This window comes from Lentzea sp. NPDC005914 (assembly GCF_040629405.1).
In the GTDB taxonomy this organism is placed as follows: Bacteria; Actinomycetota; Actinomycetes; order Mycobacteriales; family Pseudonocardiaceae; genus Lentzea.
Map to the genome: position 1 here is coordinate 1 of NZ_JBEXVQ010000028.1, position 115343 is coordinate 115343.

The window sequence follows — 115343 nt, forward strand, 5'->3', positions numbered from 1 at the left end:
ATCGCAGCCCACGCACGATCCGTCAACTCACCACGACCAACCACCGCAGAGAAATACCAGACGCCCTGATCAGCTGCTTACAGGACAGGCTCTAGAACGTCGCGTCGCGCAGTTGCCGGCGCGACGTCACGCCGACCTTGCCGAACACCTTGCGCAGATGCCATTCCACCGTGCGCGGGCTGATGAACAGGCGCGTGCCGATCTCCGGGTTCGAGAAGCCCTCCCGCGCCAGCCGGGCGATCTGGTACTCCTGCGCGGTCAGCTCGTCGGTCGGCTCCGCGGTGCGCTTACGGGCCGTTTCACCCGTTGCCTGTAGTTCGCGCCACGCCCGCTCAGCGAACGTGGGCATGCCACAGGCCGTGAGCATCTCGTGGGCCGTGCGGAGGTGGTCACGTGCCTCGACGCGTTGGCCCTCACGGCGCAACCACTCGCCGTACAGCAGGTGTGCGCGCGCCAGTTCGGTCCGCAAGCCCGCGTCACCGAAGTGGTCGATCGACTCGCGGAAGCCCTCAGGAGAGCCGTTCAACGCGCGCAGCCGGGCCTTGATGCCTGACGACCAGGCGGTGTCGACCCAAGCCGAGGAACGGTCCAAAGCATCGGCGACTAACCCGGCGTCACCGGTGCGGGAGGCGGCCTCGGCCAGTTCCGCGGCCACGAAACAGGTGTAGACCAGGGAGTCGGAGGAGAACACGCGGAGTGCGGCGTCGCGGGCCAGGTCGTGGCGGCCGAGTCCGTTGTGCAGGACCGACAACGTCCAGTCCGCGATGGTCGCAAGGCGTCCCTGCCCGTCGGCACGCGCTTGCGCACCGACGGCAGACGCCAGGTCCTCGCCCCGGTAGGCGGCCTGCAGCAGCACCGCGTAGCCGACCGGCGGCGTGCCGGTGACCTCGGAGATGCGCTGGTCCTCCTCGATCAACGCTTGTGCGGCGGCTGGTTCGCCGGCCAGGAGTTCGTTGTCCGCCAAGAAGTTCAACGCGAACTGCAGCTGCACGAGCGCACCGGCGTCGCGGGCCAGGCGGACCTGTTGCTGGGCGAACGCGCGCCGCGTCTCGAAGTCCCACATCTCCGAGGCGATGATGCCGCCCGCGCGGTAACCGAAGAGCCACGGCAGACGGCTGATGTCCTCGGCACCGACCTTCAACCCCCGCACCTCGTCCAGTGCACGCGTCATGAAAGGCACGGACGCGGCATAGCCCGAGGTGATGCGCGAGGTGAGTGACTGCAGAACCAGGTCGATCGCGCACGGCGGCGTGCGGGCAGGGGGTGCGTCACGGGCGGCGTCGGCCAGTGGCGAACCGGCCCAGATCGCGGCCGACAACGCCTCCAGGTGGGTCTCGCGGGCGAGGTCGGCGTCGAACGGGGTCAGCCGGCGAGCCGCGCTGAACAGCAGGGGAGCGGCCTCGGCGACCCGGCGCTGGTCGAACGCGATGTGCCCGCGCAGGTGCTCGATCTCGGCGCTGCGGCGCTCGTCCGGCGGACCGGCCTCCACCGCCGACAACAACCGCAACGACGCGTCCAACGCACCCGCGTCGCGTTTGGCACGGGCGGCCGCGAGCTCGCGGTCGGCACGACGGCCGGGTTCCGGCGTGAGCACCGCGGCCTGTTCGAGGAACGCGGCAGCGGCCAGCAGGCCACCACGGGCCTGCGCGCGCGACGCCGAGTTCGACAGATCGGCCGCCACCTCCTCGTCCGGTGAGGTGGTGCCCTGGGCGCGGTGCCACGCACGGCGGTCCGGGTCGATCAGTGCATCGGTCACGTCGGCCAACGCCCGGTGCACGCGTTGCCGGTCCACAGCGGACGCCGACCGGTACACCGCCGACCGCACCAGCGGATGCCGGAACCGCACCCGCGCCCCGAACTCGATCAGCCCGGTGCCCACCGCGGCAGCCGCGGGGTCAGCGCCTAGCCCGAGCAGCCCGGCCGCGCGCCACAGCAGGGTCGCGTCACCGAGCGGTTCGGCGGCCGCGGTCAGCATGAGCAGGCGCGTGTCGGCGGGCAGCGGTTCGATCTGGCGGACGAAGCTCTGCTCGATCCGGCTGGTCAGCGGCCCTGGATCGAGCCCGTCGCCCGCCTCGCGCGGCAGTTCCAGCAACGCCAGCGGGTTGCCGCGGGCCTCGGCGACGATCCGGTCGCGCACCCGGCCGTCCACCGGCCCCTTGATCACCGACTCGAGCAACGTGCGGGCGTCCGCGTCGTCCAGGCCGCGCACGAACAGCTCCGGCAACCCGTCGAGGTAGTCGTTGCCCTCGCGCAGCACGAAGACCAGCGCGATCCGTTCCGCCAGCAGCCTGCGAGCGACGAACCCGAGCACCGCGGACGACATCGAGTCGAGCCACTGCGCGTCGTCGACCAGGCATACCAGGGGCTGCTCGTCGGCGACCTCCGCGAGCAGCGTCAGCACCGCCAGACCCACCATGAACCGCGTCGGCCGGGGCCCCGCAGCCATGCCGAACGCGGTGCCGAGCGCCTCGCGCTGGGGTGCGGGCAGCTTGTCGAGCCGGTCGAGGAACGGCACGCACAACTGGTGCAGCCCGGCGTACGGGAACGCGCTCTCGGCCTCCACACCCGCCGCACGGGTCACCCGGAACCCCGAGGCCCGCGCCGACACGTGGTCGAGCAGCGCGGTCTTGCCGATACCGGCCTCGCCCCGCAACACGAGCACCTGGCCCGCACCCGACCTGGCCTGCGTCAACAGGCGGTCCAGCTGCTCGCCCTCGGTGCGTCTGCCCAGGAGATCGTCCGACACGGGCACGAGCCTACGCACCAGGGCATCACCAGGGGGTTCCACGGGTTCGAAGGGGTCCCTGGCGGGAGCAATCTCTAGTTACCGAAGAACGAACGAAGGAGATGGACCAGATGGACTTCAAACTCGAGGTGGCGGTCATCCCGGTGAGCGACATCGACCGGGCGATCCACTTCTACAAGACGCTCGGATGGCGCTTCGACGCCGAGTTCGCGAACGACGAGGGCTACCGCCTCACCCAGCTCACCCCGCCCGGATCGCCCGCGTCGATCATCTTCGGCAGCGGCGTGACGAACGCCGAGCCGGGCAGCACCGAGGGCCTGCACCTGATCGTCGACGACATCGTGGCCGCCCGCGAGGACCTGATCAGCCGCGGTGTCGAGGTCAGCGAGATCTTCCACGACAAGACCGGCGTCTTCCACCACGCCGGCACCGACGGCAGGGTTGCCGGTCCCGCTGCCGACCGCGCCAGCTACGGCTCGTTCGCCTCGTTCAGCGACCCCGACGGCAACGGCTGGGTGCTGCAGGAGGTCACGACGCGCCTTCCGGGACGTGTGTGATGAACCAGTACGACGTCATCGTCATCGGCGGCGGGTCACCCGGCGAGCACTTCGCCGCGGCCGTCGCCGAGGGCGGGCTCCGGGTGGCGATCGTGGAGCGCGAGCTGCTCGGCGGTGAATGCTCGTTCTGGGCGTGCATCCCGTCCAAGACGTTGCTGCGGCCGGGCGAGGCCGTGGCGGCAGCGCAGGACGTGCCCGGCGCACGCGAGGCGATCACGGGCAAGGTAGACGCCAAGGCGGCGTTGGAGTGGCGCGACTTCATGGTCTCGTCCTACGACGACGCGGGCGGCGAGAAGTGGGCCCGCGACGCCGGCATCGACGTGCTGCGCGGTGACGGCCGGATCGCCGGCCCGAACACCGTGGCGGTGGGCGAGCAGACCTACACGGCCGACCACATCGTGATCGCCACGGGCTCGGCGGCGTTCATCCCGCCGATCGTCCGCGACCTGCCAGGGCTGTGGACGAACCGCGAGGCCACCGGTGTCAAGGAGATCCCGGGCCGGCTGCTGATCCTCGGCGGCGGACCCGTCGGAGTCGAGATGGCGCAGGCGTTTCTGAGCCTGGGCTCCGAGGTCGCCCTGGTCGAGGGCAACGACCGGCTGCTGCCCCGCGAACCGGAGGCGGCCGGCCGTGCGCTCACCGAGGCACTGGCCTCCGACGGCGTCGAGCTCCACCTCGGCGTGCACGTCACCGCGGCCCGGTTCGAGAACGACGAGTACGTGCTCGACCTCCCGGACGGCACCCAGCTGCGCGGCGACAAGCTCCTCGTCGCCACCGGCAGGCGCCCGCGGGTCGAGGGCATCGGACTCGAAACCGTTGGTGTCGAACCGAACCCGCGCGGCCTGGTCACCGACGAACGCATGAACGTGACCGACGGGATCTGGGCGGTCGGCGACGTCACGGGCCAGTGGAACCTGACCCACGCCGGCAAGTACCAGGGCCGTGTCGCCGCCGCGAACATCCTCGGCACACCGGCCGAGGTCGACTACACCGCCGTCCCGCGAGTCGTGTTCACCTCGCCGGAAGTCGCCGCAGTCGGTGCGGCAGAAGGAAAGTACACCGCAACAGCCCACCTGTCCGGCGTCGCGCGCACGGCCACCTACACCCGTGAGTACGCCACGCGACCCGGATTCCTGACCCTCGTCTCCGACGGCGAAGTCCTCACGGGCGCCTACGCCGTCGGCCCCGAGGCAGGCGAGTGGCTCCAGCAGGCCACCCTCGCGATCCGCGCGAAGGTCCCGCTGTCCGTGCTGCTCGACGTCATCCAGCCGTTCCCCACCTTCTCCGAGGCCTTCCTCAACGGCCTCCGCGATCTGACCAAGGAAGTAGCGAAATGAAGGCTCTGACCGAGATTGACATGAAGCTCGAAGTGACCGTCATTCCCGTGACGGACGTCGAACGCGCCAAGGAGTTCTACAGCCGCCTGGGCTGGAGGCTCGACGTCACCCCGCCGTGGGTCGTGCAGTTCACCCCGAACGGTTCCAGCGCGTCCATCCACTTCGGAGAGGGCGTCACGACCGCGCAACCCGGCTCCGGACGGCACTTCCTGATCGTCTCCGACATCGTCGAGACGCACGAGGCCCTGCTCGCCGAGGGCATCAAGGTCGGACCGATCTACTACGGCGGCCCGGACGGCCCCGTCGAGGGTGTGGACCCGGAGCGCCGCAGCTACTTCTCGCGCGCCGAGTTCAGCGACCCGGACGGCAACCTGTGGATCCTGCAGGAGGTCACGACCCGCCTGCCCGGCCGCGTGGACGCCGACGACACCTCCTACGCGTCGATCACCGACCTGGCCTCGGCGTTGCGCCGCGCCGCTTTGGCCCACGGTGAGCACGAGAAGCGCAACGGCGGCGAGTTCGACGAGAACTGGCCCGACTGGTACGCCGAGTACATGGTCAAAGAACAGACGGGCCAGGAACTCCCGCTGTAGTTTCGCTTGTGTGATCGAGGAAATCGACCGAGCGCTGCGCGGAACGCCATCGAAACTGGCGTTCCGCGCGCTTTGTTCTGTCGCGGACGCGGATTCGGTGCCCTACTGCGAACAACAGCTGGCTTCGTGGCCCGACGAGCTGCGCGAGGCACCGTGGTCCTGGCTCGCGGCACTGGAATCCGGCTTCACGAAACCGACGTGGCCGCTCGTCCGGTCGCTCGACCTCTCGTCGCGCCGCCAGGGACTGCGCTATGCCGCGTTGCCCGATCCCCGCAGGCCTGAGATGCGTGCGGTGACCAGGATCCGGCTCGGCTGGCCGAGTGACGAGGAACTGGAGGCGTTCACCGAGACCGCCGACCGGTGGGAGAACCTGCGGTCGTTCAGCGTCCGCATGGTCACCGACGACGACACCGACGTGCTCGCCCGGTTCGCGCGGACCGACGCGGCCGCCCGGCTCGAGTCGTTGGTGCTGGTGAGCGTGACGGACACCCTGTGGCACTTCGGAAAGCCGTCGTTCCGGCTCCATGGACGGACCCGGCTGCGTCACATCGGTGTGATGGCCGCGGACTTGGCTCACCTGCTGCGGGAAGGGCTGGCGCCGGACCTGCGGTCCGCGGAGGTGCTCGTCGCGACTGCCGACGAGGCTCGCGAACTGGCGTCCTGCGCGGGACTGGCGTCGCTGGAACGGCTGGAGATCGGCTTCCGGTGCGGCAAGAACGGCGAGCAGCCGCTGTGGAGACCGTTCTTCGGCAACGTGATCGAGGCCGACGAGGAGGCGTGCGCGGAGTTCTTCTCCCGCGCCGATCTGAGGAACCTGCGCAGCTTGCGGGTGCGCGGCACCGTGATGGGACTCGGCAGGGAAGGGCTGGGTGCGCGCGGTGTCGAGGCGATCCTTCCCGTGGTGCCCCAGCTGACTGAGCTGACGCTCCAACTGCTGCCCGTCGACGACAAGTCCATCGGCCAGGTGCTGAGTGCCGTCGACCACGAGCGCATCGAGAAGCTGGTGCTCTCCGACCTGGTGGCCACCGACCACCTGGCTGATGCCTTCGCCGGTCCGTTTCCGCGCCTGCGTCACCTCGACCTGAGCCACAACCACCTCGGCGCGGACGGCGTCCGGCGACTGCTCGGCGCGGGCATGCCCGTGCTGGAACACCTCGACCTGAGCGGCCGCTGGGGTGGATCACCGCACTACGCCCGCCCTGACCTGCAGCCCGTCGGCGACGGTGGTGCGCTGGCAGCGGCTGGGCTGGAGAACCTGCGAACGGTCAGGCTGTCGGCCATCGGACTCGGGCCGGAGGGACTGGCCGCGCTGCTTCGGCTGGACGGCCTGGAAGATCTCGACGTCTCGGGCAACCCGATGGGCAGCCTGCCGCACGCGCCGGCCTGGGGGTCGGTGCGGACGCTGGACCTGGCCGACTGCGGACTGAGCGACTCGGATGTCGCCGCGCTTCCCGCGGAGAGTGCCTTGGTGAGCCTCTCGTTGGCCTACAACGGTTTCAGCTCGGACGGGGCTCGCGCGCTGGCGTCGTGGCCGGTGTTGCCGCAGTTGTGGATGCTCGACCTCCACGACCACACGATCGGCGACGACGGGCTGGCCGCGCTCGCTTCGTCTCGTGCGGCACAGCGGTTGGTGGAGCTGGACGTGGAGCAGGACGTCTGGAACGCGCACCGGCGCTCCTATCTCACCCCGTTGCCCGCCGAAGTGCTGGCCCGGGAGTCGTTTCCGGCGCTCGACGCGATGTTCCTCGGCACGATCGACGAGTACCACGGCAGCAGGAACAGCACCGGCGTGCCCGAGTTGCCCGTTGATCCGCGCCCCGAACTCGTCGCGTTCATCGATCATCTCGACGACGACTACGAGGCACCCGAAGAGGATCGCCCGCCCCAGGAGAACGACTTCCGCACCAACCGGGCGGAGGCTTGGGCCGGGTATCTGGCCGACGCCGAGGACTTCGCGCGGCGAATGATGTCAGGTGAGATCGGGTGGCCGCCCTAGGGGTCGTCCCTGATGTGGATCCGCGTTGTCGCGGCTTGACTTCCTGCCAACGAGGGAGGCCGGGATGAAGGCGATCGTCCAGGACAGATATGGCTCGGCGGACGTGTTGGAGCTGCGAGAGGTCGAACGGCCCGTGCCGGCCGAGGGAGAGGTGCTGGTACGGGTGCGGGCGTCGTCGGTGAACGCCGCCGACTGGCACATCATGCGCGGCGACCCGTACTTCGCGCGGCTGGTCCTGGGGCTGCGCGGGCCGAAGTCGCGGATCCGCGGCATGGACTTCGCGGGCGTGATCGAGGCGGTCGGGCCCGGCGTGAGCGGGCTGCTGCGGGTGGGGGACGAGGTGTTCGGCGAGGCCGCGGGGGCCTTCGCCGAGTACGTCTGCGTGCCCGCGCACCTGGTGGAGCACAAGCCGTCGAACCTGACGTTCGAGCAGACGGCGACGCTGCCGCTGGCGGGCAACACCGCGTGGCTGGGCCTGAAGGACCTGCAGGCCGGGCAGAAGGTGCTGATCAACGGCGCGTCCGGTGGGGTCGGGCTGCTGGCGGTGCAGATCGCCAAGGCGCGCAAGGCCGTCGTGACCGGGGTGTGCAGCACGCGCAACGTCGAGCAGGTGCGCGCCGTGGGGGCGGACGTGGTGATCGACTACAGCTCCGAGGACTTCGCGAACGGCGGCGAGCGCTACGACCTGATCTTCGACCTCGTGGGCAACCGGTCGATGAGCGAACTGCGGGGTGCGCTCACGCCGGACGGGACGCTGGTGCTGTCCGGGGGAGGCAGCTTCACCGGCGGGGCGTTGTTCGGGCCGTACCGGTTGATCATCCAGGGCAAGGTGCTCGGACCGTTCGCGCGGCAGCGGCTCGTGGTGCTGGAGGCCAAGCCCAGCAAGGAGAACCTGGCCGCGCTGCGTGAGCTCGCCGAGTCCGGGCAGTTGGTGCCGGTGATCGAGCGGACGTATCCGCTGACCGACGCGCCCGACGCGATCCGGCACGTCGAGACCGCGCACGCGCGGGCGAAGGTCGTGGTCACGGCCTGACCGATAAATCGCTGGCGCCGCGCGGGCTGTGGCGGCAACGATCCGCGCATGGTCGAGGCTCGCGTCCGCGGTGGAATGGTTCGGGGCACTATGGAATCGGGTGTCGCGGTGTTCCGCGGCATCCCTTTCGCCGCGCCCCCGGTGGGTGCGTTGCGTTTCGCCGCACCCCGGCCGGCTGCCGCGTGGGACGGCGTGCGGGAGGCGGTGGCGTTCGGCCCACCGCCACCGCAGCCGGGAGCCTTCGGCATGGACCAGGTGGGCGCCAAGGGCGATGACTGGCTGACCGTGAACGTCTGGTCGCCCGACCCCGCCGCGAACCTGCCCGTCATGGTGTGGATCCAGGGCGGCGCCTACGTGTTCGGCACGTCCGGCCTCGCCGAGTACGACGGCGCGCGCCTCGCCCAGGACGGCGTGGTCGTGGTGACGTTCAACTACCGCGTGGGCATCGAGGGCTTCGCGCTCATCGAGGGCGCGCCGCCGAACCGCGGTCTGCTGGACCAGGTCGCGGCTTTGGAGTGGGTGCGCGACAACATCAGCGCGTTCGGCGGCGACCCCGGCCGCGTCACGGTGTTCGGCCAGTCCGCGGGCGGTGGCTCGGTCGCGGCGCTGCTGGCGATGCCGCGCGCCGCGGGACTGTTCCACCGCGCGGTCGCGAGCAGCGTGCCGGGCCCGTTCTTCACGCCCGAGCTCGCCGCGGACGTCACGGCCGCGTGCGCCGCCGAACTGGGCGTGAGTCCCACCGGTCTGTCCACTGTGGATCCCGAGCTGCTGCCGGCCGCGGCCGACGAGATCATGGCCAAGATCGGGCAGTTCACCGGGCGGTGGGGACAGGCCGCGCACAAGCAGGTCCCGTTCGCGCCGATCGTCGACGGCGACGTCCTGCCGACCACTCCGTGGGAGGCGGTCGCCGGCGGCTCCGCGAAGCATATCGAGCTGATCGTCGGCCACACCCGGCACGAGCAGCGCGTCCTCACCCTGATCGACGGAATGCTCGGCCAGGTGACCGAGCAGCAGGCGGCCACCGCGCTGGACGTGTTCGCGCCCGGCCCGGACGGTACCCGCCGCTACCGGGAGAGCTTCCCGGCCGCGGGCCCGGAGGAGCTGTACGACCTGGTGTGCTCGGACTGGCTGTTCCGCATGCCGTCGCTGCGGCTCGCGGAGGCGCAGGTCGCGGCGGGCGGTCGTGCCCACGTGTACGTGCTGGCCTGGCCGGCGCCCGGCATGGGTGGTGCTCTGGGCGCGTGCCACGGCCTGGACGTGCCGCTGATGTTCGGCAACCTGGACCGCGGCCGGCCCGCGGTGTTGATCGGCGACGTGACGCCCGAGGCGGCGGACCTGTCGGACCGCATCCGTCGCGCGTGGACGGGGTTCGCCGCGCACGGCGATCCGGGGTGGCCCGCCTACTCCGCCGACCGCTTGACGCATGTCTTCGACGTCGTGGATCAGGTGACCGCGTATCCGGAGGAGGAGTCCCGGCTGATCTGGCAAAACCACGCCTTCGCGGCGCTCTCGCCGTCCTAAGGGGAGCGTCCGGCCGAGACGAAATTGTCGCGCGACTTTGTCGGATTTGGCGGGCTTTTGCCTCTTTTTACAGGACCAACCGAGTGATGCGGATAGGTTATTCCTGCACCTTGTGGCTTAGATGCGGGCGAGATGTTCACCGCCGCCGCTCGAGGTCCTGGGAGGTTCCATGTCCGTCAAGCGGATCGCGGTCGCGACAATGGCCGCGGCCGGCATCGCCGCGGCCGTCGCCGGTTCACGTGCGGACACGTCCACCGCGGTCGAACCGGTGGCGGCGTCCGTGCCTGCCTTCGATCACATCGTGCTGGTGATGTTCGAGAACAAGAAGTACTCGACCATCAACGGAAGCTCCAGCGCGTCCTACTTCAACCAGCTCGCGGCGCAGAGCGCGAAGTTCACCAAGTCGTTCGGCATCACGCATCCGAGCCAGCCCAACTACGTGGCCCTGTTCTCGGGTTCGACGCAGGGTGTCGACGACGACGCCTGTCCGATGAACCTCGGCGCGAAGGAGAACCTGGCGACCCAGCTGGCCGGCGCCGGGAAGAAGTTCACCGGGTACTCGGAGGCGATGCCGTCCGACGGCTACACCGGGTGTTCGAGTGGCACCTACAAGCGCAAGCACAACTCCTGGGTGGACTTCAGCAACGTCCCCGCGTCCAGCAACCGCAGGTTCTCCTCGTTCCCCAGCGACTTCACGAAGCTCCCGGGCGTCGCCTTCGTGACCCCGGACATGTGCAACGACATGCACGACTGCTCGGTCGGCACGGGCGACAGCTGGCTCAAGAAGAACCTCGACGCCTACGCGAAGTGGGCGAAGACGCACAACAGCCTGCTCATCGTCACCTTCGACGAGGACAGCGGGACCTCGGTGAACCAGATCTTCACCATGTTCACCGGTGCGCACGTCAAGGCGGGCAGCTACAGCGAATCGATCAACCACTACACCGTGCTGCGGACGATCGAGGCGGCTCACGGCCTGCCGGGTATCGGCAACGCGGCGCAGAAGTCGCCGATCCTGGATGTGTGGCAGTAGTCGTGTACCTGTCGACGATCGGCCGCCGGGAGAACCCCGGCGGCCTGTCCAGGCGGACGCTCGGCGCGCTGGGCGGAAACGTCCTGGCGCTGGGGACGGTCAGTCTCGTCACCGACATCTCGTCCGAGATGGTCACCGCCGTGCTGCCGGTCTACCTGATGCTCGGGCTGCATCTGAGCCCGCTGTCCTACGGCTTGTTCGATGGCCTGTACACCGGGGCGACCGCCGTGCTGCGGCTGGTCGGCGGGTACGTCGCCGACCGCGGCGGGCGGAAGAAGGCCGTCGCCGGGATCGGGTACGCGCTCTCGGCGGTGGCCAAGCTGGGGCTGGTGGCCGCGGGGTCCTCGGCGGCCGCGATCGGGGCCGTGCTGACGGTCGACCGCACGGGCAAGGGACTGCGGACCGCGCCAAGGGATGCGCTGATCACCTTGTCCGCACCGGAATCGATGCTCGGGCGCGCGTTCGGCGTGCACCGGGCGATGGACAGCGCCGGCGCGTTCGCCGGGCCGCTGGTCGCGGTGGCCGTGCTGGCGGCGGCCGGATCGTCCACCGGCGCCGACGGTTTCGACGCCGTGTTCGTGACGAGCTTCTGCATCGCGGCCTGCGGAGTGCTGCTGCTCTGCTTGTTCGTGCGGGACCGGCGTTCGGCGGCGGCGACTGCGGCGAGCGTGTCGCCTCGCGCGGTCGGCTCGCTGCTGCGTGACGCCAGAGTGCGGCGGCTGCTGCTGGCGGCCTGCGTGCTGGGAATGGTCACCGTCGGCGACGGGTTCGTGTACTTGTTGTTGCAGCGCAAGGAAGACATCGCGAACGGATGGTTTCCGCTGCTGGCGGTCGGGACCAATCTCGTCTACCTGCTGCTGGCCGCGCCACTGGGCGCGCTGGCCGACCGGGTCGGCCGCCTGCCGGTGATGCTGTGCGGCTACGGCGGGCTGGCCGGGGTGTACCTGCTGCTCCTCAGCCCGGTGGCGGGGTGGCCGCTGTTCGCGCTCACCCTCGGGCTCTACGGCGCCTTCTACGCCGCGACCGATGGTGTGCTGATGGCGCTGGCCGGCCCGATCCTGCCCGAAGCGCTGCGCACCACCGGCATTTCGATCGTGCAGACCGGCCAGGCGTTGTCGTACTTCGCCTCGTCCGTCCTCTTCGGACTTTTCTGGCAGGTCTGGGGTGCGGGCACTGCCGTCGGTGTGGCCGCCGGCATGGTGCTCATGGCCGTCGTCGGCACCGCCTTGCTGCTGGTCCCGCGCAAGGTGGTGCGTGCGTGACCACCCGGAGCCGGATCCTGCTCGCACTCGTCGGAGTGGTCGTCCTGACCGCGGCCGCGGTCGTCTACACAGGACTTGTCCGAGCCCGCAACCGTGACGCCACCGCGACCACGGACACGGTGACTCTGACCGGTCCGCGCTTGTTGTTCCGCAGCACGGCGGACGCCGAACGCGGGCACCTCGTCACCGTGGCGGCCGACGACCCCGGAGGTGCGCGTGCGGTGTCGAACGTGACCTGCAACCGGGTGTACGCCGCCGGCGGCACCGGACTCTGCCTGCGGCCGGAGAACGGGTTGACCACCTACCAGCTCGTCGTGTTCGACGCCGCGCTGGCGGTGAAGCAAGAGATTCCGCTGGTGGGCCTGCCCAACCGGGCCAGGGTGTCGCCCAGCGGGCAGAGGGTCGCGTGGACCGTCTTCGTCACCGGGGACTCCTACAACGGCGGGAAGTTCTCCACGCGTGCCGGGATGCTGGACACCACGAGCGGCGCTCTGGAGGGAACGCTCGAGGACTTCGGCGTGACGGTCGACGGGAGGCCATACCAGGCCGCCGACCTCAACTTCTGGGGCGTCACGTTCGCCCAGGACGAGAACCGGTTCTTCGCGACGATGTCGACCGGGAACCACCGATACCTGGTGGAGGGCGACTTCACGGCGCGGACCGTGCGCACGGTCCGCGACAACGTGGAGTGCCCGTCCCTGTCGCCGGACGGAAAGCGGATCGCGTTCAAGTCCGCTGTGGACGGTGATCCTGCGAAGGGCTGGCGGATTTCCGTGCTCGACCTGGCAGGTGGCGGCATCACACCGCTCGCCGAAGGGCGCGGTGTCGACGATCAGCCTGCCTGGCTCGACGCGCGGACCGTCGCGTACGCGATCCCGCGTGGCGGCGGGCACTCCGACGTCTGGGCGGTGCCGGCGGACGGGTCGGGGCAGGCACGGCTGCTGATTCCCGAGGCGGAGTCTCCCTCCGCACTCGGACCACCGCGCTGATCGCTCTGGGAATACCTGCCGCCGGGTGACGTTGTACGCGCCGGAAGGAGGTTCGATGAGCGACTTCAAGGTGCACGACACGACCGGCTACGACTTCAACGCCTACCAGCCGAACGGTGAGGTGGCGGCCGACCGCTGGGTCACGGCGACGCACCTGTTCGACGACCACGTGGAGACTCCGGCCGACAAGTGGGAACGCGCACAGCTGCTGTTCGAGGCCCGCGACTACGTCAAGGCCGCGCAGCTGCTCGCCGAGGTCGTCGCGGAAGTGCCGTTCCAGACGGACCTCTGCCTGCTGCTGGCCCGCGCCTACTACCACTCGGCCCAGCTGGGCAAGGCCGAGGCGCAGCTCCGCGTCATCGTGGACCGCGACCCGGTCGAGCACTACGCGCACCTGCTGCTCGGGCGCACGCTGGAGCGGCAGGGCCGGCCCGAGGAGGCCGCACCCTGGCTCCGGCTTGCCGCGGCGTTCGGTGGCGAACTAACCGACGTCTAGCTTGGCGAACGCTCGCAGGATCCCTGGCGCGACACGGCTCGCAAGTCGTGCCGCCTTCGCCTCGACCGTCACCGGGACCACCGGGCGGTTGCGGCGGACGGCGCGCACGATCTCGTTCGCCACGCCCTCGGGACCGAAACCCCGCCGGGCGTAGATCCGGGACGCGCGGTCCTGCTTGCGGCTCTGTTCCTCGGCGCTGACGCCGGAGAACGTCGTGGTGGCCGTGATGTTCGTGTTCACCAGCCCGGGACAGATCGCGCTGACGCCGATGGCGTGCGGCGCGAGCTCGGCTCGCAGGCAGTCCGAGAGCATGAACACCGCGGCCTTGCTGGTCGCGTACGCGGAGAGGATCTTCGACGGCAGGTAGGCCGCCGCCGAGGACAGGTTCACGATGTGGCCGCCCTCTCCGCGTTCGACCATCAGCTCACCGAACGCGCGGCAGCCGTGCACGACACCCCACAGGTTGACGTCGAGCACCCGCTGCCACTGCTCCGTCGAGGTCGACAGGAACGACCCGGAGTGGCCTATGCCGGCGTTGTTGACGACAACATCGGGCACGCCGTGCTCTTCGGCGACCTGCCTCGCCCAGGCCCGTACTGCATCTTCACTGCGGACGTCGACCTCGTAGGCGTGGCCGTCGATCATGGCCGCGGTCTCCTTCGCCGCAGTGAAGTCCACGTCGGACACCACGACCTTCGCGCCAGTCCTGGCGAACGCCACCGCGGTCGCCCTGCCGATGCCGCTGCCGCCGCCGGTGATCACGACGAGTTCACGCGGGGGAGTGGAATCGGCGATGAACTCGCTGATCATGCGGGCGAGCTGCGCGGGGTGGCTGAGCGGCGCCCAGTGGCCCGCGGCGATCTTTCGGCGGCGCAGTGACGGCACCCAGCGCTCCAGGTCGAGCGGCCGCGTGTCGATGTAGCGGTCGCGGGTCGGCTGGATGACCTGCACCGGCATGGGTGCGACGCGGTGCCGTGGTGCGCCCATGACCTGGCGGATGTTGGCCCGGTACAACGAGATTCCGCGCACGGCATCCCGGGTGATCGTGCTCGCGGGCTTGGCTTTCACGCCCTCCAGGCGCTGGAGCACGCCTCCCCAGCGCGGCCCGAGGTAGAGGCGCCAGAACAGCGGTGCGAGCACCGGCAGGTGGAACGCGGCGATGTACCAGGATCGCAGGAACTGCCGGACGTGAGCGATCGACAAGCCTTTGTGCGACCAGTGACCCATGTGGTCGAGGCACGGCCCGGAGATCGACGTGAACGTGGCGATCCGCGCGCCGGGCGTGGTCACGGCCTCCCACGACTGGATCGAGCCCCAGTCGTGACCGACCAGGTGCACCGGCTCGTCCGGGCTGACCGCGTCGATCACCGCTGAGAGGTCGTTCGCCAGGTGTTCGAGCCGATAGCCGTCCTCAGTGGACGGTGGCGTCGACTCGCCCGCGCCGCGCACGTCGTAGGTGACGACCCGGAAGTCCTTCTCCAGCAACGCGGCCACGCGATCCCACACGGCGTGGGTGTCGGGATAGCCGTGCACCAGCACGATTGTTGGCCCGGTCGTACCGCGCACCTGCACCGCGAGGTCGACTTCTCCGGAACGCACCTTCACAGCTCCTCCAGGACGAGTCGGTCACCGGTTGGCCTGTCCACGCAGATCCGCACGCCGCCGACGTCGCACGTCCCGCAGAACCCCTGCCGGCACGAGTAGGCGACCGACGGCCGGAAGTCCCTGATGACGTCGAGCGCGGACCGGTCGGCGGGCACACCGAGGGATACCCCGCTGCGGCGCAGTTCGACCGTGAACGGGCGTCCGCCGACGATCGGCGGCGGGCTGAAACGCTCGAAGTGCAGCCAGCGCGACGAGAACTCGCCGCGCACCTGCTCGAGCATCGACGCCGGGCCGCAGCAGTACACCGCGCCTCGCGGGTGCGCGTCGGTGAGGAGAGGCCCACCGCGTCCGATCCTGATGTCGACCTGGCCGATAGGCAGCTCGTCGAGGAACGGCATGGCTTTCGTCGACCGCCCGCAGTAGACGAGCCGCCAGTCCAGGCCTCGCCTGGCCGCAGCGTGGACCATCGGCAGGATCGGCGTGATCCCGATGCCGCCCGCCACGAACACGATCGGCCCGATGCCGGCGAACGGGAACGCGTTGCGCGGCCCGCGCACCTGGATCCGGTCACCTACTTGCAGCGCTTGGACTTCACGTGACCCGGCGCCGACCTCGCGGACCGCGATCCGATAGGTCTGCTCTGCCGGGTCGCCGCACAGCGAGTACTGGCGGCGAAGTCCGCTCGGCAGGTGCAGGTCGACGTGACAGCCGGGCTGCCAGGCGGGCAGTGTCGTGCCGCCGAACCGCAGGCTCACCACGTCGTCGGCCACTCGTGAGCGCTCGACAACGGTGAGCCACAAGGCATCCCGCGCTGTGCCTGGACGTGCGCGGCCACCGAACCGCGAGACCGCGGCGTCGTAGAAGTCGCCGAACTTCGTGAGCGCTTGGAGCATCAGTGCGCCTCGCGAGCAGCAGGCGACGACGCCAAGTACGCGATGGCCTGTGACGTCGAACCTTCCTGCTTCGGGTGGTAGGCGGGGTGGAAGTACCGCAGGAACGCCCGGAAGATGTCCGGCAGCTTCGGCAGCAGCCCGCGCCGTCCTGCCCGCATCGCCTCACGCCATGTCAGCCGCACCTTCGTGGTCTTGTCCGCGCGCACCATGAACTGCGCACCCCGAATCCACAGCCAGAACAACACCGGCGCCACGAGCAGCATCGTCCGCGCCCGGCGCACGTACCGGCGGTCGAGGTGGCACATCAGGTCGTAGGCGACACTGCGGTGCTCGACCTCCTCGGCGGCGTGCCAGCGCAGCAGATCGAGCATCACGGGGTGGATGCCGGCCCGGTCGAGCGCGTCGGCGTTCAGCATCCAGTCGCCCAGGTACGCCGTGAAGTGCTCGACAGCGGCCACGATCGCGACCCGCTCGATGAGCTGCTCACGGGCCTGTTCCTCGCTGAGGCCCGGCTTCGGCCCGAGGATCCTGCGGAACACGTGCTCCATCTGCCGCGTGAACGGCCGCGGGTCCAGTCCGTTGGCGAGCAGGTGGTCGAGCACCTCGCTGTGGGCCTCGGCGTGCATCGCCTCCTGCCCGATGAACCCGAGCGCGTCCTCGCGCAACGTGTCGTCGGAGATCATCGGCACGACCTGCTGGAACGTCCGCACGAACCACCGCTCGCCCTCGGGCAGCAGCAGGTGCAGAACGTTCATGACGTGCGTGGTCACCGGCTCGTCCGGGACCCAGTGCATCGGCAGGGTCGACCAGTCGAACTGCACGTCGCGCGGCTGCAGAACGAGGTTGTCCGGCTCCATCACGTACCTCCGCCAAATTACTACGCCCGCGTAGCTTTGTGAAAGCTACGCCACCGTAGCAATATGGACCCGTGAGCACAACGCGCCGCAAGTACGCCCAGCGCCTGCCACCCGCGGAGCGCCGAGAGCAGCTGCTGGACGCCGCCCTGAGCCTGATTCCGGCAGGGTTCGACACCGTGACGATGGAATCCGTCGCCAAACAGGCCCAGGTGACCAAACCCGTCCTCTACGACCTCTTCGCCAACCGCACCGACCTGATCAGCGCCCTGCTCGAACGCGAGGCGGGACGGGCCACCGAGCAGGTCCTCGCCGCCCTCCCGACCGACTTCGCCACCCGTTCCCCGGACGACGCCTTCGCCGACGCCGTCCGCGTCTTCGTGAACGCCGTCGTCGAGGCCCCGGACCGCTGGCGCCTCGTGCTCCTGCCGCCCGAGGGCACGCCACGCGAGTTCCGCACCCAGGTCGAACTGGTGCGCGCGGGCGTCCTGGCCCAGATCGAAGACCTGGCCGCCCTGGGCCTGAAAGAACTCGGCGGCCTCGACGACCTCGACTCAGAGCTGCTGGGCCACGCGATGCTCGCGCTGGCCGAGATGTCGGGCCGGCTGGTCCTCACCGATCCGGAGAAGTTCACGCCCGACCGCTTGGTGGCCCTCGTGTCCCGGATCGCCCACGGCCTGCGCTGAGCGTCATCCCCGCCTGGTGCGGACGTGCGTGAGCAACGCCAGCCCGGTCGGCTCACGACCAACCGACACATCACAGCCGGGCAGCAACGCACGAACAGCCGCCTCGTCGCGCTCGATCACCTGCCACTCCATCAGGTACTCGAGCGGCCACCGGAACGGGTTGCCCACCCCGATGCTGGAGAAGTAGAACGTGCCGCCCGGCCGGCACAGCCGCGTCAGCACGGCCTCGGTCAACCGGACGGCCGCGCGGTCGTTGAGGTAGTCGTACAGACCGCTCACCAGCACCAGGTCGAACGGTCCGAGCTCGGCGACCGGCCCGAGAGCGCGGAAGATGTTGCCGGGCACCACGGTGGTGAAGTCGTTGAGCAGGCCGAGCCGCTTCTGCGCCAGGGTCAGCGCGTCCGGGTCGACGTCGGTGAGCACGAACCTGTCGCCGGGCCGGACGATGCCGGGCGGGATGGTCCGCAGGTCGGGTGCGGCTCCGGAGGCGATCAGCAGGATCGAACGGGGGCCGTTGCGCGGCGCGGTGAGGACGTCGCTGATCAGGCGGGCCTGGTGCATCACGCGGTTGCGTTGCTGCTGGGTGATCGCCGAGCTCTGCAGGCTGGCCTCGACGTGCCAGGCGAGCGTGCCCTGCGTGGCGCCGTTGGCTTGGGCCATCACGTGTTCGACGAGCTGGTAGTCGCTCGGGTAGCCGCGCGCCCACTCCTGCTCGCTGCGCATGAACGGTGAACGTGCGCACGCGGACCGGGCGGGCTGGACGATCGCGGCGATGTCCTCGTCTGGGACGCCGGCGAGGACGCTGGCGCCGATCTGCGTGCCGAGTGTGCGGAAGCGGCCTCCGACCAGCATGTGCGTGGCGGGATCGGTGAGGTTGAACTCCTTCTCACTGCGGAGGAACCCGTCGACGGCGTCGCTGAGCCGGTGCAGGGCGTCCATGCTTTGCGGGAGCACTGTCATCGAACACTTCCTCGCTGCGGCAACGGTTCCAGAGCCTGTCAGCCGGCGCCGCCGACCGACAGAGGCTTTCGGGTAATACGGGGATAACCCTGCTTTGAGTTCACGGGTTGCCCTCGTGGTTCCGGCGGGTGGGAACGAGAACTCTGGGAGCCACTCGAGAGGAGAAGACGATGGAGTGGCTCAACGAGCTCGGATCCTGGGCGTGGGCCCGGCACCACAACGAGCTCAGCTGGTACATCCGGCCGCTGTTCCTGCTGCCGTTCGCGTACTTCAGCTACAGGCGCAGCAGGTGGGGCATCGCGCTCACCCTGGTCGCGCTGGCGACGAGCATGGCGTGGTTCCCCGCGCCGGAGCACCCGACACCGGGCGCGCTCGAGATGCTCGCCTCCGAACGCGAGTACCTGCTGGGAGAGTGGACACCCGCGAAGATCGCGATAGGGCTGCTGGTCCCGCTGATGCTGGGCGGGCTGGCGGCGGCGTTGTGGCGGCGGTCGCTGATCTGGGCGTTGGTCGCGATCAACGGCGGTGGGCTGTTCAAGATTGCGTGGACGTTCGTCGTGAGCGATACCAACGGGGCGGTGCAGCACCTCTACCCCGCCGCGGCCGGGCTGATCGTGGTCGACGTGGTCCTGTTGTTCATGTGGCGGCGCAGGCGGGTCGCGCACGTGGTTGCATCTACCGCGGGAGATCATCGGTGAGGGCGAGTTGTTCCTGCTGCGGGTGGTCGGTGAGTCGACGATGGTCGGCGCGGCCATCGTCGACGGCGACTGGGTCGTGGTCCGAAAGCAGGCGACCGCGACCGACGGAGAGATCGTCGCTGCAATGATCGACGGCGACGTGACGGTCAAGACGTTCATGCGCCAGGACGGGCAGGTGTGGCTGTTACCTCACAACGACGCGTACGAACCCATCAGCGAGAACGAAGCGGCAATCTTCGCTTCGGCAGGGTAGTGGCGATCGTGCGGCGTTTCTGAGCTTCCGGCTGGGACTCAAGATCATCGGTCCGAGCCGACAGTCAGTCAATTGAGAACATCCGCTTCTCGGCAAGAGCGTGTGTCGGAACCGCTCGATCAGCAGCAGAAGAGTGGTAACCGGCCTGCTTTCATGTGGTCGAGTAGTAGGCCACACGCCTGGCGATCTCCGCGTCTAGCGGGCTCATGTCCTCGCTCACCGGTTCCGATGGCGGCCACCACAGGAAGTCCAGCGCTTCGTCGTTCACGGTCAGCCGGGGCACGACCCGGAGCTGAACTCGATAGACAGCGAGGAGTTCCCGGCGCTCCGGCTTCGGGAGATCGAACTCGGCCACCGCAGCAAAGGTCAGGTCCGCCGTGTGGATGCCGGTTTCCTCCCGCAGTTCCCGGACTGCGGCCTGGCGCATGGTCTCACTCGGCTCTCGCATTCCTCCTGGAAGCTCCCACTGTTTGCGCCAGCTGTCGAACATCATCAGGACGGTGTCCGCATGGGTGACAACAACCAGCGACGCGGGCACAGCCACCCGCTCGACCAGACGCGCCAGCTCCTCTTCCGCAGCGAAACGAAAGTCAACCAAGGCGTTACCAGCATGATCACGGATTGGAAGTGCAGCCATGACGCCAATCCAACCGCAACACCGACAGAAGCGCGCGCGAGGAGCCACCCGACAAGTGCGCGTGTCAGCAGAGGCGGCCGTTCATTGGGGCGCGCGATCAGCGGCATGAGCGGACGTTCGGGGTTTGCGCTAGACCTGCCGGCGTCCCGCCATAGCCGCTGTAACGGGTGAGGTTCGCATGCAGCACCTCCTCGCGGTGGGCGTAACGATGGTGGGCGCGTCGAGATAGCAGCGTGATGGCACCGATCGAGTTGAGAGGCAGATCGCCTGGTGCGCGGGAGGTTTAAGCGGTTCCTGGTCTGGTTGCCGTAGGGATCAGGAGCCGCCGCTGGGGCGACGACAGGGAGATCACCTCCGTACGGGCACGTGAGATCGGTTGTGGACTACTTCGGCAGGGGATCGCCGAAGTCAGCTAGCTGGTAGTTCAGTGACAGCGCGATCACTGCTGCGAATTGGTCGACGAGTGCTCGGGCGGAACGCCATGCCCAGGCAGCACAACCTGCTCCCAGCGCATGATCGGGAAACCATGCGTTTCCGCTCCCGGCCATCAACCTGTTGTCGGGAAACCTCCCCGCTAGTCCGCCGCTCATCTTTGGCTGGAGGCCGTCCCCGACGTCTTCCGGGCGGTAGTGAACCAGGTAGTTGCGAAGGTCAATGAGCAACTTGACGTCCTGGTACGGCGAGCTGCCGTGATCAAACGGTTCGTGGTCGCAGAACTTGAGTGCCTGCTTGTACTTGACCAACACCTTCACGTGCCCGTTGTTTGTCGCTTCCCAGAACGCGGCCATCAGCCTGAGAGGTCCCTCACCCAGCGCGCCAACGTTGCTGTGATGCCCATCGGCGGCGTCTTGGAAGATCTCGTTGATCGCAGCCTCAAGGAACATCACTGACTCCGCTACGGCGCTCAACACGAGGCCGCGGAGACGAAGGTTGAACGCGGCGCGTCCGCCGGCGAGCTCGGCTTCCAGCGCATCGGCGGCTTCAGCCGCGTAACGGGCTGCGTAGAGGTGGTGAGTGGACAGGTAGCTGCGCATCGTGAGGGTTGCCGTCATGGTGGCGGTCGCTGCAAGTGCGGCATGCCCGCGCAACCGAACTACGGCCGGGTCGCCCTCAACTCCATGTCACTCATGCGATGACGGTAGTCCCCCGAATGCTGGTCTGCCCGCACGTGCATCTGGATCTGACCGCCACTACGTCCAGATCGAGAGCGGGAACCACTGCGGGATCCGCTCGTAGTTGTCGGGCGCGTGCTGGCGGATCGGGTCGAGGAACCGGAAGCCCAGGTTGTCGAACGACCTGCCGAGCCACTCGTAAACCCAGGTGGGAGCGGGTAGTTGTGGCGCTTGAGGGCGTCGTGGACGTCAGCGATGCGCCTGTCCACACGATGCTGACCTTGCGCAGCTGCTCATGCTTGGGGCCGTGGGGAACCATCGCCATGCGCCGGTTCGGCGAGTCCGCGACGCGCACGCCGTCGGCGTTCCAGCCGCCGGCGAGCCCCAGGTCTTCCCGGAGCATGTCGGCCAGCTCCTCAAACGTGGTTCGGGGAGCTGTGCGGGCGGGAAGTCTCAGTTGTGTGCCACCGGCTTCTTGAACGCAAGTCGATCTGGAGATCAGCCTGGGCGCCGAGCTTCGCTACGCCCGATCTGCGGCATGAGAGTGCGTTGTTGTGGTGCAGCTCGTCCGCCGCATCCAGCGTGTCGAGGTAGTGGCGCGCGCAGACTCTGCTGGCCGAATTGAGTCCCTGGCAGGCCACCCCCACTGGGTAGCCGAACCTCTTGGGGAGGCCCAGTCTCACAACTCGACCAACGCCGCGACACTTGTCCGGAATGCGTCTTCCGCGGATCGGAGATCACGGTCAGGGTTGTAGAACCGACCGCGCTGAGCGTTGGCACTGAGGGTCTCGAGCGCCTCGGGCGTGGCACGTGCCATGTTCAAGAGGCGACCAATGCTGAACGTTGCCGCTACGACCGATGCGGCTGATCCTAGGGTTTGTTGAGCACCTTCACCCGCACAAACAGCACAGCCGCACGGTCTGCGGGCAAGCGGGTAATGGTCAGCATGACCCAGCGTCCCTCATACGTTCTGATGCAGATCTGCGAGCCAACCCGAACCTCGGCGAGGGGTACGTTGCCACCGCCGTGCTCCGGAAGTCGCTTGCACACTTCTGGTGGGTCGTCGGCGTCGACGAGGTGGATGACATTGAATGCGTTGGTATTCCGAAGATCTACGCCACTCAGTTTGTCTTTATCGGCCAGCGGGCTGGTCCTGTACAGGTCGAGGAAATCGTAGTCTGGTGAACGCTGGTTGTTGGTTGAATGCCAGTCTGGCGGTTTTCCCGGAGGAATGTCGAGATCGTAACCAATGCCAGGCTTCACGGCCAGCTCGTACTCATTGAGTATCGCTGGCACCTGCGGATTCGAACTGTTGTCGCCGCTTGCGGTGTTTCCGGCTCTAAGCCAACCCAGTTCCCACGCCACGATGCCTCCGGTGGCCAACGCCATGACAGCTGCAAGCAGCCACAGGCGGTAGCGCGTGCGTGATGGCCGGTCAGGTGGCGGTTCTGTCGCGGACTCCACCGTTAGGTCAAGATCGGGATCTTGCCGGAGGATGCGTTGCTGGAGCTCTTGGAGCGCCGCGCATGGGCTGATGCCGACTTCCTCGGCGAGCCGTTCGTGGGTCGCCCGATATGCGGCCAACGCTTCGGTCTGACGACCGCATCGGTAGAGAGCCAGCATGAGGAGCTCGGTCAGATCTTCGCGCTGCGGATTCTGCTGCGATAGACATGCCAACTCGTCGATGACCTGGGTGTGACGACCGAGTGCAAGGTCAGCCTTGATCCGCAGTTCTGTGGCGACGAGTCGAAGCTGATCCAGCCGGCGAGCTTCCTGCACGGCTGCGGGAACGTCCGCCAGTTCGGCGAACACTCGGCCACGCCACAACCGCAGCCCTTCGACCAGCACGGCTTTGGCTGCTTGTGCGCGGCCGGCCTGGAGCGCCGCACGCCCTTCGCTCACGCAGTGCTCGAAGCGCTCACTGTCGATTTGATCAAGTCGGACGTCCAGTTGGTAGCCGCAGGAGACCGTGCGGACGATCTTGGGTTCCTGACGGGCGCGACGATCAGGCTCGAGTAGCTGACGCAACTGGCGGATGTAGGTCTGCAGCGTGTTCTGTGCCGTGGTGGGCGGCTGGTCACCCCACAGTTCCTCGATGAGCGCGTCCGAGGTGACGGGCTTACCAGCGTGAATCAGCAGAACCGCAAGCAGAGCGCGCAGCTTGGTACCGCCGACGGGAAGCGGCTGACCGTCGCGAAGAACAGTTAATGGACCGAGGACATGGAATTCCATGTAGTTCCTAAGTATCAAGCTGTCGAGGGCTGCACAGCGCAGGCAGCTTACGGCAGAAGTGCCCACGACGGCGAGATTCTCGATGTGTAGGGAATTTCAGCGACGTTCCTGTCTGCTTCAGCGTATTTCCAGCCGCGGTGCGCAGCCTGGGTGGCGAAGTTCTGCGACACCGGTGGTTCGTGGATACCAAGGAGACTCCAGATGCCTCTTATCGATGGATCGTTCAGGTCTCGAGCTGAAGGCGCGACCCGCGCGTCACGCACCAGGGCAGCCATCGCGATACTTCTACTGCCAGGTTTGCTGGCGCTTCCAACCGCCAGGCCGTCCAGCGCTCGTGCGCCGCTGCAACCTCCAGCCCTCACCACGAGTTCTGTGGTGCTGCGCCCGGACGGAGATGTACTTCGAGAGTGGACTGGTGGTACCCAAGGCTCAGCCGCTGGTGCGATCGATGACCCTGTCGTGCAGCCCACCCCAGTGGCGGCTGCTGACTACATCTACGCTGCGGGCGCCGGCCGACGCACCGACGTGAGCGTCGCCAACACGTCGCTCCACGGCGGTGCGGCTCGAGTCACCTTGTGGTTCTACGCCAATACCGGATCGGCGACCCGCCTCAAGGTAGAAGCGGTGCAGGCGACGACCGTGCTGGCCAGTTCCATTGTGGCGCAGTCGTCCGGATTTGGTTGGCGCTCGGTCAGCAGCCCGATGTTGCAGGGTCTCAACGAGATCGGCCTCCAGGATCTCCGACTGCGCTTCACGACACTCGATGGTGGAAACAGCAACGTCCGTGCTGCCTATGTGCAGGCCGTCTTCGATCCGTGTGCTCCTGAGTACGGCAAATTTGGCCCTGGTCAGTGGCCGTCCGCCTGCTGGCGGCCCTACGGAACCACAAGTCCGTTCAACCGCAAGCTGCCGTCCAACCCGCGTCTGATTCATGGCAGCCAGGCGGCATCGGCGGCGATCGTCGGCCGAGTGATCGGAGATATCTCTCAGCGGGACCATCCCAACAATCTGGCCTCACATCCGCGCGGCATCTTTGGTGAGCCGACCTACTACCCGGATGCCGGCGACCCGATGTACACGCTGCGTTGCGATCCGCCTCCCGGCTGGGGGCCGTGCAGCATCGAGGGGCACCAGGTGCGGATACCGGCGGCCGCGGCTCCTGAAGGCGGGTGGGGAGCGGCTCCCGCAGATGACAGGCACATGGCGATCATCGACCAAACGTCTGGCTGGGAGTACAACCTCTGGCAAGTACGGGGAACCGGGCCGTTGCCGCCGAACGGCGGCACGCTCACTTTCACCTTCGGTGGCCGCTCGAGAATCGTTGGCGACTGCGCCGGGCTGGCAGCAGATGGCACCAACTGCGAGACCACGACTCCAGGGCACGGCACTGCCGCACACTTCGCCGGGCTCGCCGGCCGGGTGAGGGCTGAAGAACTGCAGGCCGGCCGGATCGACCACGCGCTCAACATCACGATCAACTGTGATTCCGGTCAGGCGGTATATCCAGCCCGCCATGCCGGGCGGAGTTGCTCAGAGATTCCGCTGAGCAACCTTGATGCACCACCGATGGGGGCGTTGTTCCAGCTCGGCATGTCAGTGGCTGAGATCGACGCGCTCGACCCTCAGAAGGTCAAGCCGTGGCACAAGGTGTTCTTGCGAGCCATGGCGGAGTACGGCATGTACCTCGGCGACACGGGGTCGGAGGGCTTGTTCTCCATCGAGACCGAGGCCGGTAACCAGTACTTGACGGTCGGGCACGCCGATCCGTGGCGCACATACGGGCAAGCGAACTGGGAGCCCTGGACTCACGACGGGATCACGGAGTACGTCGGCAAGTTCTTCGCGCCACGTGACCCGGATCCGGATCTTTGGTGGAAGAACAACATCTGGAGTCACTTGCGAGTGCTCGATCCGTGTGTCGCTGCCATGACCTGTTGACGCAACTCAAAGGAGATCGCCATGTTCGAACGACCAGTTCGATCAACTCTGCTGGCGGCCATGCTCGTCATGGTTTCGCTCATCACGTTGACCGGTGGCGCCCAGGCCGCTCGCGGCGTCACGGCTATTTCCGACGTGACGGCTTTCGCTCGTGACATCGACTGGGGCAGTTTCCCCGATCTGCCGGAAGATCGGATTGCGCTGTCCGAGAGTCCGGGTGTCGTGCCGGGTGACTCGATCCGCCTCGTGCTGGAGTCTGCCCCGAACATCACCTGGTGGAAGGCAATCGACGCCCATGCGTGGGATGGCAGCAACATCGGTTGGGTTGAGACCAAGAACGCCAACCACGGGCCCAATGGAATGACGGTTCGACTCGACGACGTCAGCGACATCGTGTTGGCAAAGGCCGGCTTCCTCGGTGTCTACAAAGGAATGTATCGGCTCAGCAACGAACAGCTGCGGCAGAAGGCAGGCAGTCAGGTCACCTTCCGGTGGCAGCGCGACTGAGTTGGCGGATCACTGCGTGGTGGCAGTTCGACTTGAGGAGGTATCGATGCGCGACCATGGGCAGGACCATGCTGATCAAATCCGAAAACGTTCGTCGTCAAGAGTTGGCGCGCTAGGCCGTGTTTGTTTGACCGTAACCGTCGTGGCCTCACTGGTCACGGTGCTGAGCCCGCAAGCCACAGCCCTCACCTCGACGTTACGTCCAGACGCCGACGTGTTGCGGCAGTGGAGCGGTACGCCTGGATCGGCGTGGGCGTCACTGGATGATCCAGTGACGCAACCGACCACCGTGCCCGCCACGGACTACATCTACGCCGGCGCGGCAGGGCGAGTCACCGAGGTGGCTCTGACCAATCCGGCCCTCACCGGTCCAAACGGGACAGTCACGGCGTGGTTCTACGCCAACACCGGTCCGACCACTCAGCTCCGAGTGGACGCTGTTTCCCAGGGAACGGTACGGGCGACCACAACAGTGAACTCTGGCACCGGCTTCGCATGGCATTCGCTGCCGGCTGTCACCCTGGCGCAGAAGGACGCGGACGATCTACGGCTGCGATTCATGTCGATAACAGGTGGAGACACCAACGTTCGTAGCGCCTACGCGACACTCGTGGCGCAAGGTTGGCAGCAAACCTGGTCCGCGCCAGGTAACAACCTCTCGGAATGGCGGAGCCTTCAGATGCCGGCAGACCCCCCTGCCCGAGTACGCATCGCCTCGCCGCCAACACCGAAGAGCGGGACCGCGCTGCGCGCCGAAGTACGCGACGGTGACGTCGCCGTGAACTCTGCCGGTATGCCGATTCCCGGCGGCTGGCGTGCCGAAGCGGTAGGTCCTCAAGAGGTGTCTTCCCAGCAATCTGTTCGGTACGAATGGTCGACCCTGCTCGACGCTTCTTACCCGGTGAACCCCATCGGTGCCGACGGCAGGCCGATCTGGCAGGTGATCACACAGTGGCATCAAGGGGATGGCGACGTCGGCGGACCTCCGCCGATTGCGCTCATTATCGTGGGCGATGAAATCCGACTGCACCTGCACAGTTCTGATCGGGCCGATCCGAACAGGTCGGTCGAGGTGGGTCAGTATCCGGTGGCGACCCTGGCGCGCGGGACGTGGCACGACTTCCGGTTGGAGGTGCGCTGGGCTCTGACCGGCGGCTACGTGAAGGTCTGGCATGACGGGCAGGTCGTCGCTGACGTACAGAACGTCCAGACCCTCTTCCCCGCCAGAGCGAATGCCGCAGTGGCTGGAACGGCCTACCTGAAGATGGGTCTCTACCGAAAGGCTTCGCCGGTGGGATCGGGGCCGTTCATCCTGTACCACGACGAAGTGCGGAGACTTCAGCCGCAGTAGGGCTGTCGAGCTTGGATCAATGAATGTGTTGCCGTCAAGGCTTCCGGGCGCGTGCGGCAGGCGCCTGGAGTGCCGACGTGGAGCGACGTCACGCCAGAGTCGGCTGCCCCGCCGTGCTCGATACGGCGGCGTTGGTGGGGTCTGGCTGCCAAATCACGGTCACGATCCGGTTCCTGGCTGTTGGCGGGAACCGGATCGTGAAAACTCGAGAGGAGGTTCCGCACACTTCACCAGATCGGCCGACCAGACGAGTGGGTGTCATGGGCTTGCTGTTGGAAGGCCCTCATCCCAGCCGGACTGATGTCGAAGTCGCCGACTCCTTCGCTCTGTTGGAATGTCGTGAGCCGTTGCCCGTTGTCGAGTCTCACCGCGTGCGCGGCTTGGGATCTCCGCGGCTGCTGGAGTAGACGACACCTCTAGTCGCCACCGGATCTCCACATGCGAGGCGCTGGTGACGTTCGTGCTCCAGATCAACGCACCGGTGAGGGCACGGACGGTGGGATCGCGGCGTGTCCCCAAGATGGCCGTAGACCGGCAATGGCGTTGCTATGTCTCGCCGGCGTTCGTGGACCGCTCCCCGTTGGAGGAACTGGCCGGGTCTGGGTGCATGAGACCTCCCACCTGCTTCGCTTTCGCTCGCGACCTCAGCCTGCACACGAAGCCCCACGAGCGCCGCCAACGTCCGCTCATGGGCACGAGCGGACGAGCCTCGCGAACCGAGGGACGAACGTATGAGGTGAACACCCTTCGTCCGGGTTCAGGCCTCGCCAGTCTCAGGACCTACTCGTGCAGTCGTAGGAACAGCACACTTTCCGCTGGAATTGGTTGGTGCTCGGGCCGACATCGGCCCGGCGCCGCGGCGTAGCATCGTGACGTCCCGGATCGGGCGTGGGACCTGCGCCATCACGCCTTCTCCGCCAGATGGTCGGACGTCGACGCGGTCACAACGATCGACGAACGGATTTCGGGTAGTGTCCGGCCCTTGTCGATGACGCCTTTGAGGGAACTTGGGGCCTGAGTGACTGCTGACTCGGCGGGCACCGTGGTAATGCTGACGGCGCTCGATCTGGAGTATGAGGCTGTACGCGGTTTTCTCCGCGATCCGACGCCGCACGCGCATCATGCGGGCACGCTCTTCGAGGTAGGTGTACTGGACGGGCAGGCAGGCCGGATCGCGATCGCCGTCATTGGGGCGGGAAACCCAGGGGCTGCGACCATCACCGAACGGGCCATCACCGAGTTCCGCCCGTGCGCGGTGCTGTTCGTCGGTGTTGCGGGAGCGCTGCACGATGATCTCGATCTCGGCGCGGTCGTGGTCGCGACGAAGGTCTACGGCTACCACGGCGGCCTCGACGAGAACGGTGGATTCCGGACCCGGCCCCAGTCGTGGGAGGCCGACCACGCGCTAGATCAGCTGGCCCGCGAAGTGAGCCGATCTGGGGAGTGGAAGTCGCTCCTCCAGAACGTGCAAGAGGCGCCGGTGGTCCACTTCCGGCCCATCGCTGCCGGTGAGGTCGTACTTAATTCCCAGGACACGCCGCTGGCCGAGCAACTGCGGAACAACTACAACGACGCGGCTGCGATCGAGATGGAAAGCGCGGGTTCGGCGAAGGCTGCGCATCTCAACCGCACGCCGTTCATGACGGTCCGAGGTATCAGCGACAAGGCCGATGGCGACAAGCACACCGCTGACGCCGCAGCCGTCAATGCGGCGGCCTTCGCGATTACCCTGGCGCAGTTGATCCTGATCTCGCGGGCGGGCAAGACCTCGTCGGCCCGGCCAGCGGGAAGTTGGTGGAAGCGCAGACGGCAGCAAGTCGCCATTGCAGTTTTGATTGTCCTCTCGTTTTTTGTGGGCGCTCTTGTCAAGCATGGCGACCTTGGTCTTCCACGGTGGTTTCGACCGTCGGCTGGACAGGCCCCGGTGTACGTGACGGCCAAGCAGCTGCCACCGGCAGTTGGGGAAGAGCCGCTGGTCAGGCTGCTGCCTGATGGGGTCACTGACCAGGTTCGACAATTGATGAGTGGCTCCGAGTGGCTGAACGCACCGCAAGAGTTGGGAATTCCGGTCGGGCTCGACACGGTGCAGATAGTTGTTCAGGCCAAGGAGTCGAGGTTGCTGTTGACAGGTCTGCGTCTCGTCGTCGACGAACGGCATGCACCCCTCGCGGCCACTCTCGTCTTTCATGGGACGCAAGGTGGCCCGGGCAAGCCGATACAGGTGCATTTTGACGCGGATGCCCCAGAAGCCACAACCAAGCGTGGAACCCCCGCCCGCAACCCGCAGGGCCGGGACTACTTCCAGGCTGAGAACTACGAGCTCGATCCGGGACAGAGCGTTGAGTTTCGCGCCACGGTGTCAACACGCCAGTGTCACTGCCGGTGGCACCTTGAAGTCGATGTCAGCCTCAACGGAGAAATCCAGCCGATACAGGTTCGTCGCGGCGACGGCTCGCTGTTCGAGATATCAGCGTCAACGCCGCGCGTCGAGCAGGTGTATGTACTCCCTCACCCTTCGGATCTACCTCGGACGGCAGGTGGCGGCTCCATAGGTGGATGGGCGCATGTGCCGACCGATGAATTCTGTAAAACGAGCACGTTCTGCGATCCGTCCGCGTGGCCGAAGCAATGACGACAGAGCGATCAGATAGCCGAAACCGTCGCCCAAGTCGGTGGGTGCGACCCGTTGCATTCATCGCTGCCTGCCTGTTCGCCGCGGGCCTGGGGTACGTCATCACTCCCGATGATCGACCAACCGATTCGTCCGATTCTCAGGACAAGGCCGCTGGCGCACCACCCGTGGAGGTTGCTGCTCGGTATCAGGACGACGGCATAATCGGAGAAGCGTGGTGGCAAATGCTTCCCGCTTCAGTGGGAGAGCATGACCTGGCCGCGGGTTCGAGTTGCGCCGCCGTGCGGGACAAGCTGCGCGGGCTCGGGGGAGTCGACCGCGGATGGTCGGAAGTGACCGTGACGATCAGAGCCAAAAGGCCCGTCCAGGTCGTGGTTCAGTCAGTGCGATCGCGACTGGTTTCTTCAGCGCCTCCTGCGCCTGCCAGAACACTGTTGTGTGTACCCGACCCTGAGCCCTACATGGCACGTGAGGACCTGCTCAAGTACGATATGGGCTTCTTGGTTGACCAGGACGGATACTCCTCGAATCTGTTGGGTTCCGATCCGGAAGCAAACACGAAACGCCTCGGTTTCGGTGAGATCCATGAGCTCGATTTCAAGGGATACGTCCGATCCTGTGACTGTGCCTGGAAGATCGAACTCGAGCTGCTCGTCGATGGCCGGAAACAGCAATGGCAACTGGAAGATTCCGTGACTGAAAGACCGTTCCGCACAATCGCACCACCGCAGTCACCGGGAGACTCGTCGACGAATGTGGTGTGGTGTGCTGCAGATGGTCGGGGCAAGCCGACCCTGCCTGATCGACGCGACTGTCCCATTCCGGTCGTATATGAGACGCCGTTGTACTGAAGCGAAACCGTTCCCTTCGGTCCCGGCGATGCTGGTTGTCGGTACCCGGCCGGTGCCGGCGACTGTCGGTACAGCTTGAGGTGTGGTCCGCGCTCCCTATGGTGGCGGACAACCCGAATTGGTCCACGTCACGAGTGGATCCTGGCGTCTACACGCTCGACGTCCAGCACCGTCTGGTTGGTGGCGTGAATCTTGACCGGTTCGGCCCAACAAGGAGCGGACGGCGTGATGCACCTCCGCGAAACCTGCACCGTGTTCGCTGGCTGGTACGGGCCTGTGTCACGGTGAAACAAGGGCGGCGCGAGCGGCGAGCGGTGGATGTCGTGCTCGGCGTCCTTGTCGGGATAGCGCTTGGACCCCGGTAGGCTATGGAAGCGCACCCATCGGTCACGTGCCGTCAACGTCCGCTTGTGGGCGTCAGCGCGCCCAGACAACGGGATCAGCGGCATGAGCGGACGTGGACGTGCGGCAGTCCGACCGCTGATCGGGCCGCAGCCTCGTGCTGGATGTTGTGCAGCGATGCGCGCTCTGACCGGCGAGGTCGTTGGGGGACGGTGGCGCGCCAACGCAACCTGATCAAGGGGCCTGGCCACCGCCGGTGGTCCACGAGGCCGGAGAGTCGGTCATCTGTTGGAGGGGAATCTCGAGCCTTGTTGTCGAATCCGGCGTCGCGCGATCGACGTGCAGGTGGGAGTGGCGGGTCCAGCGGCCAAGGTGCCCCGCCGGCGACACCGCCACCGACTGGCCAGAGGAAGGAAATCGAAGATGGGCAGGACACCACTGCGGCTGTACATGTCCATGTCGGTCGACGGGTACATCGCCGGACCGGACGACCGGCCGGGCCAGGAACTCGGCCGCAACGGAGGGCGGCTGTTCAATTGGCTCGACGACCGGATGTCCGAGGGCATCAACGGGCAGGTGTACGCCGAGGCCCTGGCAACCGGTGCCGTGATATCCGGACGTCGCACGTTCGAGCTAGTGGTGCTGCCCAGATCGTTGACCAGGTAATTGATCTTCCGTGCTGACCGGGTCAGGCTGGTCCCTCTTGTCGAGTGCGGGAGGTGGTTGTGGCTCGTCGTCCGGGCGTGTTCGTCCGCGGGTTATCAATGGAGGAGGGGCGCAAGCTGGCGCGGATCACCAGGACCGCGAAGGACCCGGTGAAGCTGAGGCGGGCGATCGTGGTGCTGATGTCCGGTCAGGGCCAGGCGGTCCGCGATATCACCTCGTTGCTGCAGGTCGGCGTGGACTACGTGCGTGATGTGATCCACGCGTTCAACGAACGGGGGTTCGCGGCGCTGGACCCAAAATGGAGCGGGGGACGCCCGAAGACGATCGGTGACCGGATCCGCGAGGGGATCTGCCTGATCGCCAGGACATCCCCCTCCGACTGGGGCATCACCGCGTTCTCCACCTGGTCGCTCGCGAAGCTGTGCGCCCACCTGCTCGACCGGGGCACCGTCGCCGCGATCAGCCGGGAGACCCTGCGCCGCATCCTGCGCGCGGGCGGGATCTCCTGGCAGAGCACCACCACGTGGAAGGCCTCCACCGACCCGGACTTCATCGCCAAGATGCACCGCGTCCTGGACCTCTACGACCACCCGCCCGCCGACGGCAGAGTGATCTGCGTGGACGAGTTCGGTCCACTCAACCTGTTACCCCGCAAGGGAAAGTCCTGGCGTCCGCAGAGCAGGCCCCGGCGGCTTCGGGCCACCTACAACCGCAACGACGGCGTGATGCACATGCTCGCCGCACTCGACCTGGCCACCGGCCACATCTCCTACCGGATCCGATCCCGCAAACGCCGTCACGAGTTCCTGGCCTTCCTCAAGACCCTGCGGGCACGCTGGCCCAGCGAGAAGCTCTACGTCGTCTGCGACAACTTCGCCCCGCACAGTCACGTCGATGTCCGCGCCTGGTGCGCCGGCAACCAGGTGGAGCTGGGGTTCGTGCCCACCTACTCGTCGTGGCTGAACTGGATCGAATCCGAGTTCGCAGCCCTGCGCTACTTCGCCCTCAACGGCACCGACCACCGCAGCCACACCGAGCAGAACGCCGCGATCGCCGCCTACATCCGCTGGCACAACACCCGAGCCGAACCCAAGACCAGATTCGCCACCGACTCACCCATCCGAACCTGATCCCATTACCCGGCCAAGGCTGCGTGACACACCACCAGTCACGGCGGACCGTCCCTGTTGAGTCCATCAACAGCGAAGTTGCTGCTCCTCGCCGGCGGTCAGCGTGACCTTCCAGCCGTCGTACTTCGCGTCCGAGTCCTGGGCGATTCGTTCCATCTGACGCTCAGCCTGACTCACTTCGGCTTCCACAAGCGGCAGTGTGCCGAACGCAGCGACGTGCCAGTAGCCGTCACCGGACACCTCTTCATCCACGACGACATCGATGATCGCCAACTCGCGCAAGGTACTCACGATGGCCGCCGGGTGGCGCCCCGGCGATGAGAAAAATGAGTCACTGCAACCGGCGTCAACAGGCTCCGGCCAGCTCGTTCGGCCAGCGCACGCTGCCCGGACAAGTGATCAGCTCGCTTTGCGTCCACCAGCAGAGACTAGCCACAGCGTGACCACCACAAGCGTCCTTCGATCCGTGCACTACAGGTGCGGACGATCGCGTTGTCTGGTCAACGTTGCGAGCAGCGCCACTAGCTGGTCGATGGCAAGGTGACCACCACGACGGAGTGCCGATCCACGTGCTCACACGCCACATCGACCCGGCCGACAAGCCCCCAGGGAGCGCGAAGTACTACACCGACGTCAACGCGTGTGCCACCGAGGCCCGAGAAGCAGCGGGAGATCGAGCCGTGATGGTCCACGGCGCGAGTGCGGCGCAGGCGTTGCTGGTAGCCGGCCAGCTCGACGAACTCGAACTGCACGTTGTTCCCGTAGTGATGGGCGGCGGACGGCGGCTGTTCGCGCCGACCGGACACGACCACGTCGAACTGGAGCTCGTGCGCCGGCTCGAAGGCCGCGACGCCACACATCTGCGTTACCGCGTAGTCCACCGAGACGGGGAACAGCCGTGACCACCGCTTGCTGACGACAGAGACGGAGCCACTCCGCGATGCCGTCCCAGGCGCACCTGGCCATGTGGAGCACCCGGTCATCGGCATGAGCGGATGTTCGGCGTCGTACCCGATCAGCGGCATGAGCGTGCACGTCGAATCAGGCCTCATCACAAGGAATTGCCCGTGGACGAGTCCGTGATGCGGTGCGGTCGGGTGAATCGTGGCGACACCGGCCGGTGTCGGGGTCGTGCGGTGGGACGCTGTGGCTCGACCTGATCGGGGAGGGGGTGTCCTCCGGTGGTGACGTCTGCGCCGGACTTGCCCGAGGGGGCCGAAGGCGTGCCCGGTGTGCGCAACACGGTCTCAGACGTCGTGGGTGGGGTGATGCAGGTCGGTGTCGTGCGCGGTGACATCCATGTGCACGCGCCGACGCGTCCTGACAACGGTGTGCGGGTGTGGAACGTGCGCGCCCGCTTGCACGAGTTCACCGGTAGGCAGGACGTGCTCGACGGGGTGGCCTCCGCCCTGTCCACGCCAGGGGCGGTGGCGGTGCAGGCGATCGCGGGCATGGGCGGGGTGGGCAAGACGTCCGTCGCGATCGAGCATGCGCATCGTCGGTCCGATGACTACGACGTGGTGTGGTGGATCGCCGCAGAGGAACCGGAGTTGATCCCCCAGCAATTGGCCGAGCTGGGTCGGGCATTGGGGCTGGTCGATCAGCGCGATCCGGTCAGTGTGGCGATGCCCCGCGTACTGGGGGAGTTGCGCCGGCGGGAGAGGGTGCTGCTCGTGTTCGACAACGCCGAGCACCCCTCGGCGATCACTCCGTTCCTGCCCGGCGGGACGACCCGCGTGTTGATCACCTCCCGGCACCCCTCCTGGGCCGGCGTGGCCGACGCGGTCACCGTCGACGTGTTCACACCGGCGGAGTCCGCCCGCTTCCTCGCCGATCGGGCCCCGAGGTTGACCGAGAGGGAGATCACCGCCGTCGCCGAAGCCCTAGGACACCTGCCCTCGGCGTTGGACCACGCCGCTGCGCTGCTTGCCGACGGTGCCGTTACCACGCAGCGGTACTTGGACCTGCTGGCGTCCCGCGCCCGTGACCTGCTGCGCCGCGGCGACCCGGTCCAAGACGGGACCCTGGCATCCGTGACGGCGTCGTGGTCGTTGGCCTTCGACGCCCTCGCCGACCAGGACCCGGCCGCGCTGCACCTGCTCACACTGCTCGCCTGGCTCGCGCCTGAACCCGTCCCCCTGACCCTGGTCACCGACCACCCCGACATCCTCCCGCAGCCGCTGGCGTCGGCCGCCGTGGACCCGTTGGCGTTGGCTGACACAATCCAGGTGCTGCGACACCGGGCCCTGGTCCAAGTGGAGGCCGACAGCCTGCTGCTCCACCGCATCCCCGCCGCCCTGCTCCGCGCGGTCCCCGAGTGCGGTTGGGCGAGCACCGCCCTCCACCTGCTCCGCAGCATCTGGCCTGCGGACCCACAGCACAACCCCGCAGTCTGGCCGTCGTGGCAGCGGCTGCTGCCTCACCTGCTTGTTGCTACGGCACCCGACCGCGAACCTATCCTCACCGCCGATCGCGACGCCCTCGTCGCACTGCTCGACGGCACCTCTACTTACCTGGAGGCGAGTGGACAACCTCGGCCGGCCCTGCCGCTCGCCCGACGAGCACACCAGCTCGCGCTCGACCACTACGGCCCGGATCACCCAAACACGCTTGACATCGCCAACAACCTCGTGCTCCGGCAGCAGGCATCCGGTCAGTACCAGGTGGCGCGGGAAGTTGCCGAGGACACTCTGGCTCGACGCCGCCGTGTCCTGGGCGAGGACCACCCCGACACCCTCGGCACTGCCGCCAACCTGGCCGTCGCGCTCAAGGAGTTGGGCGATCTCCGGGCAGCGCGGGAACTGGACGAGGACACTCTGGCCCGACGCCGTCGTGTCCTGGGCGAGGACCACCCCGACACGCTCATGTCCGCTGGCAGCCTCGCTCTCGACTTCTCACTGTCCGGCGATCACCGGGCGGCACGGGAACTAGGTGAGCACACCCTTGCCCGACGCCGCCGTGTCCTCGGCGACGACCACCCCAGCACACTCACCACCGCCGCCAACCTCGCGATGGACCTCAAAGCGTTGGGCGAGGGCCAGACGGCGAGCGAATTGGGCGCGGACACCCTGGCCAGGTTCCGCCGTGTCCTGGGTGACGACCACCCCAAGACGCTCAGCGCCGCCAACAACCTCGCCGTCGACCTCCACGCATTAGGCAGACTCTCGGATGCTCGCAAACTCGCCGAGGACACCGTTGCCCGGTTCCGCCGGGTGCTCGGTGACGACCATCCCAGTACCCGCACCGCCGAACGCGCCCTCGCCGCCATCAACTGGGACCTCGGCGCGATGTTCAGGAGCTAGCGCCACCAACTCCGCCGACTTGCGGGCTTGGCGACGGGCGTGTCCATCGCCTTCAGAGGTCGTCCAGCGGCGGATGTACTCACCTGGACAGGTTGCGCACAGTCGACACCCCAGGCGCACGCCCATCGACGCGCGCCACGCGGCACACGAGTGCGGACACCCGCCTATCGGCAATAGCGGACGTCGGCTGGCCGTGACGGTGTCAATGGGATCTGGCCACTTTTGGTGACCGAGCTGGGCTCAGCCTGGGTGAGGGTGAACTGCTGTTGAAGCACCGTGCCGTAGGTCAGCGCGCTGAAACTGAGGAGCGTGCTGCTGTCCAAGATGGAGAAGTTGAGCCGCGGGATCGGTGAATTCCAGGCTGGCCTCGGGTGAGCCACTGGGCGAAGAGACCGACGCAAGCACGCAACGACCTCGCGCCCGAGGGCAGGACGCCGAAACACCCGTTCGAGAAGCTGATCGCCATCGTTGAGGCAATCACGGCGGTCGTGATCCTCAACGTTCTGCACGAGCTAGGCCTGCCGGCTGGGCGGCAGCGAGAGATCGTGCAAGAGCACCCTCAGCTGAGTGGGACGGCGCGGACCGCGGGCAAGTAGCCAAGTCCCACCCGAATAGCTCCAGTGATGATCAATCTCAAACTGATGGCACATTTGCCAAGCGGTTGCCAATATCATTGAGATTTTGACACGGGAATTGAGACCCTGCAAAATTGGGGCCCTGCAAAAGGTGTAGGGTCTCATCGCCTGTGACATGTTGATGTTGGCCGACCTGCAGGTAGCTGGGTGTCTCACGGTGATGTCACCATGATCAGTCTCATAGACCGCGTGATTTCCTCAATGGCCCAGGCTTCCGAGAGAAGCCGCGGTGTAGCTGCGCGGTCAGCCCTGCCGCCTCCATCGCGGCCGGTGGAGCAGGTTGTTCGTCTTGTACTGGCGGCCCGCTGGGGAGCGCACGCTCAAGCTGGAGCCTGAGGCGCGGCATGCCGAGCTTCACGCCCGCTACGTTGTCTCGCCCAGGCCCGACGGCCTGAACGACTCCAGTGCCGAACCAAGGTCGTCGAGTTGCCGTTGTACACGCGAGGCGTCGTCGTCGCGGCCTTGTTCGTGGTACAGCTCCAGTGCCTCCTGCCACACATCGCGCGCTTGGTCGTGTTGTCCTAAAGCGGTGTGGGGGTGGCCCGTGTTGTCGAGGGTGTTCGCGATCTCGTAGGTGTTGCCGAGGGTGCGGTACATGCTCAGGGCCTGCTGGTAGTGCTCGAGTGCCAGCCGGTGGTCGCCGGCGCGGTCGGCGATGAACCCCAGGCTGTCCAGGGTGGCCGCCTCACCGTCCGGGTTGTAATGCTTCCGGTGCAGTGTGAGGGCGGCGAGGCAATGATGGCGGGCGGTGTCGAGGTCGCCGAGCCGCGCGGCGAACCAGCCCACCAGGTTGAGCGTGTCGGCTTCCCACGTTGGCTGCTCGAGGGCGTGGTAGAGGTCGAGGGCGTGTCGGGCGTGGTCCAGGGCCCGCTGGTCGTCCCCCCGTCGTGTCCAGGCGGCCGCGAGCCCCTCGTGGGTGTGCGCTTGTTCGGTGGGGTTGTTGTGGCGCACGGCCAAGTCGAGGGCCTTGGCCAGGTGCGTGGTCGCCTCCTCGTGCAGGCTCAACGTAGAGCAGACGTTGCCGAGGCTTCGGTGGGTGCGGCTGCGGATTGTTGGATCGGGTAGGTGAACGGCGGCGTTCAGCGCGGCCCGCCACATGGCGAGCGAGTCGCGCAGGTGTCCCCGCCGGAGATGGAAAGTGTCCATTGCCCAGGTGAGATGCCAGACGACGTGGTGGCGGCCCAGGGAGACGGCGGCGCGTTGGGTGGCCAGAAGGACGGTGTGCTCAGCCTCCAGCCAGGCGAGCGCGGCTGCGGCGTCGGGCAGTGGGTGTGGGCGGACGCCCGATGCGGGCGGGTCTGGCCGCAGGAGCGGGCCGTGGGGATTCAGGAGGCGCTCGGCGGCGGAAGCGGTGTGCAGGTGGAAGTCCATCACCCTGATCAGGGCTGTCTCACGCATGTGATCGGGCAGGTCATGGGCGGTGGTGGCGGCGTAGGCGCGGACTAGGTCGTGCATCGCGTACCGGCCGTGCGGGCGTCGTTCGAGCAGGGATGCCTCTTCCAACGCCGATAACGCTTTGCGTGCACAGACGGACGGCAGGCCGGTGAGGGCGGCGACCGCGGGCAGGGTGGTGTCAGGGCCGGGCGTGACGCCCAGCAATGTGAACACGGTGCGGTGTTCGTCGGTGAGCCGGCGCAGGGACCAGGACAGGACTGCGGGCAGGCTGGCGGCGGGGTCGGTGTCGTGGTCCAGCATCTCGAGACCCAGGGCGCGCAGTTCGGCGGCGATCTCGGCCAGCGCGATGGCGGGGCGGGTGGCGGCGTGGCGGGCGGTGATCGACAGGGCCAGCGGGTAGCCCCTGCACAGCTCGACCAGTTCGTCTACGGCGTCGGGTTCGGCGGTGACGCGGCCGGCGCCGAGGCGTCCGGTCAGCAGCGCCCGTGCGTCGGCGCGGTCCAGGACGTCCAGTTGTAGCTGGCGGGTGCTGTGCCTGTCGATCAGGGAGGCGAGCCTGGTGCGGCTGGTGATCAGCACGGTGCAGGACGGGCTGCCGGGCAGCAGCGGGACGACCTGCTCTGCGCTGGCGGCGTTGTCCAGCACGATCAGCATCCGCCGTTCGGCGACCAGGCTGCGGTACAGCGCGGCTTGTGCGTCGAGGTCGGTCGGGATCCGGTCGGGGTCGACTCCGAGGGCGTCGAGGAATCCGCGCACCGCTGCCCCCGACTTCATCGGCTCTTGTGCGGGGCTGAACCCGTGCAGATCCACGAACAGCTGCCCGTCGGGGAACCGCTCGGCGTGCCGGTGCGCCCACGCCAGGGCCAGCCAGGTCTTGCCGATTCCACCCGCCCCGCCGATCGCCGAGATCATCACCGTGGCGGCGGCTGGTGTCCCCGAACTGGTCCCGGACGGTATCGGGTCCTCCTCCGGTTCGGCGGTCAGCGCGTGGTCCAGGCGGGCCAATTCGGTGCCGCGGCCGGTGAACCATCGTGGTGGCGCGGGCAACTGCCGGGGCATCGGCTGCTCCGCCTTCGGGGCTGTTCCGCGCGTGATCGCTGTCGAGGGTGGGGTGAGGGCGGGATCGGTGTCGAGGATGCGCTGATGCAACACCTGTAGTGCGGTGCCGGGCTCGGTGCCCAGTTGCTCGATCAGCCGGTCGCGCAGATGCCGGTAGTGGGCCAGCGCTTCGGTGGTGCGTCCGGCGCGGTGCAGGGCCAGCATGAACTGGGCGGCGACGCGTTCGTCCACGTCTTGCTGTTCCACCAGCGTGAACAGTTCAGGCAGCACCTCGGTGTGCCGACCGCAGCGCAACGCCACCTCGACACGGTCGAGCCGGGCGGCGATGTGTTCCCGCTCGAGGCCGGTGCGCACCGCAGCCAGCCAGGGGGTTTCCAGGCCGGCGAACGGTTCACCCCGCCATAGTGCCAATGCCTGGTCGTACAAGCCGAGAGCCTGTTCATCGTCTGCATCACGACTGCAGGTGATCAGGTGGCGGAATCGGAGCACGTCCACGACGCCCGGGTCGGCGAGCAGCACGTAACCGCTGGAGCGGCGTTCGATGCCGATGCCTGCTGGCGCCAGCAGCAGCCGCAGCCGCGACAGATAGTTCCTCAGGACCTGCCGGCCCCGCAGCGGCAGATCCTGTGACCACACCCGCTCCAGCAATTGGTCCACCGTGACGACCCGGTTGGCCTCCACCGCCAGCACCGCGAACACACACCGCTGCCGCGGGTGCCCTACCTCGAACCGTCGGTCCTCGATCCAGGCCCCGACATCCCCCAACACCCTCAGTTCCACCACCACAACAACCCCCGTCGTTGTCCCGCCCGAAACACCTTGCCCGAATTCCCTCAAGATCGGAGGCAACTCTCCACAAGCGCTCCTACCGGCTTGTTACACGATCCTGGTGCGTTCCCGGGAGGCGGTGCACCCATTCTCGCAGCAGGCCGGAGTTGAAATCCGGTTCCGAACGCCGCAATTCCAAGGAGACGAGAATGCATCGAATGATCAATACGATTCACCGCGGCGCCGTGATCGTGACGATCGCCGGCTTGGCCGCTTTGGGCCTGGCACAGACCGCCGGAGCGGCCACGATTGCCGCTCCGACGACGCTGGCGGCGTCAGCCCAGACCGAAGATCCCATCACGTCCAAGAGCCGTTCTGACTGCACCGACTACCTCGAGACCTGGGGCTACGAAGTCACCAAGAAGCGGTACTTGATCTGTGGTCTGGCTTCGTTCCCATTCCCGAGCCAGCAAGTCCGGATCGCCACCTGCACCGCCGCCCTCCTGGCCACAGGGGTGGGCGGGGTGGTCGCACCCATCTCCTGCATCTTGGCCACGGCCCCCTAAGCACGGCTTTGCCACCCAACGGTGGTCGCCCACCAGACAGTCCGCGCCCACCTGTTCCAAACGGACCGCCGGCGCCGTTCCTGTACCCGGCTTCCCAATTCGTCCGAACCCCGCCAGGACCAGGGATCGACCACTCGATGACGACTCCACAAGTCAGCTCGATCGTTGAAAGTACGGAGGATTCATATGTTGAAGAACAAACGCCGGGTCGCGGGATCGTTCGGCCTGCCGGCCGTTCTCGCGCTGTTCGCCGCTCTGCTTCCCGGCGGCGCAGCACAGGCGGACGAGGGTGCGGCGAATATCGTCGCCCCATCCCAGGCGGCGGCTTCCCGCTTCTCCGTCGAGCTGGCGAACGCTCCACAGGTGGTCAAGGACAAGGCGGCAGAGGCGACGAGAAACGGCGCGAAGATCGTGTCGATCGCCAGCGCGGACTACACCCCGTCCGGGTCAGAGCCCAGTGCCTTCGCCTATCCCAGCGGATGCGGGCTCTGGGTGCTGGTCACCAAGGTGGGTAACTACGCCGTCAACTCTTCTCTGACCTCGTGCAACTCCAGACCCTCCGAAATCGCGATGAAAGCCCAACTCGCCCGGTGGCGGGGCACGTGGTGGCAAACCGTGGCCAGCAAGTACGACGAGACGTCGACGTCGCAGACCCTGGTAGTCGAGGCCAAGCACCGCTGCATCGGCACTACCTACACATACCAGGGCGCAACGGGCGGCGACCTGGTTCTCAATGGTCGGCTCTACACAGCGGATGCCTGGGACGGGGCCAGAATCGTCTGCTGAGAGTGTTATTCGACGGGCAGTTGACGGGTTCTGATCGACCGGCGGTGGGGTACGCGGTTTGGTACCCCACCGCCGGTCGCCATCATCATCAGCTGGCCTACCTGTGGCGCCCCTACGTCGTCTACTGCGCCTGGAGCAGGCACGACACGGTGTCTGCCCCACTCGCTCAGCGGAGGCCGGCAACGCGCTAGCGGACCAGGGCGTTCGCCGCCACCAGGACGCACCCGAAGGCGCCCATTCCGGCGATCGCGGCGCCGGCGACGTTGCCGTAGGCGACGAAGGCGAGCCAGCCGATCACGAATCCGATGACGATCGACAGGACCAGGAGCACCGCCGAGCGCACGGAGAGGACGCTCTCCGGGGGCGCCGTTCGGCACCGGCACGTCGGGGACGGGCACGACCCGTCGCGCGGCTGCTCCATCAGTGCACCTCCCCGGCCGGGTCTGCAACGAACGGGCACCGGCAACCGATCACCCTGGTGCCCAGGGGAGGTGCGGGGCTGGACAGCGGTGTCGGTGAGCCGGGTTGAACCCTCGTCGTGCCGTGCCGGCTGTGGTTCATGCCGATCCCGTCCCTTCGCTGGGTGCTGCCCGGACGAGCCGGGTGGGCCGTGGTGGCCGCGTTGTCCCCAGTGAAGGCGTCCGTGCCGTACTCCGGCCAGCCCGCGCAGGACAACCGCCGCGTCGCGAGCGGGAAAGGCAGGTCAGCTGTTGTCCGAGCCAGGCGGGAAGTCCGCGGGCAGGCCTCCCAAGATCGATGAGCCGGCTCTGCGTGAGCGGTACGGCGAGGCCGGCGTAGCGCTGATCACCTTGCTCTACCGGCTCCGGACCGAGGGCGGGTTCACCATCAAGGAGGCCGCGTCGGCCTGGGCGCGGCGTCATCCCGACGACCCGGCGGTCGGCAAGCTTCTCGGCCCTGCGGGGAAGGTTGACCAGCGGCGGCTCTCAGAGTTGATGAAGATGCCGCAGCCCTTGCCCCGCGGTCTGGTCCAGGCGTTCGTTGACCTGTGGATGAAGAGCCGCGAAGACGGGGAGGCGGAGAGGCGGGCGGCGGCGCCGACACTCGACGAGCTCAACCGCCTGGACGCGGCCGTTCGCATGAGAGCCACGGCCCCGCCGGCGGCCGCCACGTTCGCCGTCCGTGGCAGGGCCTCACCGGCGGACCACGACCAGGCCGACGCACGGACACTGAGGGCCGAACTCGACGAGGTCCAGCTCGAGCGCGACAGGTACCGCAAGCTGGCCGTGGCGCTGGCGGTGATCGTCGTGCGGCTGGACGAACAGCTGGACGAACAGCTGCGGCTCCTTCCCGCCGCGACCTCGTCCTCCGGCGTTGACGGGCAGCAGAACGCTCCGCACGCCGCCGAACTGCGGGCACAGCTGGCGCGTGCCGACAGGCAACGCGACCAGGCGATGCGCCAGATCGAACGCGCCGTTGCCCTGGGTAGCCGGATCGAGGACCGCTTGGCCCGGCTGTGCGACTCCGCCGACCCACAGCGCGTGTCCGGCGCCGACGACGTCAGCTTCACCCTCGGGCGCGATCCGATCCTCGTCGACAACGACGACGCGCTCGACCGTGTGCAGGCCATGCTCCCCAGTCCTCGCCTCGACCACGCCGAACGCGTCCTCGCCGCCACCGAGGACGCCGTCGCCGGCTCGGACGGTGGCACCCCGGACAACGCCGCGGGATCAGCGGACAACAGCACACGCCGCCGCCACCGCGTGTGGGTGAGCTGGATCCGGCGAAGACGAATCCAGCTCACCCTGGTGGTCGTGCTGGTGTTGTCCGTCTCCGGTGCCGGCATCACGCTCTATCAAAGCGCCACGTTGTGCGAGGGACTCTCCACCACTACCGGTCCGGGCTTCGCACTGTCCAAGGTGCGGGACGAATGCATCGGGTGGACCACGGAACACGACTTCGCGTTCTCGCAGGATCTCAGGGAGATCACCAGGAAGATCACCGACCTCAACCAGGAGGTGGGCAGACGGTGGTCGGCGCCGGACCCAGGCCGGGCCAAGATCCCGTACGTCCAGGTCGCCGCGATCATGCCGATGACCGAGGGCATGATGAGCACGGACGCGATCAGGCACAGCCTGGAAGGCGTCTACGCCGCCCAGGCGCGTGCCAACGATCTCGGACGCCGCGAGTTCCGCGACCCGGCTTCCGTGGGCATCCAGGTGATGCTCGTCAACGAAGGCCGGCAGGCGACCCACTGGTCCGAGGCGGTAAAGCAGCTGACTGTGACGTCGAGCGGCGAGCACCCCGTGGTCGCCGCCGTGGGCATGGGGATCAGCAGCCCCGAGGCCAAGGAGACCGCGACGGCGCTGAGTCAGGACGGGATCGTTTCCATCGGCGGTGTCATCACGGCGACGGACATGATCGCTGGTGGCTTCTTCAAGGTCGCGCCGTCCAACGAGGAACAGGCCCGAACGCTCGCCTCGTACATCCAGACACGACAGGACCTGAAGTCCAGCTTCCTGGTGTACGACACGAACGACGACAGCTACACCCGCACTCTCCAGCAGGCCTTCGACAAGCAGCTCGGTTCGATGTTCCCGCTCACGACCAACCGACGAGCGTTCACCGGAACCAAGCTGCCACACGAGTCGGCGCAGACCGCTGCGTTTTCCGGCACCGTGAACAAGGTGTGCGAGACGCGGGCCGACCTGGTCGTCTACGCGGGCCGCGAGCGAGACCTCACCGCATTGCTCAACGCACTGATCACTCGGGAGTGCGCCTTCATGAAGCCCGTCACGATCGCCGCCGCGACGACCGGGCCGAACGTGTTCTTGTCAACCCAGACGGCGGCCGCGATGCAGAAGGCCCAGCTTTCGGTCGTGTACACCCCGTTGACCCAATCCGCGGAGTGGGCGGCCGGCAGGCAAGCACCTGAGGGTTATCGCGCGTTCCACGAATACCTCACCAGGAATGCGCGAGCATTCATCTCGGAGGACGAGCTCGCCGACGGCTACGCGATCCTGCACCACGACGCTCTCGCCGCGGCGACCTGGGCCATCCGGCTGGCCGCGGAGGAGAAGCCGGCCACGGGAAATCCCCCAGACCCCGGCGCAGTCGCCCTGAGCATGATCAACATGCATGGCGACGACCCAGTTCCGGCCGCCAGCGGCACGCTGGCGTTCGACGACAGGTCAGAAGGCTGGCCCCACTGCAGAGCAGTCCCGGTCTTCACCTTTCCCGGCGGGCTCGCCGCCGAGAACAGGTACAAGACGGGCGGCTGCTGAGCGTTTTCCGCACCGGCCGCATGTTCACCGTTCTGCCACCCGGTACTCGACCCACCGACACTCACCGTGCCGATGCCACCGCACTAGACGAGTTCGGGGCGCGCTCGACATCGTTTCGGGGGACGTGGGTGGCTTGTGGGTGATCAGGCGGAGCGAAGATCTCCGCGCCTGCGGGCTGACTGGTCGCTGTGGGACTTGGCGTACGCCCGTTAGATCGTCACCGGATCGAGTGATGAAATCGGCCAGTCCGACACGTACCGTCCACTGAGGACCCAGGAGTACGTGAGGGACCGGATGCGTATCACCCTGTACTTGTTGCGAGAGAAGGCGGAGTTCGCCAAGGAGACGCTGCGCAACCACGCCTGTTCGTGGAGCAGCGGCTCCTCAAATCCGCTGAGGGCGTCACCGGGTGGCGGTTGTTCGTCCGGCGAAGCTTCGAGCAGATGCCGAACTGGTACGAGCACCTGCAACCGATCATGGTGTTGGAAGACGCCCAGCGCATCACCACGAGATCCGCAGGCGCGGTGCTTCTCGTGCAGGCGCACAAGAGGATCTTCGCAATCACCTTCGGGACCGGCTTCCACGCTGTGGACGCTGCTCTCGTCGAGCCGGACTTCGGCCTCAAAGTGGCGGCCAACTGCATCGACGAGGACGGTCTGACACTGGCCGACGCTCGTGGGCTGGGTAAGGGGAAGCGCAACGCGACGAGCCGGCTCGCGCAGCCAGGCGCGATGTTCGCGCTCGGGCTGCTGACGGACGAGGAGTGGATCCGGCAGTTCGGTGGCGCGGTCAACATCCCCGGTTTCGCCAAGAGCGCCAAGGGAGCTGACGCGTTGCAGCTCAACATCGACGACTTCAGCCTGTTCGACCTGTCCATGAAACTCCGCCAGGCGCTGGATCTGTACGAGTCTGACGCCTACCGCGAGAACTTCCCGTTTCTCGACTACTTCCGGCGAGAGACCGACAAGGACACCATCGAGATCTTGGACGGCATGACGGCCGACGCGATGCGCGCTCGTGACCCGGAGATCGGGTTCGCGCTGCCCGACGAGTTCGACCTGATCACCGATCGATACCAGCTGTCTCGGCGGAGGCGGAAGGTCTCGTTGGCCGAGCTGCGCACCGAGGACGTGTACGCGGCGATCGACGGCTTGAACGGCTGGGCTGATCCGTTGAAGTCGGTGAAGGTCGAGGCGTTCGACTTCGACAGCGGGGAGGGACGGGGCAAGGAACCGTTGCGTCGGTATGTGGTCGGATCCGTCCGCTATGAGGTCGATGGCGTCAGCCGTGATTACGCCATGACCGCGGGCGTGTGGTTCCGGGTCGCTCACGAGTACGCCGAGAGCATCGATCTCTACCTGGAGCACAACGTTCCTGACGTCACCGACGACCTCGCGTTGCCTGAGTGGGACGACAAGTTCCTCGAAGAGAACATTGAGGGAAAGTACGGCGAGATCCGGTACAACCGGTACGCCTGTCGCGAGCTCGGGCACGGCATGCTCGACCGCGATCTCTACCGTGGCCGTGCCGGCGAGAACGTGGAGTACTGCGATCAGCTGAGCGCGCACAAGAAGTTGATCTGCGTGAAACGCATGGACGGCTCCGACAAGATGAGTCATCTCTTCCAACAGGGATCCGTGTCGGCTCAGCTGATCATGACGAATGACGAGTACAAAGCGGGCCTCATGGAGAAGCTGCAGCTGCTCGACGCCGACGCGGAGTTCGGCTCGCCGCTGGACTGGACGGTGGTCTACGCGATCGCGACGAGCAAGCCGGCTTGCTGAAAGATGTCCTGCCGTTCTTCTCCCGGGCCGCGTTGCGGATGCACGCGCAGGCGATCAAGGGCACCGGGATCGAGGTCGCGGTCGCGAAGATCGAACGAAGGAAGCCCGAAAGCAACACTCCAGCGGGTGAATGACCAAGCACGTGTGGCTTTGCAGACTCGAGGTGGACATCGCCGAAGGGGGAGCGATGAGTCAAGGGTTCCTGTTCGGGCCAGAGGCAGCACCGAACGCCAAGGCTGTTGATGACGCCTGGCGGCGAATGAGAGTGCTCATCACCGTCAAGGCCGCGCCGAACTTGTCCGCAGCCTACGGCGAGACCGTCTGTGTGGCCGGACTGAGTTTGGAGCTGGGCTCGCCGGATGGGTGCGTCTGTACCCGATCAACTTCCGCGACCTGGAGTCCGCACAGCGCTTCAAGAAGTACGACGTGGTGTCCGTCAAGGTGAAGCCAGCCCGTAACGATACCCAGGTCGAGAGCTGGAAGCCCGACATGACCAGCCTGCAGGTGGAGGACAACCTGCCACCGTGGACGCGGAGGCGGCTGTTCGTAGGTCTGTACATCACGGAGCCTGTGTTGCACCGGAGGTGGGTGCGGGAACCTTCTGACACTCACTGCCCACAGGGGTAGCGGTCAGTGCACCTGTGATCGCCCAGAAGCGATGAGTCCCAGACGCGGCTCGCCCCGACAATGATCGTCATGTACCAGGCTCCTGCGACACCGGTGCGCTGACCAGCAGTGCGTGGGCATCGCGATTCACCTGCGGGCGACTCCGAGGTCGCCGGTCGGTCCGCACGCGATGGTTCGAGGTCCACCGCACCGGTCCGGCGGGTGGCGATGACACCGCGCGGGGTTGTCGCGCTGCAGCGAGCGGCGGGCAATGCCGCTACGGCCAAGGCGATGGCGGGACCCGGCAGGCAGGATTCCCCGGCCTCGCCGGGTGCGGTGACGTCCGGTCCCGACCTGTCCGGAACCGCGCCGACGGCCGACGTCGCTGGGTCGGCCGTGGTGGCGCCCGCGGTGCCTGCCCCGCAGGCCGCGCGGCCGACTGAGACCGGCGTGCCAGCGGCGCCTGCCGTGCAAGCACCCCGCGCCGAACCCGCTGTGCCTGCGAACGACGCGACAGGTATGGCCGAGTTCGACGCGCTGGCGGCGGAGTTGGTGGCTCAGCGGGCCGAGTTGATGGAGCTGGGCGGACAGCGGCAGGCCTCCATCACGGACGCGGCGCAGGCCAAGAAGGCTCAGTTCCGGCTGCTGGTAGACAGCTCCGCAGGGCAGGTCGGCGCCGACCACGACGCCGTGATCGCCGCGATCAGGGCGAAGGCGGGGGGTGACAGCGGGCGGATTCAGGCGGGGCTCGACGCGGCTCTGCTGCGGGCCGACGCCACCGCGACTGCCGAGCTCGTCAAGCTCGACGCTGCCGTCGACGCGCGGAAGGCCAGCCTGCGCGACAAGGCGGGTGAGAAGGAGAGGGCGGCCGGACAGCTCGGTGTGGACGAGGCAGGGCGGGCAAAGGAGGGCACGGCCGAGCGGTCCCGGCGGGCCAATGAGATCAGCAGGGCAAAGATCGCTCGATACCAGGGCGGCGACAACGGGGCCGAGATCGTCAGCAACATCCGGACGCAGACTGGCAAGATCATCGCGGAGCTCGCCCGCACCGGTGAGGGAGTTGCCACCGAGGTGCGCCGCAAGGCAGGCGAGTTGGCCGGGAAGTTCCGCTCCGAGGCCACCGAGGCGTCGGGCCAGCTGGAGAAGCCCCGCACGGACGCGCGCAAGCAGATCTTGGAGTGCCGGGACAAGACCAAGGAAGCGTTGCGGAAGATGTCCGCGGACGCCGGCGCCAAGATCACCGAGCAGTCCACCAAACTCATCGGCGACCTGCGCACACAGAAGGCGCGCAACATCGACAAGGTGCGGGAGGCCGCCGGCGCGATCGACGTCACGCTGGACCAGGCGGCCAAGGACGCCAACGCCAAGCTGCGGACCCAGACGAACGCCGTCGCCACCGATCTCGACGCGAGCGTCGAGCGGACCCGCGAGGGTGGCTGGTATGCGCCGTTCGTGGCGCAGGCCAGGACCGAGATCACCACGGCTCTGGCGCAGCAGCGCGGTGAGCTGACCGGGTTCGCCGAACGGGTCGAGACCGGACTCGGTGAGGTCACGTCGACCGCGGGCACGGCGCTGGCCGACCAGGTCGCGGGGCTCGCCGGTGCCGTGCGCAAACTCGGCGACGACTTCGGCGGCGCCAGCGACCAGATCGTCTCGAGCGTCACCGGCACGTTCGGCGAGGCCTCCGGGAAGGGCGACGACAGCATGCGGGCCGTCACGCCGGAGGTGGAGCGCGAGCTCGCTGGCGCCGTGGCCGAGATCGACGGCAGGTGGACCCAGCAACTGGACCAACAACGCGGGGAGATCGTCCGCGGCGTCGACAACGCGCTCGGCGGCCAGGATCGCGCTGTCGGCGACTTCACGGCCTCCATCGACCAGGCCGCGGCCAAGGTCCAGAACACCGGTTTCTGGTCAGGACTGCTCGACTTCGTCGTCGGCACGTTCGAAGGACTGGCGCTCGGCGCGTGGGAGATGCTCAAGGGCATCTGGCAGGCGATCAGGACACCGCTGTTCTGGATCGTCGTGGCCGTGGTTGTGATCATCATGGTGATCGCGGTGGTGGTCCTGGTGATCGAGGGGGCCGCCGTCCTCGCGGCCATCGGCACCGTGCTCGCCTTCGCCGGCAAGGTGTTGCTGGTCATCGGCATCGTGGTCGGCCTCGTGATGGCGTGCTGGTTCCTCTACCAGATGATCACTCAGCCGAACCTGACCTGGCGGGAACGCGGCAGGCTGTTCGGCAAGGCCGTGTTCGAGGTCATCATGGCCTTCGTCGGCACCGGTGTGCTCAAGCGCCTCGGCGTGTTCACCCAGCTCACCCGCCTGCGGCAGTTCATCGCCGCGGTCGGAGGACTGGGCAAGGCGCTGAGACTGATCAAGCGAGTGCCCGACCTGGACAAGCTGTTCGTCCTGCTGGCCAGGGTCGGCGAGGCGGACAAGCTCATCGTCCTGCTGGACAAGGTGGGCGACGCGGAACGCCTGATCCTGCTGCTGAACCGGGTGCAGGACGCCGACCAGCTGATCCGCCTGCTGGCCAAGGTCAGCGACTCGGTGACGCTGCTGCGGCTGCTGACCAACGCGAAGATCGCCAATGCGGCCGTGCTGGAGCAGTTGCTGGGCAAGGTGGCCGACGTGGGCCTGCTGGAACGCCTGCTGAGCAACACGAAGGTCACCGACGGCGCGGAGCTGGCGCGGCTGCTGAGCAACCCCAAGGTCACCGACGCGGCAACGCTCGAACGTCTGCTGGGCAACGCCAAAACCACCGACGCCGCCACGCTGGAGCGCCTGCTGGGCAACGCCAAGGTCACCGACGCCGCCATGCTGGAACGTTTGCTGGGCAACGCGAAAGTGACGGATGGAGCGGAACTGGGACGCCTGCTCGGTAGCCCCAAGATCACCGACGGTGCAACGCTGGAACGTCTGCTCGGCAACGCCAAGATCCCCAGCGCGGCCGTGCTCGAACGTCTGCTCGGCAACACCAAGATCACCGACTTGGCCACGCTGGAACGCATGCTGGGGAATGCGAAGGTCACCGACGCCGCCACGCTCGAGCAGGTGCTCGGCAACGCCAAGCTCGCCGACGTGGCCACCCTGGAGCGGCTGCTCGCGGAAGCCAAGATCCCCTCGGTCACGGTGCTGGAACGGCTGCTGGCCGACGCGAAGGTCGCCGATGCCGCCATGCTGGAGCGGCTGATCACCGACGCGAAGATCACCGATTCCGCGCAGTTGCAGTCACTGCTCGCTGTCTGCGACACCGGGGCGAGACTGGAAAGCTTGCTGCGCATCACCGACAGCGGTGTGCAGCTGCTGGACTTCCTGACCAAGGCCGGCGGCGCCGCTCAGGCCGCGAACCTGGAGAGGCTGCTGGTCGGCATCGGCCTTCTCAAGGGCCCTGGCCAGTCGGCCAGGGCGCAGGCCCTGCTCAACGAGGCAGCCGGTTCGGGTGCCCGGTTCGCCGAGTTCGTCGAATGGGTCTCCAGGCTGTCGAGCCGGGTGAACCCGGCGCCGATCCCGGCGCCACCGCCCGAGGTGGCCGCGGCGGGCTTCCCCGGCGGCGCCAACACCCAGCACTTCCTCGACGGGCACACCTGGGAGTTCCTCGACATCGCCTCCAGGACCAACAAGTCGCTGGGAACCACGATGTGGCCGCAGGGCACCTCGCCGAGCGCGCTCATGACCGCCTTGGGTGACGCGATGCGCAATCTCAACCCCGGTGGCGGGCCGCGGCTACCGGCTCCTGGCACGCCGCTGCCCGCGACGACCTCGCTAGGCTCCGCCCAGGTGGGATCCCAGAGCGCAGGCGGCGGACGGATCGGCCAGTTCTTCCCGACAGGGGGAGAACACATCACCCAGCCGGTGATGCGGGCTCTCCACGACATCTTCAGGTGAGAGGCATGGCATGACGAGCGTGACGTTCCGGGTCGACTTGGTGGTGTCCGGCGAGCCGGTGACACTGTCTGAGACCGAGCTGTCCGAGGAGCACGCGGCTGAGCTCGCTCGCGAGTGCGTCGGCGCCATCGTGATCGACACCGGCGACAACACGCTTGAGGTCGCCGACGACCTCACGGCCGCGGTGTTCAACCTGTGCCTGCGCGGCCCGGCCGCCCTGCTGGACGACCCGCACGGCCACTTCCTCTACCGCGCCTCACTCGCCACCAGGCACGTGGTGATGATCCCCCTCGGCGATGCCGTCCGGGTGTTCGGCGAGCAGACACCGGTGGCGAACGCCGACCGGGCCGTGCTGCTGCCTGCGCTGTTCCGGTGTGGGCAGCGGCTCATCGAGCTCCTCGACCGGACCGGCGATCCGGACGAGGCCGCCCTGACGGTCGGCGACCTGCGTGCGGCGGCCACCGATACCGGGGCGGCGCTCCGCCGGCACGGTTTGATCGACTGATCCGGGGTGCAAGGCGATCGCGGCGGCCAAGGCCAACCGTGTGCTTGCGGCAACGGCGATCTGATGGACCGTTCGAGACGCGAGCGCGGAGAACCTCTGGGTGCCGCCCTCACGTTGCGTGCGGTGGAGCCGTAGGCGGCGGTTTTCCGACGGGAAGGTGTCGCGCCAGCCGACGATCGTCCCTGTCTGTGTCCTCGCGGCGCCGCACGAGCGGCCGCAGCCGAAACGAAACCTATGGCTGCGGGCGCTCGAGCGGGTGGCAAGCCATGCCTGGGCATGTGTGGACTACGGGTGCCAGCCCCATGCGCCGTCGGGGCACGAGGTCAGTGGCTCGTCGTCCATCCGGTTGCTGTAGTCGGCGAACATCTTTCGGTGTGACTCCCGGAGTGTGCCGCCCTTCGTGTAGTTGCACACCAGTACGCGGCTGGCCAGGTCGGTGCCGCGGATCAGCGGGAAGTAGACCTCCTGAATGCCCCGGTGGGCGTACGGGCCGTTCATGTCAGCTCGGTCTTCGGTGGTCTCGCCCGCCAGGATCACCAGGCGCGCCAACGGGTTGCTACGGAGCAAGTCCGCCAGGGGCTGCTTGGCGTTGATCTGCGGGTTGTTGTCGCAGCCTCGCTGTAAAGGCTGCACACGCCCTGTGCTGCTGGTACAGGTGTTCTGAAATGTGCGGCCTGATCATGCTCACGCGCAGCTGAAGGCGGTCCATGTCGTCGGCGTGCTGCCACATCGTGAGGTTCCCGAGCGACGCGCGAAAGCTAGGTCGTGTGATGGCGTCGGGATACTCCGAGTCCATTAGGAGGTCGTACAAGTACTCGACGTCTCCACCGGTGTGGCGGCGAGTTCGCACGCGTAGGCCGGCGCCTCGGAGGTGGTGGAGACCTTGTCGTCGTGCGTGTCCGGGGTAGTGCCGAGCAGAGCACTCACATGCAGTTGCAGCCGTTTCAAACGTGAGTGGCGGTCGATGCGACGCTGGACCAATGTCCGACTCTGGGCGTCCAAAGTGGATGGTCAAGCCTGTCCTTTGTGGAACTCCTAGGGCATTCTGGGGACATTTGACGTCGGGACCTGATGAGACTCGATGGGGTATGACCAGGTAAACATGCCGATGGGGCCGCCCTCGGAGGGTGTCCCGAAAACGGACCATCGCGCTACGCCGCAGGAAACTCGTCGTCGTGCACTGCGACGAGGCGACGAACCGCAGACTTCAGCGCTTGGCTGGACAAGGCGCCGAAGCCGTCGTTCTCCCGCCTCCCGCCACGGGCACTGGAGGGCGCGCTCCACCGTGGCGACGCCAAGAGCCTCTGGCTGCGTGGCGTCCATCGCCCGCGCACCACGAAACCCGACATCATGAACACGGGTGGCCTGCGCCTGCAGGACGCGATCAATCCGGGCGAGAGCTCGACCTACGCGGTCGGCGCCGCCCGTTCCGAGCTCCCCGACTCGCCTGAACGCCAGGTGCTCAAGGGGAATCATCGGAAGCACGCCGGGCTCGTCGTCCGCGTGGTTCAAGCCCTCGCCGGACTTCCCGACCTTCATCGCGGCAGTGGTGGAATTGCTCGCGCTGATCGAGAAGGAACTGGCTGCCGGCCCGAGCGCATTGGGCCGCCGGGCTTGGAAGATCGATTGGCAGATCGCTGGCGACTGATACGGTGCTGGACATGGTGAAAACTCCCCGGAACTGGGAGTTTCCCCGCTAGAAGGGTCCACGTGGTTGCATCGGCGCATGCGGGTAGCACTGGCTGACGACGCGGCGCTGTTTCGCGAGGGTGTCGCGCGTTTGCTGACGGACGCGGGTTTCGAGGTGGTGGCGAAGGCCGGCGGCGCGGCCGAGCTCTTGGCTCGGGTGCACGCCGACCCGCCGGACGTCGTGGTGGTGGACATCCGCATGCCGCCCGGCTTCACCACTGAGGGCCTCGACGCGGCACGGGAGATCCGCAGGACGCATCCCGGGGTCGGGGTGCTGGTGTTGTCCGCCCACGTCGAGCCGCACTACGCGTTGCAACTGCTCGACGCGGAGGCGCGCGGGGCCGGGTACCTGCTCAAGGATCGGGTCGCCGACCTGGCCGAGCTGTCCGACGCGGTGCGCAGGGTCGCGGCCGGTGGGCTGGTGATCGACCCCGGTGTGGTGGCGACGCTGGTGGGACGGCGGCGGGTCGACGACCCGCTGGAGTCGTTGTCGGAACGGGAACGCGAGGTGCTCGCCGTGATGGCCGAGGGGCGGTCGAACCAGGCGATCTGCGAGCGGTTGTTCCTGAGTCCCAAGACGGTCGAGGCGTACGTGCGGTCGGTGTTCACGAAGCTCGGGCTGCAGCAGGGACCCGACGACAACCGGCGCGTGCTGGCCGTGCTCGCCTACCTGCGCCGGTGAGGATTCTCTGGCTGGGCAGCGGGTTCCTCGCGCTGGCCGCGCTGGTGTGGGGTGGCTACGAGGTGTCGGTGCCCGCGGTCGTGATCAACCTCGCGGTGGGGTTGTCGTTCATCGGCGCCGGGGTGGAGGCGGCGGACCGGCGCCCGGACAGCTTCGCCGGACAGCTGATGATCGCGGTCGGACTGGCCTGGTTCGTGCGGCTGGCCGGAGCGATCGAGAACGACGTCGCGTTCGCCATCGGGGTCGCGACCAAGACGCTCTACCTCGCGGTGCTCGGGCACCTGCTGGTCACCTACCCGAGCGGGCGCATCACAAGTCGTTGGCAGCGCGTGGTTGTGAGCGTCGCCTATCTGCTGACCGTGCCGGTCAACGTCGGCTACCTGCTGGTCGCCGGGGTCGAGGGGCCGCAGAACATCGTGGCGATCCGCGAAGTCCAGTCACGCGGGATTCCGGCGGTCGCCGTGGTCGTGATGGTCAGCGGGATCGTGCTCTTCGGTGCTCTGCTGGCGCGGATGATCACGCGCTGGCTGCGGTCGGGGAGCGTGGCCCGGCGCGATCTCGGGCCGGTCGTGTGGGGTGGCGCGGCGATCGTGCTGACGGTGGTCATCACGTACTTGGCGGCGCTGGCCGGATTGCCGCCGGCGGTGCAGGTGCCGTTGCAGTGGTCGACCGAGGTGGTGCTGGTCGGGTGGCCGCTGGCGCTGCTCTACGGACTGGTGCGGGCCCGGCTGGACCGGTCGGCGGTGGGGGAGCTGGCGGTGTCGCTGGGGGCCGGCCTGCCGGGCGACCTGCGATCGGTGCTGGCGCGCACGTTGCACGACCCGTCGCTGGAGATCGTCTACGGCGAGGTCGCGCCGACGTCTCGTGGCGTCACGTACCTCGAAGCGGGAGGGACGCGGCTGGCCGCGCTCGTGCACGATCCCGCGCTGGATCCAGTGTTCGTGCGTGCGGTCGCGGCGAGTGCGGCTTTGGCCCTGCAGAACGAACTACGGGCGCGGCGCATTGTCGAGGCGGCCGACGAGGCCCGGCGTCAGGTCGAGCGCGATCTGCACGACGGCGCGCAGTAGCGGCTGGTCTCGGTGCTGCTGACGTTGCGGCTGGCCGAGAGCTCGCCGGAACTGCTGGCGGCCGCGCGGGAGGAGCTGGCCCAGGCGTTGGACGAGCTGCGCGAGCTGGCCCGCGGCATCTATCCGGTGCTGCTGACCGACGCCGGGCTCGGCCCCGCGCTGCTGTCGCTCGTCGAACGGTCGGTGGTTCCGGCGGTCCTGGTGGGTGTGCCACAGGAGCGGCTCTCGCCTGTCGCGGAACGGACCTGCTACTTCGTGGTCGCCGAGGCGTTGACGAACGCGGCCAAGCACTCGCAGGCGCGCGAAGTGAGGATCGAGGTCACCTGCGCGAACGGGCTGGTCGCGGTCGAGGTGAGCGATGACGGGGTCGGCGGCGCGGCCGGGTTGCGCGGGCTGGACGACCGGGTGGCCGCGCTGGGCGGGCGGCTCACCGTGCATTCGCCGGTGGGCGAGGGCACGACGGTGCGGGCGGAGTTCAGCGACCTGCCGCGATGACCGCGTCCGCGATCGCCTGGTGGCCCGCGGCGGTGGGGTGCACGTCGCCCTGGTCGCAGAAGTAGGTGAGCGTGCACACCTCGGCGACCGGTGACGGGATCTCGCCGTACTTCGGGTCCTGGGCCAGGTCGGTCAGCGCGCCGTAGCCGCCGGTCCTGTTGGTGACGTCGACGTAGTTCGCGCCGAACTTCGCGTACTCGGCGGCGATCTCGCCGTTGAAGTCCTCGTACAGCTTGACCGACGTGCGGGCGACGTCCTCGCCGTTCGGGATCTCGGAGTTGACCCAGGCGCCGAGGAACACGTCCGGATAGGACAGTCCGACGATCTTCACGTCCGGAGACGCCGCACGCAGTTTCGTGAGCACGGTGGCGATGTTCGTCTTGGTCTCGGTCGCCGCCGCCGTCGCGCACTCGCCGGGGTCCTGGGCCATCGCGCACGGCTCCAGCAGGTCGTTGGCGCCGATCACCACCGTGACCAGGCCGACGTCGCCGGTGCGCAGCGCGTCGACGGTCGCGTCGACCTGCGTCCTGCCGTCCGGCTCGGGTCCGCACGCGGGCCGGGCGAGGAGGTCGGCGGACGTGGCGCCGTTGCAGGCGAGGTTGACCAGGTTCAGGCCCTCCTGCGTGGCCACGATCTGGGCGAAGCTCTCGCCGGTGCCCTCCGGCCCGACGCCCGTCGCGTAGGAGTCGCCCAGCGACACGTACGTGTGCCGCTCGGGCTGCTTGGCGCTTTCGATCTCATGCGTCGCGGCCACGGGGGCGGAGGTGCACGCGGCCAGCGTCAGCAGTGTCGCCACCGGGACCACGACCAGGGCAAACCTCGGCACGCGTGCTCCTTCTCATCGGACACCGATGTGCCGAGCCTACGAGATCATCCGTGAGGGTGCTGTCAGCGGAGGCCGTCAGCCGGCGGCGGTGACGGCGTCCGCGATCGCCTGGTGGCCTGCCGGCGTCGGGTGCACGTCGGTGCGGTCGCAGAAGTACGTGAGCGTGCACACCTTGGCGACCGAGGACGGGATCTGGCCGTACTTCGGGTCCTGGGTCAGTTCGGTCAGGGCTCCGTAGCCGCCGGTCGAGTCGGTGACGTCGGCGAACTTGGCGCCGGCCTTGCGGTACTCGGCCGCGATCGTGGCGTTGAAGTCCTGGAACATCTTCACCGAGATGCCGGCGATGTTCTTGCCGTTGGGGAACGACGGGTTCACCCACGCGCCGAGGAACACGTCCGGGTAGGTCAGCCCGACGATCTTCACGTCCGGAGCGGCCTCGCGCAGCCTGGTGAGCGTGGCGGCGACGTTGGTCCTGATGCCGGCGACGGTCGTGGTCGCGCACTGCAGCGGGTCCTGGGCCAGCGCGCACGGTGCCAGGTCGTTGCCGCCGATCACCACGGTGACCAGGCCGGCCTTCCTGCCGCGCAACGCCTCGGCGGCACCGTCGAGCTGGGTCTTGCCGGCGGCGTCGGGCCCGCACGCGGGTTTGGTGGCGAGGTCGGCCGAGGTGGCGCCGTTGCAGGCCAGGTTGACGAGCTTCAGATCGGACTTCCTGGCGACGATCTGGGCGAAGCTCTCACCGGTTCCGCCCGGCCCGAACCCCGTCGCGTAGGAGTCGCCGATCGACACGTAGACCTGCTGCTCAGCGGGCGGCTGCGGGCTGCTCGACGTCGGTGCGGGCGTGGGTGTCGACGGGGTCGAGGTGCACGCCACCAGCGCCATGAGCAGCGCCACGACCAGCGCGAACCTCGGCACATCTGCTCCTTCGGATCGGGAGAACGATGTGCCGAGGCTACGAAACCGCCCGTGAGGGTCGTGTCAGCGGAAGCCGCGCAGGCGCAGGCTGTTGCTCACCACGAACACCGACGAGAACGCCATCGCGGCGCCCGCGATCATCGGGTTGAGCAGGCCGAGCGCAGCCAACGGTAGCGCCGCGACGTTGTACGCGAACGCCCAGAACAGGTTGCCCTTGATCGTTGTGAGCGTGCGCCTCGACAGCCGGATCGCGTCCACGGCGGCCCGCAGGTCACCGCGCACCAGCGTGAGGTCGCTGGCCTCGATCGCGACGTCCGTGCCGGTGCCCATGGCCAGGCCCAGGTCGGCCTGGGCGAGCGCGGCGGCGTCGTTCACACCGTCGCCGACCATCGCGACCACGCGTCCTTCGTCCTGCAGGCGCTTCACGACGTCGACCTTGTCCGCGGGCAGCACCTCGGCGATGACCTCGTCGATGCCCACCTCGGCGGCCACGGTGCGAGCTGCGGCCTCGTTGTCGCCGGTCAGCAGGACGGGACGCAGGCCGAGCTCGCGCAGGCCCTGAATCGCTTCCTTCGACGTGGGCTTCACCGTGTCCGCCATGACCAGGACGCCGCGCGCCTTGCCGTCCCACGCCACCAGCACCGCCGTGCGGCCTTGCTGTTCCGCGGCCTGCTTGGCCTCGGTGAGCGCGGGGTCGAGCGCGACGCTCCAGTCGGTGAGGAGCTTCGCCCTGCCGACGAGCACCGCGTGCCCGTCGACGACGCCCTGCACACCGAGTCCTTCGACGTTCTGGAAGTCCTCGACGGGCGGCACCTCGCCCGCGGCCTCGGCGATGGCCCTGGCGATCGGGTGCTCCGACGCGTGCTCCAGCGCACCGGCAAGCCTGAGCACCTCGGCCTCGTCTTCCGAGGTGTGCACGCTCACCAGACTCATCCGGCCCGTGGTGACGGTGCCGGTCTTGTCGAGCACGACCGTGTCGGCGCGGCGGGTGGACTCCAGCACCTCGGGACCCTTGATCAGGATGCCGAGTTGCGCGCCGCGCCCGGTGCCGACGAGCAGCGCGGTCGGTGTGGCCAGACCCAGCGCACACGGGCACGCGATGATCAGCACCGCGACCGCGGCCGTGAACGCCGCACCCGCGCCGCCGCCCGTCCCCAGCCAGAAGCCCAGCGTGCCCACGGCGAGAGCGATCACGATCGGCACGAACACCGCGGAGATGCGGTCGGCGAGGCGTTGCACCTCGGCCTTGCCGTTCTGCGCGTCCTCGACCAGCCTCGCCATCTGCGCGAGCTGCGTGTCCGAGCCGATCCGGGTGGCCCGCACGACGAGCCTGCCGCCCGCGTTGACCGTGGCGCCCACGACCGGGTCCCCCGGCCGCACCTCGACCGGCACCGACTCGCCGGTGAGCATGCTCGCGTCGACCGCCGAGCTGCCCTCCTCGACGACGCCGTCGGTGGCGATCTTCTCGCCGGGACGGACGACGAACCGGTCGCCGACCTTCAGCTCGCCGGTCGGGATGCGGACCTCGCGACCGTCCCTGATGACGGCGACGTCCTTGGCACCGAGCTCGAGCAGCGCCGTCAACGCCGCTCCGGCGCGACGCTTGGACCGCGCCTCGAAGTAGCGTCCGGCCAGGATGAACGTCGTGACGCCCGCCGCGACCTCGAGGTAGATGTTGCCGGTCCCGGCCATCCGCTCGACGGTGAACGTGAACCCGTGCGTCATGCCCGGCGTGCCGGCGGTGCCCAGGAACAGCGCGTACAACGACCACAGGAACGCCGCGCCGACGCCGATCGAGATCAGCGTGTCCATCGTGGCCGCGCCGTGCTTGAGGTTCGTCCACGCCGCCTTGTGGAACGGCCACGCGGCGTAGGTGACGACCGGTCCGGCGAGGGCGAGCGACAACCACTGCCAGTAGGTGAACTGCAGCGCCGGGATCATGGCGAGCGCGATCACCGGCACGGCCAGCGCGGTGGCCGTGACCAACCGCTGCTTGAGGGTCCTCGTCGGGTCGTGTTCTTCCTGCGGTTCTTCGGCCGTGGGGAGTTCGGCGGTGTAGCCGGTGTCCTCGACGACCTTCACCAGGTCGGCCGGGGTGAGGTCGCCCGCGTAGCTGATGCGGGCCTTCTCGGTCGCGTAGTTGACCGAGGCCTCGACGCCGTCCAGCTTGTTGAGCTTGCGTTCGATCCGCGCGGCACAGGAAGCGCAGGTCATGCCGCCGATCGAGACTTCGATGGTTTCAGTGGCCATGACCGCCCTCCTCGTGCGTCGTGAGCGTGAACTCGGCCGTGCGGACCTCGTTCTCGTGCTGGAAGTCCAGGAACAGCCGGTAGGTGCCTTCGGTGGGCACCTCGACCGCGAACTTCACCTGGTCGCCGTCCTCGGGGTGCACGTGCAGACAGGCGAGGTCGGCTGCCCGCAGTGCGACCAGGTGTCCCTTGGCGCCCAGGTAGTTCTGCAGGTCGGTGACCGGCCGGCCGTTCTTGCTGATCTGCACGGTGACGGTCGACGCCGAGTTGACCGTGAGGTCGCCCTGGAGGGTTACCTCGTAGCCGTCGACGGTGAACGTGCGGCTGACCTCGTGTGGTCGCGGCTGGTAGTCACCGGCCTTCTGGATGTCGGCGCCGAGCGTGGTTTTGGGGCCGCCTTCCGGCTTGAAGTCGGCGAACACCCGGTAGCTGCCCGCTTCCGCGAGGGTGAGCGGCACCTGCCAGGTGCCGTCCGGCGCCATCTCCGGGTGCACGTGCTGGAAGTTCGAGCCGTCGCGGCGGACGACGATCAGGTGCAGCCGCTTCTCGTGCTCCACGTCGAACCTGGTGACGGGCTTGCCGTCCGGTCCGTTGACGTGGAAGCCGAGCGAGGAGTTCTCGTGGAGCTCGAGCGTGTAGCCGTTGTCCGAGACGGACAGTCCCGGTGGGAGCCTGCCCGGCTCTGCCTGATGTTCGTTGTGCGGGGCGCTTTCGTTGTGCGCCATGGGTGGCTCCGGTGCCGGCCCGGCAGCGGCTCCCACGGCCCAGGTGCCGCCGAAGATCACGGCCAGCGCCACGCCGTAGAGCGCGACCTTGTACCCGGTCTTCATCGCTCAGCCCGCCAGCTCGTAGCCGGCCTCGGCGACGGCGGCCCGCACGTCGTCCAGCGCGACCGGTGCGGTGCTGGTGACGGTGACCTTGCCGGTCTCCAGGTGAACGCTGACATCGCTGACACCGCTGATCTGCGTGATCTCCTCGGTGACCGAGGCGGCGCAGTGGCCGCAGGTCATGCCGTTGACGGTGTAGTCGGTGGTCTCGCTCATGGTGGATCTCCTCACGGGGTCAGGAGCGGACCAGGCGGGCGATGGCGTCGCTGGCTTCCGCGATCTTCGCGTCGGCCGCGGTGCCGCCCTCGCTGATGGCCTGGCTCACGCAGTGCTTGAGGTGCTCGTCGAGCAGCCCCAGTGAGACCGCCTGCAACGCCCTGGTGGCCGCGGAGATCTGGGTGAGCACGTCGATGCAGTACTCGTCGTTCTCGATCATCCGCTGCAAGCCGCGGACCTGGCCCTCGATCCGGCGGAGGCGGCGCAGGTGGGCGTCCTTGTTCTCGGCGTAGCCGTGCATGTCTCGCTCCTTCTCTCGAGCCACCGCGCGGCCGGCTGGTGACGCCGGGGGAGCGGTGCGCTCGGCACCTTTATACCCTAGGGGGGTATGGGTATGTCAAAGGTTGCTGGTGCGGAGGCCCTGTCCCGCGGTTATCTTGCGATCGTGGAAGATCGGCAGAAGCTCGCGCACGACACGGTCCGGCTGGCGGTGATCGTCGGCGCGCTCGGTGTCGTGTTCGGCGACATCGGTACCAGCCCGATCTACACGATCCAGACGGTCTTCAGCCCGTCGGACCCACACCCGGTGCCGGTGAGCGTGGACAACGTCTACGGCGTGGTGTCGCTGATCTTCTGGTCGGTCATGATCATCGTGACGATCACCTACATCCTGCTGGCGATGCGCGTCGACAACGACGGCGAAGGCGGGATCATGGCCCTGATCACGTTGCTGCGGCGGTGGAAGTCAAAGCAGGGCAGGAAGGCGGCGGCGACGCTGGCGGGGCTGGGGCTCTTCGGCGCGGCCCTGTTCTTCGGCGACAGCATGATCACGCCCGCGATCTCGGTGCTGTCCGCCGTGGAGGGCCTGAAGGTCGTCGAGCCGGAGCTGGAGCGGTTCGTGGTGCCGATCACCGCGGTGATCATCGTGGGGCTGTTCCTGGTGCAGCGCAGGGGAAGTGCTGCGGTCGGACGGTTCTTCGGGCCCATCATGATCCTGTGGTTCACGGCGATCGGCGCGGCCGGCATCGTGGGGATCGTGGGCCATCCGGAGATCCTCAAGGCGCTGTCGCCGACGTACGCGCTCGGGTTCCTGTTCGGGCACTTCGGCACCGCGTTCTTCGCGCTGGCGGCGGTCGTGCTGGCGGTGACGGGTGCCGAGGCGCTGTACGCGGACATGGGGCACTTCGGGCGGCCGGCGATCGCGCGCGGGTGGTCGTTCCTGGTGCTGCCCGCTTGTGTGCTCAGCTACATGGGGCAGGGCGCGCTGATCCTCGCGGACGAGAAGAACATCAGCGGGCCCTTCTTCCTGCTGGTGCCCGAGTGGGGGCGCTGGCCGATGGTGGTGCTCGCGACGGCGGCGACCGTGATCGCCTCGCAGGCCGTGATCACCGGCGCGTACTCGGTGGCGTCACAGGCCGCGCAGCTCGGGTACCTGCCACGGCTGCGCATCGCGCACACGTCGGAGTCGACGATCGGGCAGATCTACGTGCCGTGGATCAACTGGCTGCTGATGGTGTCGGTGCTGACTCTGGTGTTCGCGTTCCGCAGCTCGGCGGCGCTGGCGTTCGCGTTCGGCATGGCGGTGACCGGAACGATCACGATCATGACGACGCTGTTCCTGTTCATCTCGCGGTTGAAGTTCAAGGCGCCGGCGTGGGCGATCGCGCTCGGGTGCGTGGTGCTGCTGGGTGTCGATCTGCTGTTCCTCGCGGCGAACCTGACCAAGCTGCTGCACGGCGCGTGGCTGCCGCTGCTGATCGCCCTCACCGCGTTCACGGTCATGACGACGTGGCAGCGCGGCCGTGCGATCGTGACCCAGAACCGCCGGAAAGCCGAAGGATCGCTGCAAGCGTTCATCGAGGAGCTGCACGAGCTGGCGCCGATCCGGGTGCCCGGTTGTGCCGTGTTCCTCAACCGCGGCAAGGAAACCGCGCCGCTGGCCATGCGCGCGAACGTCGAGCACAACCACGTGCTGCACGAGCGCGTGGTCGTCGTGTCCATCGAGACCGAACCGGTGCCGCGCGTGCCGCCCGGCCGCAGGGTCGAGGTCGACGACCTGGGATACGGCGACGACGGGATCATCCACGTGAGCGCTCGCTTCGGGTACATGGAGACGCCGGACGTGCCGGCGGCGCTGGCGTTGCTGGACCCCGCGCAGACCGAGGGCGAGCTGGACCTCGACCAGGCCCGGTACTTCCTGTCGAAGATCGAGCTGCAGCGCGGCAAGGCGCCGACGATGGCGGGCTGGCGCAAACGCCTGTTCGTCGCCACGTCCTACATCACCGCGGACGCCGCCGAGCACTTCGGATTGCCCCGAGAGCGAACAGTGATCATGGGCGCGCACATTGATGTCTAGCTGAGGGGCAGCCACCCGAACGGGTGAGGTTCGTCCGGATCCACGCCTGGCGCCGTCTGGTGAATGTCCTGAAATCATGGTCATCTCCCTCCCCGCAATAGGAAGGGGCGGGCGGCGCGGCGGCTTGGCAGGACACGGCCGAGGAGGAGTGGAACACACAGCCGAAGAGGAGTGGAACACACGGCCGAAGAGGAGTGGAACTGGGTCATGGGCACCGTGACGCCGGTCCCCGAGCACGGCGACGAGACCGCGAGGTCGTTGGTGGATCCGGACATCGTCGCTTCGATGGCCCGGCGCGTGCAGTTGGGCATCGACGTGGTGGTCGACGCGACCGGGCGTACCGGCGAGGCTGCGCACGGGCGGTGGGCTGGTGAAACGGTTCGGTGGCGTGTTCGTCGGCGTCGAGTGCGTGTGCTCGGACGAAGCCTGCACCGCTCACGGGTTGAGGTGCGGTCGCGGGGGATTCCTGGCTCGGACGAACGTCTGCGCCGCTCACGGGTCGAGGGCCGGTCGCGAGGCGGTCGCGGGGCATTCCTGGTTGGCATGCAACGGTTCCGTGGGCCCACGTCGAACGCATGCGCGGCCTGTGGCAGCCGTGGGAGGACGACCACCTCGTGCTCGACTCGGTCGTCGAAACCCCGGAGAGCTTGCTGAAACGAGTCCTGGACGCGCTAGTCGACTGACACGTCGGGCAGCGGCCTGCGGCTGATGTCGCGGGCCTCGTCCGGCGGAACTCCCAGCATGCGCAACAGGTCCTCGGCGATCTGGTCGGTCGCCGCCGCGTCGTCGCGCTCGGGCTCGGCGTGCAGCAGCTGGCCGAGCGCCAGCACCGCGCCCGCGACGATCACCAGCGCCATCTCCGAGTCCGCGACCGTGAAGCGGCCGGCCGTGATCGCCGCGTCGATGTCTCTGCGTGCCCGCGGTGCCAGGCCCCTGCCTGACTTGGTCAGCTCGAAACCGTTGTGCAGCAACACCTTGCTGAGCTCTGGCAGGCGCCTGTGCAGGCGTCCGGTGAGCCGGAAGCTCTGGGCGAACACGTGCGCAGGGTCATCGAGATCGCCGGTGTGGCTGTCGAGCACCTGCCCGAACGTGTCCAGCGCGTCCTCGAGAGCCGCGTGGAAGAGGGCTTCCTTGCTCTCGAAGTGGTTGTAGAACGAGCCCATCCCGACGTCCGCGCTCTGCGTGATTTCCAGGATCGGGGCGTTGAGCTTCCCATTCGCGATGAAGTCCTGCGCCGCGCTGATCAGTGCGGCGCGCGTGCGGGCCTTGCGGCGCTGCAGACGGTTCTCGGTCACGTTCTCTGTCACCCACTCAGTCTAGTCGAACGTCATAACTGACGAAATCCTCAGAACCTGCTTGACTGATGAGGTGTTCATAACTGAGGATTTCGTCAGAAGGGAGTGGTGATGAGCGATCCGCATGCCGGGCTGCACAGCGAGCAGGGCGCGTTGACCGGTGAGCACCCCGGCCGCGCTCGTGATCCGATCATCAAGGCGCACGACCTGGCGTGGTTCGAGTTCGTCAAGCCCGACCTGCGCAAAGCGGAGGAGTTCGCGACCGCGTTCGGGTTCACCACGGCCCTGCGCACCGCCGATGAGCTGCACTTGCGCGGCACGGATCCGGGCGCGCCCTGCGTGCTGATCCGCAGGGGACCGCGCGAACGGTTCCTGGGTCCCGCGTTTCGCGCCGCCGATGCCCGTGACGTGCTGCGACTCGCCAACGCCGCTGGTGGGAGCGTTGCCAAGCTGCCAGACAGCCTCGGTGGGGTGAGCACGACCATCACCGATCCGAGCGGGCTGCCGGTCAGGGTCGTCGCGGACATGCACGACCTGCCCGCGTTGCCCGCCCAGACGCCACTCACGATCAACACCGGACACCACGGCGACCGCGTCAACGCTCTGCAACGGCCTCCACGCGAACCAGCACGGGTGCAGCGGCTCGGGCACGTCGTCATCCAGACCACGAAGTACCGCGAGACACTCGACTGGTACCTCACGCATCTCGGCCTGATCGTCAGCGACTTCCTGTTCTACCCAGGACAACGCGAGCGCGGGCCGGTCATGAGCTTCATCCGCTGCGACCGGGGCGACGAGCCGGCCGACCACCACACGCTGGCGCTCACCTTGGGCCCTGCCAACAGGTACGTGCACTCGGCGTACCAGGTCGCGGACCTCGACGCGCTCGCGGCGGGCGGCGAGTACCTGCTCGACCACGGCTACCGGCGGTCGTGGGGCATCGGCCGGCACATTCAGGGCAGCCAGCTGTTCGACTACTGGCGCGACCCGGACGGGTTCCTGGTCGAGCACTTCAGCGACGGCGACCTGTTCGACTGCTCGCTCGAACCGGGCTGGGCGCCGATGTCCGCGTCCGGCCTCGCCCAGTGGGGACCGCCCGCCACCAGGGACTTCCTCGGTGTCCGGCCGGCGGAGCTGATCACCGTGGCCACCGGGCTGCGCGAGGACAACGAATTCGACCTGCATCGCCTGCGCGGCATGCTGAAAGCAGCGAGCTCATGAGCACCTCGATCCTGCGCACCGCCGACGCCTGGTGGGTCGCGACCCCGGACGGCGCCACCCGAATCGACACCACGGCCCGCACCACGGGCGAATTGCTGACGAGCACGTTCACCACCACCAGCTCACCGGTCCCGATCGACGAACTGCGGCTGCTCTCACCGATCACCGCGCCGTGCCGGGTGGTCGCGCAGATGACCAACTACGTCTCGCACGTCCGCGACACCGGCCTGAACCCGAAAACCACGCCGCTGACGTTCTTCCGCAAGTCGTCCGGCTCGATCAGCGGCCCGTACGACGACGTCGTGAAGCCGTCGCACGTGCGGCTGCTCGACTACGAGGCCGAGATCGGCCTGGTCATGGGCGGCGACGACCAGATCGCCGGGCTGGTGATCACGAACGACGTGTCCGCCCGCGATCTCCAGCTGCCGAAAACCCAGTTCTACGAGTCGAAGTCGTACCCGACGTTCACTCCGGCCGGCCCGGTGCTGGTCCTGCTCGACCCCGGCGAGATCGACAGGTTCGCGGACCTGCGGCTGCGGCTGTGGGTGAACGGTGAGCTGCGTCAGGACATGACCGCGGACGACATGATCTACCCGCCCGCACAGGCTTTGCGAGCGCTCACGCGGTTCCAGCGCCTCGATCCCGGCGACCTCGTGCTCACCGGCACGCCCGTCGGCACGGCGTTGAGCGCACCGCCCAAGCCGGTCCAGCTGATCACCTCACTGCTGCCGGCCGCGACCAAGTGGCGGCTGTTCTTCAAGTCGCAGGCGCGCAACCCCAAGTACCTCCAGGACGGCGACGTCGTGGAGATCGCCATCGGCACCGACGACGGCAAGCTCGACCTCGGCCGCCAGCGCACGGTGGTGAAGGCATGAGCACGTTGTGGCCGCGCTACAACGCGCCCGAGGACCTCGCCGAGATCGAGTCCGTCCCGTTGGCGGCCCGCGGCCTGCCCGACTCCACCTACGCGTTGCTGGAACGAGCAGCCGACCTGTGGCCGAACCGCAGCGCGATCACGTTCCTGCCGGGAGTGACGTGGACGTTCAGCGATCTGCTTCGCCACGTCCACGAGTATGCGAACTCGTTCCGACGTCAGGGATTCCTGCGCCGCGACGCCATCGCGCTGATGTCGGACGACCGGCAGGTGATGATCCCCGCGATCCTCGCCGCGCAGCTGGTCGGGATCGCCATGCCGATCAACCCGGCTTTGTCGCCTGAGCACGTTGACGAGCTTCTCGTTCGCTCCGGCGCTCGCATTCCCGACCTCAGCGACCCCGGACCGTCCACATTCGACGGTGCGCGGCCGCAGAGTTCGGACCTGGCGGCGTACTTCCACACCGGCGGCACGACCGGCGCGCCGAAGATCGCCGCGCACACCCACGCCAACGAGGTCGCCAACGCCTGGATGCTCGCCGCGAACGAGCTGCTGGACGAGGACGCGGTGCTGTTCGCCGCGCTGCCGTTGTTCCACGTGAACGCGCTCATCGTCACAGTGCTCACGCCGTTGTTCAAAGGACAGCACGTGGTGTGGGCAGGTCCCCTCGGCTACCGCGATCCGGCGCTGTACGGGGAATTCTGGCAGATCGTCGAGCGCTACCGGATCACGACGATGAGCGCGGTCCCGACGGTCTACTCGGTGCTCGCCCAGTGCCCGGTGAACGCGGACATCAGCAGCCTCCGGTTCGCGATGGTCGGCGCCGCACCACTCCCGCCCGCCGTTCGGAAGGCCTTCGAGGCACACACCGGTGTGCCGCTCGTCGAGGGCTACGGACTCACCGAGGCGACCTGTGCCAGCGCCCGCAGCTTCCCGGACGCGCCGAGGCCGGGCTCGGTCGGGCAGCGCCTGCCGTACCAGCAGGTGAAGGCCCGGGACGGTGTGCTCGCGATCAGCGGACCGACCGTGTTCGCGGGCTACGTGACGGGTCCTGGCGAGCTGGAGCCGCCGGGGGAGTGGCTGGACACGGGTGATCTGGCGAGTGTCGACGACGACGGGTTCGTCCGGCTTTCGGGGCGGGCCAAGGACCTGATCGTGCGCGGCGGCCACAACATCGACCCCGCGGTGATCGAGGACGCGTTGCTCGGCCATCCGGCGGTGACCGCGGCGAGCGCGGTGGGGCAACCGGATCTGCACGCGGGTGAGGTCCCGGTCGTCTACGTGACGCTCGCGGCCCAGGCCACGCCGGAGGAGTTGCGGCAGTGGGCGCGGGAACGGGTACCGGAGAAGGCGGCTGCTCCCAAGGAGGTCGTGGTGCTGGACGCGCTGCCGTTGACCGTCATCGGAAAGCCGTACAAACCGGAGTTGAGAGCGGACGCCACTCGCCGCGTCTTCCCCGATCTCGAGGTCGTGATCGAAGGCGGGACAGTCGTCGTGCTGGCCACGGAGGAAGCGAAGCCCGTGCTGGAGCAGTACACGGTGGCCTGGAGGATCACATGACCATCGCTCTCGCCGTTCTCGTGGCCCTCATCTTCCTCGGTCTCGGCACCGCCAAGGTTCTCGCCCTGCCGATGGCTCGCGAGCTCGCCACCCACTCCGGCTTCTCCGTCACCGCCTACCGAGGTATCGGCGTCCTCGAGCTCGCGGGCGCGACCGGCGTCCTGCTCGGCTTGGTCGTCCCAGTACTCGGCGGCCTTGCCGGGGCAGGCCTTCTGCTGCTCCTTGCAGGCGCGCTGATCACGCACCTGCGCAACCAACACACCCTCCAGCAGATCGCACCGGCCCTCGTGTGCGCGCTGCTCGTCATCGGATACCTGGTGGTACTGCTGTGAACCGCATCGACACGCATCAGCACGTCGTCCCGCCTCGCTATGCGGAGTGGCTGAGGGAGAAGGGGATCCGTCCCGGCGGCGTCGACGTCCCGGACTGGTCCGAGAGCGCCGCCCTCGAGTTCATGGACGGCCACGGCATCCAGACCGGAATCCTCTCGCTGTCCACGCCCGGCGTGTACTTCGGCGACGTGGCGGAAGCTCAGAAGTGGGCCCGCGAGATCAACGAGTACTGCGCCGGCGTGCGCGACCGGCACCCCGACCGGTTCGGCTTCTTCGCCACGCTGCCGATGCCCGGCGTGGACAGCGCGATCGAAGAAGCCGAGTACGCCCTGGACGTTCTCGGAGCGGACGGCATCGTGCTGCTCGCCAACTACGATGGCCGCTACCTCGGCGACGAGACTTTCGTGCCACTGCTGGAGTTTCTGCACCAACGCGGCGCCGTCGTGTTCGTGCACCCCGGCGAACTGCCAGCGGAACCTGTGCCCGGCATCCCGGGCTTCACCGCGGACTTCCTGCTCGACACCACCCGCACCGCGATCAGCCTCATCCTGTCCGGCGCGATGCAGCGGTACGCGAACATCAGGTTCATCCTCGCGCACTCCGGCGGGTTCGTGCCCTACATCGCCTACCGCATCCTGCTGACGATGGTGAGAGAAGGACTGGCCCCGAACCTCGACGTGCTCAAGCAGTTCTACTACGACGTCGCGCTCTCGGCGACGCCCGCCGCGCTGCCGAGCCTGCTCGAGGTCGCCGACCCCGAGCACATCACCTACGGCAGCGACTTCCCCTTCGCGCCACCGGTCGCGGTCGCCGCCATCAACGGCCTGTACGAGAAGTACCCGCTGGACCCGGCACAACGGGCAGCGATCGACCGCGGCAACGCCGAGGCCCTGTTCCCTCGCCTGAAGGGGCTGTCATGACCGACGTTCTCATCGTGGGCGGAGGCGGCGCCGGGCTCACGGCCTCGATTCTGCTGTCCCAGCTGGGCATCGACACGCTGCTCGTGAACGCCCGCCCCGGCACGAGCGCGCTGCCCAAGGCCCACTACCTCAACCAGCGCACGATGGAGATCTTCCGCGACCTCGGCATCGCGGACGCCGTCTACGAGCGCGGCACGCCACCGCACCAGATGTCGCACACCGCCTGGTACGCCGGGCTGCGCGGCGACGACCCCGACTTCGGCCGCGAGTTCGGCAGGATGGAGTGCTGGGGCGCCGGCGGGCAGAACCCGGCGTGGGCGGCGGCCAGCGCGTGCCTGCCGGCGAACCTGCCGCAGATCCGGCTCGAACCGATCCTCAAGCAGCGCGCCGAAGAGCTCGGCACCGTCCGGTTCAACCACGACGTGAGCGCCATCAGCCAGGACGAGGACGGCGTCACGGCCACGATCCTGAACAAGGACACCGGCGAGACCTACGAGGTGCGCAGCCGCTACCTGCTCGGCTGCGACGGCGGACGCACGGTCGGCCCGGCGATCGGCGTCACGATGGAGGGCCATCGCGATGTCGCCCGCGTGGTGACCTGCCACCTCAGCGCCGACCTCTCGCGGTGGGCACGCGACCCCGAGGTGCTGATCCGCTGGCTCTTCCTGCCCCAGATGGGACTCGGCGGCGTCCTCGCGCCCGCGGGCCCGGACAGGTGGGGCCCGGACTCCGAGGAGTGGATCTACCACCTCAACTACCGCGCCGACGACCAACGCGCGCTCGACGACGCCGCCGTCGAAGAGGACATGCGCAAGGCACTCGGCATCGACGCCTGCGAACTCCACAGGATGACCCGCTGGTCGATCGAGGGCGTGGTGGCGGACAGGTTCCGCGACGGCAGGGTGTTCCTGCTCGGCGACGCGGCCCACCGCCATCCTCCGACGGGCGGTCTCGGCTTGAACGCGGCCGTGCAGGACGCTCACAACCTCTGCTGGAAGCTCGCTTCTGTCCTCAACGGACAGTCCGGCGAAGCGCTCCTCGACACCTACGAACCCGAACGCAAACCGACCACCGCGCGCAACGTGCAACGGGCCGTCGAGAACGCTCTCAACCACCTCGTGACCACCCAGGCGCTCGGCCTCAGCCCTGAGCAGACCGAAGAGGAGAACTGGGAGGCGCTGCGCCGGGTGTGGGGTGACCGCGGCGAGGAAGCGAGGCGTGCGGTCGCCAGCCACTCGATGGAGTTCGACGAGCACAACGTCGAATACGGCTACACCTACGACTCGGCCGCGATCATCAGCGACGGGACCGAACCGCCGCCCAACCCGGACCCGATCAGGCTCTACCAGCCGGGAACACGACCGGGAGACCCGCTGCCGCACGCGTGGCTCGACAACGGGGTCCCGGTCATGGACCTGGTGCGCCCCGGCCGGTTCCTGCTCATCGCGGGGGAGCAGGGCCACGACTGGCTCGCGGCGGCGGCGAAGGCCGCAGTGGACCTGGACGTGCCGGTCGACGCGGTCCGGATCGGTCACCTCGACGGCGACCACCTGGACCCGCGTTCCGCCTGGGCGCGGCACCGCGGGATCACCGATCGGGGCGCGATCCTGGTGCGCCCCGATCGGTTCGTGGCCTGGCGATCAACGGGGGAAGCCGCGGACCCCGCCGCGGAACTGGTCGATGTTCTGACCAGAATCCTTGCCCGCTGAGCGCAGCGCCCGGTGAGGCATCAGAGGCGGTAGAAGTTCGAGTAGTGGTCCGGCGAGAAGTAGACGACGCCGTTGTTCTTGTTCACGACGATCCGGTATGCGTCGCGGGCGGCACCCTTGGCGCGCGGGTAGACGTCGAGCTCCTGGTAGATGTAGCCGGACGGCAGCTGGCCCTCGCGGTTGAAGAACTGGCCGCCCGTGTAGTTGTACTTGCCGGCGGGCCACGCGTACCAGCCCTTGCTCGGGTAGCCCATCGACTGCCACGTCGAGTTGGCGGAGCGTGCTGCCGCGCAACGGGACTGCGTGCAGGAGTTGTAGACGGCGGCGTCGGCGGCGGGTGCGACCGCGGTCGTCACTCCGAGCACGGACACGACGATGGCGAGAGCGGCGAGCAGGCGGTGCGTCCAGTGCGGTTGCAGGGTGTGCACTTCAGACCTCCATCGGCAGGGATCGCTGGATGTCGTGATCATTTCTGCTGATCACCACCAGCCGGTGAACGGCAGGGAACCATCCGCACAACGGCGACTGTGGCCTGTTCACGCTCGCACAGATCTCATCGGTGTGAACGGTCTTGGAGCAACCACCGCGATTCCACCTGTCGTGGCTCTGAACGCCTTAGTTGATCAACTCCGAACAGCGGATTGCACACGCGGCCACCGGCGATAAGTTTGTCCAATGGCAGCGCGGAAACACTTCTTGGTGCTGTTGATCCTGCTCACCGCTGCCTGCACGGCCGAGCAGGGCGGCACGCCCAGACCAGCTCCACAGGCCTCTTCCCCGACGCTCGACAAGGAGACGTCCACCAAGGTGCGCGCGATCGTCGACGCCCGCACCGTCGAGCTCGCGAACGGCACTCGCGCCCAAATCTCCCTGCTCGCCGAGCCTTCGCCGTGCGCTGTCGAGGCGGCCCTGGAGTTCGCCACGAAGACGTTGCTGGACAAGGAGGTCCACGTCGGCAGCATCACGCCCGGCGAGGTGACGCTGGTGCTGGAGGACGGCGCGGACTACGCGCTGCTGGCCGTCAAGAACGGCGTCATGCGCACCACCGGCGTGGACGGTGGTCCGATGATGGAGGCTGAGTCCAAGGCGTCGAAGGCGAAACTCGGGTTGTGGGGCAAGGACTGTCCCAGCTCGGCAACTCCCACGCCCCCGCCGGCCGTGACCACTGCGCCCGTGCCCGCTCCGCCCTCACCCACGACACCGCCGGCGCCGCCCTCGCCGCCGTGCGTTGTCGCTTACCGGGTCAACAGCACGTGGCCCGGCTCGTTCCAGGCCGAGGTGACCGTCCGCAACGTCAGCGCTGCCCTGATCGAAGGCTGGACGTTGCGCTGGCGCTTCCCCGACGGGCAGACCGTGGCGCAGATGTGGAACGCCACGGTGTCCCAGTCCGGCGCGGACGTGAGTGTGACCAATGCCGGCTACACCGCGCTGATCGTGCCCAACGGTTCGGTGTCGCTCGGGTTCAACGGCTCGGTGAACGGCGCCAACTCGGTGCCCACGTCGTTCACGTTGAACGGCGCGACCTGCACGACCGGATGATCAGTTCGCTACCACGTCGTCTCGGTGCCGTCAGCCTGTCCGGCGGCTGGACAGGCTGCGCTCGATGCCGTGCGCAGCCACTCGCAGCCCGGAGACCAGCCGCACCTCGTCCCGCTTGAGCGACGGCACGACGACGCCGAGAGCCGCGACAACGGTCTCGCCGTCCCGGATCGGGACGGCGACGCTGTATCCGCCGAGCGACATCTCCTCGTAGGTGGTGGCGTAGCCGTCGGCGAGGACACGGTCGAGCTGTGCCCTGAGCTGCGCGGGCTGGGTGATCGTGTACGGGGTGATGCGGTCGAGTTTCTTCATGGCCTCCCGCCTGACCGCTTCCGGTGCGTGAGCGAGGAGCACCTTGCCGACGCCCGTGGCGTGCAACGGCAGATGCGAGCCGATCTCGCTGACGACCGGCACGGAGCGCTGGCCGGAGACGCGGTCGAGGTAGAGGACCTCGAGCTTGTCGCGGACGCCGAGGTGCACGGTGGCGAGCGTGCCGGCGTAGAGGTCGTGCAGGAACGGCGAGGCGAGGCGGCGCAGGTCGGTCTGCACGGGCGCGAGCGTGCCGAGCTGCCAGAGGCGCTGGCCGACGACGTAACCGCTCGGTGTTCGCGTCAACGCTCCGGCCTTGGTCAGCTCGTTGACCAGGCGATGTGCGGTGGTGAGAGGCAGGTCGGCCCGCCTGCTGAGCTCGGTGAGCGTCAGCCGCGGATGCTCCTCGTCGAACGCCGCGAGCAACGCGATCGTGCGCGCCACCACCGTCGCGCCCGGAACCGAGGTGTTCCCCGCCATGGGCTTCCTTCCGCTCAGTGGAAGCTTACCGTCGACGGCGTCCGGTGCGCGTCCCTAGCGTTTGACTCCGTGACGACCAGCCAGCACGAGATCAGCGACGAGATCGCGAAGATCCAGGCCGACTCACCGACGGGTGCGCCGCTGCTGGACTTCCCGCCGTACCGCAGCACCCTGCTGCGCCACCCGACCAAGGATCTCCAGCTGGTCGACCCGGAGGGCGCCGAGCTGCTCGCCCCGGTGTTCGGCCACTCCGACGTCGGCGCCGTCGAGTCCGACCTGACCATCCAGCGCGGCGGTGAGCCCATCGGCGAACGCATCCGCGTGCACGGCCGCGTGACCGACGGTGACGGGCGGCCGGTGCGCCGCCAGCTCGTCGAGATCTGGCAGGCCAACGCCGCGGGCCGCTACTCGCACCAGGGCGACCAGCACCCGGCACCGCTGGACCCCTTCTTCACGGGCGTCGGACGGTGTCTGACCGACGACGACGGCTGGTACACGTTCACAACGATCAAGCCCGGCCCGTACCCGTGGCGCAACCACCACAACGCGTGGCGGCCCGCGCACATCCACTTCTCGTTGTTCGGCACGGACTTCACCCAGCGGCTGATCACGCAGATGTACTTCCCCGGCGACCAGCTGCTCGCGCTGGACCCGATCGCGCAGTCGATCACCTCGCCGGCCGACCTGGCGCGGCTGATCGCGTCCTACGACCACTCGCAGTCGGAGCACGAATGGCTGCTCGGCTACCGGTGGGACATCGTGTTGACCGGAAGCCACGCGACCTACCTGGAGCCGTCCGATGACTGAGTCCGCACTCGGAGCCACCCCTGGCCAGACCGTCGGGCCGTTCTTCCACCACGCGCTGGCCTATCCCGGCGACTCGGAGCTGGTGCCGTTCGGGTCGGCTGGATCCGTTGTGCTGCACGGGTACGTGTACGACGGTGCCGGCGTCGCGGTGCCGGACGCGATGATCGAGATCCGGCAGGCCGACGCGTCCGGGGCGGTGCCTGCCGTCGGTGGGTCGTTACGGCGGCGTGGTGCCGGTTTCACCGGGTGGGGGCGGTGTTGCACCGACTCGGCCGGGCACTACTGGTTCAGCACGGTGGAGCCTGGAGCGCCGTTCTTCGCGGTGACGGTGTTCGCGCGGGGACTGCTCGACCGGTTGTTCACGCGGATCTACCTGCCCGGAGCCGCTGGTGCTCTCGACGGGCTGGTGGCCTCGCGGGAGAACGACGGGCGGCTGCGGTTCGACATCCATCTGCAGGGGCCGTCCGAGACGCCCTTCTTCACGTTCCCGCGGACCTGACCGTGCTGCCCGGGTCGTATCGCGCTGCCGGACTGGTGGAGGACGCCGCGCTGGTCCGGGCGATGCTGGACGTCGAGGTCGCGTGGGCTCGGGTGCTGGGGACGCCGGTCTCGCTGGGTTCCTGGGTACCGGACCTGGATCCACGTGAGATCGAGGCGGCGGGGAATCCGGTGCTGCCTCTGGTTTCGGCGTTGCGGCAGAAGGTTTCCGGAGCGGTCCACACTGGACTGACGAGCCAGGACGTGCTCGACACCGCGTTGATGTTGCTGGCGCGTGGGGTTCTGCGGCAGGTCTCGGCGGACCTGGGGCGCGTTGGTTCCGCACTGGCGCGGCTGGCCGACGAGCATCGGTCGAGCGTCATGGCGGGGCGGACGTTGACGCAGTTCGCCGTGCCGATCACGTTCGGGCTGAAGGCCGCGCGGTGGTTGGCGGGCGTGCAGGACTGCCTGGAGGAACTCGACGTCGTCGCGCGGGGGCTGCCGGTGCAGTGCGGAGGTGCGGTGGGGACGTTGTCGCGGGTGGCTTCCGCGGCGGATCCGGTCGAGGCCGCCTCGTCGTTCGCCGGGTACCTGGGGTTGGTATGGCCCGGGCTGCCCTGGCACACCTACCGGGCGCCGGTGACGCGTCTGGGAGACGCGTTGGTGCGGGTGTGCGATGTGCTCGGGGTGCTGGCCGCGGACGTGCTGACGCTGGGGCGGCCCGAGATCGGCGAGGTCTCCGAAGGGGCCGTGGCCGGGCGGGGTGGATCGTCGACCATGCCGCACAAGCGGAATCCGGTGTTGTCGGTGCTGGTGAACAGCGCCGCTCTGCAGGCTCCGCAGCTGGGAGCGCAGTTGCACCTGTGTTCGTCGCGAGCGGTGGACGAACGGCCTGACGGGGCCTGGCACGCCGAGTGGCCGGCGTTGCGGTCGTTGATGGAACTGGCGGTGGTGGTGGCTTCGCAGGCGGCTGAACTGGTCGAGGGGCTCGAGGTGTACGCGGACGTGATGGCGCGCCGGGCGAGCGAGGCAGCCGGTGACCTGCTGGCCGAGCAGGGTGGCGGGTCGGATCCGGCTTCCTACCTGGGAGCCGCGGAGTCCTTTGTGGACGTGGTGCTGAAGCGGTGGGAGAGCCGGTGACCTACGACGACGGCATGAAGGTTCGGCGAGAGGTGCTCGGCGACGCGCATGTGGACCGGGCGGCGCCGGACGAGTTCACGCGGGACTTCCAGGAGTTCATCACGCGGTATGCGTGGGGCGAGATCTGGACGCGGCCCGGGCTGGACCGGCGGATGCGGAGCGCGATCACGTTGACGGCGTTGATCGCGCGCGGGCATTGGGACGAGCTCAAGTTGCACGTGGCGGCGGCGCGACGGAACGGGCTGAGCGTCGAGGAGATCGGTGAAGTGATCTTGCAGAGCGCGATCTACTGCGGTGTACCCGCGGCCAATCACGCGTTCGCGGTGGCGCGGTCGGTGTTGAAGGAGGAAGCGTGACCCGGACTCAGGTGGGCATCGTCGGTGGCGGGCCGGCCGGGCTCATGCTCTCGCACCTGTTGGCGCTCAACGGGATCGACAGTGTTGTCATCGACAGCAGAACGCGCGTGCAGATCGAGAACACGGTCCGCGCGGGCATCCTGGAAGCCGACAGCGCCCGGTTGCTCGTCGACACCGGGGTGTCGGACCGGGTGCTGCGGGACGGGCATCCGCATGAGGGCATTGACCTGCGGTTCGGCGGCGAGAGCCACCGGGTCGACTTCCGGGCGCTGGTGGGCGAGTCGGTGTGGCTGTACCCGCAGACCGACGTGTTCGTGGACCTGGCGAACGCGCGCGAGCGCGACGGCGGCGACGTGAGGTTCGGTGTCAGCGACACCACCGTCGACATCAACGAGCCCGCGATCCGGTTCGTCGACGGTGACGGCGTCCGGCAGGAGGTGCGGTGCGACCTTCTCGTCGGGGCGGACGGCTCGCGGTCGATCTGCCGGGCCGAGGTGCCGGAGTCCGTGCGTACGCACAGCTTCCGGGAGTACCCGTTCGCCTGGTTCGGGATCATCACCGAGGCGCCGCGCAGTGCGCCGGAGCTGGTGTACGCGCACTCGCCGCGTGGGTTCGCGTTGATCAGTCAGCGCACCGAGACGCACCAGCGCATGTACTTCCAGTGCGACCCGGACACCGATCCCGCGACCTGGTCGGCGGACCGGATCTGGGAGGAGCTGCAGGCAAGGGTGGCCGGGCCCGACGGGTTCACGCTGAACGAGGGGCCGATCACCGAGAAGACGGTGCTGCGGTTCCGGTCGTTCGTCGCGGAACCCATGCGCCACGGCCCGCTGCTGCTCGCCGGCGACGCCGCCCACACCGTGCCGCCGACCGGTGCGAAAGGCCTCAACCTGGCGTTGGCGGACGTGCGGGTTCTCGCCGAGGTGATCGAACGCGCGCTGCTGAAGAACGACAGCGACGCGTTGGACGAGTACGGGCCGCGGGCGTTGGACCGGGTGTGGAAGGCGCAGCACTTCTCGTACTGGATGACGACGATGCTCCACGCGTTGCCCGGCGCGACCGACTTCGACGTGCGGCGACAGCTCGGCGAGCTGTCGTCCGTGGTCGGGTCGCAGGCGGGGTCGCGGTTCCTGGCCGAGGGCTACACCGGCTGCCGGCCTGCTTGAGCGGGGCTGGAGTGCCGTCGCTCAGACTGGGCTGATGGACATCGCGGCACTCCGCCTCGGCAACCAGCGGGTCGGACAGTCCTCCTCGGTCGAGGACGTCGTCGGCCGGCTCGGTGCGGTGCAGGGTCAGGACTACGGCCAGTCGTTGTGGTCGCTGGGGCTGCGGACGGCGTCGGGCCGGATCGCGGACGTCGAGGAGGCGCTGCGGGCCGGGCGGGTGGTGCGGACCTGGCTGATGCGCGGCACGATCCACTACGTCCTGGCGGAGGACGTCGGGTGGATGCTGGGTCTGTTCGGCGCGCGCGACCTCGCCCGGCTCACGCCCAAGGCCTGGCGGTACCACCACATGACGCCCGAGCTGATGTCGTTGGCGCGCAAGACGTTCGTGGAGGCGTTGACGGGCGGTGGGTGCCTCACGCGGCGCGAGATGATCTCGCTGATGGCTCAGGTGGGCATCCCGGACGACCGGCAGCAGAGCTACTTCACGTTCATCCACCTCGCGCAGGAGGGCCTCGTCGTGCCGGGGCCGCCGCGGGGCAAGGAGCAGACGTTCGTGCTGCTGGAGGAGTGGGCGCCGCGGCAGCGTTCGCTCGACGACGAGGAAGCCCTGGCCGTGCTGGCGTCGCGCTTCTTCACCAGCCACGGGCCGGCGACGCTGGCGGACTTCGCGAACTGGTGCGGCATCGGGGTGCGCGAGGCGGCGCACGGGCTGGAAGCGGTGAAGAGCTCGCTGGTGCGGGAGACGTTCGGCGACAAGGAGTACTGGCTGCCACCGGACCTCTCCGAGGGCTCCGGGGCCCTGATCCTGCCCGCGTACGACGAGCTGGTGATCGGCTACAAGGACCGCGGCGCGTTCTTCACCCGGTACGACGAGATTCCGATCTCCACGTACAACGGCATGTTCTACGCGACGATCATCGAGGACGGGCAGATCGCCGGGCTGTGGCGGCGGGTCATGAAGAAGTCTTCGGTGGACGTAGAACTGCGGCCGCTGCCGGGGTTCGACGTCGACCGGCTCGTGGCGCACGTCGGGCGGTTCAGCGACTTCCTCGGGCTGCCCGTGCGGACTGTGGTGAAGGACGCGCCCGAGGCGGGTTCGTCGAAGGTCAGCTGGCGCTCGCGCAAGTGAGCAGCTCGACCTCTCCGCCCAGGTGGCCGGGTGGGACGACGGCGAGCGCGTCAGCCAGTGCGGCACCCCGCAGCGACCCAGGGCGGTCGTGGCCGACGGGGACCGCCTCCGTGCCGGTTCTGGTCACCGGGATCAGGCGGGTGTCTTTCGGATGAGCGTTCACATCGCCGAGCCAGGCGGTGATCGGGGCGCGGACGGTGTGGCCGCTGAGGGTGTTCATGAGCGGTTGGAGCAGGGTGAGGACCGCGGCGAGGGCGGCGAACGGGTTGCCGGGCAGGCCCACCACACAGCGGCCGTCGGGCAGGACGGCCAGCAGCATCGGGTGGCCTGGGCGGCAGGCGACTCCGCTGACCAGGATCTCGGCGCCGAGTTCCGCCAGCACCCGGCGGAGGTGGTCCGCCGGGCCGACCGAGGTGGCGCCGCAGGTGACGAGGACGTCGGCCTGGTCGAAGGTGAGGGCGTCGGCCAGGGCGGACGGGTCGTCGCGCACGTGGGTGGTGCCGAGGAGGTCGGCTCCGGCGAGGAGGCCTGGGAGCATCGGGCCGATGGCGTCGCGGACTCGGCCGGGGCGCGGTGGGCCGGAGTGGAGGAGTTCGTCGCCGGTGACGATCACGGCTGCTCGGGGGCGGCGGCGCACCAGGAGGGTGTCGTGGCCGGCTCCCGCGGCCAGGCCCAGGACGGCGGGGGAGACGGCGGAGCCGGCCGGGACGAGCTCGTCGCCCGCTGACCAGTCCTCGCCGCGGCGGCGGATGTGCTTACCGGTGACGGCTTCACCGGCCAACCGCCTGTTGTCGACAGAAGTGCGCTCCACCGGGATCACCGCCTCGGACCCGCCCGGCACCGGCGCACCCGTCGCCACGCCGAACGCCTTCCCGGAGCCGAGCCACACGCCCGGCACCGGATCGCCCGCGGCCACCCGCCCCACGATCGTCCACGGTCCTGGCCCGGCCACCGCGTAGCCGTCCATCGCCGAGGTGTCGCAGGCCGGCTGGCTGGCCAGGGCGCGCACTCCGGAGGCGAGCGCGAGGCCCACAGCGTCGGGCAGGGCCACCTCGACGGCGTCCAGCGGCTTGGCGGCCTCGCGGGCCGTCTGGCGGGCGAGATTCCAGGGCATGTTCATGAGCGCTCCCGTGGTATAGCCTACTTCATACTGTATGCAATCCTCGGGACGGGGTGAAGTGCATGCCAGTCGCGACTTACGTACGTGATCACGCCGGCCGGCTCTACCGGGTGGGGGAGACCGACGTCGAGGTGTCGGGGCGATCGCGCCGCACGGTGTTGTGGGCGGTCTGGGCGGCGATGCTCGCGGCCGGTATCGGGCAGTACGGCTTCGGCGCGTTGATCCCTGCGCTGCAGGACCAGTGGAGCGTGCCGGAGCTCTTCTGGGCGCTGGCGTTGTGGACGGTGTGCCAGGCGGGCACGGCGTTTCCGGCGGCGTGGCTGCGGCAGCAGAAGAGACTGACGCCGACCGGGGCGATGTGGATCGGCGCCGTCCTCACCGGCGCCGGCTTCTTCACACTCGGGCAGGGACAGCTCGTCGGGTACGCGGTTCTCGGTGGCATCGGGGCAGGTCTGGTGTACGCGACCTGTCTCGGCACGATCGTCCGGTGGTATCCGGAGCGCGTCACCAGGAAGGTCGCGTTCGTCAGCGGGGCCTTCGCGTACGGGTCGGTGCCGTTCGTGCTCGCCGCCGGGATGCTCCTGCAGAACCTGGGCGGGTTCCTCACGCAGGCGGCCATCGCGATCACCGCCGTGGTCGCGGTCGCGGGCGCGGTGATGAAGGACCCGCCCGAACACTGGTGGCCACCGCACGTCCAGCCGCGCGAGTGGGCGCTGGACCGGGCGCGGGTGCCGAACCGCGCGGCGCTCAAGGAGTTCCGGACGCACGAAGCCATGCGGTGTGGCGCGTTCTGGTGGCTGTACGGCGGTGTGGCGTTCGCGGCGGCGGTGTCGCTCTACGACCTGGCTTACCTTCCGCTGTTCGTGGGCGACAGAACCCTTGGCGCCGTCGCATTGGCGACGCTCGCGGCGGCCACCGGCACCGGCCGCGTGCTGGTCGGGTGGATCTCGGACCGGGTCGGGCGCAGGAAGGCGCTCATCTGGACGCTGGCGACCGGTGGATGCGCCCAGTTCGTGCTGCTGTACTCCCAGAACTTCACGGGGCTGCTCATCGGGGCGGCGCTGGCGGGCCTGGGCACCGGGTGCTGCTACTCGGTGCTGGTCGGCGTCACCAGGGAGTACTTCGGCGAGACGAACGGGGCGCAGAACTTCGGCGTGCTCTACACGGCGAAGGCGGCGGGTGCACTGATCGCGGCGATCGTGCTGGCGTCGCAAGGGCCCGCGTTTGCGTTCGTCGCGGCCGGGGTGCTCGGGCTTTCGGGCGCGGTGCTCACGGGTCAGCTGTCGCAGCCGGGAAGGCCCCGCCTGTGAGCCGGGTGCCGGCGCTCGCCCCGGGCTGGCACCGGACGCCGTCCGAGGGCTGCTGCCTGATGGAGCTGACGTCCGTGCTCGCGGGCGAGGTGTGGTCGGACCGCCCCGCCTGCGTGCACCCGGTGCTGGCCTGCGTGGCCCGCTGTGTCAACGATCAGTCCACAACGGACGGCCGACGCAAGCTGCTGCCGTTCGCCATCAAGGTGATCGGTACGGAGAACGCTCCAGCGGCGCGAATGATCACAGCGCATTGCCTCGAGAAGAGCGGGGTCGTCGCGCCGAAGTGGTGGCCGTGCAACTGGGTCGTGGCCAGGGCCGTGCGGGCGTTGCGCGGGGACGAGGTGTTGCGGCGGCTGTTGGACGAGTGCGTCGCTATCTGCAAGGAGGCGGGTCGTGGGACGTGTGACGAGCAGGCGGCGCGTGGTGCGGCTGGTGGACGACGCCGTCACCGCGCGGCCGGACACGCTGGCGGTCGAGGAACCGCTGGAGATCCGCGTGCGAGGCAAGTCGCTCGCCGTGACCATGCGCACGCCGGGTGACGACTTCGACCTCGCGGCGGGCTTCCTGGTGAGCGAAGGCGTGGTGCGCGCCCCGTCGGACATCGCCGCGATCCGCTACTGCGCGGGTGCCACGGCGGACGGCGGCAACACCTACAACGTGCTGGACGTCGGCCTGGCGGACGGTGTCGCGCCACCGGATCCGTCGATCGAGCGCAACTTCTACACGACGTCGAGCTGCGGGTTGTGCGGCAAGGCGAGCCTGGACGCCGTGCGCACCACCGCGACGTGGCAGGTGGCGTCCGACCCGGTCCGGCTGGACCCTCGGATGATCACCGAGTTCCCGACGAAACTCCGTGCCGCGCAACGGGTCTTCGACCGCACGGGCGGCCTGCACGCGGCCGGGCTGTTCGACGCCGGCGGCACCCTGTTGTGCCTCAGAGAAGACGTCGGTCGGCACAACGCGGTGGACAAGGTCGTCGGCTGGGCCACCCGCGCCGGACGCCTGCCGCTCACCGGCACCGTGCTGATGGTGAGCGGCCGGGCGTCGTTCGAGCTGGTGCAGAAGGCGGTCATGGCAGGGATTCCGGTGCTCACGGCGGTGTCCGCGCCGTCGTCGCTCGCCGCCGACCTGGCCGAGGAGATGGGCGTGACGCTCGTCGGGTTCCTCCGCGGCACGTCGATGAACGTCTACACAGGAGGCCACCGCCTCGGCCTCACGGCCGGAGCTCGTTAGCCCGATCAGCGTCCTCCGCGAGGAGGATGCCTCGCGGCGGACGCGATCTTGGCCGAACCCCGGATAGCGTTCCTCCCATGTTGACTGTGAGGGGGATCAGCCGGAGTTTCGGCGATCAGCGGGTGCTCGACGAGGTGAGCTTCGACGTGCGGCCCGGCCGGATGACGGGCTTCCTGGGCGCCAACGGGTCCGGCAAGACGACCACGATGCGCATCGTGCTGGGGGTGCTCGCCGCGCACGGGGGTTCGGTGAGCTGGCAGGGCGTGGAGATCACGCCCCAGAACCGGCCGCACTTCGGCTACATGCCCGAAGAACGCGGCCTGTACCCCAAGATGAAGGTGCGCGACCAGATCACGTGGCTCGGGCGGCTGCACGGTGTCGAAAGGACGGTCGCGCAGCGCAACACCGACCAGCTGCTCGACGACCTGGAGCTCACCGACCGCGCCGGCGACCGGCTGGAGCAGCTGTCGCTCGGCAACCAGCAGCGGGTGCAGATCGCGGCCGCGCTGGTGCACGAGCCGGACGTGCTGATCCTGGACGAGCCGTTCTCCGGCCTCGACCCGATCGCCGTCGAGACCGTGCTGGACGTGCTGCGCAAGCGGGCCGCGAGTGGTGTGCCGGTGTTGTTCTCGAGCCATCAGCTGGCGATCGTGGAACGGCTCTGCGACGACGTCGTGATCATCTCGAAGGGACGGATCGCGGCGAGTGGGTCGCGCGAGGAGCTGCGCGACCGGCACGCCTCGTCCCGCTACGAGATCGTCGTCGCGCAGGACGCGGGCTGGGTCCGCGACGTGCCCGGCGTGACGGTCCTGGACCTCGACGGGCCGCGCGCGGTCTTCGAGGCCGAACCGCAGCAGGTGCTCGCCGAAGCCGTGCGACGCGGCGAGGTCCGCTCGTTCACGCCGGTGGTGCCCACGCTCGACGAGATCTTCAAGGAAGTGATCTGACATGGCGCGAGCCACTTTTGCCCAGGCGACCTGGCTCGTCGCCGAACGGGAGATGAAGACCTTCGTCTCCACCAAGGGTTTCTGGATCGGGTTCCTCGTCACGATCGCCGGCCTGTTCGCGCTCACGGTGCTGCCGACGGTGTTCGGCGGCGGCGACCCGAAGGTCGCGGTGGTCGGCTCGGCCGTGCAGGTGGTCAAGGGCAAGCAGTTCGACGTCCGCGAGGTCGCCGACGTTCAGGCGGCCTCAGATCTGATCCGGGCCGACGAGGTCGAGGCCGCGATCGTCCTCGACGGCAGCGGGATCAAGGTCCTCGCGTTGAACGACCCGCCCAGCGACGTGATCCGGCAGCTCGTCGCGTCACCACCGGTCGAGCTGCTGGACCCCTCGGCGGTGAGCTCCGACCAGCGGTTCGTCACGGTGCTGGTGTTCGGGCTGGTGTTCCTGATGTTCGGCATGGGCGGCGCGGCGATCGCGCAGAGCACCGTGACCGAGAAGCAGACCCGGATCGTGGAGATCCTCGTGTCGACGGTGCCGGTGCGGGCGCTGCTCGCGGGCAAGATCCTCGGCCACGTCATCCTGACGCTGGGTCAGGTGGTCGTCTTAGCGCTCACGGCGCCCATCGCACTGCGGGTCGCGGGCCAGTCCGAACTGCTGGCGGTGGTCGCGCCCGCGCTGGGGTGGTTCGTGCCGTTCCTGATGTTCGGGTTCGTGCTGATCTCGTCGATGTGGGCGGTCGCGGGCGCGCTGGTCAGCCGGCAGGAGGACCTGGGCTCGACGATGGGCCTGGTCATGATCGCGGTGATGGGCCCGTACTTCGGCGTGCAGTTCTTCTTCGACAACCCCGCGGTGCTCGCCGTGATGTCGTACGTGCCGTTCACGGCGGGGGTGGCGATGCCGGTGCGGATGTTCGCGCAGCAGGCCGAGCCGTGGGAGGCGCTGGTCTCGCTCGGCGTCCTCGCCACGACCGTCGTGGTGATCCTGCTGGTCGCGTCGAGGCTCTACACCGGCTCGCTGCTGCAGACCGGGTCGCGGGTCAAGCTGTCGCGAGCCTGGGCACCTGCAGAATAGGGACATGATCGCTGATCCGATTCGCCTCGCCGTCGTCGGCCTGGGCGCCATGGGCACCCGGATGCTGACGGCGACGCTGGCACATCCCGGCTACACCGTGGTCGCGGGCGTCGACGTCGTGCCTCGCACGCTCGACGTCCCCGTCGTCACCTCGCTCGACGACGTGCTGTCCGATGTGGACGCTGTGTACATCGCCACGCCGCCTGCCTCGCACGCGGAACTGGCGGCCAAGGCGTTCGCCGCCGGCAAGGCGGTGTTCTGCGAGAAGCCGCTGGCCGTCGACCTCGACGAGGCGCGGGCGATGGTGGCCGCGGCCCAGGGCCTGCCGAACGCCGTGAACTTCGCGCTGTCGGACATGGTGGCGACGATCGAGATCGAACGGCAGCTGCTCGAGCTCGGCGCGCTGCGGGGCGTGGAGATCAGGCTGCAGTTCCCGCGCTGGCCGCGGGCGTTCCAGGCGGACGCGGCGTGGCTCGCACGCGCCGAGCAGGGCGGGTTCGTCCGCGAGGTGTTGTCGCACTTCGTCTATCTCACGGACCGGCTGCTCGGGCCGCTGACGGTCGAGTCGGTGTCCTCGGACTTCCCCGAGGCCGGCGCCGCCGAGGTGGCGGCACGCGGTGTGCTGCGGGGCAGCGGTGTGCCGGTGCACGTGTCGGCGTTCTCCGGACTGGCGGGGCCCGAGATCTACGAGTGGACGGTGTGGGGCACCGAACGGTCGCTGCGCCTGGACCAGTGGGCCGACCTGTCCATTTCGGACGGCGGCGCCTGGGAGCCGGTGTCGTTGCGGCAGACCGGTTCGGACTACTCGCGGCTCACGCTGTTCGCTCAGGCTGTGCGGGGCGAACACCCGCGTGACCTGGCGAATTTCGAGAGCGGGCTGCGCGTGGCACAGGTGATCGAGGCCTTTCTGCGTTAATCGGTTGACCTGGTTCGGAAGGATCGGGGAAATGGGGATCCTGTTCGTCACGCTGTCAGGCCATGGCCACGTCACACCGACGCTCGCGGTCGTCGAGGAGCTGGTGCGGCGCGGGGCCGAAGTCTCGTACGCGACCGGTGCCGAACACGCCGAGGCGGTGACCGGGGCGGGTGCGCGCTGGGTGGAACTGCCCGCGCTGCCCGACTTCCGGCCGGTCACCGCCAACCCGATCGACGAGTGGTTTCCGCACTACTTCAGGGCGATGACCGCGGTCTATCCGGTGCTGCTCGAGCGCTGCGAGACCGATCCGCCGTCGTTGATCTGCTACGACTCGACGAACTGGCCCGCGCGACTGGTGGCGCGCAAGCTCGGCATCCCCGCGGTGCGCACCTTGCCGCACACCGCGTCGAACGAGCACTACACGTTGATGACGCGGGTCTCGCCCGGTTCATCGCGGACGATCTCGCGAAGTTCGTGGCCGCCAACGACCTCGAGCTGGACATCCCGAGCACGATCGAGGCGCCCGAGCAGACGAGCGTGGTGTTCGTGCCGCGCGAGTGGCAGCCGTTCGGGGAGACGTTCGACGAGTCGTTCCACTTCGTCGGGCCGGTACTAGGAAGCCGGCTAGACGAGGAGTGGGCACCGGCGCGCACCGACTTGCCGTTGGTGTTCGTCTCTCTGGGGTCGGTGATGAGCGATGTGAACTTCTACCAGGCGTGCAAAGACCAGTTCGGGGACGGCACCTGGCAGGTCGCGATGACCGCACGCGAGGTCGAGCCCGCGGAGAACATCGATGTGCGGCCGTGGTTTCCGCAACCAGCGGTGCTCAAGCACGCGTCGGCGTTCATCAGCCACGGCGGCATGAACTCCACCATGGAGGCTCTGCACGCGGGTGTGCCGCTGGTGATCGTTCCGCAGACGCCGGAACAGGCCGCCAACGGCGACCGCGTGGCCGAGCTCGGGCTGGGAGAACGAATCGACGACCACGCGGAGCTGCGCGCGGCGGTGGAACGGGTGGCGTCGAGCGGCACGATCCGGTCCAATCTGGACCGAATGCGTGCCGCCATCGACGCCGGTGGCGGCGCTGCACGAGCCGCCGACGTGATCCTCAGCCGAGCACTTCGCGGAGCTTGACGCCGAACTCCTCCGGCTTGCCCGCGTAACCGAACTCGCCGCCCATGAACCCGCCGTGGTGGCTGGGGAACACGACGGCCTCCTGGCCGAGCAGCTTCGCGGTGTGGACGGCCGTGCGGCCGGTGAAGGTGTTGCCGGTCTCCTCACCGACGGCGATCACGACACGGGTCGGCGCGGCGGCGAGCGCGTCAGGCTTCACCTGGTAGTCGGTGATCGCGAGGGAGTCGCGGGACAGCAACGGGTTGTCGCGGTTGCCGTCGTCCTCCGTGGGCATGCCGAACTGCGCGGGGTCGGCCGGTGGCTGGGCGAAGTACTCGTCGGTGAACTCGCCCTGCCACGAGGTCATCGCCATGAACTGCGCCATGCCCGCGCCGAACCCGCCCGCGAAGAAGGCGTCGATGAAACCGTCACGGGCACGGCGGGCGGCATCGGCGTCGGGCAGCACGTCGAGGAGCGGCGGCTCGTGCGCGACGAGCGTGACCACGTCGTCCGGGTAGGCCGCGACGAGCTCGAGCGCCGTGACCGCGCCGCCGCTGGACGCGAACAGGTCGACGGGGCCGCCGACGGCCTCGATCACCGCGTGGATGTCCGCGGCCTGCACCTCGGGCCTGGCTTCCCTGCTGCCGTCGGACCGCGTGCTCCTGCCGAGGCCGCGCGGGTCGTAGGTGATCACGGTGCGGTCGGGGAACTGCTCTATGAGCGCGGTGAAGCCCTCCGCGGTCATCGGCTGGCCGATCATCATCAACGGACGGCCGCCCTCACCGTGCACGTCGTACGTGATGGCTGCTTTGTCTGTTTCGAGAACGTGTGTAGCCATGTGATTCTCCCCAGTGGAGTCGGGTGTGAGCAGCCTAGTCACAACCATGAACCCGGATGGGCTGTGCTAGTTCGCGAGTAACCAGTACATGAGCGGCGTGCTGCCCGGAGGGAAGCGCTGGCGCGCCGGCGGTGGCCTGTCGACTTGCGCGCGATGTGCTGTTATCAACAAGCTCATGAACCGAACAGCAGTGGTGACCGGCGGCGGCACGGGCATCGGCAAGGCGGTGGCGGCCCGGCTCGTGGAGCAGGGCCTCGACGTGGTGATCACGGGACGCCGGGAGGACGTCCTGAAGGCGGCGGCCGAGGAGATCGGCGCGCGGGCGGTGGTGTTCGACGCGGCCGACCCCGACGCGGTCGAGGCGGCGCTCAACGATCTGCCCGAGCAGGTGGACGTTCTCGTCAACAACGCCGGCGGCAACATGACCCGGCGCCTGCCCGCGCCGGAGAACCTGGCGGACGTGCGGAACCTGTGGCTCGCGAACTACGAGTCGAACGTGATCAGCGCGGTGCTCGTGACGACGGCGCTGGAGCCGCGGCTGGCCGACAACGCACGGGTCGTCACGCTCGGCTCGATCGCCGGGCGCAGGGGATCGGGGGCTTACGGTGCCGCGAAGGCGGCGGTGGAGGCGTGGACGGCGGATCTCGCGTTCGCGCTGGGCGGCAGGGGGATCACGGTCAACGTCGTCTCGCCGGGCGTCACCGAGGACACCGAGTTCTTCGGCGGCACCCTGAGCGAGGAGCGGCGCAAGAAGCTCGTCGGCAACCCGGCCAACGGGCGTGCGGGCACTCCGCAGGACATCGCCGTGGCCATCACGTTCCTGACCTCACCCGAGGCAGGGCACATCACGGCGCAGGTCATCGGGGTGAACGGCGGAGCCGGGCTCGGACGCTGAACCCGATCACCGCCAGCAGCACGACGAGCAGCGCGACCCAGGAGAACTCGGCGAGGTAGTGCTCGGCCGCCTCGCCGACGAAGTAGACCACCGCCGTCGTGCCACCGGCCCACGCGATGCCGCCAGCTGCGTTGGCCAGCAAGAACTTCCCGTAGTGCATGCCCATCGTGGCGGCGAGCGGACCGGAGAGGATCCGCAGCAACGCCACGAACCGGCCGAAGAAGACCGCCCAGGCGCCGTACCTCGTGAACAGCGCCTGGGCGCGGCCGACCTCGTCCTCGCTGAAGTGGCGGGGAAACTTGTCGCCCGCCCACTCGAACACGCGCGGCCCGAACCGCTTGCCCAGCGCGTAGCCGACGCTGTCGCCGATGATCGCGCCCGCCGACGCGCAGGCGCCGACGAGCACCGGCGAGATGCCGTCGTGGTGTGAGGCCATGAGTGCGGCGGTGACGAGGACTATCTCGCCGGGCAACGGGATTCCGACGCTTTCGATGCCGACGACCAGGCCTACGACGACGTAGACCAGCAGCGGCGGGATGGTGTGGAGCCACTCGGTCAGCACTCTCGCGATCATCCCCTCGGACCGCCATGCCTGCCAGCTAGGGTGGTGTGGATCAACCTAGGGGGCGGTTGTGGCGTTCGGCGTGTTGCTGCGTCAGTGGCGACAGCGGGCGGGATTGAGCCAGGAAGCGCTCGCCCAGCGCGCGGCGGTGGGTATTCGCACTGTTCGCGGATTGGAGACCGGCGAGCGGACCGATCCGCGCATGGGCACCGTGCGGTCGCTGGCCGACGCGCTGGAGCTGACCGGGGCCGAGCGGGCCGAGTTGTTCGCCGCCGCCGGACGCGACGAGCCACTTCCCGTTGAACCCGCGAGGTTCGACCCGCTGGCCGAGGCTGCCGAGACGTTGAGAGCCGCGGTCGAGGCCAGGTGGCGTCGCGAGGAAGAACAGCGGCAGATCCACGACCCCGTTCCGCTCCCGGTGACCTGGGATCCAGCACCCGCGGACCTGCAGGACAGCTGGCTCAACATCGGTGGCGAGGTCGAGCTGTCCGGGCGCCTCGACCAGATCGTCGAGACCTACCGCGGGATCGGCTCCCGGCGGCTGGTAGTGCTGGGGCGGGCCGGGTCGGGCAAGACGGTGCTGACCACGCGGTTCGTGCTGGATCTGGCGGGGGACGGGCCGGTGCCGGTGATCTTCGGGCTCGGGTCGTGGCATCCCGAACGCGCGGGGCTGCGGGACTGGATGGCCGAGCAGCTCATCCGCGACCACCCGTTTCTCGGGGCGCCGGGGCCCAGTGGCGGGACGGTGGCGGCGGCGCTGGTGGACGCGCAGCGGGTGTTGCCGGTGCTGGACGGGTTCGACGAGATCGCGGCCGGGCTGCATCGCCCGGCACTCAACGCGTTGAACACCACCACTCTGCCGTTGCTGCTGACGAGCCGTGTGGACGAGTACCGGGACGCGGTCGAGGGCACGGACGTGCTGACGTCGGCTGCTGCGGTGGTGCTGAACGATCTGACGTGCGACGACCTCGCGGACTACCTGCCGCGGACCACGCGCAAGAAGGTGTGGACGCCGGTGCTGGACGAGGTGCGCAACGGCGGTGCGCTGGCGAAGGTGCTCACCACGCCGTTGATGGTCGCTCTCGCGCGGCGCATCTACAGCGACACACCGGACCACGACCCGTCAGAGCTGTTGGGGTTCCACGACGCTGACGAGATCGAACGCCACCTGCTCAGCAGCTTCGTACCAGCTGTATACGGGTCGTATGCCGACCGTGTGCAGCCGTGGCTGGGCTATCTCGCCGATCACCTCACGAAGCTCGGCACCCACAACATCGCGTGGTGGCAGTTCGGCACCTCCTCGAAGGTGACCGGGCTGGGTATCGGCACGACGGTAGGTGTCGCCGATTTCGTGGTCGAGGCCGTCGTCTTAGGGGCGCTCACGGTCCGGGGGGTGTTGTTCGCGGTGATGATCGGTCTGGTCACCGGGCTGTTGTTCGGGCTGGCGCATTGGTGGGTGGTCCGGGCGGCGCCGCTCGAGCCCGTGCGGACGCGGTTGCGCCTGCGCGGACGGGTCGGGCCGTCGGTGTGGTGGCGGGGTCTGGTCGGGCTGGCGTTCGGAGGGGCGGCCGGCAGCGCGTACGGGCTGGTGCGGGCGGTGGCGTTCTGGTTGGTCACGCCGGGATACGAGATGACGTGGGGCGTGCTGGTCGACATCGGCGTCTTCGGGTTGGTGTTCGGGATCGGCGCCGGAGTGGTGTTCGGGCTGGTCGCCGCGCTGGAGGCGCCGCTCGACGTGCGCTCGGCGGGGAGTCCTGGCGACCTGATCGAGGCCAACCGGCGGCATGTGCTCGGACTGATGGCGTTGTTCGTGCCGGTGTTCGCGGTGTTCGTCGCGGCCTCCACCGGGCTCGTGGCGGGCGGGCTGATGGCATTGCGGTTCGAGGTTTCGTGGGGTCCGGCAACGGCGTTGGTGATCGGCCTCGTCGGAGGCATCGTTGGTGGGCTGTCGTACGTGCTGAGCCTGACCGCGTGGGGGCAGTGGGTGGTGTTCGCGCGCGTGTGGTTGCCGTTGACCGGACGGCTGCCGTGGCGGCTTTCGGAGTTCCTGGACGACGCGTACCGGCGTGGCGTGCTGAGGCGAGCGGGAGCGGTCTACCAATTCCGGCACGCGCGGTTGCAGGAATACTTCGCGCGTTTGCGCTGATCAGACCGACCGGCCATAAGTGGCCGGTCGTCTGGCCTGTCCCTCGTTTGGCCCGGCTGTGATCGTCTTCCTCGTGGACGCGATCAACTGGGAGGCGTACAGCCATGAAGAGCTGCACCGGATGCTGTGGCAGGACGCTGATGTCGCGGACGTGAGCACGGTCGCCGACGAGTGGACGCGCCACCGCGAGGCGCTGGACACGCACGCCGCGGTGTTGAAGGAGCAACGGGCCGCACTGCTCAACGACTGGCACGGCGCGGCTGCCGAAGAGGCGGCGACGAGGCTCACGAAGCTGGCCGAGCGGATCGAGAAGCTCAGCGAGTTCTCGGCGGCGGGGGAGAAGGCCGCGCAGGACGCCGCCGACGCGTTGGCCGAGGCGCGGGCCGCGATGCCGCCACCGCCCGCGGGGACCACGATGCCCGCGTTAGCGAGCCAGCCGAGCGCTCCGACGATGCCCGCGGGTACGACCTCGGGTTTCTACTTCTACATCGGTGCCGCGTCCGCTGACCAGCAGAAAGCCGACGCCGTCCGTGCCATGCAGACCTACGAGTCGAGCCTGAACGGCAGCGGCAAACTCATCGACAACGCCCGTGGCACCATCCCGCAACAGGCCACCGCGGCCGCACCACCACCGGTTCCCGTCGCGCCACCGGTCAGAACGCCCAGCTCCGGCGGAGTGCCGTGGCAACGTCTGGTCGGCGGCGGCTCAGCCGGAACCACCACCCGCGGCCCGGTGATCGGCGCCGCGGCTCCGATCAGCCAGCAGACCCAGCTCAGCCCGGGCATGCGCTCCGGCGTGATGGCAGGCCACGGCATCGGACCGATGGCGATGGGCTCGACCGTGCCCGAATCACGCTCCGCCGCGCAGGGCTCGGGCATGGCACCGGGAGCAGGCGGCGCGCGCACGGACGACGACGAGGAGCACGAGAACCAGATGCCCACGCTCGACCACGGCCTGTTCGTGGTGAACGACCGCGTGTCGCCCGCCGTCATCGGGGAGGAGCAGTGACCGGCTACGAGGTCGCGCCGGACCAGTTGCGGGACCGGATCAAGACCCTGACCAGGCTCGCCGAGTTGACCGGCGACCTGGTGGCGACCGCGAGCAGGCTGGCCGAGCGGCAGCCGTTGCTCGGCACCGCGCCACCAGCCCAGGACCTGTCGAAACGGCTGAAAGCGGCGGGATCGGGGCTCGCGGGCGAGGTCAGCGCCGCCGAACGCGAGGTGCGCGCGTTCCAGCAGATGCTCGCGGAGATCAAGACCACCTACACCGAGACCGACGCCGAGCAGGCGCGCAAGGCGGGCCGATGATCGCCTTCGACCTGGTCGAGATGGACCTGCTCGCCACCCACGCCGGGGTGCGCTGGCCGTTCCCGCTGCGGGTGCCGTCGTTCGGCAAGCTGGCGAGCGAACGCGCCGACCTCCTCGCCGAGGCAGGCCACGGACTTCAAGCCCGCGGGTTGGCCGAAGCACACGGACCCATTGGCATGGCAGGAGAACTCGTCACGGCGCTGCACGAGCACACCGCCGTGGTGGATCTCGTGGTGCCGGGAACGGGCGCGGTCGCGATGGTCTACGGCGACGCCGCGCTGGTGTGCACATAGCACGAAAGCACGGTCCGGGTCACGCACATCGAGGCGGAGACCGTGGGTGAAGAGCTCGTGGCGTTGATCCCGGAGCTGAGGCCAGCACAGCTCATGCCGATCACCCTGCCGCCCGGTGCCCCGCTCGACCTCGAGGTCACCGGGCAGGGCCAGGCCGGTGTGGTCAAAGGCGGGCAACGGCAGGAAGTGTCCTGGTTGGACAGTGCGGGCGGCCGGGTCAGGGTGGACGTGGGCAGTGACGGCTGGGTCAGCGTGAATCCCATGCGGCACACGGACCTGGTGCGCGTGATCGGTGAGCTCGCCGCGACGGCGCGAGCCTAGAAGAGGGGGAGAAAGTGGATCCAGCACAGTGGCTGGCGGACTACCAGGAACGCCTGGAGCGAGTGGCTTACAGCGCGCGAAGCGCCAGTGCCAGCCTGGCCGAGGTCGGGGCGACCGCGACCTCACCACGCGGTGAGGTCACCGTGAGCGTCAACGCGGGCGGTGTGCTCGGCGACGTCGCGCTCACGCCCGCCGCGCGCAAGCTCGACGTCGACACGCTCGCGATGCTGATCGTCAGCACCGCGAGGGAGGCGCAAAGGCTGGCGAGCGCGCGTATGACCGAGGTCATGGCCGGCTACCTCGGTGAGAGCGACGCGTTGCACCAGATCACCTCGCACCTTCCGGAGGCCGTGCGATGACGTCGTTCACCGTCGACCACGAGCAGTTGCGCAGGCACGCGACGACGCTCGCCGGGTACGCCGACCAGCTCTCCGCGACGGGAACGGCCCTGCCCGACCAGCTCGGCCAGGAGTCGCTCGGCTCGTTCGCGCAGTTCCTCACCGCGGGCCTGGGCAACGCGATGGGGGAGACCCTGAACGCCTTCTCGCACGTTGCGTCCACAATGGACAAGGTCGGCGAAGGCATGCGGCAGACCGCTGACATGTACCAGCGCACCGACGACGACAACGCCGCCGCCGTGGTGGGAGCGGGCCGATGACCACAGCAACCGACGCGGGCACGATCGCCGAGCTGCTCAACGAGCTCCGCACCACCACCAACGCCATCACCGGCGACGAGTGGCTCACGTCAGATCTGGCGGGGACTCCGAAGGCCGACCTGAGCCAGCTGGGCTCGCACGGGAAGCCGTTGCAGGCCTTGGACAGCGCGGGCGCGGGCTTCCTCACGCCGATGATCTCGTTCCTGGAAGAGCCGCTGAACCAGCTCAAGGGCGACCCGGACGGCGTCCAGCGGGGCGCGGGCGAGTTCGAGAAGGCGGGCAAGTCCGCGACGAGTCTCGCCCAGGACTACCAGGGCAAGGCGGGCAACGAGACCAGCGGCTGGTCCGGCCAGAGCGCTACGGACTACGCCAAGACGGGCAAGCAGCTCGTCGACGGCGTGCTGTCGGTCGCCGAGACCGCGCTGACCAACGCGTCCGCGATGATCAAGGCCGGCCGGGTGGTCGCGCAGGTCGTCGCCGAGGTCACGCGGCTGATCACCGAGGCGGTCGGCAAGATCGTGCCGATCATGACCCAGGCGATCGCGGCGGCAGCGGTGACGTTCGGGCAGAGCATCGCCGTGGCCATCCCGCAGTGCGTGCAGATCGCGGTCGACTGCGGCACGCAGATCGCGGCCAAGCTCGGCGAACTGCTGGCCAGCGGCGAGAACCTGATCAAGCTCGTCGAGGGCGCGCAGGCCGTGCTCAAGGTCGTGAAGCAGGCCATGTCCGTCATCGGCGAGCAGGCGCAGGGCGGTTCGGCGAAGCTGCCGACAACAGCTTCGCCGACCAGGTGATCACGACGTCAGGATCGCCCTGGCGAGAGCCGCGGTCTCGGACGGCGTCCTGCCGACCCTGATCCCGACCGACTCCATGGCCAGTTTCTTGGCCTCCGCCGTGCCCGAGGATCCCGAGACGATGGCGCCCGCGTGGCCCATCGTCCTGCCCTCGGGCGCGGTGAAGCCGGCGACGTACCCGACGACCGGCTTGGACACGTTGTCGCGCACGAACTCCGCGGCCCGCTCCTCCGCGTCGCCACCGATCTCGCCGATCATCACGATCAGCTCGGTCTCCGGATCCGCCTCGAACGCCGCGATGGCGTCGATGTGCGTGGTGCCGACGATCGGGTCGCCGCCGATGCCGACGCACGTCGTGAACCCGAAGTCCTTCAGCTCGTGCATCAGCTGGTAGGTCAGGGTTCCCGACTTCGACACCAGCCCGATCGAGCCGGGCTTGGTGATGTCGGCGGGGATGATGCCCGCGTTCGACTTGCCGGGGCTGATGATGCCGGGACAGTTCGGGCCGATGATCCGCGTCGACTTGCCCTGGGCGTGCGCCCAGAACCGTGCCGTGTCGTGGACCGGGACGCCTTCGGTGATCACCACGGCCAGGCCGATGCCCGCGTCGATCGCCTCGATGACCGCATCGCCGGTGAACGCGGGCGGTACGAAGAGCACCGACACGGTCGCGCCGGTCTGTTCCATCGCCTCGGCGACCGTGCCGAAGACCGGGAGCGTGACGTCGTCGAACCCCACGGACGTTCCGGCCTTGCGCGCGTTGACACCGCCCACGACCTGAGTGCCGGCTGCGAGCATGCGGCGGGTGTGCTTGGAGCCCTCCGATCCGGTCATGCCCTGCACGACCACGCGGCTGTTCTCGTCGAGGAAGATCGCCATCAGGACTCCTTACCAGCGCCGGCGAGAGCGGCGGCACGGCCTGCCGCGTCGTCCATCGTGTGCGCCACGGTGATCAGCGGGTGCCGTGCCTCGTCCAGGATGCGGTGGCCTGCCTTGGCGTTGTTGCCGTCCAGCCGCACGACCAGCGGTTTGTCGGCGCGGTCACCCAGCAGCCCGAGTGCCTGCACGATTCCGTCGGCCACCGCGTCACACGCGGTGATGCCGCCGAACACGTTCACGAACACGCTGCGCACCGACGGGTCGGAGAGGATGACGTCGAGCCCGTCGGCCATGACCTGGGCCGAGGCTCCGCCGCCGATGTCGAGGAAGTTCGCGGGCGCGGCTCCGGCCAGCGCCACGACGTCCAATGTGGACATGACGAGGCCCGCGCCGTTGCCGATGACCCCGACGGTGCCGTCGAGCTTGACGTAGTTGAGGCCCTTCTCGGCCGCCCGCACCTCCAGCGGGTCGCCCGCCGCGCTGTCCGAAGGCCGTGAGTGCCGGAACGACGCGTTGTCGTCCAGCGTCACCTTGCCGTCCAGTGCGACGATCTGGCCGGACTTGGTGAGCGCCAACGGGTTCACTTCGACGAGCGTCGCGTCCTCGGACACGAAGACCTTCCACAACGCGGAAGCGACGGCGTTCACCTGCTCGGCGATTTTCGGTGAAAACACCGCAGATGCGTCGAAAGCCGAAGCAGGCATTCGAGTGATGGAGTCCGCCATCTCCTCGATCTCCATGCCACCGGTCGCCGACGCCATCGCGATGAACGTCCTGTTGGCACGATCGAGGAGGAACGAGAGGTAGTACTCCTCGGCGATCTCGCTCGCCTCGGTCACCAGCACCTTGTGCACGGTGTGGCCCTTGATGTCCATCCCCAGGATGGCCGACGCGGCCTCGAAAGCTTCGCCCGGTGACGAAGCGAGCTTGATGCCGCCCGCCTTACCACGGCCGCCAGTCTTGACCTGAGCCTTCACGACCACGGTTCCGCCGATCGTCGCGGCTGCCTCGCGCGCGGATTCAGGAGTGTCCGCCACAAGACCACGCGGAACGGGCACCCCGTAACGCTCGAAGACGTCCCGCGCCTCATGTTCGAAAAGATCCACCGTCTGCGTCCTCTCGCCGAAAACTTGCGGCCATCTATGGACATCCGGTTGGTAGCGGAGTAACGATATGCCTACCTCATACGGTATGCAATCTACAGTCGAGCGCTAAGGGGCTGATCGCCGATGACGAGTTCCGCGGAGGCTGGGTCGGATTCAGGGTCGATCTCTGGGGGCCATTTGGTCGCCAAAGCGCTCAAGGCCGAGGGCGTCGACACCATCTTCACGCTGTGCGGTGGACACATCATCGACATCTACGACGGATGCGTGGACGAGGGCATCGCCGTCATCGACGTACGGCACGAACAGGTAGCCGCGCACGCCGCGGACGGCTACGCACGCATCACCGGCAAGCCTGGTTGCGCCGTGGTGACCGCGGGGCCGGGCACCACCGACGCCGTCACGGGTGTCGCCAACGCCTTCCGCGCGGAGAGCCCGATGCTGCTGATCGGCGGCCAGGGGGCGTTGAGCCAGCACAAGATGGGCTCACTGCAGGACCTCCCGCACGTCGACATGATGACGCCGATCACCAAGTTCGCCGCCAACGTCCCGCACACCGCCCGCATCGCGGACATGGTGTCGATGGCGTTCCGCGAGGCGAACGCCGGCGCGCCCGGCCCTTCGTTCCTGGAGATCCCGCGCGACGTGCTGGACGCCAAGGTCCCAGTGTCCCAGGCACGCCTCCCGCAGGCGGGCCACTACCGCGCCTCCACGCGCAGCGTCGGCGACCCGGCGGACATCGAGAAGCTCGCGGACCTGTTGGTGCACGCCAAGAAACCCGCGATCCTGCTGGGAAGCCAGGTGTGGACGACGCGGGCCACCGACTCGGCCATCGAGCTCGTCCGGACGTTGAACATCCCGGCCTACATGAACGGCGCGGGTCGCGGCACCCTGCCACCCGGCGACCCGCACCACTTCCAGCTGTCGCGCCGTTACGCCTTCGACAACGCCGACGTGATCGTCATCGTCGGCACCCCGTTCGACTTCCGGATGGGCTACGGCCGAAGGCTTTCCCTGAACGCGACGGTCGTGCAGATCGACCTGGACTACCGCACGGTCGGCAAGAACCGCGACGTCGACCTCGGCATCGTCGGTGACGCGGACCTGGTGCTCTCCAGCGTCACGCAGGCCGCGTCCGGTCGCGAGGACAATGGCGCGATGGGCCGCAAGGTGTGGCTGGAGGAGCTGCAGACGGTCGAGGAGCAGGCCCGGCGCAAGCGTTCGGAGCACCTGCGCTCCGACGACATGCCAATTCACCCGTACCGCCTGGTGAGCGAGATCAACGACTTCCTCACCGAGGACTCCATCTACATCGGTGACGGCGGCGACGTCGTCACGTTCTCCGGCCAGGTCGTGCAGCCCAAGTCGCCCGGCCACTGGATGGACCCCGGTCCACTCGGGACACTCGGCGTCGGCATTCCGTTCGTACTAGCCGCGAAACTGGCGAGGCCGGACAAAGAGGTCGTGGCCCTGTTCGGTGACGGCGCGTTCAGCCTCACCGGCTGGGACTTCGAGACGCTCGTCCGCTACAACCTGCCGTTCGTCGGCATCGTCGGCAACAACTCGTCGATGAACCAGATCCGCTACGGCCAGGCCGCCAAGTACGGGCTCGAGCGCGAACGCGTCGGCAACACGCTCGGGGACGTGAAGTACGACCAGTTCGCGAAGATGCTCGGCGGCTACGGCGAGGAAGTGCGCGACCCCAAGGACATCGGCCCCGCACTGCAGCGCGCCCGCGAGTCCGGCAAGCCGTCGCTGATCAACGTGTGGATCGACCCCGACGTGTACGCGCCCGGAACCATGAACCAGACGATGTACAAGTAGGTGAGATGACATGGCCAAGGCACTGGAGGGCGTCAAAGTCCTCGACATGACGCACGTGCAGTCCGGACCGTCGTCGACCCAGTTGCTCGCCTGGCTGGGGGCGGACGTCATCAAGCTGGAAACCCCCGGACGAGGTGACATCACGCGCGGCCAGCTGCGTGATCTGCCCGAAGTGGACAGTCTCTACTTCACGATGCTCAACTGCAACAAGCGGAGCATCACGCTCAACATGAAGGCTCCTGAGGGCAAAGAGGTCTTCGAGAAGCTCATCGGTGACGTCGACATCCTGGTCGAGAACTTCGGTCCCGGTGTCGTCGAACGGTTCGGCTACCCGTGGGAGAAGCTCCACGAGCTCAACCCGGCGCTGATCTACGCGTCCATCAAGGGCTTCGGGCCCGGCCGCTACGCCGACTTCAAGGCCTACGAGGTGATCGCGCAGGCCATGGGCGGCTCGATGAGCACCACCGGGTTCGAGGACGGACCGCCGCTCGCCACCGGCGCGCAGATCGGCGACTCCGGTACCGGAATCCACCTGGTGGCCGCGATCCTGGCCGCGCTGTACCAGCGGACGAACACCGGTCGCGGTCAGCGCGTCCAGGTCGCGATGCAGGACGCTGTCCTGAACCTGTGCCGGGTGAAGCTGCGCGACCAGCAGCGGCTCGCCCACGGGCCGCTGGGGGAGTACCCGAACGAGCAGTTCTCCGACGAGGTGCCCCGCTCCGGCAACGCATCCGGTGGTGGCCAGCCCGGCTGGGCGGTGCGCTGTGCCCCCGGCGGCCCCAACGACTACATCTACGTGATCATCCAGCCGGTCGGGTGGAAGCCGCTGACCGAGCTGATCGGCAAGCCCGAGCTCGCGGACGACCCCGGCTGGGCGACTCCCGAGGTCCGGCTCTCCAAGCTGGACAAGGCGTTCGCGCTGATCGAGGAGTGGACGGAGAAGCACACCAAGTGGGAGGTGATGGACAAGCTCAACGCCCACAACATCCCGTGCGGACCCATTCTGTCCACAAAGGAGATCATCGAGGACGAGACGCTGGCCGAGCTCGGCACCGTCGTCGAGGTCGAGCACCCCGAGCGCGGCTCGTTCAAGACGGTCGGCAACCCGCTCAAGCTCTCCGACTCGGACGTCGAGGTGCAGCGCCCGCCGCTGCTCGGTGAGCACAACGACGAAGTGCTCGGCGCCTTGGGCTACAGCACCGAACGACTGGCCGAACTCCGCACCGCCGGCGTCATCTAGATCTCCAGGGAGACGAAATCTCATGCCGGACAACGGCTACGACCGCACCGCGGTCGAGAACGTACTCGCGAGGGTGCGCGCAGAGGGACGGTCGTCGCTCACCGCACCGGAGGGCAAGCGGGTCTGCGACGCCTACGGGATCGCGACCCCGGCCGAGGCGCTGGCGAAGTCGTCGGAGGGCGCCGTCGCGTTCGCCGAGGAGATCGGCTACCCGGTCGTGCTCAAGATCGTCTCACCGGACATCCTGCACAAGACCGAGGCCGGTGGTGTCCTCGTCGGACTCAGGAACTCCAGCGAGGTCGCCGAGGGCTACCGCACGATCATCCACAACGCCCGCAACTACTCCGCCGACGCGGAGATCACCGGCGTTCAGGTCCAGCAGCAGCTGCCGACCGGGAACGAGGTCCACGAGGTCATCGTGGGCGCGGTGACCGACGAGACGTTCGGCAAGATCGTCGCGTTCGGCCTCGGCGGCATCCTGGTCGAGGTGCTCAAGGACGTCACGTTCCGGCTGGCGCCGACCAGCCCGAGCGAGGCGCTGTCGATGGTCAACGGCATCGCGGCCGCGGAGATCCTGCGCGGAGTCCGCGGCGCGCAAGGGGTCGACGCGCACAAGCTCGCCGACCTGATCCACCGCGTGTCGGATCTCGTCACGGACTTCCCGCAACTGGCCGAGGTCGACCTCAACCCCGTGCTGGCAACACCTTCCGGAGCCACCGCAGTCGACGTGCGGATTTTGGTGGACGAGAACGCCGCCAAGGAGCCGCACCGGTTCACGCAGGACGAGATCCTGACCGCGATGAACCGCATCATGAAGCCCGCCGCCGTCGCCGTGATCGGTGCCTCGAACGAAGAGGGCAAGATCGGCAACTCGGTGATGAAGAACCTCGTCAACGGCGGGTTCTCCGGCGAGATCTACCCGATCAACCCCAAGGCCGACGAGATCCTCGACCGCAAGGCGTTCGCCGGCATCGCCGACGTGCCAGGAGACATCGACGTCGCGGTGTTCGTGATCCCGGCCAAGTTCGTGCCGGCGGCACTGGAAGAGGTCGGCAAGAAGGGCGTCGCCGGCGCGATCATGATCCCCTCCGGCTTCGGCGAGACGGGCAACGTTGAGCTGCAGGACGAGATCGTCGCGATCGCGCGCAAGCACGGCGTCCGCATCCTCGGGCCGAACATCTACGGCTACTACTACACGCCGGAGAATCTGAGTGCGACGTTCTGCACGCCGTACGACGTCAAGGGCGGAGTCGCGCTTTCGTCGCAAAGTGGCGGAATCGGCATGGCGATCCTCGGATTCAGCCGTTCCGCAGGCATGGGCGTCAGCGCGATCGTCGGCGTGGGCAACAAGGCCGACATCGACGAGGACGACCTGCTGACGTTCTTCGAGCAGGACCCGAACACTCAACTCGTCGCGATGCACCTGGAAGACCTGAAGGACGGTCGCTCCTTCGCGGAAACGGCGAAACGAGTCTCGGAAAAGAAACCGGTCGTCGTCCTGAAGGCGGGACGAACCGACCAGGGAGCCAAGGCGGCGAGCTCGCACACCGGCGCGCTGGCCGGCAACGACAGGGTCTACGACGACATCCTCAAGCAGAGCGGCGTGATCCGCGCACCCGGCCTGAACGACCTGCTGGAGTACGCGCGCGGCATTCCGCTGCTGGCCACGCCGAAGGGCGAGAACGTCGTCATCATCACGGGCGCGGGCGGCTCGGGCGTGCTGCTCTCGGACGCCTGTGTGGACAACGGGTTGTCGCTGATGACCATTCCGGACGATCTGGACGCGGCGTTCCGGAAGTTCATCCCGCCGTTCGGCGCGGCGGGCAACCCGATCGACATCACCGGCGGGGAACCGCCCTCGACGTACCGGAACACGATCGCGCTCGGCCTCGCCGACGAACGCATCCACTCGCTGATCCTGGGCTACTGGCACACCATCGTCACGCCACCGATGGTGTTCGCGAAGCTCGTGGTCGACGTGGTGGAGGAGTACCGGGCGAACGGAATCCACAAGCCTGTCGTCGCGTCGCTCGCGGGCGACGTCGAGGTCGAGGAAGCCAGCGAGTACCTGTACCGGAACGGGGTGGTTGCGTATCCGTACACAACGGAGAAACCTGTCGCAGTGCTGGGCGCCAAGTACCGGTGGGCACGTGCCGCTGGTCTGCTTGGGTAACAACAGGTTTCTTGTGTAGCAAGGGAGAGATGGCCCGTCCGCGACCGTGACACGCCCACGGTCGCGAACCCGCCAGGGAGGTCAACGAAGACAGCCGGTCCTCTGGAGGTCGTTAACCGTGGATGATCCAAATCTGGTCGCCCGCACGGAAGTCAGTTCGCCTCCTGAGAAGGAGCGCGTCTGGCCCGCGGGACGGCTGGAAGCGATGCCCATCAGGAAACTGCCCGACGCGCCACCGTCGATTCACCTGCTGGGTCCCACCGTCTTCCTGGTGGCTCTGGGCGTGGGCATGGGCGAGTCCTACATGTGGCCGCGCCTGGTGCTGGTCTTCGGACCGGACATCAGGTGGCTCTTCCTGGTCGGCGTGACGTTGCAGGCCGTCGTCATGCTGGAGATGGCCAGGTACGCGATGGCGACGGGGGAGAGCATCTTCTTCGGCGCCGCACGCGTGTTCAAACCGATCATGTGGTTCTTCTTCGTGGTCGCGATACTCGTCTACATCTGGCCGGGCCATCTCTCCGCCGGCGCGGCGGCCCTGGAGAAGATCACCGGCATACCGTGGACGGTCTCGGCGTGTGTCGGCCTGATCCTGGTCGGGATCCTGTTCAGCCTGGCCAAGGTCATCTACAACCTGCTCGAGAACCTGCTGTCCATCCTCATCGGACTGCTCGTGGTCAGCACGGCCGTGGTGGCGGCGATGGTCGGTACGTGGGGCGATCTGACCAGCACGATCAGCGGCATGTTCCAGTTCGGGTACTTCCCGGCGCAGGCCATGTCGCCGGAGTGGTTTCCGATCATCGTCGGCTCGATCGCGTTCGCGGGCCCGTCCGGCATGCAGCAGATGTGGTACACGCTGCACCTGCGCGACAGCGGCGCCGGCATGGGTGCGCACATCCCGAAGCTGCGCGGGTTGCGGCACGCGGGCGAGGAAGAGCAGATGCCGTCCCGCGGCTTCATGTTCGACACCGAGGACTCCGCGGAGCTGGCCAAGTGGAAGGGTTGGCGGCGCTGGGTCACCTTCGACGCCCTGCTGTTGTTCTGGGGCATCACGATGCTCGTCACGGTTTCTTTCACGGTTCTCGCGCAGTCGGCCTCGCGGACCTCGCCGGACGTCAAGGCGCTGATCGAGTCCGGTGAACGTGAGGCGGCACTGAACGCCATGTCGGACGCCTTCGCGTCAGCAGGTGGACCGGTACTGGGTGCGGTGTTCCTCGGGTTCATCGCGTTGATCGGCCTCAACGCGACGCTGGGCCTGTTCGACTCGTTCTCGCGCGGCCAGGCGGACATGACCTATCACTTCGTGAAGGGCGCGAAGAGGTTCCGGATGTCGCACCTCTACGCGGGCTTCCTGTGGGGCGTCATCACGTTCGGCATCCTGATCCTGCTGTTCGGACCGGCCGACGGACCGGGAGCGATCCTCGACGTGCTCGCGTTCCTGTCGACGTTCGCCATGGGCGCCTACTGCGTGGTGCTTCTCCTGGTGAACAACCGGATGCTGCCCAAACCCATCCGGCCCAAGCTGATCACGAACGTCATCATCGGCTTCGGCGCGGTGTTCTACCTGGGCATGCTGTTCTTCAGCCTCGTCAAGTTCGGCGTAGTGGTGGGCTGATCATGGACATCCGTGAAGGAGTTCCCGGCGCGTTCGTCGGTCTGTCCGCCGGGCTCATCGCGGGAGGGCTGGCCGCGCTCGTCGGCCAGCCGCTCGGGTGGGCTCTCGTCACCATGGTCGCTTTGGGACTACCGCTGGGCGCGTTCGGCGGCGGTTTCGGCCTGCTGGTCGCGGCAGGCCGGCTCCCGGCGGGGCGGTTCGCTCCTGTGGCGCTGTACTGGTTGGTCGCGTTCCCACTGGCGCGTCTGGTGCACGAAGTCACGGTGAGTCTTGTGCTCACCGGCCAGGTCCGACTGCCCTCGGACCTGGCCGGTTTCCTCGCCTACCAAGGAATCGTGAGCTTCGGCTGGGCCATCGGATTCCTGTGGCTGCACGAACGCATCGCGATGCGACTGCGTGCTCGAGCCACCGCCACCCGCTGACCTTCTGCCGAAGGAGCGAGAATGCTGGATCTTCCTGTCTGGGTGTGGATCGCGACCTTGGGCGGACTCGCCCTGGTGATCGCGTTCGACTTCTACCTGGTGGTGCGCAAGCCCCACGAACCGACGTTCCGCGAGTCGGTCTGCTGGGTCGTGTTCTACGTCGGCCTGGCCGTCCTCTTCGGACTCGGCGTGACCCTGTTCGCCGGAGGACAGCACGGCGGCGAGTTCTTCGCCGGCTGGATCACCGAGTACTCCCTCAGCGTCGACAACCTGTTCGTGTTCGTGCTGATCATGGCCCGGTTCGCGGTGCCGCGGGAGCAGCGGCAGAAGGTGCTGATCGTCGGCATCCTGCTGGCGTTGGTGCTGCGGGCGATCTTCATCGCCGTCGGTGCCGAGGCGATCTCCCGGTTCGACTGGCTCTTCTACGTCTTCGGCGCGTTCCTCATCTACACCGCGTGGAAGCTGTTGGCGCACAACGAGAGCGAGGAAGCCGAGTTTTCCGAGAACGCCGCGTTGCGCGCGGTGCGCAAGGTGTTTCCCCGCGCCAGTCCGCTGCTGATCGTCATGGTCGCGGTCGGCACCACGGACCTCCTCTTCGCGGTCGACTCGATCCCGGCGATCTTCGGGCTCACCAAGGAGCCGTACCTGGTGCTGACCGCCAACGCGTTCGCGTTGATGGGCCTGCGCCAGCTCTTCTTCCTGGTGGGCGGGCTGCTGGATCGCCTGGTGCACCTCAGCAAGGGCCTTGCGGTGGTGCTCGCGTTCATCGGGCTCAAGCTGGTTTTCGAGGCGATGCACCACCACGGTGTGTCGTGGGCTCCGGAGATCCCGATCGTGGTGTCTCTCGGCGTGATCGTCGTCACTCTGGCGATCACCACGGTGTGGAGCCTGCACACCTCCCGGCGGGCCGCCCGCGCCGCCGTGGAGGAGGCTGAAGCTCAGCGCTCTCACCGAGTCGAGGGCGCTCAGCCGTGAATCGTGTGGCCCTCGGCGTCTTTCCTGAGCGTCTTGGCCACGGCCGCTTGGGCCTCGGCGTCCTTGCGCTGCTCGTTCAGCGCGGTGGCGAGTCCGAGGCCGAGCGTGCGGCCGTCGGCGGAGAATCCGGCGCGCGGCTCGGTGAGAGAGCGCGCGAAGTTCTTCAAGCGGGACATCGTCTTCCTCCTGTCGATGGTCGCTCCCGAGGCGTGCAGAAGCCTGACTGGCACCGTCGCACGGGAGGAGCAGGGTTGCGGCTGGGGTCTTGTCCACGGGATACCCATTGCGGGTCCTCGTCGACACCATCCCTGCTCGCATTCAGCATACTGCGTTTTGTATGCAATCCACTGCCATCGTGTCGCGGATCACCCGTGTGGCACCAAATGACCGAATTAGGGTGATCTGAGCGTAATGAGTCAGTTACTGTCGGTCGTCTTTTGGTCGTGGTAGGTCTGCCGGGTCTGCTCCGCATGGCGGTTCATGACCTCGCCGGCTCGCTCTACGTCACCATCGGCGATGGCCGCGACCAGCTCGGCGTGCTCTTTCCACGAGTCGTTGCTGCGCGGGCGGGCGATCGGCGTGTAGTACCAGCGCACCCGGCGGTCGACCAGTCCGATCATCTCGGACAGGACCTTGTTGCGGCCGATCGCCGCGACGGCCGCGTGCAGGTCGGCGTTCGCCTTGACCAGGCGTTCGACGTTGGCGGTGACGAGTGCCTCCTCGCCGGCCTTCTGCAGGTTCTTGAGCAGCTTCACGTCGGATGCCGTGGCGTGCTCGGCGGCGAGCTTGGCGGAGTAGGTCTCCAGCACGCTGCGCACGGCGAGCAGCTGGTCGGCCTCCTCCTCGGTCGGGGTGTGCACGAAGGCACCCTGGGCGGGGCGCAGGTCGACCCACCCGTCGGTCTGCAACCGCTGCAGGGCTTCGCGCACCGGCTGCCTGCTGACGCCGAGGTACTCGGCGAGCTCGGCCTCGACCAGGTGCTGGCCGGGGGCGAGGGTGCGGTTGATGATGAGCTCGAGCAAGGCGTCGTAGACGGCCTCGCGCAGCGGCGCCGGGCGTTCGACCCGGCGGCTCGCCGCGGCGCTGAGAGAGCCCTTACCGGCTCGGCGGCCACTGGGCAAAGAGGTCATGTCAGACAGAATACAGCTTTTCGTATGCAAAAAGCACTTCTAGAGCTTCTGTCGTGTTGTCCGTATACTGTATGCAATCTTGCCTGAGATTTATCTGCGACTTGCCTGGGAACTGTGGCGGAGCGGGGCGTGACATGAAGATCGCTGTTCTCGGAGCCGGAGCGATCGGTGCCTACGTCGGTGCGGCATTGCATCGTGCGGGCGTGGAGGTCCACCTGATCGCACGCGGAGCCCATCTCGCCGCGATGCGGGAGCACGGCGTGCGGGTGCTGAGTCCTCGTGGTGACTTCACCGCGCATCCCCACGCGACCTCCTCGCCGGAGGAGGTGGGAGAGGTCGACTACGTCTTCCTCGGGCTGAAGGCGTACTCGTACGCGTCGTCGGGTGATCTGCTGGCGCCGCTGATGGGTCCGTCGACCGCGGTGATCGCGGCGCAGAACGGGATTCCGTGGTGGTACTTCCACGGCATGACCGGGCATCCGCTCGAGGGACAGCGGATCGAGGCCGTCGATCCTGGCGGCACTGTGTCCGCGGTCCTGCCGATGGAGCGGGCGATCGGCTGTGTCGTCTACTGCTCGACCGAGATCGAGTCGCCGGGGGTGATCCGTCACCTCGAGGGCACGCGGTTCTCGATCGGCGAGCCGGACCGGTCGATCTCGTCGCGGTGTGTCGCGCTGAGCGAGGCGATGATCGCGGGCGGGCTGAAGTGCCCGGTGGAGAAGGACGTCCGCGAGGACATCTGGATCAAGCTGATGGGCAACGTGGCGTTCAATCCGTTGAGCGCCCTGACCCGCGCGACGATGGTGGAGATCTGCGACCACTCGGACAGCCGCGACCTCGTGGCGCAGATGATGGCAGAGACGCTGACCATCGCGCGTGCCGCGGGCTGCGACCCGCAGATCTCGATCGACAAGCGCATCGACGGCGCCCGGCGGGTCGGGCACCACAAGACGTCGATGCTGCAGGACCTGGAGGCGGGCAAGAGGCTGGAGATCGACGCGATCATCGCCGCGGTGGTGGAGATCGCCTCGCTGACCCGCGTGCCGGCGCCGACGTTGCGGCACGTCTACGCGGCCATCGATCTCCTCTCGCGCACTTCGCTGGTGTCCTGAGTTGCTGCTGCGACAGCTGGAGTACCTGGTCGCCCTGGCCCGCGAACGCCACTTCGCGCGTGCCGCGGAGGCCTGTCACGTGTCCCAGCCGTCGCTGTCGGCGGCGATCAGCAAGCTCGAACGCGAACTCGGGGTGCCGATCGTGTCCCGCGGCCGCCGGTTCGAGTCGCTGACGCCGGAGGGGGAACGGGTCCTGCTGTGGGCGCATCGCATGCTCGCGGACCGCGATGCGCTGCAGCAGGACCTGTCGCGCATGCGCGAGTCCCTGTCGGGCGTGCTGCGGATCGGCGCGATTCCGACCGCCTTGCCGGCGGCTCCGTTGCTGACCACACCGTTCTGCGAGCGGTATCCGCACGTGCGGATCACGTTGGAGTCGTTGTCGTCGCGGGAGATCGTGCGGCGGCTCGACGAGTTCGAGCTCGACATCGCGATGACCTATGTGGACAGTTCGGTCCGTGCTCTGCCGTTGTACGAGGAACGCTACGTGCTGCTGACACCTGCGGACGAGGAGATCGCGTCTCGGCCGGTGGCGCGGTGGGCTGACGTGGCCGCGTTGCCTCTTTGTCTGCTCACCTCCAAGATGCGGAACCGGCGGATCCTGGACGGGATCTTCGCCGACGCCGGGGTGCAACCGGTGCCGATGATCGAGGCTGACACCGTGGCGACTCTCTACGCCCATGTGGCTACCCGCAAGTGGTCTTCGGTCATCGCACACGCTTGGCTGCAGATGTTCGGGACACCTGAGGGGATGCGCGTGGTGCGGATCGAGGATCCGCGGCGGGTGCCGCAGATCGGGTTGGTCGCGGGGGAGCAGGTTTCGATGCTCGCTCAGGCCATGGTGGGGATGACCCGGAGCCTTGACCTGCGCGGCGAGCTGGATCGCCTGTTGCACAAGCATCTTGATAGACGCGAGCTATGACGGAATAGGAACTTTCGCTTGGACGTGGCGGGTTCCCGGGTTCGATGCTTCTGGCATGAAGATTCTGTGCGTTCTCTACGACGACCCGGTGACCGGCTACCCGACCTCGTACGCCCGTGACGATCTTCCCTCCTCGAGCGGCTACCCCGCGGCCAGACGCTGCCGACTCCGTCCTCAGTGGACTTCACGCCCGGCCACCTGCTGGGCAGCGTGTCCGGTGAGCTGGGCCTGCGGTCGTTCCTGGAGTCGGCCGGTCACGAGATGGTCGTCACCTCGGACAAGGACTCCGCTGATTCCGTCTTCGATCGCGAGCTCGCAGACGCGGACGTGGTGATCTCCCAGCCGTTCTGGCCCGCTTACCTGACCGCCGAACGGTTCGCTCGCGCTCCCAAGTTGAAACTGGCCCTGACCGCGGGCATCGGCTCCGACCACGTCGACCTGGACGCGGCCATCGCACACGGCGTCACGGTCGCAGAAGTGACCTACTGCAACAGCATCAGCGTCGCCGAGCACGTGGTGATGTCGATCCTGAACCTGGTGCGCAACTTCGTGCCCTCGCACCAGACCGTGCTGAACGGCGACTGGAACATCGCGGACTGCGTGGCCCGCTCCTACGACGTCGAGGGCATGCACGTCGGCACCGTCGCGGCCGGCCGCATCGGTCTGGCGGTTCTTCGCAGGCTGGCCCCGTTCGACATGCACCTGCATTACACCGATCGGCACCGCCTGCCTTTTGGAGGTGGAGCAGGAACTCGGGCTGACGTTCCACGCCTCGGCCGCGGAAATGGTGCCTTCGTGTGACGTCGTCACGATCAACGCGCCGCTGCACCCCGAAACCGAGGGCCTGTTCGACGACGAGCTGATCGCCGCGATGAAGCGCGGTGCCTACCTGATCAACACGGCTCGAGCCCGGATCGCGGACCGGGACGCGGTGGTGCGGGCGTTGCAGAGCGGTCGCCTCGCCGGATATGCGGGCGACGTGTGGTTCCCGCAGCCCGCGCCGTCGGATCACCCGTGGCGCGCGATGCCGAACCACGGGATGACGCCGCACATCTCCGGTTCGTCGTTGTCGGCTCAGGCTCGTTATGCGGCAGGCACGCGGGAGATCCTGGAGTCGTTCTTCGCGGGCACGCCGATCCGCGACGAGTACCTGATCGTCGATGGCGGCAAGCTGGCCGGAACCGGCGCGCACTCCTACGCCGTCCGGGGCTAGCTCAGCTACGACGAAACGACAAACCGGGGGCCGGTGAACGATGCACCGGCCCCCAGCCCCTCTCTCCTCAGATCAGCTGCCGGTGGCCTTGCCGTCGCCCCACAGTTGGGCCGGCCCCCACGGTTTCTGGATTTCGAAGTGGTGCGGGTGCGCGACGGTGAGACTGGTCCAGCAGTACTTGTGGTAGCCGTCGAGCTTGAAGTTGACCGTGGGCCCCTTCTTGCCGTCGATGCCGTCCTCGTCCCACATGATCACCTTGACGATCTTGCTCTTCCAGCTCGGATCGTCGCTCTTGGTGCCGCGCAGCTCCACGCAGGCCTTCCCGGCATTTCCCCGGCCAGGGGGCTTGAACTGGCGTGAGTCCAGGGTGCAGCACAACTGGAAGTCGAAGGTGAACGGCAGGGTCGCGGCGGCCGTGCCGGACACGTCGTCGACGGCGCCGGGCACCTCCGGGGCCGCGACCGGCAGGGCGTCGACCACCTCTTCCGGATTGTCGGCCGCCATCGCGGACCCGGTGAAGAGCATGGTTATGAGCAGCACCGCCGTACTCACGGCAGCAAGCGTTCTGGTCAGCATGGATTCCCCCTCCATTTGCCTCAGTTCATGAGGCGCCATGAGCAGTAAACTGAGATGTCCAGACGCTGTCAACTGGCGTGCAGGAGAAAGCCGCCGTTCGTGCCACCTGAGTTCATGGGCTGATCGGTAGGATGTCGCCATGTCAGATGACGGAGGGGTGCTGGCCGCGCGGGTTGACCACTTGTTCCGCACGGTGCGGGCGAATGACGGCGGCGAGTACACCTTCGAGGAGGTCGCCGAGGCGATCAAGGCCAAGGGCGGTCCCACGATCTCCGCCACCTACCTGTGGCAGCTGCGCAAAGGGGTGCGGGACAACCCGACCAAGCGTCACGTCGAGGCACTGGCGAGCTTCTTCGGCGTGCCGCCCGCGTACTTTTTCGACGATGCCGAGGCCGCCCGCATCGACGCGGAGCTGATGCTGCTCAACGCGTTGCGGGACGTGCCGGTGCGCCGGCTCGCCCTCCGCGCCAGAGGTCTGTCGGACAAGAGCCTCGCCACCATCGCCGACATGGTCGAGCGGGTGCGTGAGCTCGAAGGGCTGCCCCCGGAGGACCGCTCGAAGTGAGCGCTCGGAGGCTGCGGAAGCTCCTGCGCGGCTTGGACATCCCGGTCCCGTTCGACGTGACGTCGTTCGCGGGCCGCATCGCCGCACGCCGAGGCAGGTCGATCCACCTGAAGCCCGTCGCGCGACTCACCGGCGTGTGCGGTCTCTGGATCGCCACCGACGACGCGGACATCATCTTCTTCGAGAAGGAAACCGTGCCGTTCCACCAGGAACACATCGTGCTGCACGAGCTGAGCCACGTGCTGTGCGACCACTACCCGGCCTCGGCGAGCCTCACCGAGCTGGCGGAACTCCTGCTGCCCAGCCTCGATCCCGTTCTGGTCCGGCGCGTGCTCGGCCGTGCCGGGTACTCCACCGAGGAGGAACGCGAGGCGGAGTTGCTCGCGACCCTGATCCGCCAGCGGGTGCACACCGGCACCACGCTGGCCGACAGGCTTCGTGCCGCGTTCGACGGCTTCCATGGGTGAGCTCCTGCTGCGGTACACGCCGCCCGCCGCCGCGTGGCTGATGGTGTTCAGCTGGCGCGACGGCCAGGACGCGATCCGGCGGCTGTTCCTGGGGCTCGCCGTGTCGCTGACCGCGCTCACCCCGGCGGTGCAGGTCGCGGCGGAACACCTGACGGGAGTGGGCACCCTGGCGCGGTTGCTCGGCCACGCGGGCATGGTGTTGGTCGCGTGGTCTGCGCACGATCTCCTCGCACACCTCAACGGCATGCGGCGCAGCCGGTGGAGCACGTGGTGGACGGCGGGCATGTTCGGGTTGATGTGCCTGTTCTTCGCGCTGAAGCCGAGCCTGCTTCCCCAGGCGCCGTGGGTTCTCGAGTACTGGGTGGCGTACCTGCTCGCGCTGACCCCCGCGTTCGGCAACGTGATCCGCCTCGGCCTGCGTTACGCCCGCAGCACGTCCGACCGGGCTCTGCGGCTCGGGTTGCACCTGATCGTGGCCGGTGCGGCGATGGCGTTGGGGTACCTGGTGAACAGGGCCGTGCGCGTCGGGGCGAGCCGCTTCGGGTACGACTACCCGCTGGGGTGGAGCTTCTGGATGAGCGCGGTGCTGCCCAACGCCGCCCACGTCGTGGTGCTGATCGGCGCCGCGGTTCCGGCAGCGGCGGCCTGGTGGCGCAGGTACCGCCAGTTCACCCGCCTGGAACCGATCTGGCGGGCGCTGGCCGACGCGGATCCCCGAATCGCGCTCAACCCGCGCGTCGGCTGGTGGAACATGCGGATGCGCCTGTACCGGCGCGTGATCGAGATCCGCGATGGCCTGCTCGACCTTCAGCCTTGCCGGGACGCCGACGTCGCCACTGCCGCGCGGGGGAGGTCGGCGAGTCCGGCGGAGGTCGAGGCCGCGGTGATCGCCGCCGCCATCAGTGCGCGGGGTGTGGTGCCGGCCAGGGTGGAACCCGGTGCGGGCGCACCGGATCTGGACGGTGACACCGCGTTCCTGTGTGAGGTGGCGGACGCGTTCTCGCTCCTGGACGATCGCCGCGTGCTGCAGAGCTAGTCAGCCTGGCAGGCTTGTGACCACGGCGCCGTTCTCGTCCAGGACGCGGATGCTCGGCACGTCCTGCGCGTCCACTGACAGCACGATGCGGGGCCGGCCCTTGGAGTCGTTGAGCGCGAGCACCGCGCCGTCCCCGGTCGACCAGACCAGTTCGACCCTGGTGGGCATTGGCGGTGTCTGCTCGACGGGCAGGCGCGGGTCGGGCATCTGCTTGAAGAACAACGCGGCCGCGCCGTGCTCGCCCTGCCATTGAGTGCCCAGGGTGATGGCCTGCGCGTTGACGTAGTCGAGGGAAAAGCTGGCCTGCGACGCCCCCGCGACGATGCCGCCGCGTTCAGAGCCGTTCTCGTCGTTGAAGATCAGATAAGTGCCGTCCTCGGGCCCTTTGCGCTGCTCGGCCGGGATCACCTTGCCGCCGATGATCACCGGCGGGCGCCGCGTGTCGGCGAGCACGCGCTGCCGGCGCCTGTTGTCGCGCACGGTGAAGGACTCCCTGGCCTGCTCACCTCGTGTCTCGGTTGGGCCGGCGATTGCGTGCGGGGTGACGGCTGCGCCTGTGGTGACCGCGAGTGCGGCTCCCCGCAGGGCGGCACGCCTGAACAACGGTGGTGTCATGCGCGCCAGTGAACCGGTGGCGCGCCTGATGATCACTGGGGCAGGCCACCGTTGCCGTGGTGGGGCGAGCCCCCTGGGAGAGGAACCCCGCGGTTGCCGCTTTGTGCCGCATGGCTGGCGCTGCTGGTCGGAGGACGTGTTCCCAGGCGGTTCCTGGACTTCCTGAACGACGCGCATCGTCGCGGCCTGCTCCGCAGATCTGGAGCGTCGTACCAGTTCCGGCACGCCAGCCTGCAGGACCATCTCGCGACTTCGTACCTGACTCGCCCCTGCTGGCGCGGCGATCAGGCTAAGAAAGCGCGACAGGGGGCTAGCGCATACCGAAGATTGCATACAGTATGGACGACAGGAGGTGTCGTGATGAGCAGGCGGAAGAAGACCGAGCCCTACGTGCGGCTCACCCAGCCGCTGGTGCGCGACGCAGGCGTCCTGCGCCCGGCCACCTGGGACGAGGCGCTGGACCGGGCGGCTGAGGGGTTCAGGCGGAATGTCGCCAAGAACGGGCCGGACGCGTTCGGGATGTTCTCCTGTGCCAGGGCCACCAACGAGATGAACTACATGGCGCAGAAGTTCACGCGGGCGGTTATCGGCACGAACAACGTCGACTCGTGCAACCGCACGTGTCACGCGCCCAGTGTGGCGGGGCTGGCGAAGGTCTTCGGCAGTGGTGGCGGTACCTCCTCCTACCAGGAGATCGAGGATGCCGACCTCATCGTGCTGTGGGGGTCTAACGCGCGTGAGGCGCACCCGATCTTCTTCCAGCACGTGCTGAAGGCGGTCAACAAGGGCGCGAAGCTGTACGTGGTCGACCCGCGGTTGACGAGCACTGGCCGGTGGGCGCACAAGTGGTTGCGGCTCAACGTCGGCACGGACATTCCGCTGGCTCATGCCATCGCGCGCGAGATCATCGCGTCCAACCTCACGAACATGTCGTTCATCGAGCGGGCGACCGAAGGGTTCGAGGAGTTCGTCAAGGCCGTCGAGCCGTGGACGCTGCCGGTGGCGGAGCTGGAGACCGGTGTGCCCGCTGAGCTCATCCGCGAGCTCGCGCACGCCTACGCCAAGGCCGATCGCGGGCAGCTCAGCTGGACGCTCGGCATCACCGAGCACCACAACGGCACCGACAACGTGCTCAGCCTCATCAACCTGGCGCTGCTCACCGGGCAGGTCGGGCGGTACGGGGCCGGGCTGAACCCGTTGCGGGGGCAGAACAACGTGCAGGGCGGCGGCGACATGGGGGCCATCCCCGACCGGATGCCCGGGTTCCAGGACATCACCGACCCCGAGATCACGGCCAAGTTCAACGCCGCGTGGGGGTCGGACATCCAGCCGAAGAAGGGTTGGAACCTCACGCAGATGCTCGAGGCGATGGAACGCGGTGACATGACCACCGTCTACATCATCGGCGAGAACCCTGTGCAGTCCGAGGCCGACTGCGAGCACACGATCAAGCGACTGTCCAACTTGGACCACATCGTCGTGCAGGACATCTTCCTCACCAAGACCGCGCAGATGGCGCACGTCGTGCTGCCCGCCGCGGCCGCGTGGTGCGAGACCGACGGCACGTTCACGAACAGCGAGCGCCGGGTCCAGCGAGTCAGGAAAGCCCTGAACCCACCCGAGGGCGCGCGCGACGACATCGAGATCATGAGCCAGATCGCCGAACGGCTCGGTGCGCCGTGGCAGCACATGACCGGAGAGAAGGTCTGGGACGAGCTGCGCAGCCTGTCGCCGTTGCACACCGGCATGAGCTACCAGCGGCTCGAAGCGCTCGGCGGCATCCAGTGGCCGTGCCCGAGCGAGGACAGCCTCGAACCCAGCTTCCTGCACGGCCGGTTGTGGGAGGAGGACCCGGTCAAACGCGGTATGCCCGCGACGTTCTCGCCGGTCCTGCACAGTCCGCCGGTCGACGAGCTGACCGAGGAGTTCCCGTTCCGGCTCACCACGGGACGCCGGCTCGACTCCTACAACACCGGGGTGCAGTCGGCCGGGTTCGAGTCGCCTCTGCGCAAGGGCGAGACGCTCGACCTGTCACCGCAGGACGCGAAGAAGCTCGGCGTCCAGGCGGGCGAGGAAGTCCAGATCACGTCCAGGCGCGGGCAGATCCAGGCTCCGGTGCGGATCGACGACGGACTCACGCCCGGCCTGGTGTTCATGACGTTCCACTTCCCGGACGAGATCGACGTCAACATCATCACCATCGAGGCGACCTGTCCGATCGCGGGCACCGCCGAGTACAAGGCGGCGGCGATCAGGATCGACAAGCTCCCGGTGTCCGCTGTGTCCGGGACGGGGGCCTGAGTGGACCTCAAACTCCTCGACGTCGAGCCCAGCGAAGCCGAACGCGTTGTCGTCGACTTGTTCACCGGCATGGGGCGGGACCAGTTGCTGCCCGCCCTGCACGCGGTCAACGACCGGGTCGGCTGGATCAGCCAGGGCGCGCTGAACCACATCTGCCGCGTCCTGCACATCCCGCCGGCCGAGGCGTACGGTGTGGCGAGCTTCTACTCGTTGTTCTCGCTCACCGAACGCCCGGCGAAGATCACGCACGTCTGCGTCGACCTCGCCTGCCAGGTCAACGGCGCGAAAGCGTTGTGCGACAGGCTGACCGACGAGCTCGGTCCGGTGGGGGCGAAGAGCGGCTGGCTGCGCAGCCCGTGTCTCGGGGTGTGCGAGAAGGCTCCGGCGGCGCTCGCGTTCGAGGCGGGGGAGGTCGCGAAGGAGCAGCTCCTGGCGCCCACCCACGCCGGTGAGGTGATCGCGGTGGCGGCCGCTGGTCCCTCCCCTGTGGACGGTGAGCGCGCGGAGGTGCCGCAGGCCGGTTCCGCCGGCCTGCGGCTGCTCAAGCGGATCGGCGTCGTGGATCCGGAGAGCTTGGACGACTATCGGGCCACGGGCGGCTACCACGCGTTGCGCACCGCGCTCCTGCTCGGGCCGTCCGGAGTGATCCGCGAAATCTCCGACGCCAAGCTGATGGGGCGTGGCGGCGCGGCGTTCCCGACGGGGCGCAAGTGGGACGCGACCGCACGCCAGCCGGTCCGGCCGCACTACCTGGTGTGCAACGCGGACGAGAGCGAGCCCGGCACGTTCAAGGACCGGCTGCTCATGGAGGGCGACCCGTTCGCGGTGATCGAGTCGATGACGATCGCCGGGTTCGCGGCCGGGTGCTCGCGCGGCTACCTCTACCTGCGTGGCGAGTACCCGCGGGCGTTGCACCTGCTGCGCAACGCGATCGCGAAGGCGCGCGAGCGGAACTTCCTCGGCGAGAACATCATGGGCCACGAGGGTTTCTCGTTCGACATCGAGATCCGCCGCGGCGCCGGCGCGTACATCTGCGGCGAGGAAACCGCGATCTTCAACTCGATCGAGGGCTTCCGCGGGGAACCGCGCTCGAAGCCGCCGTTCCCGGTGGAGTCGGGGCTGTTCGGCAAACCGACCGTGGTCAACAACGTGGAGACGCTGGTCAACGTGCCGGTGATCCTCACGGAGGGGTGCGAGGCGTACACGCGCATCGGCACCGCGGGGTCCACGGGGCCGAAGCTCTTCTGCCTGTCGGGCAACGTGAGTCGTCCGGGCGTGTACGAGGTGCCGTTCGGCACCACGCTCGGGGAACTCCTCGATCTGGCGGGTGGCGTGCCGCCAGGCCGGGAGCTGCGAGCGGTACTGCTCGGCGGGGCGGCAGGCGGGTTCGTTCGCCCGGACGAGCTCGACCTGCCGCTCACCCTGGAGGACGCGCGCGCCGCCGGCACCACGCTCGGCTCCGGTGTCGTGCTGGTGCTGGACGACACGGCCGACCTGGGCAGCTTCCTGGTGCGCATCGCCGCGTTCTTCCGCGACGAGTCGTGCGGGCAGTGCGTGCCGTGCCGGATCGGGACCGTGC

Annotated in this window: 107 protein-coding genes and 1 pseudogene (1 of these 108 running past the window's edge); 78 read left to right on the top strand and 30 right to left on the bottom strand. The window is 68.1% G+C overall.

The features are described 5' to 3' along the window. Window positions 1–91: 91 nt before the first annotated feature. Window positions 92–2746 (bottom strand): AAA family ATPase, encoded by a 2655-nt coding sequence (locus ABZ345_RS32385; protein ID WP_359857109.1) that lies wholly within the window; start codon window positions 2744–2746, stop codon window positions 92–94. A gap of 110 nt (window positions 2747–2856) precedes the next feature. On the opposite strand from ABZ345_RS32385, the gene ABZ345_RS32390 reads away from it, so the two are divergent. The 10 genes from ABZ345_RS32390 to ABZ345_RS32435 all read left to right on the top strand — a co-directional run bounded on the left by ABZ345_RS32390 (window position 2857) and on the right by ABZ345_RS32435 (window position 13563). Then, the gene (locus tag ABZ345_RS32390) at window positions 2857–3303 is read left to right on the top strand and encodes a VOC family protein (protein ID WP_359857112.1); all 447 of its coding nucleotides are present in this window, start codon (window positions 2857–2859) and stop codon (window positions 3301–3303) included. After that, the gene (locus ABZ345_RS32395) at window positions 3303–4640 is read left to right on the top strand and encodes an NAD(P)/FAD-dependent oxidoreductase (protein WP_359857115.1); all 1338 of its coding nucleotides are present in this window, start codon (window positions 3303–3305) and stop codon (window positions 4638–4640) included. The genes ABZ345_RS32390 and ABZ345_RS32395 overlap by 1 nt, the downstream gene beginning before the upstream one ends. Before the next feature lie 20 nt (window positions 4641–4660). Beyond that, on the top strand, window positions 4661–5233 hold the full coding sequence (locus ABZ345_RS32400) for a VOC family protein (protein ID WP_359857118.1): 573 nt from the start codon (window positions 4661–4663) through the stop codon (window positions 5231–5233). A gap of 10 nt (window positions 5234–5243) precedes the next feature. Next, on the top strand, window positions 5244–7229 hold the full coding sequence (locus ABZ345_RS32405; protein ID WP_359857121.1) for a hypothetical protein: 1986 nt from the start codon (window positions 5244–5246) through the stop codon (window positions 7227–7229). Window positions 7230–7293: 64 nt separating this feature from the next. Then, window positions 7294–8262: an NAD(P)-dependent alcohol dehydrogenase gene (locus ABZ345_RS32410; protein ID WP_359857124.1), complete on the top strand. Its 969-nt coding sequence runs from the start codon at window positions 7294–7296 to the stop codon at window positions 8260–8262. 48 nt (window positions 8263–8310) lie between these two features. Beyond that, window positions 8311–9783, top strand: coding sequence for a carboxylesterase family protein (locus ABZ345_RS32415; RefSeq protein WP_359857127.1), 1473 nt, complete (start codon window positions 8311–8313; stop codon window positions 9781–9783). 169 nt (window positions 9784–9952) lie between these two features. Further along, complete coding sequence (locus ABZ345_RS32420; RefSeq protein ID WP_359857130.1) at window positions 9953–10816, top strand: alkaline phosphatase family protein; 864 nt, start codon at window positions 9953–9955, stop codon at window positions 10814–10816. Between the two features lie 44 nt (window positions 10817–10860). Then, the gene (locus ABZ345_RS32425) at window positions 10861–12078 is read left to right on the top strand and encodes an MFS transporter (RefSeq protein WP_359857424.1); all 1218 of its coding nucleotides are present in this window, start codon (window positions 10861–10863) and stop codon (window positions 12076–12078) included. Then, window positions 12075–13067 (top strand): hypothetical protein, encoded by a 993-nt coding sequence (locus tag ABZ345_RS32430; protein ID WP_359857133.1) that lies wholly within the window; start codon window positions 12075–12077, stop codon window positions 13065–13067. The genes ABZ345_RS32425 and ABZ345_RS32430 overlap by 4 nt, the downstream gene beginning before the upstream one ends. 55 nt (window positions 13068–13122) lie before the next feature. Next, entirely contained in the window at window positions 13123–13563 is a 441-nt protein-coding gene (locus tag ABZ345_RS32435; protein WP_359857136.1) for a tetratricopeptide repeat protein, read from the top strand. On the opposite strand, the gene ABZ345_RS32440 is transcribed toward ABZ345_RS32435, so the two are convergent. The 3 genes from ABZ345_RS32440 to ABZ345_RS32450 are packed head-to-tail and all read right to left on the bottom strand — an operon-like array spanning window position 13549 to window position 16918. Further along, the gene (locus tag ABZ345_RS32440) at window positions 13549–15162 is read right to left on the bottom strand and encodes an SDR family oxidoreductase (protein WP_359857139.1); all 1614 of its coding nucleotides are present in this window, start codon (window positions 15160–15162) and stop codon (window positions 13549–13551) included. The two genes, ABZ345_RS32435 and ABZ345_RS32440, sit on opposite strands and share 15 nt — an antisense overlap. Window positions 15163–15164: 2 nt before the next feature. Then, window positions 15165–16061 (bottom strand): 2Fe-2S iron-sulfur cluster-binding protein, encoded by an 897-nt coding sequence (locus tag ABZ345_RS32445; protein ID WP_359857142.1) that lies wholly within the window; start codon window positions 16059–16061, stop codon window positions 15165–15167. After that, window positions 16061–16918, bottom strand: coding sequence for a metal-dependent hydrolase (locus ABZ345_RS32450; RefSeq protein WP_359857145.1), 858 nt, complete (start codon window positions 16916–16918; stop codon window positions 16061–16063). Before ABZ345_RS32450 ends, ABZ345_RS32445 begins: the two co-directional genes overlap by 1 nt. 71 nt (window positions 16919–16989) lie before the next feature. On the opposite strand from ABZ345_RS32450, the gene ABZ345_RS32455 reads away from it, so the two are divergent. Then, a complete protein-coding gene (locus tag ABZ345_RS32455; RefSeq protein ID WP_359857147.1) occupies window positions 16990–17601 on the top strand; it encodes a TetR/AcrR family transcriptional regulator in 612 nt (203 codons plus the stop codon). A 3-nt stretch (window positions 17602–17604) separates the two neighbouring features. On the opposite strand, the gene ABZ345_RS32460 is transcribed toward ABZ345_RS32455, so the two are convergent. Further along, complete coding sequence (locus tag ABZ345_RS32460; RefSeq protein ID WP_359857150.1) at window positions 17605–18561, bottom strand: class I SAM-dependent methyltransferase; 957 nt, start codon at window positions 18559–18561, stop codon at window positions 17605–17607. A gap of 170 nt (window positions 18562–18731) precedes the next feature. Here ABZ345_RS32460 and ABZ345_RS32465 point away from each other — a divergent pair, with 170 nt between their 5' ends. Then, the gene (locus ABZ345_RS32465) at window positions 18732–19259 is read left to right on the top strand and encodes a hypothetical protein (protein ID WP_359857152.1); all 528 of its coding nucleotides are present in this window, start codon (window positions 18732–18734) and stop codon (window positions 19257–19259) included. Beyond that, a pseudogene (locus ABZ345_RS32470) lies at window positions 19237–19535 on the top strand (S24 family peptidase); the annotation flags it as partial. The gene ABZ345_RS32465 and the pseudogene ABZ345_RS32470, both read left to right, overlap by 23 nt. 128 nt (window positions 19536–19663) lie before the next feature. On the opposite strand, the gene ABZ345_RS32475 reads toward ABZ345_RS32470, so the two are convergent. The 3 genes from ABZ345_RS32475 to ABZ345_RS32485 all read right to left on the bottom strand — a co-directional run bounded on the left by ABZ345_RS32475 (window position 19664) and on the right by ABZ345_RS32485 (window position 23493). Beyond that, complete coding sequence (locus ABZ345_RS32475; protein WP_359857154.1) at window positions 19664–20149, bottom strand: NUDIX hydrolase; 486 nt, start codon at window positions 20147–20149, stop codon at window positions 19664–19666. Window positions 20150–20532: 383 nt separating this feature from the next. Continuing rightward, window positions 20533–21201 (bottom strand): hypothetical protein, encoded by a 669-nt coding sequence (locus tag ABZ345_RS32480; protein WP_359857157.1) that lies wholly within the window; start codon window positions 21199–21201, stop codon window positions 20533–20535. Window positions 21202–22131: 930 nt separating this feature from the next. After that, window positions 22132–23493, bottom strand: a complete 1362-nt coding sequence (locus tag ABZ345_RS32485) for a BTAD domain-containing putative transcriptional regulator (protein WP_359857160.1) — start codon at window positions 23491–23493, stop codon at window positions 22132–22134. Between the two features lie 474 nt (window positions 23494–23967). Between ABZ345_RS32485 and ABZ345_RS32490 the strand changes: the two genes are divergently transcribed. From ABZ345_RS32490 to ABZ345_RS32520, 7 genes are all read left to right on the top strand, one after another. After that, window positions 23968–25431 (top strand): hypothetical protein, encoded by a 1464-nt coding sequence (locus tag ABZ345_RS32490; protein WP_359857162.1) that lies wholly within the window; start codon window positions 23968–23970, stop codon window positions 25429–25431. A gap of 21 nt (window positions 25432–25452) precedes the next feature. Continuing rightward, on the top strand, window positions 25453–25938 hold the full coding sequence (locus ABZ345_RS32495; protein ID WP_359857165.1) for a hypothetical protein: 486 nt from the start codon (window positions 25453–25455) through the stop codon (window positions 25936–25938). 142 nt (window positions 25939–26080) lie between these two features. Further along, on the top strand, window positions 26081–27289 hold the full coding sequence (locus ABZ345_RS32500; protein WP_359857168.1) for a polysaccharide lyase: 1209 nt from the start codon (window positions 26081–26083) through the stop codon (window positions 27287–27289). A gap of 1018 nt (window positions 27290–28307) precedes the next feature. Beyond that, window positions 28308–29921, top strand: coding sequence for a 5'-methylthioadenosine/S-adenosylhomocysteine nucleosidase (locus tag ABZ345_RS32505; RefSeq protein WP_359857170.1), 1614 nt, complete (start codon window positions 28308–28310; stop codon window positions 29919–29921). Window positions 29922–29965: 44 nt separating this feature from the next. Further along, window positions 29966–30772, top strand: coding sequence for a hypothetical protein (locus ABZ345_RS32510; protein WP_359857172.1), 807 nt, complete (start codon window positions 29966–29968; stop codon window positions 30770–30772). Between the two features lie 765 nt (window positions 30773–31537). After that, window positions 31538–31780, top strand: a complete 243-nt coding sequence (locus ABZ345_RS32515; RefSeq protein ID WP_359857175.1) for a hypothetical protein — start codon at window positions 31538–31540, stop codon at window positions 31778–31780. A gap of 59 nt (window positions 31781–31839) precedes the next feature. After that, the gene (locus ABZ345_RS32520; protein WP_359857178.1) at window positions 31840–32910 is read left to right on the top strand and encodes an IS630 family transposase; all 1071 of its coding nucleotides are present in this window, start codon (window positions 31840–31842) and stop codon (window positions 32908–32910) included. 66 nt (window positions 32911–32976) lie between these two features. On the opposite strand, the gene ABZ345_RS32525 is transcribed toward ABZ345_RS32520, so the two are convergent. Then, window positions 32977–33192 carry a ribonuclease E inhibitor RraB gene (locus ABZ345_RS32525; protein ID WP_359857181.1) on the bottom strand — a complete coding sequence of 72 codons (216 nt, stop codon included), beginning with the start codon at window positions 33190–33192 and terminating at the stop codon, window positions 32977–32979. A gap of 287 nt (window positions 33193–33479) precedes the next feature. Here ABZ345_RS32525 and ABZ345_RS32530 point away from each other — a divergent pair, with 287 nt between their 5' ends. The 3 genes from ABZ345_RS32530 to ABZ345_RS32540 all read left to right on the top strand — a co-directional run bounded on the left by ABZ345_RS32530 (window position 33480) and on the right by ABZ345_RS32540 (window position 36808). Continuing rightward, window positions 33480–33812 (top strand): dihydrofolate reductase family protein, encoded by a 333-nt coding sequence (locus tag ABZ345_RS32530; RefSeq protein ID WP_359857184.1) that lies wholly within the window; start codon window positions 33480–33482, stop codon window positions 33810–33812. Between the two features lie 279 nt (window positions 33813–34091). Next, window positions 34092–36212: an FxSxx-COOH system tetratricopeptide repeat protein gene (fxsT, locus tag ABZ345_RS32535; protein WP_359857187.1), complete on the top strand. Its 2121-nt coding sequence runs from the start codon at window positions 34092–34094 to the stop codon at window positions 36210–36212. Between the two features lie 371 nt (window positions 36213–36583). After that, on the top strand, window positions 36584–36808 hold the full coding sequence (locus ABZ345_RS32540) for a hypothetical protein (protein ID WP_359857190.1): 225 nt from the start codon (window positions 36584–36586) through the stop codon (window positions 36806–36808). Window positions 36809–37210: 402 nt separating this feature from the next. On the opposite strand, the gene ABZ345_RS32545 is transcribed toward ABZ345_RS32540, so the two are convergent. Next, window positions 37211–40087, bottom strand: a complete 2877-nt coding sequence (locus ABZ345_RS32545) for a BTAD domain-containing putative transcriptional regulator (protein WP_359857193.1) — start codon at window positions 40085–40087, stop codon at window positions 37211–37213. A gap of 191 nt (window positions 40088–40278) precedes the next feature. Here ABZ345_RS32545 and ABZ345_RS32550 point away from each other — a divergent pair, with 191 nt between their 5' ends. Both ABZ345_RS32550 and ABZ345_RS32555 read left to right on the top strand, forming a co-directional pair. After that, complete coding sequence (locus tag ABZ345_RS32550; RefSeq protein WP_359857196.1) at window positions 40279–40635, top strand: hypothetical protein; 357 nt, start codon at window positions 40279–40281, stop codon at window positions 40633–40635. 186 nt (window positions 40636–40821) lie between these two features. Continuing rightward, on the top strand, window positions 40822–41421 hold the full coding sequence (locus tag ABZ345_RS32555) for a hypothetical protein (protein WP_359857199.1): 600 nt from the start codon (window positions 40822–40824) through the stop codon (window positions 41419–41421). Window positions 41422–41608: 187 nt separating this feature from the next. Here ABZ345_RS32555 and ABZ345_RS32560 read toward each other — a convergent pair whose 3' ends face one another. After that, entirely contained in the window at window positions 41609–41842 is a 234-nt protein-coding gene (locus tag ABZ345_RS32560; RefSeq protein ID WP_359857201.1) for a hypothetical protein, read from the bottom strand. Between the two features lie 289 nt (window positions 41843–42131). Here ABZ345_RS32560 and ABZ345_RS32565 point away from each other — a divergent pair, with 289 nt between their 5' ends. From ABZ345_RS32565 to ABZ345_RS32585, 5 genes are all read left to right on the top strand, one after another. After that, window positions 42132–44663: a hypothetical protein gene (locus ABZ345_RS32565; protein WP_359857204.1), complete on the top strand. Its 2532-nt coding sequence runs from the start codon at window positions 42132–42134 to the stop codon at window positions 44661–44663. Window positions 44664–45031: 368 nt separating this feature from the next. Next, a complete protein-coding gene (locus ABZ345_RS32570; RefSeq protein ID WP_359857207.1) occupies window positions 45032–46447 on the top strand; it encodes a DUF6119 family protein in 1416 nt (471 codons plus the stop codon). Next, a complete protein-coding gene (locus ABZ345_RS32575) occupies window positions 46441–46581 on the top strand; it encodes a hypothetical protein (RefSeq protein WP_359857209.1) in 141 nt (46 codons plus the stop codon). The genes ABZ345_RS32570 and ABZ345_RS32575 overlap by 7 nt, the downstream gene beginning before the upstream one ends. 700 nt (window positions 46582–47281) lie before the next feature. After that, window positions 47282–50938 carry a hypothetical protein gene (locus ABZ345_RS32580; RefSeq protein WP_359857212.1) on the top strand — a complete coding sequence of 1219 codons (3657 nt, stop codon included), beginning with the start codon at window positions 47282–47284 and terminating at the stop codon, window positions 50936–50938. 10 nt (window positions 50939–50948) lie between these two features. Beyond that, a complete protein-coding gene (locus ABZ345_RS32585; protein WP_359857214.1) occupies window positions 50949–51443 on the top strand; it encodes a hypothetical protein in 495 nt (164 codons plus the stop codon). Window positions 51444–51728: 285 nt separating this feature from the next. On the opposite strand, the gene ABZ345_RS32590 is transcribed toward ABZ345_RS32585, so the two are convergent. After that, window positions 51729–52076: a hypothetical protein gene (locus ABZ345_RS32590; protein WP_359857217.1), complete on the bottom strand. Its 348-nt coding sequence runs from the start codon at window positions 52074–52076 to the stop codon at window positions 51729–51731. A 1093-nt stretch (window positions 52077–53169) separates the two neighbouring features. On the opposite strand from ABZ345_RS32590, the gene ABZ345_RS32595 reads away from it, so the two are divergent. From ABZ345_RS32595 to ABZ345_RS32605, 3 genes are read left to right on the top strand one after another with little or no spacing between them, the layout of a single operon-like run. After that, on the top strand, window positions 53170–53814 hold the full coding sequence (locus tag ABZ345_RS32595) for a response regulator transcription factor (RefSeq protein ID WP_359857219.1): 645 nt from the start codon (window positions 53170–53172) through the stop codon (window positions 53812–53814). Further along, window positions 53811–54881, top strand: coding sequence for a hypothetical protein (locus ABZ345_RS32600; RefSeq protein WP_359857222.1), 1071 nt, complete (start codon window positions 53811–53813; stop codon window positions 54879–54881). The genes ABZ345_RS32595 and ABZ345_RS32600 overlap by 4 nt, the downstream gene beginning before the upstream one ends. A gap of 12 nt (window positions 54882–54893) precedes the next feature. Then, window positions 54894–55376, top strand: coding sequence for an ATP-binding protein (locus tag ABZ345_RS32605; RefSeq protein WP_359857224.1), 483 nt, complete (start codon window positions 54894–54896; stop codon window positions 55374–55376). Here ABZ345_RS32605 and ABZ345_RS32610 read toward each other — a convergent pair. From ABZ345_RS32610 to ABZ345_RS32635, 6 genes are all read right to left on the bottom strand, one after another. Then, window positions 55357–56202 carry a GDSL-type esterase/lipase family protein gene (locus ABZ345_RS32610; protein ID WP_359857227.1) on the bottom strand — a complete coding sequence of 282 codons (846 nt, stop codon included), beginning with the start codon at window positions 56200–56202 and terminating at the stop codon, window positions 55357–55359. The two genes, ABZ345_RS32605 and ABZ345_RS32610, sit on opposite strands and share 20 nt — an antisense overlap. Before the next feature lie 75 nt (window positions 56203–56277). Continuing rightward, entirely contained in the window at window positions 56278–57117 is an 840-nt protein-coding gene (locus tag ABZ345_RS32615) for a GDSL-type esterase/lipase family protein (RefSeq protein ID WP_359857230.1), read from the bottom strand. Between the two features lie 63 nt (window positions 57118–57180). Further along, entirely contained in the window at window positions 57181–59367 is a 2187-nt protein-coding gene (locus tag ABZ345_RS32620; protein WP_359857233.1) for a heavy metal translocating P-type ATPase, read from the bottom strand. Beyond that, window positions 59357–60196, bottom strand: coding sequence for a hypothetical protein (locus ABZ345_RS32625; RefSeq protein WP_359857236.1), 840 nt, complete (start codon window positions 60194–60196; stop codon window positions 59357–59359). Before ABZ345_RS32625 ends, ABZ345_RS32620 begins: the two co-directional genes overlap by 11 nt. A 3-nt stretch (window positions 60197–60199) precedes the next feature. Next, on the bottom strand, window positions 60200–60409 hold the full coding sequence (locus ABZ345_RS32630; protein ID WP_359857238.1) for a cation transporter: 210 nt from the start codon (window positions 60407–60409) through the stop codon (window positions 60200–60202). A 19-nt stretch (window positions 60410–60428) separates the two neighbouring features. Then, window positions 60429–60710, bottom strand: a complete 282-nt coding sequence (locus tag ABZ345_RS32635) for a metal-sensitive transcriptional regulator (RefSeq protein ID WP_045310143.1) — start codon at window positions 60708–60710, stop codon at window positions 60429–60431. Between the two features lie 93 nt (window positions 60711–60803). On the opposite strand from ABZ345_RS32635, the gene ABZ345_RS32640 reads away from it, so the two are divergent. Next, window positions 60804–62765, top strand: coding sequence for a potassium transporter Kup (locus ABZ345_RS32640; protein ID WP_359857241.1), 1962 nt, complete (start codon window positions 60804–60806; stop codon window positions 62763–62765). 671 nt (window positions 62766–63436) lie between these two features. Here the strand turns inward: ABZ345_RS32640 and ABZ345_RS32645 are convergent. After that, a complete protein-coding gene (locus tag ABZ345_RS32645) occupies window positions 63437–64072 on the bottom strand; it encodes a TetR/AcrR family transcriptional regulator (protein WP_359857244.1) in 636 nt (211 codons plus the stop codon). A 99-nt stretch (window positions 64073–64171) separates the two neighbouring features. Between ABZ345_RS32645 and ABZ345_RS32650 the strand changes: the two genes are divergently transcribed. From ABZ345_RS32650 to ABZ345_RS32675, 6 genes are read left to right on the top strand one after another with little or no spacing between them, the layout of a single operon-like run. After that, entirely contained in the window at window positions 64172–65281 is a 1110-nt protein-coding gene (locus ABZ345_RS32650) for a VOC family protein (RefSeq protein WP_359857247.1), read from the top strand. Further along, the gene (locus tag ABZ345_RS32655) at window positions 65278–66156 is read left to right on the top strand and encodes a fumarylacetoacetate hydrolase family protein (RefSeq protein WP_359857250.1); all 879 of its coding nucleotides are present in this window, start codon (window positions 65278–65280) and stop codon (window positions 66154–66156) included. The genes ABZ345_RS32650 and ABZ345_RS32655 overlap by 4 nt, the downstream gene beginning before the upstream one ends. Continuing rightward, the gene (locus ABZ345_RS32660; protein ID WP_359857252.1) at window positions 66153–67715 is read left to right on the top strand and encodes an AMP-binding protein; all 1563 of its coding nucleotides are present in this window, start codon (window positions 66153–66155) and stop codon (window positions 67713–67715) included. The genes ABZ345_RS32655 and ABZ345_RS32660 overlap by 4 nt, the downstream gene beginning before the upstream one ends. After that, window positions 67712–68047, top strand: coding sequence for a DoxX family protein (locus ABZ345_RS32665; protein ID WP_359857255.1), 336 nt, complete (start codon window positions 67712–67714; stop codon window positions 68045–68047). The genes ABZ345_RS32660 and ABZ345_RS32665 overlap by 4 nt, the downstream gene beginning before the upstream one ends. After that, window positions 68044–68967, top strand: coding sequence for an amidohydrolase family protein (locus tag ABZ345_RS32670; RefSeq protein ID WP_359857257.1), 924 nt, complete (start codon window positions 68044–68046; stop codon window positions 68965–68967). The genes ABZ345_RS32665 and ABZ345_RS32670 overlap by 4 nt, the downstream gene beginning before the upstream one ends. Next, a complete protein-coding gene (locus tag ABZ345_RS32675) occupies window positions 68964–70676 on the top strand; it encodes an FAD-dependent monooxygenase (protein WP_359857259.1) in 1713 nt (570 codons plus the stop codon). Before ABZ345_RS32670 ends, ABZ345_RS32675 begins: the two co-directional genes overlap by 4 nt. Window positions 70677–70696: 20 nt before the next feature. On the opposite strand, the gene ABZ345_RS32680 is transcribed toward ABZ345_RS32675, so the two are convergent. Next, window positions 70697–71104 (bottom strand): ribonuclease domain-containing protein, encoded by a 408-nt coding sequence (locus ABZ345_RS32680; protein ID WP_359857262.1) that lies wholly within the window; start codon window positions 71102–71104, stop codon window positions 70697–70699. Window positions 71105–71351: 247 nt separating this feature from the next. Between ABZ345_RS32680 and ABZ345_RS32685 the strand changes: the two genes are divergently transcribed. Next, on the top strand, window positions 71352–72215 hold the full coding sequence (locus ABZ345_RS32685) for a cellulose binding domain-containing protein (protein WP_359857265.1): 864 nt from the start codon (window positions 71352–71354) through the stop codon (window positions 72213–72215). Window positions 72216–72245: 30 nt separating this feature from the next. Here the strand turns inward: ABZ345_RS32685 and ABZ345_RS32690 are convergent, their stop codons facing one another. Then, complete coding sequence (locus ABZ345_RS32690; RefSeq protein WP_359857268.1) at window positions 72246–73004, bottom strand: IclR family transcriptional regulator; 759 nt, start codon at window positions 73002–73004, stop codon at window positions 72246–72248. A gap of 90 nt (window positions 73005–73094) precedes the next feature. On the opposite strand from ABZ345_RS32690, the gene pcaH reads away from it, so the two are divergent. Genes pcaH through ABZ345_RS32720 form a run of 6 tightly spaced genes read left to right on the top strand, consistent with a single transcriptional unit; the run spans window position 73095 to window position 78079 of the window. Further along, window positions 73095–73811, top strand: coding sequence for a protocatechuate 3,4-dioxygenase subunit beta (gene pcaH / locus ABZ345_RS32695; protein WP_359857425.1), 717 nt, complete (start codon window positions 73095–73097; stop codon window positions 73809–73811). After that, the gene (gene pcaG, locus ABZ345_RS32700) at window positions 73804–74310 is read left to right on the top strand and encodes a protocatechuate 3,4-dioxygenase subunit alpha (protein ID WP_359857271.1); all 507 of its coding nucleotides are present in this window, start codon (window positions 73804–73806) and stop codon (window positions 74308–74310) included. Before pcaH ends, pcaG begins: the two co-directional genes overlap by 8 nt. A 2-nt stretch (window positions 74311–74312) precedes the next feature. After that, window positions 74313–75428 carry a lyase family protein gene (locus ABZ345_RS32705; protein ID WP_359857273.1) on the top strand — a complete coding sequence of 372 codons (1116 nt, stop codon included), beginning with the start codon at window positions 74313–74315 and terminating at the stop codon, window positions 75426–75428. Between the two features lie 14 nt (window positions 75429–75442). Continuing rightward, window positions 75443–75784: a carboxymuconolactone decarboxylase family protein gene (locus ABZ345_RS32710; protein WP_359857428.1), complete on the top strand. Its 342-nt coding sequence runs from the start codon at window positions 75443–75445 to the stop codon at window positions 75782–75784. Then, window positions 75781–76950, top strand: a complete 1170-nt coding sequence (locus ABZ345_RS32715; RefSeq protein ID WP_359857276.1) for a 4-hydroxybenzoate 3-monooxygenase — start codon at window positions 75781–75783, stop codon at window positions 76948–76950. Before ABZ345_RS32710 ends, ABZ345_RS32715 begins: the two co-directional genes overlap by 4 nt. Window positions 76951–76984: 34 nt before the next feature. Next, window positions 76985–78079, top strand: coding sequence for a winged helix DNA-binding domain-containing protein (locus ABZ345_RS32720; RefSeq protein WP_359857279.1), 1095 nt, complete (start codon window positions 76985–76987; stop codon window positions 78077–78079). Here ABZ345_RS32720 and ABZ345_RS32725 read toward each other — a convergent pair. Continuing rightward, on the bottom strand, window positions 78057–79199 hold the full coding sequence (locus ABZ345_RS32725; protein ID WP_359857282.1) for a molybdopterin molybdotransferase MoeA: 1143 nt from the start codon (window positions 79197–79199) through the stop codon (window positions 78057–78059). The two genes, ABZ345_RS32720 and ABZ345_RS32725, sit on opposite strands and share 23 nt — an antisense overlap. 62 nt (window positions 79200–79261) lie before the next feature. Here ABZ345_RS32725 and ABZ345_RS32730 point away from each other — a divergent pair, with 62 nt between their 5' ends. The 7 genes from ABZ345_RS32730 to ABZ345_RS32760 all read left to right on the top strand — a co-directional run bounded on the left by ABZ345_RS32730 (window position 79262) and on the right by ABZ345_RS32760 (window position 85808). Then, window positions 79262–80509 carry an MFS transporter gene (locus tag ABZ345_RS32730; RefSeq protein WP_359857285.1) on the top strand — a complete coding sequence of 416 codons (1248 nt, stop codon included), beginning with the start codon at window positions 79262–79264 and terminating at the stop codon, window positions 80507–80509. A gap of 393 nt (window positions 80510–80902) precedes the next feature. After that, the gene (gene fdhD, locus ABZ345_RS32735; RefSeq protein ID WP_359857288.1) at window positions 80903–81742 is read left to right on the top strand and encodes a formate dehydrogenase accessory sulfurtransferase FdhD; all 840 of its coding nucleotides are present in this window, start codon (window positions 80903–80905) and stop codon (window positions 81740–81742) included. A 77-nt stretch (window positions 81743–81819) separates the two neighbouring features. Then, entirely contained in the window at window positions 81820–82689 is an 870-nt protein-coding gene (locus tag ABZ345_RS32740; protein ID WP_359857291.1) for an ATP-binding cassette domain-containing protein, read from the top strand. Window position 82690: 1 nt separating this feature from the next. Next, window positions 82691–83758, top strand: a complete 1068-nt coding sequence (locus tag ABZ345_RS32745; RefSeq protein WP_359857293.1) for an ABC transporter permease — start codon at window positions 82691–82693, stop codon at window positions 83756–83758. 4 nt (window positions 83759–83762) lie between these two features. Beyond that, entirely contained in the window at window positions 83763–84674 is a 912-nt protein-coding gene (locus ABZ345_RS32750; protein WP_359857296.1) for a Gfo/Idh/MocA family oxidoreductase, read from the top strand. A 31-nt stretch (window positions 84675–84705) separates the two neighbouring features. Beyond that, window positions 84706–85290 carry a hypothetical protein gene (locus ABZ345_RS32755; RefSeq protein WP_359857299.1) on the top strand — a complete coding sequence of 195 codons (585 nt, stop codon included), beginning with the start codon at window positions 84706–84708 and terminating at the stop codon, window positions 85288–85290. Between the two features lie 50 nt (window positions 85291–85340). Further along, window positions 85341–85808, top strand: coding sequence for a nucleotide disphospho-sugar-binding domain-containing protein (locus tag ABZ345_RS32760; protein ID WP_359857430.1), 468 nt, complete (start codon window positions 85341–85343; stop codon window positions 85806–85808). Here ABZ345_RS32760 and ABZ345_RS32765 read toward each other — a convergent pair. Further along, window positions 85783–86625, bottom strand: a complete 843-nt coding sequence (locus ABZ345_RS32765; RefSeq protein ID WP_359857302.1) for an alpha/beta hydrolase — start codon at window positions 86623–86625, stop codon at window positions 85783–85785. The genes ABZ345_RS32760 and ABZ345_RS32765 overlap by 26 nt on opposite strands. 175 nt (window positions 86626–86800) lie before the next feature. Between ABZ345_RS32765 and ABZ345_RS32770 the strand changes: the two genes are divergently transcribed. Next, window positions 86801–87520 (top strand): SDR family oxidoreductase, encoded by a 720-nt coding sequence (locus tag ABZ345_RS32770; protein ID WP_359857305.1) that lies wholly within the window; start codon window positions 86801–86803, stop codon window positions 87518–87520. Here the strand turns inward: ABZ345_RS32770 and ABZ345_RS32775 are convergent. Continuing rightward, window positions 87483–88094 carry a DedA family protein gene (locus ABZ345_RS32775; protein ID WP_359857308.1) on the bottom strand — a complete coding sequence of 204 codons (612 nt, stop codon included), beginning with the start codon at window positions 88092–88094 and terminating at the stop codon, window positions 87483–87485. The two genes, ABZ345_RS32770 and ABZ345_RS32775, sit on opposite strands and share 38 nt — an antisense overlap. Before the next feature lie 58 nt (window positions 88095–88152). On the opposite strand from ABZ345_RS32775, the gene ABZ345_RS32780 reads away from it, so the two are divergent. The 8 genes from ABZ345_RS32780 (at window position 88153) to ABZ345_RS32815 (ending at window position 93602) form a co-directional block, all read left to right on the top strand. Then, window positions 88153–90228, top strand: coding sequence for a helix-turn-helix domain-containing protein (locus ABZ345_RS32780; RefSeq protein WP_359857311.1), 2076 nt, complete (start codon window positions 88153–88155; stop codon window positions 90226–90228). 73 nt (window positions 90229–90301) lie between these two features. Further along, a complete protein-coding gene (locus ABZ345_RS32785) occupies window positions 90302–91237 on the top strand; it encodes a hypothetical protein (RefSeq protein ID WP_359857314.1) in 936 nt (311 codons plus the stop codon). Then, window positions 91234–91536 (top strand): hypothetical protein, encoded by a 303-nt coding sequence (locus tag ABZ345_RS32790; RefSeq protein ID WP_359857317.1) that lies wholly within the window; start codon window positions 91234–91236, stop codon window positions 91534–91536. The genes ABZ345_RS32785 and ABZ345_RS32790 overlap by 4 nt, the downstream gene beginning before the upstream one ends. Continuing rightward, window positions 91533–91829: an ESX secretion-associated protein EspG gene (locus ABZ345_RS32795; RefSeq protein WP_359857319.1), complete on the top strand. Its 297-nt coding sequence runs from the start codon at window positions 91533–91535 to the stop codon at window positions 91827–91829. The genes ABZ345_RS32790 and ABZ345_RS32795 overlap by 4 nt, the downstream gene beginning before the upstream one ends. Window positions 91830–91871: 42 nt before the next feature. Continuing rightward, window positions 91872–92150, top strand: a complete 279-nt coding sequence (locus ABZ345_RS32800; protein ID WP_359857322.1) for a hypothetical protein — start codon at window positions 91872–91874, stop codon at window positions 92148–92150. A 14-nt stretch (window positions 92151–92164) separates the two neighbouring features. After that, window positions 92165–92509 carry a YbaB/EbfC family nucleoid-associated protein gene (locus ABZ345_RS32805; RefSeq protein WP_359857325.1) on the top strand — a complete coding sequence of 115 codons (345 nt, stop codon included), beginning with the start codon at window positions 92165–92167 and terminating at the stop codon, window positions 92507–92509. After that, window positions 92506–92808 carry a type VII secretion target gene (locus ABZ345_RS32810; protein ID WP_359857328.1) on the top strand — a complete coding sequence of 101 codons (303 nt, stop codon included), beginning with the start codon at window positions 92506–92508 and terminating at the stop codon, window positions 92806–92808. The genes ABZ345_RS32805 and ABZ345_RS32810 overlap by 4 nt, the downstream gene beginning before the upstream one ends. Then, complete coding sequence (locus tag ABZ345_RS32815) at window positions 92805–93602, top strand: hypothetical protein (RefSeq protein ID WP_359857331.1); 798 nt, start codon at window positions 92805–92807, stop codon at window positions 93600–93602. The genes ABZ345_RS32810 and ABZ345_RS32815 overlap by 4 nt, the downstream gene beginning before the upstream one ends. Here the strand turns inward: ABZ345_RS32815 and sucD are convergent, their stop codons facing one another. Together sucD and sucC are read right to left on the bottom strand one after the other, a co-directional pair. Beyond that, window positions 93603–94481, bottom strand: coding sequence for a succinate--CoA ligase subunit alpha (sucD, locus tag ABZ345_RS32820; RefSeq protein WP_359857333.1), 879 nt, complete (start codon window positions 94479–94481; stop codon window positions 93603–93605). Further along, a complete protein-coding gene (sucC, locus tag ABZ345_RS32825) occupies window positions 94481–95587 on the bottom strand; it encodes an ADP-forming succinate--CoA ligase subunit beta (protein WP_359857335.1) in 1107 nt (368 codons plus the stop codon). Before sucC ends, sucD begins: the two co-directional genes overlap by 1 nt. A gap of 123 nt (window positions 95588–95710) precedes the next feature. Here sucC and ABZ345_RS32830 point away from each other — a divergent pair, with 123 nt between their 5' ends. The 6 genes from ABZ345_RS32830 (at window position 95711) to ABZ345_RS32855 (ending at window position 103830) form a co-directional block, all read left to right on the top strand. Then, complete coding sequence (locus ABZ345_RS32830; RefSeq protein WP_359857338.1) at window positions 95711–97408, top strand: thiamine pyrophosphate-binding protein; 1698 nt, start codon at window positions 95711–95713, stop codon at window positions 97406–97408. A gap of 10 nt (window positions 97409–97418) precedes the next feature. Then, the gene (gene frc / locus ABZ345_RS32835) at window positions 97419–98648 is read left to right on the top strand and encodes a formyl-CoA transferase (protein ID WP_359857341.1); all 1230 of its coding nucleotides are present in this window, start codon (window positions 97419–97421) and stop codon (window positions 98646–98648) included. A 22-nt stretch (window positions 98649–98670) separates the two neighbouring features. Beyond that, window positions 98671–100821 carry an acetate--CoA ligase family protein gene (locus tag ABZ345_RS32840; RefSeq protein ID WP_359857344.1) on the top strand — a complete coding sequence of 717 codons (2151 nt, stop codon included), beginning with the start codon at window positions 98671–98673 and terminating at the stop codon, window positions 100819–100821. A gap of 118 nt (window positions 100822–100939) precedes the next feature. Continuing rightward, window positions 100940–102433, top strand: a complete 1494-nt coding sequence (locus tag ABZ345_RS32845; protein WP_359857347.1) for an Nramp family divalent metal transporter — start codon at window positions 100940–100942, stop codon at window positions 102431–102433. A gap of 2 nt (window positions 102434–102435) precedes the next feature. Then, entirely contained in the window at window positions 102436–102855 is a 420-nt protein-coding gene (locus ABZ345_RS32850; protein ID WP_359857350.1) for a hypothetical protein, read from the top strand. A 21-nt stretch (window positions 102856–102876) separates the two neighbouring features. Next, a complete protein-coding gene (locus ABZ345_RS32855; protein WP_359857353.1) occupies window positions 102877–103830 on the top strand; it encodes a TerC family protein in 954 nt (317 codons plus the stop codon). Here ABZ345_RS32855 and ABZ345_RS32860 read toward each other — a convergent pair. Then, a complete protein-coding gene (locus ABZ345_RS32860) occupies window positions 103821–104006 on the bottom strand; it encodes a hypothetical protein (protein WP_359857356.1) in 186 nt (61 codons plus the stop codon). The two genes, ABZ345_RS32855 and ABZ345_RS32860, sit on opposite strands and share 10 nt — an antisense overlap. A gap of 240 nt (window positions 104007–104246) precedes the next feature. Further along, on the bottom strand, window positions 104247–104960 hold the full coding sequence (locus ABZ345_RS32865; RefSeq protein WP_359857358.1) for a GntR family transcriptional regulator: 714 nt from the start codon (window positions 104958–104960) through the stop codon (window positions 104247–104249). A 134-nt stretch (window positions 104961–105094) separates the two neighbouring features. On the opposite strand from ABZ345_RS32865, the gene ABZ345_RS32870 reads away from it, so the two are divergent. The 4 genes from ABZ345_RS32870 (at window position 105095) to ABZ345_RS32885 (ending at window position 108204) form a co-directional block, all read left to right on the top strand. After that, window positions 105095–106072, top strand: a complete 978-nt coding sequence (locus tag ABZ345_RS32870) for a 2-dehydropantoate 2-reductase (RefSeq protein WP_359857360.1) — start codon at window positions 105095–105097, stop codon at window positions 106070–106072. A gap of 1 nt (window position 106073) precedes the next feature. After that, complete coding sequence (locus tag ABZ345_RS32875; protein WP_359857363.1) at window positions 106074–106991, top strand: LysR family transcriptional regulator; 918 nt, start codon at window positions 106074–106076, stop codon at window positions 106989–106991. 177 nt (window positions 106992–107168) lie between these two features. Then, window positions 107169–107792: an NAD-dependent formate dehydrogenase gene (locus ABZ345_RS32880; protein WP_359857366.1), complete on the top strand. Its 624-nt coding sequence runs from the start codon at window positions 107169–107171 to the stop codon at window positions 107790–107792. Then, on the top strand, window positions 107731–108204 hold the full coding sequence (locus tag ABZ345_RS32885) for an NAD(P)-dependent oxidoreductase (RefSeq protein ID WP_359857369.1): 474 nt from the start codon (window positions 107731–107733) through the stop codon (window positions 108202–108204). Before ABZ345_RS32880 ends, ABZ345_RS32885 begins: the two co-directional genes overlap by 62 nt. A 72-nt stretch (window positions 108205–108276) precedes the next feature. On the opposite strand, the gene ABZ345_RS32890 is transcribed toward ABZ345_RS32885, so the two are convergent. Continuing rightward, on the bottom strand, window positions 108277–108780 hold the full coding sequence (locus tag ABZ345_RS32890) for a hypothetical protein (protein ID WP_359857372.1): 504 nt from the start codon (window positions 108778–108780) through the stop codon (window positions 108277–108279). Between the two features lie 139 nt (window positions 108781–108919). On the opposite strand from ABZ345_RS32890, the gene ABZ345_RS32895 reads away from it, so the two are divergent. Genes ABZ345_RS32895 through ABZ345_RS32905 form a run of 3 tightly spaced genes read left to right on the top strand, consistent with a single transcriptional unit; the run spans window position 108920 to window position 110848 of the window. Further along, window positions 108920–109345 (top strand): helix-turn-helix domain-containing protein, encoded by a 426-nt coding sequence (locus tag ABZ345_RS32895; protein WP_359857375.1) that lies wholly within the window; start codon window positions 108920–108922, stop codon window positions 109343–109345. Beyond that, window positions 109342–109812 (top strand): hypothetical protein, encoded by a 471-nt coding sequence (locus tag ABZ345_RS32900; protein WP_359857378.1) that lies wholly within the window; start codon window positions 109342–109344, stop codon window positions 109810–109812. Before ABZ345_RS32895 ends, ABZ345_RS32900 begins: the two co-directional genes overlap by 4 nt. Further along, a complete protein-coding gene (locus tag ABZ345_RS32905) occupies window positions 109805–110848 on the top strand; it encodes an MAB_1171c family putative transporter (RefSeq protein WP_359857381.1) in 1044 nt (347 codons plus the stop codon). The genes ABZ345_RS32900 and ABZ345_RS32905 overlap by 8 nt, the downstream gene beginning before the upstream one ends. Here the strand turns inward: ABZ345_RS32905 and ABZ345_RS32910 are convergent, their stop codons facing one another. Next, window positions 110849–111463: a hypothetical protein gene (locus tag ABZ345_RS32910; protein WP_359857384.1), complete on the bottom strand. Its 615-nt coding sequence runs from the start codon at window positions 111461–111463 to the stop codon at window positions 110849–110851. Window positions 111464–111823: 360 nt separating this feature from the next. On the opposite strand from ABZ345_RS32910, the gene ABZ345_RS32915 reads away from it, so the two are divergent. Continuing rightward, entirely contained in the window at window positions 111824–113764 is a 1941-nt protein-coding gene (locus tag ABZ345_RS32915) for a molybdopterin-dependent oxidoreductase (RefSeq protein WP_359857387.1), read from the top strand. Beyond that, window positions 113765–115343 carry the 5' portion of an NAD(P)H-dependent oxidoreductase subunit E gene (locus ABZ345_RS32920; RefSeq protein WP_359857390.1) on the top strand. It continues 191 nt past the right edge of the window, so 1579 of the gene's 1770 nt are visible here — the first part of the coding sequence; its start codon is at window positions 113765–113767; the stop codon falls past the right edge of the window.

Excerpts from the sequence above, each read along its gene's own strand:
- ABZ345_RS32390 (WP_359857112.1), top strand. The coding sequence starts at position 2,857 with ATGGACTTCAAACTCGAGGTGGCGGTCATCCCGGTGAGCGACATCGAC.
- ABZ345_RS32395 (WP_359857115.1), top strand. The coding sequence starts at position 3,303 with ATGAACCAGTACGACGTCATCGTCATCGGCGGCGGGTCACCCGGCGAG.
- ABZ345_RS32400 (WP_359857118.1), top strand. The coding sequence starts at position 4,661 with ATGAAGCTCGAAGTGACCGTCATTCCCGTGACGGACGTCGAACGCGCC.
- ABZ345_RS32410 (WP_359857124.1), top strand. The coding sequence starts at position 7,294 with ATGAAGGCGATCGTCCAGGACAGATATGGCTCGGCGGACGTGTTGGAG.
- ABZ345_RS32415 (WP_359857127.1), top strand. The coding sequence starts at position 8,311 with ATGGTCGAGGCTCGCGTCCGCGGTGGAATGGTTCGGGGCACTATGGAA.
- ABZ345_RS32420 (WP_359857130.1), top strand. The coding sequence starts at position 9,953 with ATGTCCGTCAAGCGGATCGCGGTCGCGACAATGGCCGCGGCCGGCATC.
- ABZ345_RS32435 (WP_359857136.1), top strand. The coding sequence starts at position 13,123 with ATGAGCGACTTCAAGGTGCACGACACGACCGGCTACGACTTCAACGCC.
- ABZ345_RS32445 (WP_359857142.1), bottom strand. The coding sequence starts at position 16,061 with ATGCTCCAAGCGCTCACGAAGTTCGGCGACTTCTACGACGCCGCGGTC.
- ABZ345_RS32450 (WP_359857145.1), bottom strand. The coding sequence starts at position 16,918 with ATGGAGCCGGACAACCTCGTTCTGCAGCCGCGCGACGTGCAGTTCGAC.
- ABZ345_RS32460 (WP_359857150.1), bottom strand. The coding sequence starts at position 18,561 with ATGACAGTGCTCCCGCAAAGCATGGACGCCCTGCACCGGCTCAGCGAC.
- ABZ345_RS32465 (WP_359857152.1), top strand. The coding sequence starts at position 18,732 with ATGGAGTGGCTCAACGAGCTCGGATCCTGGGCGTGGGCCCGGCACCAC.
- ABZ345_RS32475 (WP_359857154.1), bottom strand. The coding sequence starts at position 20,149 with ATGGCTGCACTTCCAATCCGTGATCATGCTGGTAACGCCTTGGTTGAC.
- ABZ345_RS32480 (WP_359857157.1), bottom strand. The coding sequence starts at position 21,201 with ATGACGGCAACCCTCACGATGCGCAGCTACCTGTCCACTCACCACCTC.
- ABZ345_RS32485 (WP_359857160.1), bottom strand. The coding sequence starts at position 23,493 with ATGGAATTCCATGTCCTCGGTCCATTAACTGTTCTTCGCGACGGTCAG.
- ABZ345_RS32495 (WP_359857165.1), top strand. The coding sequence starts at position 25,453 with ATGTTCGAACGACCAGTTCGATCAACTCTGCTGGCGGCCATGCTCGTC.
- ABZ345_RS32515 (WP_359857175.1), top strand. The coding sequence starts at position 31,538 with ATGGGCAGGACACCACTGCGGCTGTACATGTCCATGTCGGTCGACGGG.
- ABZ345_RS32550 (WP_359857196.1), top strand. The coding sequence starts at position 40,279 with ATGCATCGAATGATCAATACGATTCACCGCGGCGCCGTGATCGTGACG.
- ABZ345_RS32555 (WP_359857199.1), top strand. The coding sequence starts at position 40,822 with ATGTTGAAGAACAAACGCCGGGTCGCGGGATCGTTCGGCCTGCCGGCC.
- ABZ345_RS32560 (WP_359857201.1), bottom strand. The coding sequence starts at position 41,842 with ATGGAGCAGCCGCGCGACGGGTCGTGCCCGTCCCCGACGTGCCGGTGC.
- ABZ345_RS32580 (WP_359857212.1), top strand. The coding sequence starts at position 47,282 with ATGACACCGCGCGGGGTTGTCGCGCTGCAGCGAGCGGCGGGCAATGCC.
- ABZ345_RS32585 (WP_359857214.1), top strand. The coding sequence starts at position 50,949 with ATGACGAGCGTGACGTTCCGGGTCGACTTGGTGGTGTCCGGCGAGCCG.
- ABZ345_RS32595 (WP_359857219.1), top strand. The coding sequence starts at position 53,170 with ATGCGGGTAGCACTGGCTGACGACGCGGCGCTGTTTCGCGAGGGTGTC.
- ABZ345_RS32620 (WP_359857233.1), bottom strand. The coding sequence starts at position 59,367 with ATGGCCACTGAAACCATCGAAGTCTCGATCGGCGGCATGACCTGCGCT.
- ABZ345_RS32625 (WP_359857236.1), bottom strand. The coding sequence starts at position 60,196 with ATGAAGACCGGGTACAAGGTCGCGCTCTACGGCGTGGCGCTGGCCGTG.
- ABZ345_RS32630 (WP_359857238.1), bottom strand. The coding sequence starts at position 60,409 with ATGAGCGAGACCACCGACTACACCGTCAACGGCATGACCTGCGGCCAC.
- ABZ345_RS32635 (WP_045310143.1), bottom strand. The coding sequence starts at position 60,710 with ATGCACGGCTACGCCGAGAACAAGGACGCCCACCTGCGCCGCCTCCGC.
- ABZ345_RS32640 (WP_359857241.1), top strand. The coding sequence starts at position 60,804 with ATGTCAAAGGTTGCTGGTGCGGAGGCCCTGTCCCGCGGTTATCTTGCG.
- ABZ345_RS32650 (WP_359857247.1), top strand. The coding sequence starts at position 64,172 with ATGAGCGATCCGCATGCCGGGCTGCACAGCGAGCAGGGCGCGTTGACC.
- ABZ345_RS32655 (WP_359857250.1), top strand. The coding sequence starts at position 65,278 with ATGAGCACCTCGATCCTGCGCACCGCCGACGCCTGGTGGGTCGCGACC.
- ABZ345_RS32660 (WP_359857252.1), top strand. The coding sequence starts at position 66,153 with ATGAGCACGTTGTGGCCGCGCTACAACGCGCCCGAGGACCTCGCCGAG.
- ABZ345_RS32665 (WP_359857255.1), top strand. The coding sequence starts at position 67,712 with ATGACCATCGCTCTCGCCGTTCTCGTGGCCCTCATCTTCCTCGGTCTC.
- ABZ345_RS32675 (WP_359857259.1), top strand. The coding sequence starts at position 68,964 with ATGACCGACGTTCTCATCGTGGGCGGAGGCGGCGCCGGGCTCACGGCC.
- ABZ345_RS32685 (WP_359857265.1), top strand. The coding sequence starts at position 71,352 with ATGGCAGCGCGGAAACACTTCTTGGTGCTGTTGATCCTGCTCACCGCT.
- ABZ345_RS32690 (WP_359857268.1), bottom strand. The coding sequence starts at position 73,004 with ATGGCGGGGAACACCTCGGTTCCGGGCGCGACGGTGGTGGCGCGCACG.
- pcaG (WP_359857271.1), top strand. The coding sequence starts at position 73,804 with ATGACTGAGTCCGCACTCGGAGCCACCCCTGGCCAGACCGTCGGGCCG.
- ABZ345_RS32710 (WP_359857428.1), top strand. The coding sequence starts at position 75,443 with ATGAAGGTTCGGCGAGAGGTGCTCGGCGACGCGCATGTGGACCGGGCG.
- ABZ345_RS32720 (WP_359857279.1), top strand. The coding sequence starts at position 76,985 with ATGGACATCGCGGCACTCCGCCTCGGCAACCAGCGGGTCGGACAGTCC.
- ABZ345_RS32725 (WP_359857282.1), bottom strand. The coding sequence starts at position 79,199 with ATGAACATGCCCTGGAATCTCGCCCGCCAGACGGCCCGCGAGGCCGCC.
- ABZ345_RS32730 (WP_359857285.1), top strand. The coding sequence starts at position 79,262 with ATGCCAGTCGCGACTTACGTACGTGATCACGCCGGCCGGCTCTACCGG.
- ABZ345_RS32740 (WP_359857291.1), top strand. The coding sequence starts at position 81,820 with ATGTTGACTGTGAGGGGGATCAGCCGGAGTTTCGGCGATCAGCGGGTG.
- ABZ345_RS32745 (WP_359857293.1), top strand. The coding sequence starts at position 82,691 with ATGGCGCGAGCCACTTTTGCCCAGGCGACCTGGCTCGTCGCCGAACGG.
- ABZ345_RS32750 (WP_359857296.1), top strand. The coding sequence starts at position 83,763 with ATGATCGCTGATCCGATTCGCCTCGCCGTCGTCGGCCTGGGCGCCATG.
- ABZ345_RS32755 (WP_359857299.1), top strand. The coding sequence starts at position 84,706 with ATGGGGATCCTGTTCGTCACGCTGTCAGGCCATGGCCACGTCACACCG.
- ABZ345_RS32765 (WP_359857302.1), bottom strand. The coding sequence starts at position 86,625 with ATGGCTACACACGTTCTCGAAACAGACAAAGCAGCCATCACGTACGAC.
- ABZ345_RS32770 (WP_359857305.1), top strand. The coding sequence starts at position 86,801 with ATGAACCGAACAGCAGTGGTGACCGGCGGCGGCACGGGCATCGGCAAG.
- ABZ345_RS32775 (WP_359857308.1), bottom strand. The coding sequence starts at position 88,094 with ATGATCGCGAGAGTGCTGACCGAGTGGCTCCACACCATCCCGCCGCTG.
- ABZ345_RS32795 (WP_359857319.1), top strand. The coding sequence starts at position 91,533 with ATGATCGCCTTCGACCTGGTCGAGATGGACCTGCTCGCCACCCACGCC.
- ABZ345_RS32810 (WP_359857328.1), top strand. The coding sequence starts at position 92,506 with ATGACGTCGTTCACCGTCGACCACGAGCAGTTGCGCAGGCACGCGACG.
- ABZ345_RS32815 (WP_359857331.1), top strand. The coding sequence starts at position 92,805 with ATGACCACAGCAACCGACGCGGGCACGATCGCCGAGCTGCTCAACGAG.
- sucD (WP_359857333.1), bottom strand. The coding sequence starts at position 94,481 with ATGGCGATCTTCCTCGACGAGAACAGCCGCGTGGTCGTGCAGGGCATG.
- ABZ345_RS32830 (WP_359857338.1), top strand. The coding sequence starts at position 95,711 with ATGACGAGTTCCGCGGAGGCTGGGTCGGATTCAGGGTCGATCTCTGGG.
- frc (WP_359857341.1), top strand. The coding sequence starts at position 97,419 with ATGGCCAAGGCACTGGAGGGCGTCAAAGTCCTCGACATGACGCACGTG.
- ABZ345_RS32840 (WP_359857344.1), top strand. The coding sequence starts at position 98,671 with ATGCCGGACAACGGCTACGACCGCACCGCGGTCGAGAACGTACTCGCG.
- ABZ345_RS32850 (WP_359857350.1), top strand. The coding sequence starts at position 102,436 with ATGGACATCCGTGAAGGAGTTCCCGGCGCGTTCGTCGGTCTGTCCGCC.
- ABZ345_RS32855 (WP_359857353.1), top strand. The coding sequence starts at position 102,877 with ATGCTGGATCTTCCTGTCTGGGTGTGGATCGCGACCTTGGGCGGACTC.
- ABZ345_RS32860 (WP_359857356.1), bottom strand. The coding sequence starts at position 104,006 with ATGTCCCGCTTGAAGAACTTCGCGCGCTCTCTCACCGAGCCGCGCGCC.
- ABZ345_RS32865 (WP_359857358.1), bottom strand. The coding sequence starts at position 104,960 with ATGACCTCTTTGCCCAGTGGCCGCCGAGCCGGTAAGGGCTCTCTCAGC.
- ABZ345_RS32870 (WP_359857360.1), top strand. The coding sequence starts at position 105,095 with ATGAAGATCGCTGTTCTCGGAGCCGGAGCGATCGGTGCCTACGTCGGT.
- ABZ345_RS32890 (WP_359857372.1), bottom strand. The coding sequence starts at position 108,780 with ATGCTGACCAGAACGCTTGCTGCCGTGAGTACGGCGGTGCTGCTCATA.
- ABZ345_RS32895 (WP_359857375.1), top strand. The coding sequence starts at position 108,920 with ATGTCAGATGACGGAGGGGTGCTGGCCGCGCGGGTTGACCACTTGTTC.
- ABZ345_RS32905 (WP_359857381.1), top strand. The coding sequence starts at position 109,805 with ATGGGTGAGCTCCTGCTGCGGTACACGCCGCCCGCCGCCGCGTGGCTG.
- ABZ345_RS32910 (WP_359857384.1), bottom strand. The coding sequence starts at position 111,463 with ATGACACCACCGTTGTTCAGGCGTGCCGCCCTGCGGGGAGCCGCACTC.
- ABZ345_RS32915 (WP_359857387.1), top strand. The coding sequence starts at position 111,824 with ATGAGCAGGCGGAAGAAGACCGAGCCCTACGTGCGGCTCACCCAGCCG.